We start from the raw sequence: 109,713 nt of genomic DNA on the forward strand, positions 1-109,713 counted from the left end.
TCCGCGCTTGGATGGCTCCTCAAGATCAACCCCACGAACAATTTGTATTCCCTGAGGAGGTATTACCACGTGGTAACGCTCTCTAATAGACCAAATATCTTAGGCGGCGCTGGACGCGACCAAGAATCCACCGGGTTTGCCTGGTGGTCTGGTAACGCACGTTTAATCAACTTATCTGGCAAACTACTGGGTGCTCACGTTGCCCATTCTGGTTTGATTGTATTTTGGGCTGGAGCGATGACTTTGTTTGAAGTCGCTCACTTCATTCCTGAAAAGCCCATGTACGAGCAGGGCTTGATCCTGTTACCTCACCTCGCCACTCAGGGCTGGGGTGTTGGTGCTGGTGGTGAAGTTATCGATACTTTCCCCTACTTTGTTGTCGGTGTACTCCACCTAATTTCCTCAGCCGTCCTTGGCTTTGGCGGTATCTATCATGCCGTTCGCGGTCCAGAAACCTTAGAAGAATATTCTTCTTTCTTTGGTTACGACTGGAAAGACAAGAACAAGATGACCAACATCATCGGATTCCATTTGATTATTTTGGGATTCGGTGCATTGCTTTTAGTGTTAAAGGCAATGTTCTTTGGTGGGTTGTATGACACCTGGGCACCAGGTGGTGGTGATGTTCGGATTATTACCAATCCGACATTGAACCCAGCAGTTATCTTCGGCTATGTAATCAAGTCTCCCTTTGGCGGCGAAGGCTGGATTGTCAGCGTCAATAACTTAGAAGATGTGGTCGGTGGTCACATCTGGGTTGCCTTTATCTTAATTTCTGGTGGTATTTTCCACATTCTTACCAAGCCTTTTGCTTGGTCGCGTCGTGCATCCATCTGGTCTGGTGAGGCTTACCTCTCCTACAGCTTGGGCGCTCTTTCTCTGATGGGCTTCATTGCCTCAATCTTTGTTTGGTTCAACAACACTGTTTATCCAAGCGAGTTCTTTGGTCCTACCGGTCCAGAAGCTTCTCAAGCTCAGGCTTTGACCTTCTTGATTCGTGACCAACGCTTGGGTGCTAACGTCGGTTCTGCCCAAGGCCCTACTGGTCTAGGTAAATACCTGATGCGCTCTCCAACTGGTGAAATCATCTTTGGTGGTGAAACCATGCGTTTCTGGGATTTCCGCGGCCCTTGGTTGGAGCCTCTACGTGGTCCTAATGGTCTTGACTTGGAAAAAATCAAGAATGATATTCAGCCTTGGCAAGCTCGTCGCGCTGCTGAATACATGACCCACGCTCCTCTGGGTTCTTTGAACTCCGTAGGTGGTGTGGCTACCGAAATTAACTCCTTCAACTACGTATCTCCTCGCGCTTGGTTGGCGACTTCTCACTTCGTACTAGCATTCTTCTTCCTAGTTGGTCACTTGTGGCACGCTGGTCGCGCACGGGCTGCGGCTGGTGGTTTTGAGAAAGGAATTAACCGTGATACTGAGCCAGTGATGTTTATGGACGACCTAGATTAGGTTGTAAAGTTTATTTCATCACTGACAATTAATTTAAAAGCTCTTGCATAAAAGCAAGGGCTTTTTTTATAGGAAAATTAGTAATCTATTAATTAAAGTGAGCGACTTGCCAAGGTAACTAATCTATGAACGATTCCAATTTTATTGATGCTTTGCGATGGACATCTGAAGCTAAGGAAAAGTTACAAAATATTCCCTTTTTTGTCCGCTCTCAAGCTAAAGCCAGAATTGAACAGCTGGCTCGTGAAGCAGGCCAAGATGTTGTGACTGCTGATTTGGTAGAACAGGCTAGGCTTGAGTTTGGACAATAAATCAGGAGTCAGGAGTCAGGAGTCAGAATTCAGAATTGGTAAATACCTACCAATAAAGGGATAGAGTTTTAAGGCGAGAATATTCCAGTCAATTTAATTCATAATTACGAATTACGAATTATTATCAACTTCCTCCTACATTCATCGCTGCTAAAACAGCCTTCTGGCTTACATCTCTGTAAACAGTATTCAAATATTTCATTACCACATCACTCGAAGTTGAATTTACTGCGTTTTCCTCTTCCTTTGCTAGGGGAATCGCTCCCAATACATCTAATATCGTCTCGCTGCTAGACGGTACAATCACTACTAAAGATGACTCTAGTGGCTCATTGTATTGCCAGAAAGAGTCAATTTTTACTGAGTATTTGTTATTAGTAATTGACTGTTGAACATCAGGCGTTTCTGTAGTATTGGGTTCAATCTTGGCACTACGTAATTTACGCAAATCGCTGATAATTTGCTCTTTGGAACGTCCGCGTAATTGAAATAGTACAAAGGGGTCTTCACTGAAGCGATCGCCTAACTGATAGTATATCGCACCAATGTGTTTACAAGGATTTGCTTTATCAGGACAAGAGCATTTACTGTGAACGTCACCAAGGGTAAATGGAAATATCGAAAGACCATTAGCTGTGAAGACTTCTTCTATATTTTGTGGCATTTCTCCTGCTAGTAGCTTGGCAGCAAAAATTGCTCTTTGTGACATGGTTTCAATTACATAACCCCACTGTTCATCGGTAAATGGTTCAAGGGAAAGGGAAACTTTATAGGGTTCTACTTCACTGCCTTGCACCTTAGCCAATACTTTTGCACCTTTAAATTCGATGCTCAAAACATTTCCTTGACGAGCATAGTTTCTCGCACGTTCTAAACGTTTTTTAAAGCGATAGGAATCTAGCAAGTCTAGCCATTGTTGTGACCACCATTCTCGACTTGCTTGTAATGTGTAATTAGTCATGATTTTACCTTTAAAATTATTGGATAATATTGAAATTCAGTCATTAATTATGAATTTATAAATCAAATAATAGAAATAAGACTATACCGCTACAAGTGTTTCTTCAAAACTTAAAATTACCCTCAGATAAATTAATGAGTGTATTAATCCAATGCAAATCATTTTTTGCATCTCGATTTAACCGCAGCATGTCGTGAAGGTTCATTACTTGGTATTGATATCTATTGAGTAAAGCGTTCAATGCATTAAGAATAGATGTCTGATCTAGGGAAGGGTAGGAGTGTTTTAGAACCTCAATTAACATCTGACTGCCGCGCTGTTCAAAGTGAGCAGATGGAGACATGGAAGAAGGATTTTTGAGGAAATAATCGTCAATTTGCATCATGCTTCCGCGAAAATTGTCCAGCAGTGATTGTGCATAGAAAAGTTCTCCACGCATGACTCGACGATATACTTCCTCGGCTTGTGCTAGCCCTTTGCCGATCAGTCGATTCACCTCATCAACATCTAGTGTAAACTCTAAGCCAGAAGAAGCTTCAATAACTTGGTGTATTAACTTTTTAGGATCGTAAATAACTTGAACAGGTTGTAAGTACCAAGGGGAGGGCTGAAGATTCTCTGGCTGGTAGTAAAGGACATCAATTTTATTGAATGGATGGAAGTGAGAGACGCAAACCCATCGAATTCCTGCTGGCCACTCGTTGTATAGCCATTCTCCCCAGTATTTAGGAGCAGAAAAACGCTCATCAATAAATTGCTCGTATAATTCTGGTTGAACAACAACTCTAAAATCAATATCAGAGAATTCATCCGTTGTCCCTGATGCTATAGATCCTTGAACGAATAAAGCCTCAACACCTTTCTTCACTATGAAATAATCAACGACTTTTTTAAGTAAATGTTGACGTGCTGAATTTAACTCGTCTACATTAAGTTTCATCCTTCATCCTCGTCAATTACTGCGCTGCGATCGAGTATTAGTAAGTTGCGAAGTTGGTCTGTATCCAGTTCAGTTAACCATTCTTCACCAGCACCAACAACTTGTTCAGCTAGTTGTTTCTTACTTTCGATCATGTCATGAATTTTTTCTTCTAAAGTGCCTGTGCAGACAAATTTATGTACTTGTACATTCCGGGTTTGACCAATCCGAAATACTCTATCTGTGGCTTGATTTTCTACAGCTGGGTTCCACCATCTATCAAAGTGGAATACATGATTGGCTCGTGTTAAATTCAGCCCGACACCACCCGCTTTCAGAGAAAGAATCATAATCGGTGGCCCTTGAGGATCGTGTTGGAAACGGTCGATCATTTCCTCACGTTGTTTTTTACTGGTGCTGCCATATAAAAAGAATATTTCTCGCCCAAGCTGTTTTTCTAAATAGGGTTTAAGTAATTTACCCCACTCAGCAAATTGTGTAAAGATTAAAGCTCTATCACTTTCTGCTAAAACTTCTTCTAACATTTCTTCTAAGCGCAGAAGTTTGGCTGAATTATGTTGCTCTAATGTCGCTTCTTTCAAATATTGGGCTGGGTGATTGCAGATTTGTTTGAGTTTAATTAACAAAGCTAAAATCATCCCCCGACGTTGCAATCCTTCAGCAGATTCTATTTCTACTAAAGATTGTTCGACAATTTGTTGATAAAGTGCAGCTTGTTCGCCAGTTAAACCGCAAAATACGGTCATTTCTTGCTTATCTGGCAAATCTTGAATGATGTCGCGATCGCTTTTCAATCGCCGCAGTATAAATGGTTGAACTAATGAACGTAACTGAGTCAAAGAAGCGGTATCACCATACTTTTCAATTGGCATGGCAAACCGCCTCTGGAAAAATTGCTTATTGCCTAAATACCCAGGATTGAGAAAATCTAAAATAGACCATAGTTCTTGCAGTCTATTTTCTACCGGTGTCCCCGTTAACGCAATACGAAATGTCGCTTCTAATTCCCGCACTGCTTTTGACTGCTTCGCCTCTGGGTTTTTCACATTCTGGGCTTCATCTAAAACAATTATCTGCCAAGATACACTTTGCAATGACTTGATATCTCGATACAGAAGTGAGTAGCTGGTAACGATTAAATCATGTTTTTTTACGGCTTCTAAAAACGCTTTTCCTTTTGGACGTTTGTCACCGTGATATTGCAAAATTTTCAGGCTGGGTGCAAATTTATTGACTTCTCTTTCCCAGTTGCCTAAAACCGAAGTTGGACAAACTAGCAGTGTTGGATTTTCTAGTGCATCTTGTTCTTTCAAGTGCAGCAGAAAAGCAATGAATTGGACAGTGTTATGGCAAATAATATTGTTAGCGACAAAATTATGGTGTTCGCTAACTTCAAAGTCATAAACCCATCCATCATAATCTATGTCCTCTATTGATTCTATCCTGCAATAAAATACCTCTTGGTCGAGAAGACATTGCAAAGACTGTCTTGTTAAGCTCAACTGTTCTACATCTAGGTTGCTATATGCTGACAAAGTTTGAGTTGTCCACTTGGAAGGTTTTAATAGCTGATATTGTTCTTGGGCTTCTCCACTAATCATACGGCTCATCCCAGCTATTACTCGCTGTAAACTATCTCTAGAAAATTGCTGTGAACCATTAATATAAACAGTGTTGTGCATCCCAAAATGCCGCAATGGAAGTCCCGTTGCTATGACTGTTTGGGCAACCATATCAGAAGCAGGAATTCCTTCAATATTTGTGTTGCTGACTAGTTGACAAATTCGTTCTAATTTGCTCTTTTTTTCTGAGTTATTAAAACCAATTTCTTGGATAAATCTGCGGGCAGAATTCCCTCCAATTACACCAATATAGTAAGTGCGTAAAGTACGAGTTCCATTAGTGGCACACTTCAGTTTGGGCGATATTCGCAACCAAATACCGAAACGACGCAGTAGTGCCGAAAGTTGCTGAATTAGTAAAGCTGAAGCTGTAGCAATTTCAATACTCCCCATACTCAAAACAACAGCAGATTCAGCATCAAAATAATTTTGTAAAAATATCCGCACACTATCTAAGTCTGCCTGCATAATGAATGGCGGAATAGATTTTTCTGCCGATAGTTTACCCCAAACATAACCTTTAGCTTCTAAGAATCGCCGATAGGCTTGGCTATTAACTCGAAGAGCAGAAACTCTGTTAGGGAAGATAGAGATATTAGGGCTATTAATTTTGAGGTTATAGCGCTTTTGAATGCGTTGGCAAGTCTGGAGTAAATCGTCTAATACTCTGGTATCTTTTTGGGATATTGTGACTCTTCCCACATCGGGTAGTTCATGCCCTTCAGCAATCTGCCAAGCAAGAAACTTGACTAAATCAGGGTCTTGTGGTTTTCCATTCCAGAGCGTTTTACCTGGGACACAAACGTAATCACCTACCTGTAAGTTATTTGTCCAACCTTTACTTGTTAGAAGCTTGTGACGATGAGTGATAGTGATATTGCTACCGTCTTCTAGCGTGACTTTTCGTAATTTCTCGCGGACTTGCTGCCGATACAACCGCCTTACATTAGCTTGGACAATTTTGCCAGTTTTTTCATCTATGGAATTAACTACTAATTCCTCTGTGGGGTTAGCCCAAAATCCTTCGCCGTCAAACTCTGTTTCTCCAGCATGAATTGCCCAAATTGTCTCGGCTGTGCGTAACAGTCCATTTACATTTACTAAAGTATCATTTGCTACGCATTTACCTAATCCCATATCGTCTGCTAGACACGCGCCTAAGCCCCAACGTTCCAAGAAGGACAGCCAAGCAGCGCCACGTTCTTGATAAGGTCGCAACTGTCCTTTAAAGGCTGCTGGTGTGGGCAAAGGTGCGATCGCTTGATTATTTGTTAACGCCCCAATCAACTCTTGCAATGCCCCAGATGCATCAAAGCTGACCACTGGTAATTTTTCAATTACTTGAGTATCGCCTGTACTGAAACGCAAGGCATCTTCCAGGGAAAGTGCCATTTGGTCTTTGCGAGTGGTAAAAAATGTTTGGGCTGTCTTGATATCTTGGGGGCGCAATTCCACCCACTCGCCGTTAATTTCTACTAGCGGACTATTTAAAGCCACCAGTTTATCAAACTCGGCTTTGGAAATGGTCTGTCCGCCAATTGCCAATTGCCATTGGAAATTTAGTAGACTCTGCAAGCCTAAACGTCCCTGCTTTTTCTTTGGGGTTTCGGCTGTAATTTTTAAACCTAAACGGTTCGCCCATCCTTCGCGGTTCGCCAAGCTGGGAGGCAAAATTACTCCTAAACCACTGTCTTCCAATCTCCAAGCTACAGCTTTGATAAACTCATAAGCTTGGATGGGGGTGAGACGAGAAAATTGGGGATATTCGGTTTCAAAACTGGCTGCTATTGTTGGATATAAACGGGAAGCTACCCCCAAACCTCGCAAAAATGTTTCTTGTGGTTGGTCAATTGTGCGATTTTCATAAACCAATTGTTCAACTGGATTGTTCCAAATAGTTGCTGCATCCACTAAAAACTCAGGATCGTCAGCTGCTTGCAAAAAATACGCCAATGTCCAATCTGTTTCGCCAGACTCTGGAGAACGCAGTTGAAAACAGGTACGAAATAGACTTTTAAGAGTTAATTGGTATTGTAGCGGCATAGTCCAAGCCTTCAATGCCGCTTCCAGTCGTTCCACTTCAAGTGCATCTGCATTAACTGTACCAGATCCACTAGTTAAGGCTGGCAACCACTGTCGCACCCCAGATGGTAAAGATGCGATCGCTTTAGCTTCAATTGGAGGTTGAGAACCTACCATTTCTCTCACTTGGGCATCTATCGTACTGTTGAGAAATCCCAAAAGTAATTCTTGAGGTTCTGTGGGAAAGTCTACATAAAATCGGGATTGGGAAAACTCCTCCGCAGTCCCCACTTCCTCTTGATAAGTGCGACAAACCAACGGTATATTTCCAGAAAATCTTTCTAGGCGGGTTCCATCTACAGCACTATCTAGAAGTACTCGCCATTTGGCAGAAAATGCACCAGCTAATTGTCGGTCAATTGTTGGTAAAAACTTACATCGGGAGATTAAATCTAAACTCCATCGGGCAACCTGCGACCAAAAGCGTAAATCTCCACCCAAAAAAGCATCTTCCCCTTTAGCAGCATTTAAGGGAATCGCGGCGAGAAATTTTACTGCTTCGCTGGCGTTGAGACAAAAACCTTCAACTCGCCACGGTTGCAAATATTGCGGAGAGTCTGCATTTTCCCCCAAGCTAGCAGAATGTACAGGGAAAATCGCTGTTGTTTCTTTATCACTACCTTCTATATAAGTTGGTAGGGCAATGATTTGAGAGTGCGTTGGTAAACCGATCTCAGGCGCACTGGCGGCTTTGCGCGATCGCCCAGTAGTTGCGATCGCTTTGCCCGTCGCAGGCATCCCAACTTGAGGTTTTTGAATGAAGTTGGTAATTGCCATGTTCTGGGAACGCAACCACTCACTCAACTCAACTGATGTCATTGCCAATGGATGTACTGGGATATCTCCAGATCCATTAGACTCGAAATTCACTCGTGGCGATCGCCAAGTTTCCCCCCAAATAAATAAACAACCATTTTGATTTTTTAGTAACCAATTACAGTGTAAAATCGCCATTTGCTAACTACTCAGATTTTCCCAAAACTCTAGAATTAAAATCACAATTATTCTACTTTTTGCATCTTCTCAAGAAGATTTATTGTCCAAAATTCTCATATAATAAATATTTCAGTAATTAATCCACATAAACACTGTTAATAATGAATTTTCCCCTAATTAAAGTCTTAAAAAATGGGATGTTAGTGGAACTGGATTATATGCATCCTCAAGAACAAGAGGGTGTAAGAGCATTACTCAATGTTGTAATTATTGAAGGTAAAACTTATCCCCAAAAGCAACCTCTCTCTCCTACAGAATTTTCAGCTTACTGGTTAAGCAAGGATGCCTTTGTTGTCAGGACATCTGTTATAGATCCTACACACAAGCCAAAAGAAATATTAGGGGCGTTTTATTTAAAGCCAAACTTTCCCGGTCGGTGTAGCCATATTTGCAACGCTGGTTTTATTGTACAACCTGAGTTACGCGGTCAGGGTTTAGGACGGTTCATGGGAGAGGCTATGCTTTCGATCGCAACAAACCTGGGCTACGAAGCAGTAATGTTTAATTTGGTCTTTGAGACTAATATACCTTCAATTACACTTTGGCAGTCGTTAGGATTTGAGATTATTGGGCGAATTCCAGGCGCGGCGAAGCTAGAGAATGGGCAGGTAGTAGACGCGCTAATCTTGTATCACACGTGTTGAACGACTTGTTTATCTTTGTATGTAACCCAAGTCAGCCATAAGGCATAAATGTTAGGATTGCCACAGAAAGAGAATAGCGAAAGAGAAGGAAAAAAAACTGAATGGCAGAAGTTGATAAGTCAATATCCTTCGATGGAAGGGATATTCGACTGAAAGTAGGCCTATTAGCTCCCCAGGCTGGTGGGTCGGTTTTGATAGAATCAGGGGACACATCCGTTTTAGTGACGGCTACGCGATCGCAAGCCAGAGAAGGCATTGATTTTCTTCCCCTTACTGTAGATTATGAAGAAAGGCTATATGCCGCAGGTAGGATTCCCGGCGGGATCATGCGGCGCGAAGGTCGTCCACCAGAAAAAACAATTCTCACCAGCCGTCTTATAGACCGTCCCATGCGTCCCTTGTTCCCCTCATGGTTACGGGATGACCTGCAAATTATTGCCTTAACGCTATCGATGGACGAGTTAGTTCCACCCGATGTGTTAGCAGTTACAGGCGCTTCTATCGCTACCCTGATTGCCCAGATTCCTTTTAATGGGCCAATGGCAGCAGTGCGGGTTGGTTTAGTGGGAGATGATTTCATTATTAACCCCACTTATGCAGAAACTGAAGCTGGAGATTTGGATCTGGTAGTAGCAGGTTCACCACATGGTGTGATCATGGTGGAAGCGGGAGCCAATCAGTTGCCAGAGCGAGATATTCTCGAAGCGATTGACTTTGGTTATGAAGCAGTGCGGGACTTAATCAAAGCGCAGCAAGATTTAATTGCAGAACTGGGTCTAGTAATAGTGCAAGAAGCACCACCAGAAGTAGACCAAACCCTAGAAAATTATATCCGCGATCGCGCCAGCGGCGAAATTAAGAAAATCCTGTCTCAATTTAGTTTCACCAAACCCCAACGCGATGCAGCTTTAGATGTCGTCAAGGATGAAATTGCCGCGACGATTACCGAACTGCCAGAAGAAGACCCAATTCGAGTTGCTGCAACTGCAAATAAGAAGGCACTTGGTAACACTTTTAAAGATATTACCAAACACTTCATGCGGCGACAAATTATCGAAGATAACGTCCGCGTTGATGGTCGTAAACTCGATCAAGTGCGTCAGGTTTCTTGTTTAGTTGATGTCTTACCAAAGCGAGTCCACGGCAGCGGTTTATTTAACCGAGAACTAACTCAGGTATTATCCACTTGTACCTTAGGTACACCTGGGGATGCTCAAAACCTCAACGATGACATGCAGCTGGATCAGCACAAGCGTTATCTGCATCATTACAACTTCCCTCCCTTCTCAGTCGGTGAAACCAAGCCAATGCGGGCCCCAGGAAGGCGCGAAATTGGTCACGGGGCATTAGCAGAGCGAGCGATAATACCTGTGTTACCGTCCAAAGAACAATTTCCCTACGTGATTCGCATCGTATCGGAAGTACTTTCTTCTAACGGTTCCACCTCAATGGGTTCAGTCTGCGGTTCCACCCTCGCCCTGATGGATGCTGGTGTACCAATTCTCAAACCCGTCAGTGGCGCGGCAATGGGTCTGATTAAAGAAGGGGACGAAGTACGAGTCCTGACCGACATCCAAGGCATTGAAGACTTTTTGGGCGACATGGACTTTAAAGTTGCCGGGACGGATACCGGGATTACCGCCTTGCAGATGGATATGAAAATCTCCGGTTTGTCTTTGGAGGTTATAGCCCAAGCCGTCCACCAAGCCAAAGCAGCCCGGTTGCACATTCTGGAGAAAATGCTCGCCTGCATTGACACACCAAGGACTGAAACCTCACCTTATGCTCCACGTCTGTTAACCATCAAGATTGATTCAGACATGATTGGTTTGGTCATCGGGCCTGGAGGTAAGACTATTAAGGGGATCACAGAGGAAACTGGTGCAAAAATTGACATCGAAGATGATGGCACCGTGACAATTTCCGCTGTGGATGAGAACAAGGCCAAGAGAGCCAGAAATATCATCCAAGGCATGACCCGCAAGTTGCATGAAGGGGATGTCTACGCAGGACGCATTACTCGGATTATACCGATAGGTGCATTTGTGGAATTTCTGCCTGGAAAAGAAGGCATGATTCACATCTCACAACTAGCTGACTACCGCGTTGGCAAAGTTGAGGATGAAGTAGCGGTGGGCGATGAAGTGATTATCAAAGTGCGCGAAATTGATAACAAAGGTCGCATTAATCTCACCCGTTTGGGTATCCACCCAGATCAAGCAGCAGCAGCAAGAGAAGCAGCGGCGGTGAATCGGTAACTCGATTTGGGATTTTAGATTAGATTAAATCTAAAATCCGCGATGCCTACTGTGAAGGCATCGCCGTATGCTTCTCTAATTTGAAAAATTACGAATTACGAATTACGAATTACGAATTATTTTAAAGACTTTTCTAGTGTTTTTGGCTCAGGTAGAAGTTGACCGTCAGCCAAAGATGATTCAATCAGCATTTCTAAAACTTCTTGAGCATTTTTGAAAGCTTCTTCGTAAGTATCCCCGTGAGTATGACAAAACTCTCCCCATTCAGGAAGACTCACAACAAAACACTCATCTTCATCAGACCACTGAATAACGATTGTATATTTCATTCTTCTGAAACATAATTACGAATTACGAATTACGAATTACGAATTACGAACATCTATGTTGTTCATATTTTTGAAACTCTTTTACTTCTCTAATTCTGCCAACTTCTCTTGAGCAAACTCTCGCACTTGCTCATCTGGGTCATTCGCTGCTTTGTCGCGCAACAGTGGTAAAGTCTGGGGATGCTGAGGAAATTGCTTGATAATTATCTCTAGTGCAATTCGTCGAGGATTAGTCTTATAGTCTCGCTTACGCTCAAAGGGGTCATTGACAGCGCAGTTGTAGTAAATCTCAAACAACTCAGGCTGATATCTGAAGTGTTTGGCTAATGCTTGGATTGCTGCACTTCGCATATTCCATTGATTATCAGCAGTGGCGCGGTCTTTGAGAATCGAGCGGGTGTCCGGGTCATCTTTGAAATTGCTGGCTAATGCTTCGATGGCTACACTTCGCACATTCCATTGATTATCAGCAGTGGCGAGGTCTTTGAGAATCGAGTGGGTGTCCGGGTCATCTTTGAAATTGCTGGCTAATACTTCGATGGCTGCACGTCGCACATACCCTTCATTATCAGCAGTGGCACGGTCTTTGAGAATCGAGTGGGTGTCCGGGTCATCTTTGAAATTGCTAGCTAATACTTCGATGGCTGCACGTCGCACATACCCTTCATTATCAGCAGTGGCGCAGTCTTTGAGAATCGAGCGGGTGTCCGGGTCATCTTTAAAATTGCTGGCTAATACTTCGATGGCTGCACGTCGCACATACCCTTCATTATCAGCAGTGGCACGGTCTTTGAGAATCGAGTGGGTGTCCGGGTCATCTTTAAAATTGCTGGCTAATACTTCGATGGCTGCACGTCGCACATACCCTTCATTATCAGCAGTGGCACGGTCTTTGAGAATCGAGCAGGTGTCTGGGTCATCTGGGAAATTGCTGGCTAATGCTTTGATGGCTGCACGCCGCACATAATCAGATTTATCAGCAGTGGCGCAGTCTTTGAGAATCGAGCGGGTGTCCGGGTCATCTGGAAAATTGCTGGCTAATGCTTCGATGACTGCACGTCCCTCATACTCAGACTTATCAGCAGTGGCGCGTTCTTTGAGAATCGAGCGGGTGTCCGGGTCATCTGGGAAATTGCTGACTAATGCTTCGATGGCTGTACGCCGCACAGAACTTTGATTATCAGCAGTGGCGCGTTCTTTGAGAATCGAGCGGGTGTCTAGGTCATCTTTGAAATTGCTGACTAATGCTTCGATGGCTGTACGCCGCACATTTTCATTATCAGCAGTGGCGCAGTCTTTGAGAATCGAGTGGGTGTCTGGGTCATCTTTGAAATTGCTGACTAATGCTTCGATGGCTGTACGCCGCACATTTTCATTAGCAGCAGTGGTAAGGTCTTTGAGAAACGAGTGGGTGTCTGGGTCATCTTTGAAATTGCTGACTAATGCTTCGATGGCTGCACACCGCACATTTTCATTAGCAGCAGTGGTGAGGTCTTTGAGAAACGAGTGGGTGTCCGGGTCATCTTTGAAATTGCTGAGTAATGCTTTATTCGCTGCACGCCGCACATTTCCATCATTAGCAGTGGTGAGGTCTTTGAGGAATGAGCGGGTGTCTGGGTTATCTTTGAAATTGCTGGCTAATGCTTCGATGGCTGCACATCTGACATAGTTTTTATTATCAGCAGTAGTGAGGTCTTTGAGAAACGAGCGGGTGTCTGGGCGATCTTTGAAATTGCTGGCTAATGCTTCGATGGCTGCACATCTGACATAGTTTTTATTATCAGCAGTAATGAGGTCTTTAAGGCAGTGTAAGGCATCACGGTTATCTTTCCAAATTGCGGCGATTGTTACAACTGCTTGAATGCGAACTTCCTGAACTAGCTTAGTTTCTTCTGCTTTGTCATAGGTGTAATAATACCAGAGGTCATATTTTGTTAAGTCTTTTACCTTGCCAAATAATTTATTAGCCACTGACACAATTACCGACCGATTTCTCACCTCTGCAAGACACTTAGCCGCTAAAAACAAGTTGATAAATTTTTTCTCCTCACAATCTTGCACCATTAAGTGATTAATAATTTCACCAACAAATTTCGCATCAATCATTCCTGCAATTAGCAGCAATACCTCATGCCAAGTTTCATCTTGCCAATGTTTGCCAAAAACTTCAGTTTTGAGATCCTCAATTGAAATACTGCCTTCCTTCTCAAACTGCCAGACAAACTCCCAAGCACAGAAATATTCTAAAAATTTCCGATGCAGAAAGGCATTGCTTGCTATCCAGCCAATAAACCATTCCAGCATAATACTCACGTCTGCTAAGTGCTTGACTACGAGTATATACACCAGTCTGAGAAATCTTTCTAGATTTCTGGGTTTTTAGGCAGTGCGAGTCTATTCATCCAAAACTTAAGATTATCTGAATTTATATGCTGCGATCGCACCTCTATGCTACCTGAAGATTTGTTAAAAATAACTATATACTGTGCATGGATATTAGGAGTAATTTTATGGTTCTACAAGTTAACCCCATCCAAAAAGAACCAATTGTTACTTGGGAAGCACTTCCAGCCGACTTCATTTTACCTGACGATCCAGTGGAAAATATTCAACAACCTGCGATCGCTGCTGCGCTTACCGATGCCTTGGGAAGCACAGGACGCATCCAACCCCAGATGCTGATTGGCTCTAATTTTGGACTTGTAGCCACAGTCAACAAAAAAATCGTTGTCAAAGCACCAGACTGGTTTTATGTCCCTCAAGTGCAGTCTGTGGGAACAAATGTAGTTCGTCGCAGCTATACCCCAAATTTAGAAGGCGCTGCTGTAGCTGTAGTGATGGAATTTCTCTCAGATACAGAAGGTGGAGAATTATCAGTCCGCTCAACTCCGCCCTACGGTAAACTCTATTATTACGAAAAGATTCTCCAAGTTCCAACCTACGTAACCTACGACCCTTACGAACCAAGCATAGAACTACGGTGCTTGCAAAATGGACAATATACTTTGCAGCAAGCAGACACGAATGGACGCTTTTGGATTCCTGAGTTAGAGTTATTTCTCGGAATTTGGCAAGGTGAAAGATTATGTCAAACCATGAATTGGCTGCGCTGGTGGGATAGAGAAGGAAATTTGCTGTTGTGGAGCAGCGAACAAGCCCAACAGGAACGCCAACGTGCTGAACAAGAACGCCAACGTGCTGAACAGGAACGCCAACGTGCTGATATATTAGCTGCTAAGTTACGTGAGCTAGGTATTGACCCTGATGCGACGCCGATAGCGTAGCGGTAGCGAGTCTGCGAGCGTCATAGCCCATCGTAGACATCGCATAACCTCAACAAATGCTGGGAATAATAATTTTGGGACATCAGCACCAAAATTCTATGAAACAGCAAAAAAATCAATTCAGCCATCTTACTGCGATCGAGAGAAGTTATCTATCATTTCCGGCACAGTTTTTATTAAATCAAAATCTTCTCCAAGGCAAAATACTAGACTTTGGTTGTGGCTTTGGTAATGATGTTAAAATATTGCGCCAGAAAGGTTGTGATATTACAGGCTATGACCCTTATTATTTTCCAGAATATCCTGATACTAAATTTGATATAATAATTTGTTCCTATGTTTTAAATGTTTTATTCACTGAAGAACAAACTAATGTTCTTATGGAAGTATCACACTTATTAAAACCAGGAGGTAAAGCTTATTATGCTGTGAGAAGGGATATCAAAAGAGAAGGGTTTAGAGAACATTATGTCCACAAAAAACCTACCTATCAATGTCTTGTAAAACTTCCCTTTACTTCAATTTGCTTAGATGAGCATCGGGAGCTATATGAATATGTTCATTATAATCATCAGCGAAATTCATCTAATTATTGTATATTTTGCAATCCTCACAAAAATCTAAAATTATTAACGGAATCAGCAACTGCTTATGCTATTTTTGATGGCTATCCAATAAGTCAAGGTCATGTTTTAGTTATTCCCAAACGTCATGTTAGCAATTATTTTGAACTTCCATTAAAAGAGCAATATGCTTGCTGGTTTATGGCGAACAAAGTCCAAGAAATTATCAAAGCAGAATTTGAACCTGATGGTTTTAATGTAGGAATGAACATCAATCGTGCTGCTGGTCAAAATATTATGCACGTCGGTATTCATATCATCCCTCGCTACAAAGGTGATACTGTCTTTGCTAAAAGTGGAATCAGGAACGTTATTCCTAAAAAGCAATAGTTTTTCTGTAATTATGCAGGATTTCAAATTCTGCTGTAATTTAACCACTTTCAAGTGATTATAAAAATTCCTGAAACATCATGACTTCCTCAAACTTGTCCCATAAGGTTGAGATCATCTTTTAAATCCTTTGTCACATGCTTTTTCAGTACAACCTCTACTTTGTTATTCTGAGCATTACTGTAATCATCTCAACTACTGTTGCGTTTACAGCTATGGCAGCGTCGCTCAATTTTTTTGGCTAGCAAGCCTTTCATTTCGATGATGCTAGCGATCGCAGGATACGCTACAGTTGCAGCAATGGAAGCAGCAGAAATTATTAAAACCTAAAAATTAGGTTTTGTTGAAAATATTGCAAAATATTTCAGTTAGGCCAGATTATCTGGATCTATTCCCAGCGCTCTTAATTGTTCCGCCAACTGTTGAACCCGTTGTTCTGCAACATCGGCGCGTTGCGCTTCTTGTTGGGCGCGTTGCGCTTCTTGTTGAGCGCGTAGTGTTTCTTGTTTTACTTGTTCTGCGGGCGTGAGATAGCGTTGTCCTTGCTCATCATACCAATACATCCATTCCCGCGTTACGCCGCAATAATTTCCCCTTTCGCACCCAATTCCCAGTCCAATTTCTGGTAGCCAAACGGGGTTTCCCTCTTGCAATTCATACTTACCATTAACTAACTTATGTACTTCCAGATGCGGTTTGCGACGACGGCGAGAGGAATAAATCACGTAATAAAGTACACCCAAAGCCTCATATTCATCCAGTTTAATAGTATATTCCTTACGATAATTTTGGGAAACTACTTCTAGGATGAAAATCGGTACAACGTTTTCATCCCACAGCACATAACTAGGACGCAGTTCCTCATCATAAAACCGCTCTACTCCTAAGCTCAAAAACCCATCTGGCACAATTGGCGGTTTATCAGGGTGATAATAAATACCCATATCTATCGCAAATAACCAGTCCATGCGCTCTGACCAAAGCATCAACAAGATCGCCTTTAACAAGCCTGGTATCAATTCTTGCAGTTCATTATCCACAGGCGTTTCATCAGAGTCTGGTAGTTCCTCGGCTGAGGGCAAGTACCTTGGCAAGCTGTACTCTAACATGGCTGGTTTTCCCAAAACTCAAAGGATATTTGGCTCAACAGAATTATAGCGATTTCTCCCCTTGCAATGTCATTAGTACAGGACTTACGCAACTGACATAAGCAATGACGTGCAAAGCGCGCCGACTGCCTAAAAACTAAGCCATTGACATAGCAATATCTGGACGTTAGTAGTCTGTCTCATTAATCACGAGACATAAACGAGTTCGTAGTCAGAACTTTAGCTCTAGTTTTTTAAGCACTAAAGTGCTTACTACAAACTCTCGAAATTAGCTTGACAAATTACTAGTTGACTACTGTATATTAAGTACTCGACTGACACTAATTGATAGTTTTTAACTACTAAACAATCTTAAATCTGCCGGAATCATGAGCAATAAAATTTATTTGATGCTTAAATTCTAACTGTTATAATCCGATTATCTTGACGATCCAATGTTTTGCTTTGACTAAGGGATACCACTTGTGGTATTGAGAAACAGACGAGATTCGACAGATATATTAGTTACTAGCTCGTTTCCTGGTTGTGTATAGCATTGCTTTAGCTAAAGTTGCTTCCCAGTCAAGCATACAAGCGTTTATACCCCACCAAGGATGTTGCTTCAGCCGATAAAATTTTGGTAACTCTTAACTATTAATAAATATATCGGTGCTTAGTGCTATTCATGCTTTATATTTAGCGACAGGGTGGTGCAAACAGCTAACTTATGTTCCAAAACTTAGAAGGCAGTGCCCATCAGGAGCAATTCACGCTTTGATACTATCAGCACGTAGTGTAAGTAAAGGTTAAGTTGATATTCAAACTAATAATTTTTGCTGAATTGCGACGGATAAAGACTAAACTAAAAAGTCTTGTGCAGCAAAACCTGTAGCTTTAAATGAAGTAATCATGTCTAAGGTTCTTGTCTCTGATTCGATTGACCAAGCTGGAATTGACATTCTTTCGCAAGTTGCAACTGTTGATGTCAAACTAGGTCTAAAACCAGCGGAACTGATCGCAATTATTGGTGAGTATGACGCGCTGATGATTCGCTCTGGTACGCGTGTCACTCAAGAAATCATTGATGCCGGCACCCAGCTAAAAATCATCGGGCGTGCTGGTGTGGGTGTGGATAATGTGGATGTTCCTGCTGCCACACGCCGAGGAATTGTGGTAGTCAATTCTCCAGAGGGAAACACAATTGCCGCCGCCGAACACGCGCTAGCGATGATTTTGGCTTTGTCTCGCCACATCCCCGATGCTAACGCTTCGGTGAAACGTGGTGCGTGGGATCGCAATAGCTTTGTTGGTGCGGAAGTCTACAAAAAAACTCTCGGCGTTGTCGGTTTGGGTAAAATTGGCTCCCATGTTGCCGCTGTAGCTAGGACAATGGGGATGAAACTCCTAGCTTATGACCCTTTTATTTCTACAGAACGAGCCGAACAAATTGGCTGTCAGTTGGTGGAGCTAGATTTACTCTTCCAGCAAGCAGACTATATCACCCTCCACATCCCGAAAACCCCAGAAACTACCCACTTAATCAATGCCACAACCTTGGCAAAGATGAAACCCACAGCGCGGATTATCAATTGTGCTCGTGGTGGGATCATTGATGAAGTAGCTTTAGCAGCAGCTCTGAAAGCGGGTAAAATCGGTGGTGCAGCCTTGGATGTGTTCGAGTCAGAACCACTGGGTGAATCTGAATTGCGATCGCTAGGTAAAGAAATCATCCTCACTCCCCACTTGGGAGCCTCTACCGCAGAAGCTCAAGTGAATGTGGCCATTGATGTTGCCGAACAAATTCGCGATGTCCTTTTAGGACTACCAGCACGTTCAGCCGTCAACATTCCTGGACTCGGCCCCGATGTGTTGGAAGAACTCAAACCCTATATGCAACTAGCAGAAACTCTAGGTAATCTGGTAGGACAGCTAGCTGGTGGAAGGGTGGAAGTACTCAATATTCGACTGCAAGGGGAACTCGCAACCAACAAAAGTCAGCCTTTGATCGTCGCTGCCCTCAAAGGACTACTTTACCAAGCTTTGCGGGAACGAGTAAATTACGTAAATGCCAACATAGAAGCCAAAGAACGCGGAATTCGGGTAATTGAAACTCGCGATGCTTCCATTCGAGACTATGCCGGCACACTGCATCTAGAAGCCACGGGTACTTTAGGTACTCATTCTGTCACAGGTGCTTTGTTGGGTGAGCGGGAAATCCACCTCACCGACGTTGACGGTTTCCCGATTAACGTCCCACCCAGCAAATATATGTTGTTTACCCTGCACCGCGATATGCCAGGGATTATCGGCAAACTTGGTTCCCTACTCGGCAGTTTTAATGTGAATATTGCCAGTATGCAAGTAGGTCGTAAAATCGTCCGTGGTGATGCCGTAATGGCTCTGAGTATAGATGACCCTTTACCAGAGGGCATTTTGGATGAGATTATAAAAGTCCCTGGTATTCGGGACGCGTATACAGTAACACTATGAGTGCTGAGTGCTGAGTAAAGAAAAGTTAGGAGTGAATAGTGAGGAGTTAAAAGTTAAAAACTCCTAATTCCTAACTCTCAAACTTATAACTCAGTACTCACCACTCAGCACTCAGCACTCAAAGATGGCAAACACCTGGTGGGAAATACAGATTTTATGCGAACCAGACCTAGAAGATACGATCTTTTGGCGACTGGAAGATTTTGGCTGTCGTGGTACGGCTAGTGAAAACAAAGGAAATTCATCTTTAGTCAGGGCTTATCTGCCGACAATTCAAACACAGCTTTTAGATTTGGCAGCGCTATCGCTATGGCTGCGTCAAGATGCCCTCTGTGTAGGGCTTTCATCTCCTTCACTGCAATGGCAGTTAATTGATGAGGAAGATTGGGCGACTAGCTGGAAACAATATTGGCATCCACAAGAAATAGGCGATCGCTTTTTAATTAACCCCGCTTGGCTACCATTACCTGAAACAACGGAACGGTTAGTAATTCGTCTCGATCCTGGTGTAGCATTTGGTACAGGCAACCATGCCACTACTCAGCTATGTTTGGAATCCCTGGAAATGCGGCTAAGTGGAGTTCCGCAGTCCTTTGTGGGTAATAGTGGCAAACATAAACATTTGGTAATTGCGGATATTGGCTGTGGTTCTGGTATCCTTTCCATTGGGGCACTGCTACTGGGTGCTGAGAAAGTCTATGCAGTAGATAATGACCCTTTGGCGGTGCAATCAACTATCAGTAATGGTGCGCTGAATGATATTAACCCAGAACGTTTACTACCTGCACTGGGAAGTGTAGACGTTTTGACAAAACTAGTCGAAAATCCAGTAGATGGTATCGTTTGCAATATTTTGGCTCATGTAATTATTGAATTAATTCCAGAAATGAGTGCGATCGCTAAACCTGAAACTTGGGCGATCTTCAGTGGTATTTTACTAGAACAATCTAAAGCTGTTGCTGACGCTTTAGAAGAAAATGGCTGGGTTGTCGCTACCCTGTGGAAACGCAAAGAATGGTGTTGCTTAAATGTACGGCGTTCTTAATTCGGTAGAAATTATCGCCATCTAAATTATTCGTAAACAATTAGATGCCCAACTTCTTAAATAAGCCGGGGAGCTTTAAGTAAGTGACATAATATATAGATTAACCACTATTGACTTTTGAAACTAGCGATGAAAGAACGGCTACAAATCCACAAAAAAGCTGACTCATCCGCTTATTCGTCAGAGCAAAGTCAGTTGCAATCGTATTTATTCACTACTCGCTCTCAACTTGGCTCCAACAAGCCTATAGTACAGGCAAAGGTAGAAAATCAGAAATTTCAACAATATCAGTTTGAGGCAACGAAACTCCAAATACAAGCCAAGCATGGCACTATCACGCCAGAGGGACAAGAGCGACTCACTGTCTTGCAAACAAAGATGAATGAGTCTTTGCAGCAAGGCAAGGAACACTCTTCGCAGTTTGGTCATAACCTGAGCAAAATGGCTATAAAACGTGCTGATAGTCTGTCAATAGGAGAAATACAGCCAAAACTGACTATTGGTCAATCAGGAGATCGATATGAGCAAGAGGCGGAAAGTGTTGCTACTTCTGTAGTCAACCAAATTAATCGATCTCCTCTGCAAAACCAGGACGCACAGCAGACGATACCAGCTAATAAGAACGAACAAGCAAAGTCTGAAGAAATATTAGCAGTAAATAACTCAGCAGATAAAAAACAAAAATTTTTACAAGAATATTCGCTAGCCAAAACTCTAGTAAATGGTATAGATGACACATTACCACAAGATAAAATACTGGAACAACTTTTCAAAAACTTTGTAAATATCCAATTTCAATACACAATGGTGAGTAAGAGTCCAGAAACTCTATTAAAAGGCTCTCCAGAAGGAGATTGTCAGACATTAGCCCGTGCTTTTAAAAAAGTTGCAGAAGAGTATTTTGGCATTGAAAAAATTACAATTGAAAGTATCGCCAAACCTTTTTTGAGTGAAGCTGGAGCTACGCCATATCAAGGTAAAAAGCCCAATTGTGATGACGGGAAACGATGGTTTTTTCAAAACCATTATTGGGCTAGCTGGAATGGAAAAATTTATGATGTTTTATTCCTCAGCAATAAACGAACCGAAGCTGATATGGCAAAACAGGTGCAACCACTCACATCAATGTTGATGCCTGAACAAGAATACTATCAAACAGAAAAAGGAAAAATTGTATATCCAATTGTCAATAAGTATTCTACTGTAGAGGTTACGGTTTTTGAGAAACTGAAAAACTTTGTTAATAATCTCGGTAGGTTTTTCTCCAATAGTATGAGTACGATAATTAATAAAATTCGGTCTTTATTTGCCCAAAGTGGAAACAATACTAGTGGTTTGGATTCTCTAATGAGAGAACTGGAACACGACAAAAATAATAGTGCGATCGCAAACAACCAAACTCAATAATTCCAACTTGATATTGTAGTGTGGAAATTGCTCAAAATATTTTGGCACTAGGGGTACGACAAATCTCAGAGCAACGCAAACTTTGTTACCACCGCAGGTATCGCTATCTTTGGTTTCAGAAATAATGGTGGGAAATAATGCAGAATTAAAATATCCATAATCAATCTTTCAGTCCCCCCATGACTACTATTAAGGAACAACTCATTGCTGCGATCGAAACCGCTCCAGAATCGATTCTAGAGGAAACTCTCGACTATCTCGAATATCTCAAAACCAGAAAAAATCGCTCTGGTGTTAAACCAGCAAGTGCCATTATCCAAGATGGCGAACCAATACTGCGTGGCTCCAAAGCTAAAGATTTGCTGAAATTTGCTGGTACCTGGCAAGGTGAGGACTTTGAAAAATGTCTCCAGTCTGTTTATGACACCCGCTCGCAGGCTGAATTCTGATGTATCTGCTTGACACTAATCACTGTAGTCGCATCATCTTCGGTGAACCCAATCTCATCCAACAGCTACAAGCCCATAGCGAAACGGGCGTTGGCACCAGTGTCATTGTCTGTGGAGAACTACTTTATATGGCAGCCAAATCTGAACAAAAAGCCGCCAACCTCGAACGGATTAAGGCTTTTCTAAACACTATCGACCTTTACCCCATTAATCTACCAATCTCAGACATTTACGGCGATCTCAAAGGTACACTTGTCAACGCATTTGGCCCTAAAGAGAAAGCCGAGCGACGAAAATTCAACATACAGACTTTGGGCTTTGGGGATAACGACCTTTGGATAGCAGCTACTGCAATTCACTACAACCTCACAGTAGTCTCAACGGACAATGATTTCCAACGTATTCACCAGATTCGCCCTTTCGCTTTAGAGTCTTGGGTTTGAACAGCAATATCTAGCTTACTAACTTGGCTTTCACCACTGCCCGGAATTATCTTCTTGTTGCAACCCAATTAACTGTCGCCGCTTCCAAGCATAGTGAAGAATATTAATCCCTAATTCCTGAGCTGTACGAATAGTTAATCTGGGTAAACTCAAATCTCTATCCAGTCCCCAAGCCGTTGCTAAATCACCAATTACTAAAATAATTCCTCCACCAATTAAAAGTTTAATCTGTTGTTGATTAACCATTGGTAAAGCAGCAAATAAGAAAGGTTTTGTCCTTAAAGGATGACTCCGTTGCAATTCTTCTAAAGGTCTTAAAGGACTCTCTAATTGTTGTGCCAAAGCTTGAGTACTTTCAATCAAAGCATTACCATTTGTTGGTGCATCAACTAGAAGCACACCACCTAAATTTAAGTAATTTTTTAGAGATTCAAATTCGAGACTATTTAAAGATATAGCCTGTCCACCTGTTAGATAAAGGATGTCATAGTCTTGGATGTTTTCTGCTAAAGAAACCTGACCTGGTTCATCAGCCCCTCGCAAACTTGGGTACAGGGGTTCTACTGCTTGTAATAAATATGAAAGGCTGAAAAAATTACGCGCACATTCAGGATCGCTATGAGTCGCCTGCGCCATACATACAAGTGCTTGAGGACGCATTTGTGCCTGACGACGATAGCGCAAATCAATATTGTTATATCCAGGAAAGAAAGCATCCGCAGGTTGGGTAATGTCAGTATGTCCTGGTTGCAGAAGTATTCGACATATTTCTATTTCTGAACTAGCTGGTGTAGAGTTTATTTGGTCAATTCGATAAGTTTCTTGAACAATATCTCTTTGCTGTCCGCGCCGCAATTCATCAGGGTCTACATAGCTAACTACTAAGTAAATCATGAGCGTTTCAGAACTTACTACTTCTAGATCGATGGGAAAATCATAAGAAGTTGGTACAACAATTAGATTACCTGCTAAATCAATTGCAATCCCAGGTTGAATTTGTACCCAACGTCCATCTCGATATCTAGCTTCTACTTGGCTTGGGGCGGTCACATCTCGCACGCCTAAACCGCAGACAATTCCTGGTTGATTTAAACTTTGATATTGAGCATTTTGCCGATTACGGTGATATTCATGGGCTGTGCGCCAACGTTCCGCATTGATTAGTAAGCCATCTGCGGCTTGCAGGCGTTCTAAGGATTTAATTGGTGGAGGTGGGAAAGGATGGGACATAGCAATTTTGGATTTTAGATTTTGGATTAAATTTTACTTAATTACGAATTATTTAATTAGATGGATTTTTGATAGATAATTCGTATGTGCAAAAAGCAGGTTTTTCTTGTTCTATGATTCTTTCAATAAGTTGCTCGTTGATGATGCCACTAGAAATATTTGAACGCAAACGCACTATAAAATGATATGGTTGTCCACCGGCTAAAACTGCATTTCCTAGTTGTGCATCTCCGATAATAAAACTTGGCCCAAAAGGTTCTGTAATACTAATATGTTTATCAGCTTCATTGGATAAATGTTCGTCTAGCGGTAAACCAGTATAAAGATGCAAGTAAAGACGCAATCCTTTACGAGTTCCTCGCCAGCGATAGAGTTCTACGGCTCGGCGAATTAAACGCCGTTGTTGCTGGAGATCCCAAACAGAATCTACTTGCCAAGCAACCCAATGAGCCATAAAAGGTAGTAGTGCTTGCGGTGCTGTCAAGGGATCGAGGTTTGCCCACATGACGTTGTAACTATCAACTATTGGTTGAAAAGCTTGCTCAAATATTTTCATGAAGCGACCAATGAAGTCTACTTCCCGATACAAAATTGGCAAGAATTCCATGTAGGCAGTGTAGGGACGGATGTATAAATCGAAATACTCGCTTCTCTCGATTTGTTCGTTGTCTGTGCCTGAGTCTATGTGTAGAGTAATTAGGCTACGAAAATTGAGTGTTAGTTTGTCTTTTTTTCCACGAGAAATCGCTTCTTGGTCTTCAAAAAATGTGTCGGGAATTGAGAAGTAGAGAACAGCATCCATTTGTCCACGAGGCGGTATCTCACTGCCTTCTGTACCAATCTGACACCACTCAGTTGGAAAGTTTCCCTCAACGCTTAAGCTTACCCGCAAAGGACGTTGTTCCAAGTTTTGTACTTGCACAATCATCTCGCTGGGATGTCCAGGATGCAAGAGTAAACTACGTCCAGCTACATCGATGTTTTCTGCATTTGCAAATGCTAAACCTGCTACAGGTAAAGCTTCAGGAATTTGCATTGGCGTTAATTGAATGCTTACAGCTGGACTAGAGCGACTTTGAACCATAAGATTGGGGATTGGGGGCAGGGGAGCAGGGGAGCAGGGGAGCAAGGGAGAATAATAAAATAACTAATGACAAATGACAAATGACAAATTACGAATTACGAATTACGAATTACGAATTATTTGGATGTCGTGATTGGAACGCAGATTTGTATCAGCCCAAGAACATATCAAACCTTCCGATCCCGGATCGATCAATTGTTCTGGTGATGGTTGTCGTCGCCAATTTTCTCCTTGCTTGCGGATGGGAAATAGCAAGACGGGGCCTAAATGACGCACGCCTGGGGTTTGTTGCAGTAATGCGACAATATCTGATGTATAAACTGGTCGCCCAAATAGCCAACCTTTGCCGTCGATTCCTCCAGTTAAGGGATTTAAATATTTATACAACGATCGCCTTAAATTCCGGCGAATTTCTTCGCTGGCAAAAGGATTATTGTATGCTGGCTCTAGAGCAATTTCTGTCTGTACCGAAACGCCTACGTAATTCGGCTCTTGTAACTCTACTTGTACCCCTAATAAGCGTCTTTCATCTAAATAACTCAAAATTTGCTCTTGGAGGGCATTACTGAGAGCAAAATCTTCTGGTGTCATCCCATTGCCTTGGGCGATCGCATCTGTATTTGCATAAGGAACTACCAGTAAACTAACTATACCAGCTTGTCTGCGAGAATTTGCTGGCAAACACCGGACGCGAGCGATCGCACCAGCACCCGCCTGTTGAGTTAAAACTTCAAAATCTTCAGCAGTGACGGCGCGATCGCGCGTGCGGAGGATGCGGGGAGCCTTCATTACAGCTTGTTCCAGCGATTCGGCATCCGCCCCATTGATTGCTGGTACGCGATTGACCACACTAGCAATGTATGGATATGCAGACTTCAAAAACTGAATTGCCCCAGTTTGAACATTGCCTTCTCTACCGCCGCCTGTACGATAAGTAACCATCCTAATCTCTGCACCACGGGGAGGAATCGCCCCATATTGGTGTTCCGACTGGTTATTTTCGAGAACTTGTACAGATGTGTCATCTAGTGATGGTTGCTGAATTCTTGATCTTACCTGAGTATGCTGTTTAAGTTGACTAGGTTCCCGAATCAGCGGCCCAAACTGGATTGTACCAGTGATGGAATCGATGGTGTAATGAAAGTTATGCGGTCCAGAATCAGCAAAATCTCTCACTTCAGTCCACTTTTGCGGCAAACCACCAGCCGGAGTAACTAAAATATACTCATCTTCTCGGCGTTCTAAAATTGGTGCTGTTTGTAACTGGAAACTTTGACCGGGTGTACCATCACTAATTCCCAATCGCTCATCTTGAATCAGCGTACTATGGCTAGCCCTAACAGTACCGCCAATTGAACGCACTGCTAAACCAATAATTCGTGGCGGACGATTGTAACCAGTTTCATTCGCTTCTGTGCTTACAAAGCTACAGCGCAACCAGCGACCTCGATAAGAGGTAAAATTAGCCACAGGCCAAATTTGCGGTAAATGCAGACGTACCTCTGCACCTTGAGACGGGTTTTCACCTTCTTGGGCGATTTCATAAAAACTGAAACCGCGAGTTTTATCATCTGATTCTTGCAATAAAACTGATTGCCAATTTTCCCCATCCCAAGCTTCCCATCTCCGGGGTGGTTGATTGGGGTTAATTCCCGCAGGGGTAGCCGCAGCCCCTTGGAAAATAATTTCTAAAACATTAGCGTCTAAAGGATCGTCAGAATTTATTGCTAAATAAAAGCAATTACCAGGCTGGGGTTCTTCTTCAAATATCGGTTGTTCGTTACCTGTCCAGTAACCGTTAGATTGACGAGTCCAGGAAGTTGTGACTCTTTCGCGCAGAGATTGGGGAATATCTTCGGTAGTTTGGGCAGTTAAGAAATGTTGGATGCGGGGTTTGCCGATAATTAGAGGAGAATCTGTGCTGAAGGTAATTGCTTCTGTAGTTTCAGTGCGGATAGTTGAAGCTTCTAATCCTGCCGGAATCGTGTAGGCTTCAGGTAATGCAGCGCTTAAATAAAAAGTTAATTCTGTGCGGGCTGGGGCGGGAGGCTGGAGACGAATACCTAGTAATTCTAAAAAAGCAACATAATTTTTTCGAGGTACTTGGTTGAATCTGAGCAACATTTGGTCAGTTAACCAAGCAAATAACTCAATAAGCGTAATTCCTGGGTCGCTGAGGTTGTGGTCAGTCCATTCTGGACAATAGCGAGGAATACGCATGATACATTCTTGCACCAAATCATCAAAGGCGCGATCGTCTAAGTTGGAAGAAGGTAATTTCGGTAAAAAATCAAAGTTCACGATTCCTCCCCAGCTGACACCAAATAATAAGGATAAACAAAACTATAAATATCGGGACTGTCTTTGAGCCGATAATTGATGATGATGTCCACTCTGCCACGCACTGGATCGGGATCGGTGATAACTTCATCGATAGTAATGCGTGGTTCCCAAACTTCTAAAGCTTCCAAGACATAAAGGCGGATTCGCAGTAGGGTATCGCTATTTAAAGGTGCAAACGCCAGTTCCGACAAGCGCGAACCAAAGGTAGGTCGATAAACCCGCTCACCTACACCCGTGCGGAGGATAATCCAAATAGATTCTTTAACTTTTTGATCTTCACGGCTAAGTTGTATCCCACCTTGCACGTTTAAATGCAATGGATAAGCCCAACCTGTTCCCAAATAGGCTCGATCGCGACCATAAACCATATCTGGCACTTAGACAGCTGTTACATGGATATCTTCAAAGATATCGGCACAGAAGGTTTAAGCCTATTCGCCAAAGGTCGAGATAATTACCGATTCGTAATTCGTAATTCAAGACTGATTGCCTTCCCCTTTGAATTAAGTTTCGTCCGCTATATCCAAAATCTGATTGTACAAGGCTGAAGATACTCTAAACTCTGATGTGGCAATTAGTGCATCGATCAAGGGTTTTACAGCAACAATCAATTTTTTTCGCTTTGCCTCAACCAATATATCTAGCAATCCAGTAATCTTGACTCCTAAACGATTAGCTTCCGCTCTGTCACGACGCTCATCAATCAATAGTAAATCTGCATCAAGCTCTAGGGCAAGAGCGATCGCCTCAGACTCTCCAGGATCTAGCGTCACTTCATTTTGAAGACGCTCAACAACCTCGCGGTTAATGACTTGTCTAACCTCTAACCAGGAAGCCGTTTGAACTTCGATGGTTCCCGGAACAGGGGGATCGATATCTGCGAGTTCACGATATACCGCTTCAGGAATCGTGACTTGATTGTAGAGTTGAGGTAGCAGTTTTAAGTGGTTGATTGCTCCCAGACTTGTGATTGCCGATGTATCGCTAATGACGATCACAACCGCCCTAAATCTCGTAAGTTCTTCAAATCCAGTTCAAAATCCTCAACATCATAAGAGTAAAGCAGAATATTTTGTTGCTTGAGAAGATGACGAAAAGCATTAAGGGGCATATCTGCTAATTTGCTGGCATAGCCTAACGTTAGATGGCCTGTTTGGAACAGGTACAATGCGATTTCTTGCCGAAACTCGCTTGGTGTAAGCTTAGATGCTTGCAGGATTTCGTCTGAAATGACAATACTCATAGCAGGACTACCTTACTGACTATATTTTCAGAGTAACCCAAAAACCTTTAAACAATGTCTGTGTATTACTCCCACCAAAAATTTCGCAGCACAACGCATGAATGACGGAGATTTTAGGCATTACGACTCTAACATCTTCACTCAGCCGCCAATCAAAACAGTGGGATTACCTTTGATAATTTTATTCGGCGGCCCTAATGCTTCTAAAACGGTGTCGCCCATGCGAGAGGCAGGCAGATTGTTAATCAGCACTGTCTGACTACCGTCAATCACAACCCCAGGCCCGTGAGGAGGGACGGGTAGAGGTGTGGCGCAATTATGAATATCAGCACCAGCAGCAGCAGCAGCGATCGCACTACCCATAGTAGCTGCTGATGTTGCCTTTGTAGTTTGTTCAGCAGCTAAGGCAGCAGGTGCCCCTGGCGTACCAGCCGCCGCTAAAGTAGCAGCCTCAGCCGCTTTGATAGCTGTATCAGAAGCGGTTTTGGCGGACTGCAAACCTGGTACTGCGGCAGCAAGCACACCTCGCCACGCAGGTAAAGACCCAATCAACACATTGGGACTACCCGGCCCTCCTGTTAAGACTGGGGGTAGGGGATGCGCTACATTGTCAGTAATTCTTGCTGCTGGTCTACCCACGACAACCTCCTATTGTGTTAATTACGAATTACGAATTACGAATTACGAATTAATTAAGTCGAATCAACGCACCTTTAACTGTAATCGTACCGTTGGCTGAAATGTCAATATTGCCGGCAGCATCTAATGACATATTACCTGTTGATTTCACTGAAACAGATTTACCCATATCGTCCATTTTGATTCTATGACCGCCTTTGGTTTCAATCTCTATACACCTTTGACTGTCATTAAGATATATTTTGTGACCGTATTCAGTTTCTACGCGAATACCTTTTTTACTAGTTCCTTTATCTTCTTCAATAAACTGTAGAGTATGACCTACACGAGTTTTAATGGTGCGTAATCTTACACCACTTGTAACTGAATCCCTTACTTTTTCTGGTGGTGCATCCTTGCCATTCCATACTCCGCCAATAACGTAGGGACGGTGGATATCGCCATGCTCAAAACCTACTAAAACTTCATCGTTTACCTCTGGTAAACAGTCAAAACCTCTATTTTGACCTGCTCCCACAGCTACAACTCTCGCCCAGTCACTTGTATGTTCTTCTGTGAGCGTGGGAAACTTAACCTTCACCCTCCCCCATGCCTCTGGGTCTTTATTATCAGTGACAATTCCCACTAATAAAGTCTCAGATGGCTGTAAGCGTTTTTCTGGGGATAGAGTTGTGAATAAGCTACCAGAACGTAGTCCCCGCACGCTGAAATAAGTTTCATAAACGCGTTGACTGAAGAAATGGCGGGTTTCTGTAACATAATACTTACCACTATAGCGATCGCCCATACCCTGAAGATTAATAACCCGTCCCGGTCGAATCTCAGGATTCCCTTCTGCTTTGGCATCTGCATAAACAAATTCTCCCCCTAGTTCATCACACAAAGCCTGAGCCATCGTGTCTGCTTGTTTTTTACTGGCAACAGGTTTATCTACAACAATCATTTTGGGAGACTTAAGATTAGAAAATGCATTACTAGTACTACTTCCTAGGCGATTACCTGTCTCGGTTATTTGCTTTTCTTTCTTGGCTGTTCCACTAATTAATTTTTTCTGGGTATAGTCCCAGGCGCGTACTTCTACAGAACTTATCTGTTCAGCACTAGTAACACGGGTACTAAATTTATTAATATCAACTAGCCATTTTAGTGATAAAGATCCCTGAGTTTTTGGTTTGCAAAAATTTAGCTTTTCTTCTGTAATAAATAATTCAAAACCAATGCGAGCAGCCCTTTCTCGCAAAAACTCCATATTGGTTTGATTTTCTTGAAATACATACTTATGAACTTCACCAGTTGCTTCTATATTGCCCAGCTTTATGCCTACTTCTTTAACTATTTGCTTGACTATATCGCTATCAGTTTTATTTAAAAAAGAACGATTATAACGACCTCTGTGCAGGCGATGAGAAATATCATAACCGCGAACAATGATATCAGCTTCAGATTTTTCATTGAAGTTAACTTCCATCGCTGTAATTTCGCCTTCAATGAGGAATTCTCCTACCTCCTCTTGGAAGTTATTATCTAGAGTCGTACTAGAAGTAAAACCCAATTTCACTTTTTTCCCAATTTTAAATAAAGGCTCATGTCGCCAAGCCTTATTTTCTGGTCGGTCAGATGCGGGAATATAGCTGTTATGGATTACTAGCGTAAACATTGCTGGTAAATGAAGGCTTTCTTCGATTGTGATTTGCAACAAATCCTTCATTAATTCAGGAGAAGCTTGTTTTCCATCTATTTGTATTTTAGGTTCGCTTAAATAAAGGCTTTTTTTTGCAGGCATAATTATTAATTTATAACTTATGGAATGTTCAGTAACACCTCTTTGGCTAAAGACGCGATTCATCGCGTCTTTACAAATGGTCTATTTGTCGCATTCTTTTTTCAAATTGGTATTACTTATTATGTTTTACTCAGTGTTTGTCCTTTTTGATCTCCCGCACGAGCATTGCCTGTAGAAGCAGATTCACGTCCTCCAGGAAGGTTATTCTTATCTACTTCTTGTAAGGCTATATCTACCAGTGCCCTTACTGGTGTACCATCACTCAAAAACATATTTAAAGTGTAGGTTAAACTCGTGATTACGCAATAAAAATACTCGTTTCCCCATGTAAATATATAAACAGGTGGTCGTTTATCAGTTGCTTTACTGATAGTTTCTACACCTTTCTTAATTTTATCTATATATTTTTTCATCACCGATTCTTTTGTTTCATAAGTATCATAAAGTAACTGTTTGAGCGTGAATTTGTAAGGTTCAACGCCAGAAAAGTTTACTTTCGGAAGTAGAGTAGTTCCTCTATTTCCATCCTTACTTTCCCACTTAACAGTCCGAGAGAAACTAATATCTGTAGGATTAAACATTAATTCAATATCTGGCGCTTCACCGTTATAAGCTACAAGTTTGGCTTTCTCAAGTTGCGGTTGACGTTTTTGAATAACAATAATTGCTGGACTTGCCATTTGAGTATTCTCCTAAAATTAATTATTGAATACGAATTTACCAAGGTAATCTACCAGAGGAACCACCATGACGTTCTCGCTCAATTTCTATTCGTTGTCGTAATCTGCTATAAACTTCACGAGCTAGAGCTTCAATATCGGCGGTATCATCTTTATCATCTTCTTGAAAAATGGAGGATGCGCTCTCTATCGTCTCAGTTACTGGTGCTATTTCTCTAGATATGTCGGGTGGAGTAACTTCTCCACCATCAGCAAAGCCTCTAGCTGAAGGAAGATGTTTAGCAAAAACTTGTGGTGATTCTGAAACATGAGAAAGTTCATAATTTTGGCTATTAAATTCTCCATCATTAAAATTAAAGCTAGTGAATTCATCATCATTTCCATTTAGTAAATCTTCCACACTCGACCATTGAGAAGGTGTATTTGACCATTGAGAAGATGTCTTAGTGGGAGAATTTGCTTTTCGGAAAATCAGGGGAGGCGACGAGTATTGAGGTGAGGATTCACCTACATCAATTGTTTCATTATGAAGGGTATGAATCTCTGGAGAATTGAGGATCGAAAGTCTCTGTTTACTAATATTCAATCCCAAGGAAGAAGGAATTAAAGAATTGGATATCTCAGGTGAATCAGTCTCAGCGCTTTTTAGCTGTAATGAAGTGTCTGAAAAAGAATCGACTTTAGTCGGAGTCTCTGGAGAAATTGTTTCTTCTGGTTCTGTGGAATTGGGTGTCTGTAAACTTGGAAGAATAATATCCTGCGGTGTTCCACCCGTGTTGATGTGATGTAGTAAAGGTAAATGCTTCTGTGCATCTCTAGTATTAATCACAAACTCCCCAGGCGTAAGCATTGCAGGTACTGTATCCGAGGCTGCTATTTGCTGGCGATTTTCAACGCGGGAATCTGTTACGTGGCCACCAGTAGCATAACCTTTAGGTGCTGGCAAATTTTCTGCGATCGCATTTTGCTCAACTTGAGGTAGTGTGTTTACCTCATTTTGTGGGGAGATGGGATTATCTGAGGTATCAACAAAGGTTAATATTTCAGGATTTTCTTCATTTGTTACCGCAGAGGTAAATTCTGATTCTACTATTTGTTCATTGTCAATAATTTCCCTGAAAATACTCGCAGTTTCACCAATCTCAGGCGATGTGGCGGTAATTGGTGCGATCGCAGTTTCACCAATTTCTGATGATGTAGGAGTAATTATTGGTGTTTCAGAAATCTCAGGTAATGTGGCGAAAAGTGGTGCGATCGCAGTTTCACCAATTTCTGATGATGTAGGAGTAATTATTGGTATTTCAGAAATCTCTGGCGATGTGACGGAAAGTGGTGCGATCGCAGTTTCACCAATCTCAGGCGATATGGCGCTAACTACTGGCGTTTCAGAAATCTCAGTTGATGTGGTGGTAATTGGTGCGATCGCAGTTTCACCAATCTCAGGCGATATGGCGCTAACTACTGGCGTTTCAGAAATTTCAGTTGATGTGGTGGTAATTATTGGTGTTTCAGAAATTTCAGTTGATGTAGCGGTAAGCGGTGCGATCGCAGTTTCACCAATCTCAGGCGATGTGGCACTAACTACTGGCGTTTCAGAAATCTCAGTTGATGTGGTGGTAATTGGTGCGATCGCAGTTTCACCAATTCCAGATGATGTAGGAATAATTATTGGTGTTTCAACAATCTCAGATGATGTGGCGAAAAGTGGTGCGATCGCAGTTTCACCAATCTTAGGCGATGTAGGAGTAATTGTTGGTATTTTAGAAATCTCTGGCGATGTCGCAGAAAGTGGTGCGATCGCAGTTTCACCAATTTCAGGTGATGTAGGAGTAATTGTTGGTGTTTCACCAATTTCAGGCGATGTCGCGATTAGTGGTGCGATCGCAGTTTCACCAATCTTAGGCGATGTAGGAGTAATTGTTGGTATTTCAGAAATCTCTGGCGATGTCGCGGAAAGTGGTGCGATCGCAGTTTCACCAATTTCAGGCGATGTAGCGGAAAGTGGTGCGATCGCTGTTTCACCAATTTCAGGTGATGTAGGAGTAATTGTTGGTATTTCAGCAATCTCAGGTGATGTGGTGAGAAGTGGTGCGATCGCAGTTTCACCTATCTCAGGCAATATGGCGCTAATTGTTGGTATTTCAACAATCTCAGGTGGTACTAAAATGGGCTGACTTTCTGTAAACTCGTTATTAGTACTCTCAAGATAGCTGTCACGTTGCAGTGAAGTCAGATTTGCTGAGGCATCCGAGACATTAACCACCATAGCAGACTGTGACTCTGAAATTACTAACGGTTCATTATTATCAGAGTTTCTGAATAAATTAGGTGTATCTTCAATCTCGGCTGAGGTAGGTGTTAGCTGAACAGGTATACTCGCTAGAAACTCACTTGAAACACCGGAATCAATTTCTGGTTGTATTGCAATAGTTTTTTTTGCAACTGAAGACTCAGAATTAGGTACAACAATATGCTCTACTACAGTATTTTCATCATTCGCCAAAGGATGGGTTAAAGTAGTTGCATCATCAAGAGCGGGTGAGGTAAGTGCTGACGGCAAAGCTAGAGAATTTTCAACGACAGCATTATCTAGTTGCAATGTGGGTATTTCCAAATTAGCCTCAACAGACAGAGGCTCATCTGATGCTAATAAGCTATCTTCATTACCATTAATAGTAATATTGCTTTGAACGATATTTTTAGCCACAGATGATTTTACTGCTTTTTTAGATTTTGATTTTGATTTTTTATCAAGTGGCTTTTGAGGTTTATTTATTTTTTTTGATTTAGATTTACCTTTAATGTTTTGTTGTTGGGAGGTATCATCACTCCTTTTTTTATCAATCCGATTTTGCAGGATATCTGGAATACTGTCTTTTGCTAGTTCACTATTATTAACATGACTATTTTTTGGGAAAGTTATTGATTCAAAAGAATCAGATTCAAGTAATGGAAAACCACCATTTATCTCTTCGTTATCCCAACTATCCCAACCTATTAATGATTGTATCGAGGGTTTATATTCACGAGATAAGAAAAATTTAGACGATTTAGCTAATGGGAGTTGAGTTTGTATTGGGTTAATAAAATTACTTCGTGAATACAGAGAAGGAGACTGTTTTCTCAATACCATTCTCTCAGGATTTGATAAAGATGATATTATCCCAAGGGGCTGAATATTGTTTCCTAGTGGAGATTGAATAATTTGCATAGTTATCGTTTAAAAATAGCCAATTAGCTAGAAACGAAATATCCACTTTTTTGATTCCGTTGTACAGAAGTGCCTCCTCCTGTAGACCTTGCAACTTGTAAGCCTTCATAAGCTAAAGTTAATTCTTCAATAGCAACCGCCTTACCATCTGCTTGGAGTGCAGGTGTTTTCCAGGTTATAGGAATAGCACCAATCAAAGTCCAACTCATCATCGTTTCACCGGCTTGATTGAAAATCAGAATATTGACATTGCGTCGAGATGTTTTCTTTTTTTCATCAAAAACTGCATTCATCCAGTTCCAAAAACCTGGATGATCGGTAACTCCACGTTTAAGAGTGATGTCTGCAAATTCTGTATGACCTAAATAAATTCTTTGCTGGTCGTTAACACCACCTTCCTGAAAAACATTTTTCTTAATTTGAATACTTAATCCTGAACATTCCGCAAAAGATGCAGCAATAGAACTATCTATTTCTACATAGAAACGATTAGTAGTGACATAATTTAATTCATGAGTAATGTTGCCATTATTAGCGCCTGTAGCCATCACAACCACCTTTGAGAATCATAACTACCTACCCTTTCGCGCTGCGATCGCAAATCTTCTAGCAAAAGTTTATATACGTGCTCTGTAAGCTGGTTCATCAGCAGTGAGTCGTTGAGGTATTTACCCGCAGCAATAGCTGCCTTGCTTGCATCAGATGCCGCCGAAACCCCAGCGTATCCAGCAGTACCGCCAACATCTCCATCGAAGGTGAAAAAATTTTGTTGCTGTTTTGAATCCATAAATAAAAAAACTCTCCCTAAATCCAGGCTAAAGGTAGTGCATCAGAATCAAAAGTAGCCAAAAGTCGAACTTAGTTTTTGCCTGGATTTAGACTTTGGGTGAATTGTGTTACAAGTGCGATCGCAGTACTCTAAATTGTGATTAATAGTAAAATCATTTATCTAGCTACTGCTTGGGCAACCAGGAAAAGAAAATGAGAGAACACGTCAGTCGGCAGAAAAAAACTACTACAGACTTCTCAATTCCATCCCTGAAACACCCAACACGTGGCTTTGGTTTGGAGTCGTCGGCAATTTCACGCCAAGCGGTTCCAAAAATACAACCACTCCATAAACCACTGACTCACGATATCAGTCGCATACCACTTCATACCCAAGCAAAACTCTCAATTAGCCAGCCTGGAGACAAATACGAACAGGAAGCCGATAGCGTCGCACAGCAGATGAAATCTCTGGACATACAACGACAACAAGCGCCAGAGAACGAAGAAGAATTACAGATGAAGCCGATGGTGAAGCGATTGCCGATGTTAATGATAGGTAGCGAAACCAGAGAACCTGTAATCCAGCGAGATATCGAAAATGCTACCTATGACAAATCCGATCCAACAAGCGCCGAGGCATCTAGGGCTTTCTTCACAGCCTATAATGAAACTGTTCAAAAGGCATATAACTATGCAATCACCGTACCTAGTTTAGGAGCTTATGGGGAATTGAACGGTTATACCAAACTTTGGGTTCAAAAGTGGAATGAACATTTATCGCAAAAGCGCCCGAAGTTGATGGCAGCAGCCTTTGGATATGTGATCGAATCGTTGGTGAGTGACTCAAACTCGGAGTTTCACCCCAAAATTGGTGGAGAGTATTCAGTGGATACACAGGTAACAATGGGTGGAACCCGTCCTGATTTAGTTTTGCGGTTAAAAAAAGGAAGCAACCATATTGCATGGCTAGACCTAACAGCCTCAGATAGTGTTGACCATATTTACACGAAGGATAATTGGTCTTTAAAAGTTAGCAATTTTGCAGAAGTTACCTATCCTTCTCTTGATCTTGGCACTTTAGCCTTTATGCAACAAAATAAAGACAATAAGGGCGGAATAAGCGAAGCGGATCTCAAAACAAGATTGGCTGCTGCTCAGGCAGAGTATGGAAAACGTAAAGAGCAATGGAAGGAGCTTGGTCAAAAGTTTGCTTTCAATCAGATTTGGAAAGAAATGAAGAAGAGTCGGGAGACCTTAAGTATGATGCCAGAATATCCACGACAATTTATCTTGGAGAAAATAAAGAAGGAATTCCAGGTTGCTGAATTAGATGAAAAGCTGGTGCCAAGTATCTTAATTGCTATGGGCGTGTCGGCAGTACCTTGGGGCTATACAACGGGATATAGCAGCAGTGAAAAAGCAGGTGAAGCATGGCTGATAGATAATGCGCCTGCTGAAGCTTCAACTTGAATTTACCAGAAGGAGATAGCGATTTATCAACTCGAATGCGATTAATTAAAACCTTTGTCACCAAACAGTATGCTAAGCAATTGGGAATTAATACTGATATTTCTACCTCTCGACAAAAACGACAAGAACGCAATTTATGGCAAAGAAGATTTTGGGAACATCTGATTCGGAACGATAGAGATTTTGCCAAACATTGCGATTATATTCATTAGACCTCTTGCAAAAGTAACTTTTGCACTCTTGTGGGAAAAAGGGAAAGGTTAAAGGGACTCATGTTTTTTATTGTTCCTTTCCCCTTGCCCCTTATCCCCAGAGGGGACCCCACTTTCCCCCTTACCCTTTTCCCAACAAATGCCAATAAGTCTATTACAATCCTGTGCGACATCAATTATGTCTGACTCCACAGGATTGGCAATTTTCAACTATTCATCGGTTTATCCAGCAAGGTGTTTATCCGCAAAATTGGGGAATGATTGAAGTTTCAGAAGTGCTTAACAGTATTTGGGATATTTAGAAGAATTGGAATATGGTGCCGTGCGTTACGCTGTCGCTAACGCACCCTACTGGACATGATTGAAATTCACAAAGCTGGAGATACATCTTATTCTAAATTGAATTAAACTGCAATTGCAGCTCTTGTAGAGGAGCAAGGATATCTTTGCAGGGGAAGAGAAAGTCCTTTTGATTCGGTGAAATTGGATGATTTATTTTTTAGAGTTCTCTTACTTGAAGACAAAAGTTACTTCAGGGAAGGCAGAAGTTGCTACAGAGTGCGCGAAACACTCAAACATGAAGGCAGAAGTTGATGCAGAGTGCGCGAAACACCGAAACGTCTTGGCGGAAATTAATTCCGAGAAGGCAGAAGTTGATGCAGAGTGCGCGAAACACCGAAACGTCTTGGCGGAAATTAATTCCGAGAAGGCAGAAGTTGATACAGAGTGCGCGAAACACCGAAACGTCTTGGCAGAAGTTAATTCCAAGAAGGCAGAAGTGCAATCGCTCGATACTATAGAATGGGGTTCCCGAAAATTTAGACTTTCGACAAATTGTGTTACGAGTGCGATGTTGTCGTTAAAAAACTCCATAGCCCGTATATTCCCGCATTTCAGGAGATTGAAATCCTAAAACAATATCATCTTTTGGAACCCCTCGCTCTACAAGTTCTTGAGCCACTCTCATTTCCGTCATATTCTGCTCAATCGAAATTTTTCCCTGTTTAATATCCAAATGTAAAACACAACCATAGACTCGCCGATGACCATCCCATCCCACATTCATAACCATGTAATGGTCTTGTTTTGTATCAAAAACGGTGTAACAATCAATCTGACCATTTGCGATGGGGATAGCAGCATAAGCCGTCAACAAGGACTGAATGATATGGCGATTAGACTCTAGGATATCCATTGTACAATTACCTCTTGAATTGGGTCATAAATAATTTGTTTAATCTGATATCTCTCTACAGATATTTGGGCAAATTCCCGCTTAAAAAAAGCTTCATAAACACCTATAGGCACTGCCAAATAGAGAATGCGATTTGAATCGCTGATTTCTAAGGCAAGCCGATAATTCAAAAACTGTCCTAACGCAGCATGATAATCTGTTAGTGGTGAATCACTCAGGAACGTTTTAATCTCAACTGCAATTTTTTCTTCACCTCGCTCTGCCGCTAACAGTTGTTCTGCACCTAAATCTATTTCAAACTTAGTTCCGCCAACTTCCAGTCGCAGAGGATCATCGGTTATCTTCCACTGCTCCTTTTCTAAAGCAATTCTAACCACAGCATGAAATTTATCTTTAGCTGGCATTGTTAACGTTTTCTGATTTACTTAACATTTTAGTGCGATCGCCAATCTTATCGGTTGGGTTGAGTGCGATCGCTCGATACCATAGAATCGGGTTCCAAAAATTTTATACTTTCGATAAATTGTGTTGTGAGTGCGATCGCAGTAATCTAGATATTATTAACAGTAAAATATTCATCTAGCTACTGCTTGGGCAATTTGGAGAAGAAAATGAGAGAACATGTCAGTCGGCAGAAAAAAACTACTACAGGCTTCTCAATTCCATCCCTGAAACAACCGATACGCGGCTTTGGTTTGGAGTCGTCGGCAATTTCACGCCAAGCAATTCCTAAAATACAACCACTGCACAAACCAGTTACTCACGATATCAGTCGCATACCACTGCGTACCCAAGCAAAACTCTCAATTAGCCAGCCTGGAGACAAATACGAACAGGAAGCTGATAGCGTTGCACAGCAAGTAATGCAAACAATGGCGCAACCTGTAAATCGCCAGTCTATCCAACGAGAAGAAGCGCCAGAAGATGAAGAAGAATTGCAGATGAAACCTCTGGCAAATTCCATCACTCCTTTGGTGCAACGAGAAGCATTGCCAGAAGATGAGGAAGAATTACAAATGAAATTTCTGGACAATAGCACATTGCAACGAGAAGCATTGCCAGAGGATGAAGAAGAATTGCAGATGAAATCTCTGGACAATAGCACATTGCAACGAGAAGCATTGCCAGAGGGTGAGGAAGAATTGCAGATGAAATCTCTGGACAATAGCACATTACAACGAGAAGCATTGCCAGAGGATGAGGAAGAATTGCAAATGAAATCCCTCGACAATAGCACATTGCAACGAGAAGCATTGCCAGAAGATGAGGAAGAATTACAGATGAAGCCGATGGTGCAGCGTCAGGCTAATGCTGGAATGGCTGCTACACCAGACCTGGAAGCCTCCATTAACCAAGCAAGGGGTGGTGGACAATTGATGGCAGACAATATCCGCGAACCGATGGAACGGGCATTTGGCGCAGATTTCAGTGGGGTAAAGGTTCACACGGATGGTCAATCTGACCAGTTGAATCGGTCAATTCAGGCGCGTGCTTTTACGACTGGGCAAGATGTGTTCTTTCGTTCGGGTGAATATAATCCAGGGAGTCGGGGCGGACAAGAGTTGTTAGCGCATGAATTGACACACGTTGTGCAGCAAAATGGTGGTATACAGAGGTATTTGTCACATGAGCAGCCCTCATTGCAAAGAGAACTCAACATAACATCATATCTAGTTCAAAAGACACCGATTGGTGGACCTCAACACAATTACACGGCAAATAACAGCAGTAACACATTCATCTCGGATCATCTCGCACAGACCGAGGCACAAGCAGAAACTGCAACGTTAAATCGAGCAAACAATGGGCGTGGTACAACTAACACCGTATTAATGGAGACAGATGCTAATGTTAAGGATTTAGTGCTAGGAGCAGACTACGACGCAGCAGAGCCATTGGGTGGACCAATATGGAAAGTGCCAATTAATTGCAATTACATAATCATCAGGGCGGCTCACGGAGCCGATAACAATATTATTCGGGAAAGAGGATCTGTACAAAATGGCAGGGTATGGGTGAAAGTCTATTTTAATGAGCAAGGGCGTACCATTAGCATAACAGGGGTGTGGGGACAATAGTAGATTGTAGGTAATTAGTGCGATCGCAGACAATATCCGCGAACCGATGCAACTCCCAGGTAACAATCCAAGGAAATGCTGCACGATCTGCTTGCAGATTGGTATCGGTTTTATAGAAAGCGTGACGGTTGAGATGCCTAAGTGTAGTGTGCCGGAGTAATCGCATTCCAAAATAGCTTATTTCCGTTTTTAGTTTTAACACTTAGCTTTAACTCAATTGTATTGCTTCTAATTCTTCCCTTACAGATAAAGGCTGATACCCCAATGCAAAAGCTTTGGAACTATCCAAAGAAACATCTATTGGTCTAGGTGCTGCCATTTTCACATCTTGTTGGCGGCAGGATTTAAGTCTAGTGGCGGGAAGTTGAAATACTTCTACTAATATCTGTCCAAAATCATAACGTGAAATCCGCTCTTTGCCACCTAAATGAATGATGCCATTAACTTTTTCTAATGCTAATAAAAGTCCTTTGGCGGCAGTTGTTCCACTTACTGGGGTGCGAAATTCATCAATAAATAAATTTAGTTCTTTTTCGGCTTGTAAAGTTTGAATAAATGGCTGAATAAAGCTTTTCGCTGTGGGTGTTGCTGCACCAAACATCAACGGCATTCGGCACACTGCGGTCATGGGATATCTTTCTAGCATACCTGCTTCTGCCATGACTTTTTGCTCGCCATAAAGATTGACAGGACACACGGCATCTGTTTCTCGATATGGAGCATTTAAACCATCAAAAACTAAGTCGGTTGAAGTAAAAGCACAAAGAATAGAATTATCCGCGCAAAGTCCGGCAATATTGCAAGATGCTGTGACGTTAATTGCGTGCGATTCTTCAGGGTGGGTTTGACAAAAATTTGGTTGTGAATGTGCAGCAGTATGAATAACTGCTTCTGGTTTGACATCATTAAATATACGTTTCAATTCCTGAAAATTTGTTAAGTTTGCTTGTAAAATTTTCATCTCAGGAATCTCTAAAGGATGGGATAAATAAGTGCCATAAATCTCCCATTCTTGTTTTGCAAGCTGGCAAAGATGCCATCCTAAAAAACCACTTGCCCCAGTGATTAACAATTTTTTCATGTATAATCGTAAACCGCTCAAGAAAAAATCCTTGTTACAGCAGGCTTATATTTTACACTGAGTAGTGGCGCATCAAATACTATTGCAGTAATTCCTGAAACTGCTTTTCACTACGCACTTTGCTAAAGTCTGGGTCAGTTTTTGCTAATTTCTTGTATTTATTAGGAACAAGCTTGATTGCTTTGTCTAGGTTCTCAATTGCTAATTCTAGATTGCTTTGTAAAGCATAAGAGCAAGCTTTGTTGTAATACGCTTGGTGCAAATCTTGCTTGATAGCGATCGCTCTATTATAAGATGCGATCGCATCTTGGTAGCGATGCAGCTTTGTTAGAGCTATGCCTCGGTTAATTAAGGCTTCATATTTGTCGGGTTTGATGGCGATCGCTTTGTTGTAAGATGTAACAGCATCTTTGTAGCGTTGCAACGATGTTAAGGCGATGCCACGATTATACCAAGCTTCATATTTGTCGGGTTTGATGGCGATCGCTCTATTATAAGATCCAAGAGCATCTTGGTAGCGTTGCAACGATGTTAAAGCGATGCCACGGTTAATCCAGGCTTCAGGACTCTCAATTTTGATGGCGATCGCTTTATCATAAGCTTTTATGGCATCTTCATAATTTTGTCTATCTAATAAATTATTACCTTGATGGAAGTAATCTTCTGCTTTTTGGGTAGCCTTCGCTTCTATGAAAAGTTGGGTTACATTGCTTTCTTGGACAACCTGTGTAGTATTTTCTACCGATGAGTTTCCCCCACCACTACAGCCAAATGTCAAGAAAGCTATCAAGCCAGATGCAACGAAGCAGTGCCGAAAAACCATGCTGTACCTACAAAAATTATTAGATGATGTTCAAATTTGTTAGTTTTTTGAGTATTATCAAAATACACTAGTTTTTACCCATTAATTTACTTATATTTATTTTCCCAAAAAGTTTTGTTGACGATGCATAAAACTTTATCAAAATCAAGCGTATGTAATAATATCATATTAAGTACACATAAAGCAATCGCTTAGAACCTGCTTTACTCAAAAAACAATTTATTTGTGCTGCTATATATATTGCGTAGCTGTGACTCGTCGTAAACATCGCATTCGTGTAGTAATTCATCCTGATGAGAAGCTTCTTCAAACCGCCAATGCCGACAGTATAAATCAGCCAGGATCGCAGAGGTGAAGACAGAAGTAATATCAGAATAGTTAGTTTTTCCAACCTCTATCTCTATTAATTACTTTTATTTGATGCTTAGAAATAAAATTAAAAGTAAGCTCTAGATATTGATAAATCGTAGAAATAATTTATATTAAATATATGGCAATTTAAAGTTTTAATATTACTTAAAAATTTATTATCGGGAAAAATTCTCATAAAAATTGCTAGTGCATTCATAATGCCATGAGATAATTTTTGGCATTAAAATTGTATATTTTGTATTCATCATTTTTATTTAGGATATAAAAGTATGTCTCTTTTCTCCCCTGATGGTCGGACAAAAGTTAGCAATACGACAACTTCTCCATTTAGTGCTGTAGGAAAGATGAGAATAAGTTGGAAAGGGCCAGATGGGGTTATTAATACTGCTGATGATATTATCATTAACGGTTCTGGCGCCATGATTGATTCCTACCACTTTTTAACAGCAGGACATTGTGTATATGATACGAGATATGGAGGTTGGGCAGATAAAATTGAGGTGATGCTTGGTTCTAAAGGAAATATCATTGCTGGTACAAACCGGGCTGATTATGAATATTATAGTGAAGCCAAATCTGTTTACACACGTTCTTTTGATGGATGGACTCAAGGAGATCAAACTAAAAGCGAAACTTTTCAATACGATATAGGATTGGTTACTCTTGACCGCAATATTGGAAACTTCACTGGCTGGTTTAACTATGGATATGACGATAATCTCAGCAGTGGAACTTTAATGAATGTTACTGGATACCCTTCTGATAAATTTGATTCCAATAGCGATGGGAAATTTGACAACTATGATATGTGGACTCAGAGTGGAAAAATCACAAGTACAACTGACTCGATCTTGCGTAGTAATGAGCTAGATATCCTACCTGGAAATAGTGGAGGCCCTCTCTGGCTTAATAATTCCAACACAAATAAACCAACTATTTATGGAGTAGCTTCAAATGAGACAACCAGCAACAAAACTCCGCTTTACAACGAGTTCGCCCGAATTACAAGCACTCGATATAATGAGATTCAAAACTGGATCGACCAAGACAATACCGCGCGCCAACCCACTGACAAAGCTGATTTAGTAGATTCTGATGTGTGGTTTAACACCACTCTTGGAAGTTTTAATAATAAAACTATCAAATATGGGGAAAATTTTAGCATCACAGTCTATCCTCGCAACAATGGTACAGCCGCGACAGGCACTTTCTCGGTTTCGTTTTACGCTTCTACTGATACAAATATCACTGATAATATTGGTTCTCATTACTTAATTGGTAATACAACTATTTCTTCGATTAATCCATTCAATTCGGGAACAGCGACTTGGAGCGGTGCGTTTCCTAATATCCCAATTGGAAATTACTATGTTATTTCATTTCTAGATCCAACTAATTCAATCCAAGAGTTTGATGAAAGTCTAAGCAGCAACCAAAAGGTATTTAAAACTTTACTCACTGTTACCAATAGTACGCCTACTTCGCCAGATATGACCGTTTCATCAACCGTTAGCTCTCCTTTATCAGCCAATGAAGAAAATCTTACCTTAACAGGTGCAGATGATATTAATGGGACTGGTAATACTAGTAATAACAATCTAAATGGTGGAAATGGCAATGACATCCTTATAGGGGGAAGTGGTAATGATACTTTCGTTGGAGGTTTAGGTAACGATACACTAACGGGAGCAACTGAATCTGATGTTTTTACTATTAATACCCCTGCTGAGGGTATTCATAACATTACAGATTTTTCGTCCTTAGATGACACAATTTATGTTTCTAAAATCGGGTTTGGAGGTGGACTTAGTGAGGGTATACTTCAAGCCATGCAATTTTTTATCGGTTCAGTAGCAGAAGATAGTAGCGATCGCTTTATCTACAACAATAATACAGGAGGTTTATTCTTTGATGCTGATGGTACAGGCTCATTTAGTCAAATCCAAGTTGCTCAACTAGCAATAGGTCTAGCTATGACTAATACAAATATTTTCGTGATTGCCTAATAAATAAAGACGCGATAAATCGCGTCTTTACATAAGGGTTTTGGGTTTATCTAAACTGTATTACTCTATTTTCTCTGTGCAAGGCTTAACTAATGCCAAACACTGACTCGACAGTTGACTTAATCGAATCCCGCGCATCTTTCAAAGTTTGGCTAATGGGATGTTTTGCCTGCAAAAATGCGCGCGCACAATTGCGTCCCGGCATTCCCGAAATTGAACCACCTGGATGAGTCCCTGCACCAGTCAAAAATAGATTATCAATTGGCGTTTTGTAGTTCGCTATTTCTGGCAAGGGACGGAAGAATACCATCTGATCTAGGGTCATGTCAACATGGTAATAATTCCCTTTGTACGCACCTAATCTTTCTCCTAGTTCAGCTGGACTTTCTACCCGACGGGCGATAGTTGCATTCTTGACATTGGGTGCATAGTCTGCCAATTTATCAATCACCCGATCTGCAACTTTGTTTTTCAATTCATCCGTCCAACCAGTACCTTTTAAACCAGTGCCTTCTGCACCAGCAATTTGATAAGGAGCAAAAAACTCAATCCATAGAGTGTGCTTACCTGGTGGTGCTAATGTGGGATCTAAATAGCTAGGCATCACCAAATACATTGATGGGTCAGCATCAGGAATTTCTCCCAAAGTACATTTACTATGAGCCTGTTCTACATGAGCCACAGAATCAGCAATCAAAATAGAACCAACCAGATATTCATCTTTGTGAGCGTGGTGAGGAAAGTGGAGTGGTTCGTCTAAAGCCAAATCTATTTTGAGGATGGTTTCGTTGTTGTTAACGATGCGGCGTTCTAATCTTTCCCATAAATTTGGGTCGGCTCCATCAATATCGCTTTTATCTGTCATTTGTAAGAACAACCGCTTGGCATCAATATTAGAAATAACCCCGTATTTAGCGCGATATTCTTTTCCACCAGCAACCCGCACACCTACAGCTTTGCCATCATCAATTAAAACTTTTTCAACGTGCTGATCTGTGAGAATAACGCCACCTTTACTTGTAACTAAATTCACCAAAGCTTGCACAAGTGCGCCAGTTCCGCCGCGAGGTCTGGCCATCCCCGGATTATGACGCATTGCCATCATAATTGCACCAATGGCAAGGGTTTTTTGTGATGGCGGCGCACCAAGTTCTGCTGATAGTCTGGCTAGTGGCGCTTTCAGAAATTCTTCATCAAACCACTCGTTAAGTAAATCCTCAGCGCTGGTCAACATCGTGCGAATAAAGTCCAGCGTTTTGTTTGGAGAACCAATAACAGAAAATAAATCTTTCAGTTTGGTGATGTCGTAGTTACCAAGGATGTCTATAACTGATTTTGGCGGTGCATTAAACATAGGAATCATTGCACCTAGCGCTCGCTGCCAAAAGTCTACAAATTCTGCATATTTTTTGGCATCACGTTGGTTGTAACGGGCGATTTCTGCACAAGTCTTTTCCAGCGACTTATGTCCTAAAAAATACTTCCCATCAGGATGAGGACAGAAAACAACTGGATCGCACTCCAAATAATGCAAGCCATATTTTTCTAGTTCTAATTCTTCAACAACTGGCCCTAAATGAATAAATTCATGGTCAATCGCGCACAAATTGAATTTAAATCCAGGAGCTTCTTGGGGTAGACATTCTTCAGTTGTTGCTGCACCACCGATAACAGAACGCTTTTCTAGTAACAGGACGCTATAACCAGCTTTTAGCAAATAAGCTGCACAAACTAACCCATTGTGCCCAGCACCGATCAGCACAACATCATACTCTTGCATAGTTGTCATTTTGAAATTAAGTAGCTTTTAAAAGCTTACAAAACTTTTAAAAAATTTACATCATTCCCTAGTTACAAAAACTATCCTTAACTATTGTCAATACTACTAAAGAGATAATTCAGTAATTGATGATGGTATTTGCTTCACTTGAGTTTCTACCAGAAGTATTAAACTACCCTTTTCTACTTTTATATCTTTAATCTTGAACGCCATATCTTCCCATTTTAAAGATGGTAGATTCATCAGTTCTTTGGCTTTCTGCATTATTGCTGTAACTAATTCTATTGAAACACCCTCTCCCTCGGTGCAGTTAAAACTCTCCAGCATCGCGGGTTGTGAATGAGTCCGTGGACGAAGCACCGCAGTGTAGGCTAAAGGGCGAGTATTTCCCATTTCCTTTAACAGCACTCTTCCCCTACATTCAATTTTGCCTTCACCAGGTAAAAATACTTGAATTTTTTGCGGCTCAAAACTGACAATCTCGCCATCTACATCCAAATCAAAGTTTTGCATCTGGCTACTAACAAAGTCTGATGCCAAAGTGCGGTTCATATCCACTTCTGTGAGTACAATCCGAGCAATGGCATTTACAGCCTCATTGAGTTCTATTTGACCAAAAAGAGCGCTAAAGGGATTGATGTCAATACTATCTGTTTGCAGTTTTATTTCCTGTACGCGAATGTCTTCTTTAATCACTAATCCTTGACCAGTAACCGACACTCCATCCGCTTGTCCTTGAAGTATTTTTAACAGGTCGGTTTTTACATCTATTTCTATTTCTTCTACTTCATCTAGCTGATTGGATACTTGTTTTTCAGCTTCTTGGGATAAAAATTGTTCTTCTAACCGATGCTCATTAGGCATGAATTACTAATTCTCATAAATGTCCTCTTACTATTTACTGTAAAGGCTAGATACTAATAAGCGGCTCTATATTACGATATATGCAAATTGGAGGATTGAGTAATTAAGTAGAAAGTATTGTTTGTTTTTTGAGTTTTGCTTTTTTAGTAACAACCATTTTTACACCACCGCTAGGGACAATTGTAATTCCACGACGGACTGGATGCACAGGACGTTTATCAGTAAGGCTTAATTCAAAACGGGATAATATTATAGCTGTTACTAATTTTAGTTCGTACATGGAAAAGGCTGCACCAATACAACCGCGATAACCTCCACCAAAGGGTAAATATTCGTAAGGTGAAAATTTTTGGTTGAGGAATCTTTCTGGGCGAAACTGTTCTGGTTCTGGGTAAGTCTCGGCTCGGCGATGTGCTAAATAAATACAGGGAACTAAAACTGTTTCTGATGTAAATTTATGCTCCATAATTTCCACTCTATCTTTTACCATTCGCGGTGTGCAGATTAAAGCAATAGGGTGAATTCGCAGTGTTTCTTGACAAACGGCGGTGAGATAAGGTAATTGGGCAATTGTTTCAGGATTTGTGAGATTGTCCAAGGTGTTTAGTTCTTGCATTAGCCGATGTTTCACCTTTGGGTGAGAGTGAATTAAATAAAATATCCAGGCTAATACACCAGATGTAGTTTCGTAACCCAATAGCAATAATGAAACTAGTTGATCGCGTAATTCCTCATCTGTCATCTGTTGCCCATTTACGTCATACGCTGACATCAGCAGACTGAGAATATCTGTACGCGCAGGATCATTTTGCCAACGTCTTTCAGAAATTTCTGCATAGATGAGTTTGTCAATTTGCTCTCGTCTTTTTAAGAAAATTCCCCAAGGACTCCATGCGCCTAAATCTTTTTGCAGCGAAGGAAAGAAAAACAAGCTGGAATACCAAGGTTTAGTTACGTCTTCTAATAAAGAACTCAATTGTTCTTTTAATTGTTGGTAACGCACACCATGAGTAATCCCAAATACCACTTGTAAGATAATTTCTAAAGTGATATTTGACATTAATTTGTGTATACAAATATTTGTATCTGATGTCCAATGTTGTGTAATCTCTTCAGTTATTTGACAAATTGCTTGTCCATAAGATTTTAAATTATCGCCATGAAAAGCTGGAAGTAATAGCTGTCGCTGTTGTTGGTGCGATCGCGCCTCTTGAAACACAATAGAATTCTCACCAAACAAGGGTTTAAATACATGGGTTGCTTTGTTAAAATCTAATTTGTGTGCAGGTATGGCAAAACAATCACTAATTGCTTGGGGATGGCTAAAAAATACTATCGGTGGCGACTTTAAACCCATTACCTGTACTGTGAAAACATCACCATATTTGGCAGCATTATTTTCTAAAAACTTTGTTGGTTCAGCAATTAATTGCAGAGTTTGTAACAACGCTGGTGTACTGAGATTCTCAAATAGTTTCATTGTTTATTGAATAATTTTAGGATTTAACAAGGCGCAAATAATTCAATCCGCTTGGGTTAAGGCTTACTTCTCCCTAACACTCCTTAAAAAAGATGCAATTAGAGCAAGCTTTGTTAATATTTTCAGGGGATAGTAGGGAGTTAATTACTACTAAGTAACCCGTAGTGGTAATTAATCACTATTAATTTTTACAAAGTTAATGATAATATTTTTTCTGAATTTTGAAAGCGATTTACAGAAAAAACTTACTCAATTATTTTTGGATACACATATTAAAGTTACGTCTTTTGGTGATATTAAAATGCTTTATTTTGATATATACTATCCATCTTAAAATTCATTCTTTTTACAGTTGTAATATATTAAAATCCCTATAGTCCTCTTTAAAAGAGGACTATAGGGATTGTTTAAAAGCATTGAAAATCTATCTAAATGTATAGATAATTGACAGTTTGCTGAACGCAACCATTAAACCTCGCAGCATCAAACAGAGGTTGTCTGGAGGATGGAAGACCTCACCTGACGTTGACTCGTGACAACCATCTCAATGGGACGATCTGGCCCTGTCACCAAGCCACGGCGTTTAGGTCGCACTTCACCTTTATTAACTAGTTCTAATTCCTTGCTAGAAAGGATTTGAGCAAGTGCTAGCTTCATTTCCAACTGGGCAAACGCTAGCCCAATACAGCGTCTAGCACCAGCGCCAAAGGGCAAATATTCATAAGCAGAAAATTGCCGTTCTAAAAAGCGTTCTGGCTTAAACTGCTTAGGTTCTGGATAAATATCTTCCCGTTGGTGGGTCAGATAAATAGAACCAATTAGGACTGTACCCGGTTCTAGTTCGTAACCGCCCAGCGATATCGGTGTTTTTACTCTTCTGGGAAAAGTTAGCATACCTACTGGATAAATCCGCAATGTCTCGGAACAAACAGCGTTGAGATAAGGTAATTTGAAAACAGTGCCAGGATCTGGGTTATCGCCCAAGCTATCTAATTCTTGCAGTAGCTTTTGGCGCACTGATGGTATTTTATGAATCCAGTAGAATGCCCATGCTAAGGCTGTTGCTGTGGTTTCGTGACCAGCGACTAACAGAGTCATCAATTCATCGCGCAACTCTTCATCAGTCATGGGTTGACCGGCTTCATCTCTAGCAGCCATGAGTAAGCTAAGAATATCCGTGCGTGATGAATCTGGTTGTTCTCGACGTTCCCGAATTTCCTCGTAGAGGAGTTGGTCAGCTTCTTGCTGAAGGCGCATCTGATTTCCCCAGAAGTTAATCGGGCCAAAATCTCTTTGCAAAGCTGGAAAATAAAGCAAAGCTATACTTAAGCGAGAACTGGCCTTTTCTAAAAGATCGCCCAAAAAATGCTGTAGTTTTTCGGCGCGAGGCCCTTCATATAGACCAAATACAGCTTGCATAATCACCCGCAGGGTAATAGCTTGAGTTGCAGACCGAATATTAAAGGGTTTACCTATCTGGTATTGGTTGATAACTTGCTTGGTGACATCGGTAATCACTTGGCTATAGTTCCGCATTCTTTCGCCGTGAAAGGGAGGCATTAACAACTGGCGTTGGCGCTGGTGTTCTGCACCGCTAATGCTAATCACAGAATGCTTTCCCAGCAAAGGTTCAAACACCTTATTCAGATCGCCAGGGGCTTCTAATTCCTTGGTATCAGTTGTCAAAATTTGCTGTTGCGCTTGGGGGTTGCTGACAACCACCATAGGAGGCAGATTTTTGTCTAATCGGAGAGTAAAAATCTCGCCATAGGTTTTGGCACAATCCTCCATAAATAACATCGGATTAACAATCCAGCGCATCATCTGTACAACTGCTGGAGTTTGCGGCCCATTTGGGAATTTCATAAATTTTTTTCCGATTAAATATTTTTTGCTACTTCAACTAATTGAAATTTTGGTTGCCTGACCATTTAAAGTACTTATTCTAACGTTGCAAAAAAGCAATAAACTGTTACAACCTCGAAGATGTAAAATTTTGGTTAAATTCAACGAGCATCTACAGTTTCACTTCATCGTCAAAAGGTACTCAGCATGACTGCAATCTCCCCAAAGGCATCTTCAGCGCTTCCTAATTTTTCGGAAGGGATTCAATATTTTGGTGAAGCATTACCAGATTTTGAAACTTATGGTGCAACTCCTGCTATCGAGTCGGGCAAAATCGCGATCGCATCTCCCACAGAACCAAATGCAGTATATCAAACTTTACTTGCTGCCGATGCCCTGCGCTACCTGACTTTACAAGTTACTGGTAGTAAGGCTTCTGGGCATCCCGGCGGATTCGCCAGCCAAGCAGAAGCTTATGCATCTCTTGTCATGCTGGGATACAAGAACATTATTACCGAAGTCGGACACCACGCCCCCGGATTTTATAGTGCCATGTTCTTGGATCGATCGCTAGAGGACATGGGAATTTTTACAGTCCAAGAATTGCGCGATCGCTTCCGAGAAAAGCACGGACTTTTAGGACACCTTTCTGGTTACATTCCCGGTATTCTCGCACCTGCGGGGCCTTTGGGACAAGGGCAACACTTTGCAATGGCGGCTGCGCTATTGCACAAAGATAAGTTGTTCCCCTTTACAGTTGGGGATGGTGGATTGGGTGAGCCTTATATTGTAAGTGCGATCGCACATTTTCATACTGCTTATCCTGCTGTCACCAACTTTTTGCCGATATTAGTGTGGAACGGTTACAGCCAAGAACATCACAGCATGGTTTCCCTGAAAACCAACCTAGAGATGCAAGCATATTGGCAAGGTAACGGTTTTGATGAAGTGGTGTTAGTTGATGCCAAGGATTTCGACGATCGAGACCAACCAGGGGATTACGTTGATAGTACTGCCTTTTCCTTTGAGAAACGCCTAGAATTTACTCAAGCAGTACTTTCTGGTATAGATAAAGCAGCGCGATCGGCACTGGGTGGTAAACTTACCGTCTTCATCATTAAACAACTCAAAGGTGCAGGAGTCCACGCGCGAGGTGCAAAATCCCACAACCTTTATCCTAAAGACACGCTAGATGCGCCTCATATTATTAGTGCATTGCAAACCCGTGCTTTGTCTGTGGAAGCTTGGCAATTAGTTAGAACAAATGCAGAACGCGCCGGTGGTGGCCCAGCAGGGAAAACTGTGGTGACAGAATTTGAATTTCCATTACCAGATTTAGGCGAATTACCTTTAGAAGAATATGCAGTTGGAGGTGAACCAAAAGTTTCCACAACTGCGATGGGACGATTAGTAGGAATAGTTGGAAATAAAGATCGAAATTTCCTTGTCACCAACGCCGATGGTAATGAAGCATCAGGAATTGCCAACATTAACCAAGTATTAAAGATTATCCACCCCACAACCGACGACTTATATAACCAAGCGCCAAATGGACAAGTTTATGAACCATTGAGTGAAGATGCTTGTGCCGGTTTAGCTGCGGGTTTAGCGTTAATGGGTGCGAGAACTTTGTGGTGTTCTTACGAATCTTTTGCCATCAACGGATTACCAATTTGGCAAACTGTAACCCAATCAATGGCAGAATTGCGCCGTCCAACTCCCTCGACTATTACTTTATTCACAGCAGGCGCATTAGAACAAGGGCGCAACGGTTGGACTCACCAACGTCCCGAAATTGAAGCTTACTTTGCTTCGTTGATGCGAAATGGAAATGTTTTCCCATTATTTCCGCCTGATGCTAATAGTATTCAAGCCTGTTATGATTGGGCATTGAAAACTAAGAATAAGGGAATTGTAATTACAGCAAGTAAATCGCCATTACCAATTCGCACAACTTTAGAACAAACTCGTCAAGGGTTGCGCGATGGTGCGGTGTTATTACATGAAATTGCTGGCGATAAACAAGTTGTATTTGCTGTAATTGGCGATATGACATTAATGCCAGTATTTGAAGCTGCTGCTTTCTTAGAAACTGAAGGTATTGGTGCGAAGATAGTTTCTGTTATTAACCCCAGACGTTTGTATCGTCCCCACGATACCGCATGGGATATCTGTTCCGAACCTGATGGCGATTTCTTAGATGATGCGAAATTTGCCGAATTATTTGATGGCGATGCGCTAATTGCTGTTACAGGTGGCGCTGCGGGGATGCTAGAACCTATCTTGTTAAGGAGTACAGCCAAGCGCGACACCTTTGCATGGAAACGTGGCGAAACTACAGCCAGTGCTGGTGAATTGATGGCGTTTAATGGATTAACTGCTGAAGCGTTAACAAAACGTGCGATCGCATTAGTGCATTAAAGCTGCGTAGGCGTAGCCAGCCGTAGGCATCGTTTTTTATTTTATCGCAAATGTACGTATGGAAATGCTGAAAAATTGCGTTTAATGCGTATATTTGCGTTTTTTTATGAGAATTTCTAAGGCATTAAGATTAATTTATAAATAAATGTGGTTAGATTTGCTGAAATTCTTTAACATTAACAGGTTTTGAAGTCAGAAAAGCTGCTTTTGAAGTCAGAAAAGCTACTTTTAAAGTCGCAAAAGCTGCTTTTCAAGTCGCAAAAGCTACTTTTCAAGTCACAAAAACTGCTTTTCAAGTCGCAAAAGCTACTTTTCAAGTCACAAAAGCTGCTTTTCAAGTCGCAAAAGCTAGTTTACGAGTTCAAAACTTGATTTACAAGCCAGGATGAAACCCGATATTTTTATAGAAAACATGGCGTTTAATGGATTCACTGTGGAAGCTTGACAAAAAGTGCGATCGCGTTAGTACATTAAGATTAAGGTTTGAATAATTAACCGCAGATGAACGCAGATAAATATTGGTGTGCATCTGTGGTTTTTTTAATAAATGATAGAAATTAGTTTCTCAAAATCTTGGCAATCAAAAACTTGCTGCTTTTTAGAATATTGACCACATATCTTATAATAAATTTTATTATCTTGGATAGTAAATAAATATCCGTCTATTACTAATAGCTGGTGTTTCAATTTAAAACTTATTGTATGATTAGTATATTTGCCATATTTCTGAAGAAGATAAATAAAACTTTCCAGATTTCCATTTTGAGCATTTTCAAATTCTAATAAGTCCTTATCAATACTGCTGTTTACCTGTAAAATTAATTCTTGAATTTCTGTCAAGTGGTTAGGATAATAAATTTTAAATTGATTATGTTTTTTAATCAAGGCAATAATTTCATGATAATTATACAAAATTCCAATATTACAACCAGAATTTGTTAAATATCTTTCTATCTGATTATAGTAATTTTGCAAGTTTACATCTTCTCGTTTTACTTCCACAATCATTAAAGGATTTTGATGTGGCTTAAAGGTTTCATTTTTTTGTTTTTTATATATTTCTATATCATGATTATTGGCTTCAACTTTAATAGTAATTTTATCTGACAACAATTTACTTTCTTTAATTAGAAAATGAATAAATATTTGCCTCACCAACTCTTCTGGTCTGCCATTAATTGGTATTTCTATACCCCTAATTAAACATTTTATATATTGTTGGTTATATTTTTTAATATATATTTCCAGCTTTTGCTGTATTTCTTCATTTAAATATGTCATCACTATTTTATTATAATTAACTAATGGTGGATACAATTTTTTTAGAAGCGCAAGATGATTGCGCCCTAAGCTGTGTATTAACTGTGCAATTGCAAACTTTTCTATTTTTGTCCAAAGAAACCTAGTATTTTATTAACTAATTCCTTCCAATGTTCTTCAGCTTTTCTCTGGAAAAATTTGTTCAAGTTTGTTTCTATTTCTAGTTCTCGCCTAAATATCTCACATACGTTACCTGCGAAAGTTTCCCCTTTTTTCTTTTCTTTACCTTTCTCAGCAATTAGAGCATTCCAAAACTTAGATTCTTCGCTTCGAGGTAATAGTATTCTTGTAAGTTCTTTTTCAATTTCTGTTCCTACTTCGTCTATAAAATCGTCATATAATGCGTAAAATTCTTTTACTAATTCAGGAATTAGCGTCTTTAAAGATTCGTTGGCATATGTAAGTTCATACAAGATATTTTCTAGTTCGTGCTTGACTTCTCTAGTAAATTTCTTCAGCATTTCATCTTCATCTATTCCCTCAGCAAAAACCTTCGCATCGTAGTATATATCTATATCCCTTGGTTCATAGTAACCGAAATTTCTATGGATAGCGTGTTTAGTGTTCCACGCTTTATAACTTGTACGGTAGTATTCAAGATATTTATCAATAAAGTCTTCATAAACAAAACTAGGTACTCTTTTACTCAAGTCTCGTACATTCTCTATCTTCTGAATGGCGTTTTCAATTGCTTTAATTTCTGATACTGTCAAAGTATCACCATTTTTTATTTTTCCAAAACTTTCTCGAATATTGTTTATTTCATCTAATAAAAGATTTCGTCTACGTTCTATTACATCTGCTATAGCTTTGATAAGTTCATCTTTATCTGCTTGTACATCTTCTTCATCGTAAATATCATTTAGCTTGACTATATCATCACGGTAGTATCGCAAAGAATCATAGGACAAGATATTTTCTTGAAAAAAGTCTAAATTTAAACGCTTGAATGTAGCTTGAACTTCGTCCTGTCTAATTTGAATTCCTAACTCCCTATCTCCATCAGCACCATGTACTTTTTCAGGTTGGCTTTTTTGAGGTAATATCAAAGTAACAAATCTATGATGAAATTCTTTGGATTTCGATGTCAAATGATAACCTATTAATTTAGTAATATTAGTTTCGGGAGCAGCATTGAAGGGGGTTACAAAAAGACAGATACTATCCTGGCTATCAATATATTTCTGCAAATCTTTACGAATTGGGTTCTCATCAAGCCCTTTAGTATCAACAACAGAATCGAACTGAGACAAGTTTGAGCCAGATAAAACATCATAGCTGACATAAAGATAGATTTTTCTTGGGATAGCAAAATCTTTCAAACGGACATTATTTATATCATCAAATGTATTTTTTATCCAATCTTGCTCTCTAGTTTGATTATCAAATTCAATTTTAGTGGAAGTTCTAGATTCAAGGTTTGCATTACTTAATGCAGTCTTTTTCAGTACCTCCATTCCTGACTCATTAAATAGCTCTTTAGCTTGATCGATTCTAATAGTTTTATTTTTCTCAGCATCAGGAACAGATTTATTAATTTTTTTTAGTTCTATAACGTTCCTGATAGCTCTTTCAATTTCTTCAGAGATAATTATTTTCTGCTCTGACTGTGTGTCATCTTTACTAGCAATAGAGTCACAGAATTCAAAAATAAGATTCTCCATCTCATCAACTGTATAAGGCTCTACCTCTATGGAAGTTCTGTCGGCTGCTTTGATAATTACTTCACATATAGTAGTTTTGCCTCCTCCAGTTGAGAGTAACTCTCTAGTTTCGATTACATCTTTAGTTTTGCCATTAATATTTTTGGAACACTTAAAGTCACTGATTAAGTTAAAAAGATGACAAATAGCTGTTGTCTTACCTTGTCCAATAGTACCAATAAAAACAATTTTATATTTTTCTATACTCAGAATTTTATCAATTTCTTCTAATCGTTCTAGCTTGGATTTTAAGTTATTGATGCAAATATGCTTAATTACATTAATGTCTGAACCACCTGATATTTTGGTGATTTCACGTCTTAAGCTTTGCTGTAACGATGCGATTTCTTCTTGCCACTGTATAGTCAACATACTGTTTATCCTCTTTTAATGCTACTTGCTGGATAATTAAAATATGCCCAGATAGCATAAAAATCTAACCAGAAGCGACTATCTACTCATCCCAAATAGAATTTTCTGTGCAATGGCATAAAATGGCAAAAACTGCCATAATGTAGAAAAACACATTGTAAAACTAACCCTTGTGAAAAGTATCAATATTTCCTTACCTGACACCATGCGAGCTTATATAGAAGAACAGGTAGCTCAAGGTGGTTATAGCAGTGTCAGCGAATATTTTCGTGAATTAGTGCGACAAGACCAAAAACAGAGAGCTAAAGAACGTCTAGAAACAATGCTTCTGGAGGGATTAAACTCTGGGAATGCAACAGAAATGACTGTTCAAGATTGGGAAGATATCCGTCAAACAATCCGAGAAAGAATGAACAAACATCAAGATGCAATTTAGCCGTGATGTTTGAAATAAAAAAAAGACCTCAAGTTATCCGGGACTTAATAGACTTAGCAACGTACATAGCACAAGATAACTTAAATGTTTCAGACCGCTTTTTAACCGCAGCCGAAGCAACATTTAAACAATTAGCAAAAACCCCGGCTATTGGAAAACCATGTCAATTTGTCCATCCAAATCTAGTAGGGATTCGACAAATATCTATCAAAGGATTTCAAAAATATCTCATCTTTTACCGCATCACTGAATCAGCAATTGATATTCTCCGAGTCATTCATGCTGCAAGAGACATTGAATCAATATTTAATGAAGACTTAGAACTATGACTTATTCTGCAATTATAAATTAGATTATCAGCCGCGATCGCGCAATTTCTCTTCTACCGATTGGACGTACATTTAGGAAGTATACATCGCACTGTTCACATTAATTTATCAGGCGCGATCGCATCACCTCATTCAGGTTTAAAAGTTGTAGTTGTAGGTTGGGTTGAGGAACGAAACCCAACATTTCTGCCTCTGTTAGGTAACACTAAAGTTCAAGCCAACCTACAGTTAAGATTTCCGTACTACGCTTTAAAACCTGCAAAGGCAGATTTTGTTTGTACTATGAAAAACTGTTTAAGCAGTTTCACTCACTAATCGCAGAATAAATTGGAGTGGAATTTCTAGCCGATCGGAGCGATTATTTAGTTCATAGCCTAGTGCATCAATCGCTTGTTCTAGAAGATAGGCAAAAAGCAGCACATCTAGTTCTTCTTTTGTGTTTGGAAGGAAAGATTCTTGATTAGCAGTTTCTAAATAAGAGTTCAAAAAGCTAGTACTGACCCAGGTATACCAAAACTGTCCCCATTGTTCTATAAGGGGTAAATTTTCAGGCCGGATCATCCCAGATTCTTTTTGATAGCCCAGAGCTTCGTTAACTGCGTAGTTGAAAGATAGTAACATTCCTGCTACATCTTGTAGAGGCGATCGCTTTATGCGCCGTTCGCTGAAACTACGATCTGCTTTACCTTCAAAATCAGGAATAATAAAGTCTTTTCCTGTGTAAAATACTTGCGCTAAATGGTAGTTTCCATGATGACGAGTCCGCAATGCAGTAATTTTTTGCCCGACAACTAACTGAAAGCGTTCTAATATTTTATCTTGGCTATTAAGAACTTCTAATGCTAATGGTTGAGTATCGGTTGGCAAGTATTTTACTCGTTCTTTTAACAACCGAAATACTTGTCCAGTTAAGTTACGTGCACTTTGATATATCGAACGTTGATAAAGCGATGAAAAAGATTCTGGAGCAAAGTCTGAGCTATCTATATTTGTAGCCAGCGCTATATGGAATTCAGCTGTGGATTTACCCAATAGCTCAACACTTTGCAAGTAAGAAGTGATAGTTGCAATTGCCAATTCGGGAATTTCAATTCTCTGTAAATCCAACAAAGAACCTGATGGCAGAGGCACTTCGGCAATAGTGGCGTGTTCTGTGGTCACTAAATCAAAGTACTTTTGCAAACTATCAAGTGTGTAGTCCCAGCCACTACGGATATCTAAAATAAACTCTTGTAATATACCTATAGTCGTAGGTAGGGCAGTTTTATTGCCTGTTTTATTTGCACGGCGGTACTCTAAAGCACCAGCGAGGAAAACTGAGTTTTGCAAGCATTTTTTCTGGTATAGGAAACGCCGGATTTCTAAATCTGGGTGCAAACCCTCCTCGACTTTGCGGAAGAGTTTCAACAACAAGCGATCGCCATAAATTATATAAGTATTGGTTTGTTCTTCTTTATTCAGAACAGTCGGCTCATGATTGGTTAACTGTCGGCGCAATTCGGAGAATGAATCAGTAGTAGTGCCAAATAATTCTCCGGTTATCCCTTTATAAGAGTGATGATTAGCGATCGCATCATCTAGCAGTGAGGTGAGAAAGTTTTTGTCTGCTAAAGCATCAAATAAAATTCCAACTTCTTGAGTGTTGGGTGGAGGAGTGTCTATTTTGCCTTGCACCTCAAGCCGTGCAATTATAGCTTGCGGCATTTCTGCCAAAAGATGCGTTGCTTGCTCACTTTCTGCATAGGCGAGAAATAACAGATAAGTTTCGTGGTTTCCCTGGCTATAATCTACCTGCAACCAAACAATTTGAGCTATCTGCTGGTTATAGGGTAAAGAAATCGCTTCAATGATTTGTACTGATTGTATAGTCTGAGTTTTGCCGCCAAACCAGCTACAGGTATAGAGGTAATCCCGCAGTGTTGATTCTAGAACGCTTTTTGACTCTCGTTGCCCAATCACATTTTGCCATGAACCATTTACCAGCAGAGTTACTAAATCTGCTTGGGGTTTAGGCTCTTGAGTTGAGCTAGGTTTACGTTGTAAGGTGAACCAGTAAAACCCGTAAGGACTTAAGCTGAGGAAATAGGGCGATTCTGTAATCGGTGGAAACTCAGTGGAACCAAAAATTTCTATTGGTATTAGTCCATTGAAGGCTGATAAATCTAACGCCACCGTTTGTACGTAACGAGATAAATTTGCTACTACTAAGACATCTTCTTCAGAGGTAATCCGGCTGAAGGCAAAAACTTTGCGATTATTAGACTGTACCAATTCAAAACGCCCTTCACCCAATGCCGCAAACCGTTTGCGAGTAGCGAGTAAACGTTTCATCCAATACCAAAGAGAATTGCTATTAGTCCGTTGTGCCTCGACGTTGAGTGCTTCGTAGTGATATTCTGAGTCAACGATGACGGGTAGATACAAGCGTTGCGGGTTGGCGCGACTAAAACCAGCGTTGCGGTCAGAACTCCACTGCATAGGTGTGCGAACACCATTGCGATCGCCTAGATAAACGTTATCTCCCATGCCAATTTCATCACCGTAGTAAAGTACGGGGGTTCCTGGCAGAGATAATAGTAAACTATTGAGTAACTCAATTTGGCGGCGATCGTTGCCCAAAAGCGGCGCTAATCGGCGGCGGATGCCTAAATTTACCCGCATCATTGGGTCTTGTGCATAGGCCCCATACATAAAATCGCGATCTTCATCTGTCACCATTTCTAGAGTCAGTTCGTCATGGTTGCGGAGGAACAATGCCCACTGACAGTTATCAGGAATCGATGGAGTTTGCTGAAGAATATCTACAATCGGGAAATTATCTTCCATCCGCACTGCCATAAACAAACGCGGCATTAGGGGAAAATGAAAGTTCATGTGACACTCATCCCCTGCACCGTAATACTCGGCTGCATCTTCAGGCCATTGGTTCGCCTCAGCTAGTAACATCCGGTTAGGAAATTTCGCGTCGATATGCGATCGCAACTCCTTCAAATACGCATGGGTTTCAGGTAAGTTTTCGCAGTTCGTTCCTTGCCGTTCGTAGAGATAAGGCACAGCATCCATACGTAGTCCATCTACACCCATCTCCAACCAAAAATCTAGAACATCAAATACTGCCTCGCGCACCAAGGGATTGTCATAATTCAAATCCGGCTGATGGGAATAGAAACGATGCCAGCAATAAGCTTTGGCAACTGAATCCCAAGCCCAGTTAGATGTCTCAAAATCTTGGAAGATAATTCGCGCTTCTTGGTATTTTTCAGGAGTATCACTCCAAACATAAAAATCTCGCTCTGGACTTCCTTTCGGAGCGCGACGTGCTCTTTGAAACCAAGGATGTTGGTCAGAGGTATGGTTAATAATTAATTCTATAATTACACGAATACCGCGCTGATGAGCAGCGCTCAAAAACGCTTTAAAGTCTTCTAACGTGCCATAGATAGGATTGATACTAGTATAATCGGCAATATCGTAACCATCATCTCTGAGTGGTGAAGGAAAAAAAGGTAACAACCAAATGGCAGTAATACCTAAATCTTGTAAATAGTCTAGTTTTTCTGTCAGCCCTGGAAAATCACCAATACCATCACCATTACTGTCAGCAAATGTGCGAACACCTAATTCGTAGATAATTGCATTTTTGAACCATAATGAGTCATCTTTCAAGTTGGAGTTTGGCATTATTTTAAGAAGATATGCGATCGCATATCCAATAGAACTATATTTTTACTTGATACAATCGCTGAGATTATCAGCTTATTTATCTTACACGAGTAATGTTTACGCTTTCTTACTTAAGTAATGAAACTACCAAAGGAGCTATATTTAGTCATAAATAATCATACCAACTGCGTATATACATATAGCAGTTTTCATTTGCATGAAGTACAAAGTTACAAGTTTTGAGGCAGGAGGCAGAAGCTTTTTATATCTGATGCTCCCGTACTGCATTTTTAATTTCACTTAAAAACCAACCTGCTGTATAATTTTTATTTCCGGGTGGAAAAAAATGTAACAAAACTTATTGTAAACTATAGCAATCCTAAATGAGGAGCAAATTTATATTTGCAGCATCACTGTTGCTGAGTTATATTTTGATGCTTATAATTTTCAACGAGTAGTGGAAAATTTAACTCGTGCAGAAGAATTTATTCAAAACTTACCCGTTGTACCTTTAACCGATCCTGCTCTAAGAAAGTATGGTGAATTAAAAGCAGAACTTCGTAGAATAGGACAAACTATTGCTGAATTTGATTTACTAATTGCTAATGTTGCAGTTGCAGAAAATTACACTTTAGCAACAAACAATACTCGTCACTACAGCCGTATTTCTAATTTACGGTTGAAAAACTGGATTTCATCTTAAAAATATTAAGTCCTGTTACACTTTTGACTTAACTGCTTGCTGTGATGCTTGTATCTGAGGCAAACTCCAGTCGGGACGCAAGCTAGCGGCGTTGCGTAAATAAATATGATGAATTGAGGCGGAGGTTGGCAGATAAGCGTGAATTAAGAAGCGAATACAGCGCTGTAAGCTGCCTTCAACGTGCATTTGCTGCACATCCAACATAGCCACATTATCCCAACCAGGACGCGCTCTTGCGATCGCAGCTGGAAAAACTGCATCCAAATCGCGTGTCACTGAGAAAGTCACACTAATGATGTCCGTTGGCTGGAATTGATTTCGGTTTTCCAGTTCATCTAATAGTTCTGTCACCACTTCTCGGATTGTCTCAACAGTATTTTCTGAAGCGGTTGTTGCTCCGCGAATAGCCCGCATTTGCCAGTCCACGCCAAAATCCTCCTTAAAACACAAAACTGAGGAGTTAAGAGTTGAGAATGAAAAGTTAGGATTTTTAACTCATAACTCCTCACTCATAACTCCTAACTCATATTTAGGGTCGATATAACCACAGAGGTAAACCACTAGTAGACATTTCAAATTCGAGCCAATCAATACCAGCCCCAATTCCTGATGAAAACTGACGACTCCCTGGTATAAAGCGACTCAATAAGGGTTTACGTTCTTCTAGGGTATAGCAGAGAGTTTTTTCTGGATCGAGACCAACCAGTTCTGCTGTCCAACGACGGGCATCTTCTTCTGTGCCCAGGCGGTCTACAACACCCAAGGCTAGGGCTTGCTGTCCAGTAAAAATCCGACCATCAGCGAAACTTTTTACAGCTTCTACCGTTAAAGAACGACCTTCAGCTACCGTTTGGACAAACTGCTGATAACTTGTGTCAATCAACTCTTGCAGGATGCTTTCTTCTGGTTCGGTCAGTTCCCGGTCAAAAGCCAAAATGTCTTTGTAAGGGCCAGACTTAATTACCTGGAAGGAAACACCAATTTTTTCTAGCAAGCGTTCCAAGTTATTCCCACGCAGAATCACACCAATGCTACCCGTAATTGTACCTGGGTTGGCAACGATGTGTTCGGCTCCCATACCGATGTAGACTCCTCCAGAAGCCGAAATATTGCCAAAGCTAGCGACAATTTTGATTTTCTCGCGTAAACGCTTCAGGGCACTGTAGATTTCTTGGGAATCTCCGACTGTACCGCCAGGACTATCGATACGTAGCAATAATGCCGGAAACTTTTTTTCTTCTACAGTTTTCAGGGCTTCTAGGACGCGTTTGCGAGTAGCACTGGCGATCGCACCAGTAATTTCAATCCGCGCAATTTGTTTTCTAAACTTGGGCTTAAACGGCCAAACCATGAGCTGTCAACATACCTCGTAATAAATTCAATATAATATCCCCAACGGTCAGACGACCTGCTTTCCTCTGTTAAGAAACATGAGCAGGCATTGTGTTCATCAGAATTTTAAGGAAATTTTTATATTTTTCAGTGAGTTTTATTTGATATTCTCGATTAATACTAATCAAATCCTCAAAGATTGCAGCTACCATAAAATGCCAAACTCTAGTTTAGCGTTAACCTGATGATTTAGAAAGGCTATTTTAGCTATTTTGCAAAATTAAAACTTCTCAATGCCTTGTTATTCCGGCTTTTTGAATGTTTGAGGACTGGTTTTACTTGCGTTCGCGCACGTTTACTAGTTGTCAGTAATTAATAACTAATAACTAATGAATATATAAATATTTAATCAATTACTTCAACACTCAATTTAATTAATCCAAATTCATTCAGCAACACTAATCTCTATTTAGGTTATAGACTAGTAGTACTTTCACTCTGGGAAATATCACTTTTTCCTGTCTTCTACAGCCCAATAATCTCCTGATGAAGCGATTTCACTACTTAAGAATCTATTCGTAAAATTTGATACCGATAATAGACAAACATATCAAACAGTGCCCCAACGAAACTACAGGTTAAGCTAATTACAAATAATCCGCATAGGGGAGTTCCACTGCCGAAGGTGGCGAGAAAATGGATAATCTGAGTTGCGATCGCCTCAGTGAAGTCTTGTAAGCCAGGGAAGTGCCCAATGAGGGATAGAACGAGCAATCCGCCGCCAACGAAAAACATGGGAAGGACAAAACTAAAAATGATTGTGAGTAGTAGGGAGCGGAGAAAGTTAGTGAAAATAGTCATTTAAGACAAACTCCGTGAGTAGAGATGACAAGAGCAAGATAGCGGTTTGTCATTTTCTACAATACGAGCGATCGCTCCAGAGCAGCGAATCTGTCAAAAATCTTAAGTTTTCATTAAAATAAAAGGCTAGCAGTTACAGCCCATGCTGGGGATAAAAAAAGCGGCTGAAATCTACAAAACCCTTGCATAATGGAGATTATAACCAAGAGTACTACTTATTTATTGCTTTGCAGCACGTTTAAGAACAGCTTTATTTTCTGAGAACATCTTTAATCTAAGTTAATATTCAGTCTTCTTGGGGAAGTCGGGAGATGAGGGCAGGGGAGCAGGGGAGCAGAGGAGCAGGGGAGCAGGGGAGCAGGGGAGAAGTTGCAGTAAGTTTTCCCCTCTGCCCCTTTGCCCCTTTGCACCTCTGCCCAATGCCCAATGCCCAATGCCCAATGCCCAATGCCCAATGCCCAATGCCCAATGCCCCATTCCCCATTCCCATGACTTCCGCTATTCTTAAGGCAGTTACCGAGTTAGCTACAGAACATTGAACCAGACTACATCCAAATCCAGTTTAGGGGAATGGAGTCAGCGGCTGCTGGCGGCGATTTTTCTGGGTGGGCAAGTACTAGTTCACCTATTGAGAGGCAAAATCCATCGGCGCAATACCTTAGAACAAATGGCAGCAGTTGGGCCAGATTCCTTATTTATTGCCTTATTGACGGCTATTTTCGTTGGTGCGGTGTTTACCATTCAGGTGGCGCGAGAATTCATTAACTTTGGTGCCGGAAACATTATCGGCGGAGTCCTTTCTGTAGCGTTGACACGAGAACTCACTCCTGTGTTGACAGCAGTGATTTTGGCCGGACGAGTTGGTTCTGCTTTTGCAGCAGAAATCGGTACCATGCGAGTCTCAGAACAAATCGATGCCATGTTGATGTTGAGAACAGATCCAATTGATTATCTGGTTATCCCCCGCGTTCTTGCTTGCTGTTTCATGCTACCAATTTTAACCCTTCTGTCTTTGGTGACAGGGATGTTCGGAGGATTTTTAGTTGCGACAAATATCTACAACCTGTCTGATACGGTATTTCTCGACTCAGCCCGTAACTTTCTTGGCATCTGGGATATTTTTAGCGCCATGATTAAAGCTTGTTGTTTTGGCATTTTAATTGCTGTAATTGGTTGCAGTTGGGGGTTGACGACAACAGGAGGTGCCAAAGGTGTAGGACAGTCAACTACAACAGCTGTTGTGACTGCCTTACTGATTATATTTGTGAGCAACTTCTTTCTTTCTTGGTTAATGTTTCAGGGGACTGGCAGTGCATTCATAGGGCTATAGAAGTAAGAAGGGAGGAGTTAAGAGTTATGAGTTATGAGTTAAAACTCCTCACTCCTAACTCTTAACTTCTAACTCCTGACTCCTGACTCCTAAAATAGGAGAGATGCCTAATAAACAAAGCAGGATTTAAGACTGTGACCAGTTCATTTGCTTCTAACTCCACATCAACTGTGGAACTCAAGCCTAGTTACAACATACCCATAGTGTTAGTGATTGCCGCGATTCCACTATTGTTGGTACAACCTTGGGTAGGCTCCGTTCTCACGCTGTTTGGTTTGTTTCTCATGTTTCAGGCGTTAACGCTGCGTTTGCAATTTACCGCTACTGACTTAGATATTTATAGAGGCGAAAAATTGATTCGACGCTTTCCCTACCAAGAATGGCAAAACTGGCGGATCTTTTGGAATAGAGTCCCCATTTTGTTTTACTTTAAAGAAATTAAAAGTATTCACTTTTTGCCAATTTTATTTGACCCCAACACCTTGAAAACTTGTTTAGAACAACGTTGTCCGCGTATTTAGTGCTGAGTGCCATCTGTGCTGAGTCGTTTTGATATAGACTCAGACAGAACTCAGCACTCATGCTCAGGACTTTTATGGCAGGTCAATTGTAATATTTCTGAAAGCTATTTATTCGCGTCATAGGAATTACACTATTGTTTATGAACCCAGAGGCATCTCAAACCCCAGAACCAATTGATGAGCGGTTGACAGAAAAACCAGAAGAGAACAATGCAGTTGAACATCCAGTAAATCCATCAGTTGAGTCAGTGGTAGACACAAAAGCCATTAGCTCATCATCAGAGGACTACACAAATTTTGAGCCACTCATTTCCAGTGCAGAAGTGGTAGATTCTACAGTAGAGCTAACAGAAAATTCAAATGGCGAGTTTGTAGCGCAGTTAGAAGGAGAAAATGTCGCTCTGGGGTCTGAAATAGGATCGGGAAATCATTCATTATATGTAGAAGCAGAGCAGCGGATAGCAGAGTTGCAGAGTGCTGAAGCAGTTCTCAAGTCAGAAATAGCCAAGCTGCAAGCTTCTTACGAAAACCTTCAGACACAAGTGAGTGAAACTCAAACCTCACTGGGGCGAATCGTGCAAGAGTCGCTAGTCCAGTTAGAACAACGCAAACAAACCCTGCAAATTTCTGTAGAACAACTAGAACGCCGTCAAGAACGTATCCGCAATGAGATGCGAACCACTTTTGCTGGTACATCCCAAGACTTGGCAATTCGGGTGCAAGGTTTTAAAGACTATCTCACGGGTAGCTTACAGGATTTGGCCTCTGCTGCTGAACAGCTGCAACTAACGCCAAGTGTAGTGGAACGAGAAAAACCAGCTGTAAAAGAGCCTAAACCAGCTGAACCCCAACCTGGAATACCCCAATTTGCCCAACAGCAGTTTCAAGATACGACAAAGCAAATTCGCCGCCTCATTGACCAATACCGCAATAAACCAGATTACTACGGGCCACCGTGGCAACTACGCCGTACCTTTGAACCAATCCACGCTGAACGAATCTCCAACTGGTTTTTTACCCAAGGAGGACGGGGTGGTTTGCGGACAATGGGTAGCCGCTTACAAAATATTCTGATTGCCTCAGCTGCAATTTCGATATTACACAAGCTGTATGGCGATCGCGTCCGTACTTTAGTCTTAGCTAATACACCGGAGCGATTAGGTGAATGGCGGCGCGGCTTGCAAGATTGTCTAGGAATCGGTCGCCCAGATTTCGGCCCAGACCGGGGTGTGGTATTATTTGAGGCATCTGACGCTCTCGCTCAAAAAGCAGACCGATTGACGAAAGCCAATCAATTGCCTTTAATTATCATTGACGATTCCGAAGAGCAAATCAGTTTGTCACTGCTGCAATTTCCCTTGTGGTTAGCTTTTGCTCCTGACCCCAAAATGATGAGAAACTATGATGATGACTTTTAAATGAGTCATTAGTCATTAGTCATTGGTCATTGGTCAAGAGTAATATCTCTTGACTTTTTTGAATTTTGAATGCGTGAATTTTGAATTGTATTATGGCTATTTGGTTAACTCTGTGCGGAGCAATTGTGGTCATAGCTTACCTGCTGGGTTCTTTTCCCACTGGCTACATTGCTGTGAAGCAGTTAAAAGGTATTGATATTCGGCAAGTTGGTTCCGGTTCCACTGGCGCAACTAATGTATTAAGAACTTTGGGTAAAGGGCCAGGAGCATTCGTTTTAGTACTTGATTCCTTGAAGGGAGTATTAGCGATCGCTCTAGTTTATTGGTTATTCAACTTTGAACCAATTAAAAATTATATCCCTCCAACGGTAGATGTACAACTATGGCAACCGTGGTTGGTAACAATATCTGGGTTAGCTGCCATTCTGGGACATAGTAAATCAATTTTTTTGGGCTTTACTGGTGGTAAATCCGTTGCTATCAGCTTGGGAATTTTGTTGGCAATGAGTTGGCAGATAGGTTTAGCAACAGCGGGTGTGTTTGCCGTCGTTGTAGCAATATCGCGGATTGTTTCTTTAAGTTCAATTGTAGGTGCGATCGCAGTTTCCATTTTCATGGTAATTTTGCATCAACCCTTACCCTATATTCTGTTTGGGATTGCCGGCGGGTTGTATGTGATTTTGCGCCATCGCACTAATATCGAACGACTGTTTGCGGGAACGGAGCCAAAAATTGGGCAACCTGTAGCGACAGAACCCGAACAAAGTGCATCATAGGTAAACGAGAGCCAAACTCAAAACTCATCTCTCAGAAGGAGAGAGCTTCTTTCAAAATTACTGTATTGATATTTTAGGCTTACGAACGAACGTTGCCTTTAATCAAACGGTGGAAAAGGCGGCAAGGCCACCAAAAAGCTCCACAAATACTGACTGAGGCGATGGCGGCCAGAACTCGCCAACTTGAACTAAACTCAGTGTCAGACTCTGAAGGATGAGCTTGTGTGTTTTTAGCTAGTTCTGGCATTGAATGAGATAGCTGACTGGCTGTACTCACCCCTTCAATCGCTGCTCCAATTAGATAAGCTACTAGGGCAATTACTAGCCAGTTATTCATAATATTCCACTGTTTCAACTCTGAGCGTATGCTTGGTAGCGAGCAATCATTTGATTTTTCGGACTAATGATTGCCGCCTTGCCCTAAAGATAATCGACCTTCAGCCGTATCACGAATTAGGGGCAGTTTAGACTTTATGTAAGTATTGAGCGTGCTATCTGCCTGGGAGTCAAGCCCCTGCTTCGCTTTTAACTGCTGGAGAAGCAATTGTACTAAAGCAGCATCGTCAAACTGGAGCAGGGTGTTGACCTGGGTAGACTCGATTACAGCCCAAAGCTGTTGCATCATTTTCGCTGTCACCATGAGTCTGTAACCTCTTAAGCTTTTCTTTATATTTACACGGATTTGGAAATTGTGGTTAGTTTTTGTCTGAAGATTTATAAAGATGTCGGCTAAAACTGCCTGAGTCAGTTAAATCTGTTAAGTTATAGCGTTTTTCAATTGATTGCACTATAAGATTAGCTCACACGTCATTTTAACCGTGCTACGTAAAGAAAGAAAACTGCCCAAAGACTTAAATTTTTCCTAATACCGTTTTTTTATAAAGCAGCGCCAAATCCTAGATTTTTTTTTCAACGCATAGGCGCTTCTCTACGAGACGCTACGCGTAGCTTGCTTCCACGAAGTGGTACGCTTTCTTGCAGGGTAGGTACACGGAGGTTAGCGCATAGGCGCTTCTCTACGAGACGCTACGCGTAGCTTGCTTCCACGAAGTGGTACGCTTTCTTGCAGGGTAGGTACGCAAAGGTTTTCTTAAGATAATTCGCTATCTCCCAAAATAATTAGGCGCATTTTCTTAGAGAATTGGTATAACCGTTTTTTAGAAGCAGGGAATTATAACAGGGCTTTCGATCGGCCACAATGCAGATATACGTAGATATTAATGCTTTTTTTGAGGCGAAACTTCTGTGGCTATCAGGTAATTTTGCTATAACTTTATTGTAAAACTCTCGAACAAGCTCCTTCCTGTCCAGAAGGATCGGGAAAAATTGCTAAGGTGTGATATTCAGGATTATCTGTTTTATATATCACTTTAAAAGTATACAACTTGTTTTTACCTTGCGCTTCGGTAACAACTGTTAAAAGTGTATTGCTAGTGGGAGGAAGTCCAGGTATGTCCAGTTTTTGAATTCGTCTGAGTTGAATTACATTTGCTGCGGAGTTTTTACAATCTCCTGAATTATTATTAGCTTCTTGACCGAACTGCATACATACTGGCCCATCAAAATCCATACTTACCTGTGATGGGTCATTTAACCAAACTTTTTTAATTACTTCTCCAGCCGGAATAAAACTTAAGTTTGTTCCTTGTTGATACCAGACATCAACCGTAGGTACAAGTCCCCCTAAACCTTGTGCTTGACAGGAAAAGATGGAACGCAGAACGGCGTTATTAGCTACAGCACGACCTACCAACCAGAACATAGCAACCGAGAAAATTAAGGAAGCTATAGGTAGGAAATAAGAACGTTTTGGGTTATCTCCTGACAATTTAATATTCTTTTTCATGGTTGCAAATATCTAAAATTGCTATAAATATTAACCCTTAAAATTGAGTTGGTTGATTAACGTATATTTCAATATTTGTGCCTGCTGCTAAAAACCAAACACCACCTTGTTGAGACATTTGGGCGATCGCTTGTTGATTGCGTTGGGCAATTTGGGGTACTACAGAGTTCATACCACCTTCTAAAACCCCGGCTGCAAGGTTGCGTTTATTCTCAGTGATAGTAGTATAACCAGTAACGTAGCCGTTGTTGTTGCCGTTGTTGCCGTTGTTGCCGTTGTTGTCGTTCTCGATAGGATTGCCGTTAGAGTCGATGTTGCTGAGGTTACCGCCATATAAAGGCAGAACTCTGGTATCAGGACGATTTACTAGCTCTGCTGCCTTAGCAATTCCTCCCAAAACAAATAGTCCTGCATCCATCGAGGCTATGGAGGAACTTTGACCGGGATATTTATTTGCGATTAAAGGTTTACCTTGAGTACCGCGAAGAATAATTGCATTGTTGGGTAAGCTTCGTTCTGTGGGGTTGCCATTATTTTGCGAGATAACTTTGACTACGTTCATCTGCAAAAGACCTTGTTCGGAAAGCGAACCAATTTCAGCTAAAAATTCGGTGTTTGCAGGTAGAGCGATCGCACCATCGGTAGATTTTAGTGGTTCTTTCAATCGGATCACAAATACGTTTTTCGCTTCTTCTGCATCACCACCACCGCCTGATTTATTAGTAGTTTCTCCAAAGATTGCTGTCGCTAACACAGCTTTAGCACTACTCCCAACTGCTACAGATTTTTCTCCCTGCGGTTGAGCTTGACTTACCGCAGAATTTTCCGGTTGTGGGGTGTTTTGTTCGGGATTGGGATTTGTTGCCTCTTGCTGTGGCGGCGCATTGGTTGCAGGTTCCAAAGTAGCTATGTTACTAGTAGGTTGATTGCTAGGATTTACTTGACCGTAGCTACCTAACTTTGCTAACCTTGCCCACTCTGCAAATGGGCTTGGTGGAGATGGTGGAGTTACTGGAGTTACATTAACTACTGGTTGAGTGGGGTTCACAACTGGTGGCTGAGGCGATCGCGAAGGTTGAGAAGTAGGTACTCTAATGATGCGCTCAACTGTCACTGTCCGAGGGACGTAAGCTGTTGGTGGAGGTGTTGGGATCGCTTTCTGGCTAACTGAGGGTTGTCGTAAAGCTACTATCGGCGTTGATTTGGCAATTCTCAACTGTTGTTGGGCATCTTTCACCATCTGTGCTTGTTCAGTCAGAGCTAATTTCGTTTTGAGAGTATCTACTTGGGCTTCCATCTGTTGAGATATGGATTCATCAGTAGGCTGCTCTTGAACTGGTGGAGAAACAATAGTTTTTGGCTTTTGATTGCTACCACTGAACAACTGAGACAAAAACACACCACCTACCAAAACGATCGCTAAGGTAGCAGCCCCCACCAAGCCTAACTTGGCAAAGGGATTAGATGAGAGTGCTTGCTTGGTCTGAACTTCTTGTGGAAGAGATAGCGACTCTGGCGGCGTTGCAGAGTCTTCTGATTTTTCAGTGTCACTAGAAGAATCTTCTTCAAAGCCGACCAACTTTGACATCCGCGATTCCCAATCTACAGATTCTACTTCTGGTTGGCGATCGTCGGTAGTTAGAGTAAATCCATTTTGGGGAGGCGTTTCGGCAGGAATTGAGTATCGGGTCATGGTAGAGCCTTGTTTGGATTTCCAGAACAATTATTATCTTTAATTTCACATATATTATAAATTTCTAATCTGGCTTCCCCAAGGCGGTAAGCTGCAAACTGCGACGGTAGTGCTGCATTTGGTAGTGAAGTTACAGGTCGATCTATTGCTCTAACTAAAATTTGTTTATTAAAGGAAACTGATTTCCCTAATTTATCATAACTGTTAAAAATTAATTGATTGGCAAGTATCTCTACTTTCCAGCTTCCATTACTTATTTCTTGAGGTTGAGAAACTTTTTGGATTACTAAAACATTCTCAGCTCCTCGATTAACATTTTCAAATTGGCTATCTGGATTTAAATTAGTAATTTCTGACTTCATTTTATCTTTAAAATCATCAGCTACCAGTTGTGAAGTAATTTCCCAGACTTGTGTTGGCGGCTGTTGTTGTGACCAGGTAAGCATTAAACTCATAGTTTCACCCACAAAGCGCCGAATCGTCTCTGGTTGCCGCTCTAAATTGGGTTGGGGGTCTACCGTTATCGCATGACCATCAACAAGTTGCACTAAACTTTGAGGTGTGAGTTGTCGGCCTAACTGTTGTAACATAGACCAGTGAAATATTAGTAACAGTAAGGTAAATACATGTAAACCAAAGGTTCCTACTGCCAACAACGGTAAAGGGCTATTTTTTTTATTATTTTCTGGTTTGAGTAATTGCATTAATAATGAATCGTATAAATTGAACTATCTTAATGTAAAAAATCGATTATCTGATAAAACTATCAGATGTTTGTCCAGTTATGCATTGTTGTGATTGATTTTTGTTCGGATTGTAGTTATCTAGCAAACATAAATTCCGAATTTCATAAATTTCTAGTCTATCAGCACGGACACTATAAATTGCTTTTTGCAAGTCGGTGCTATTGTCGGCTTGGGGATTAGCGAAATAATCTGCTGCACGTACAAGCAAATCTTTATTAAAAGGAGTTATAAGTCTTGCACCACCAACTCGATTTTTTTGAACTAAGTCGGCTACCATACCCACTTGCCACTTACCTGGTGCAATTTGTTTTGGCGGATAAACTCTTTTAATTACTAGTTGTGAAGTCATCGCTTGGTTGGGATTTTCCGAGAAAACTTCTGGCGGTGTCATTTCTGCAACTGTGCTTAAAAAACCTTTGCGAAAGTCTTCTGATAAAGCAAAACTAGCTACCCAACTGCTGGTAGTAATTTTTTGGCTACCACCTTGAGATGTGTTAATCAGTATTCCTAAATCTGGTTTGGGGCTTGCGAATTCTTCAATATTTTGTGGTGGTAAGGTTCCAGACCAGCTAAACATTGAGATCATCGTTTTGCTGATAAATTGGCGAATTGCTTCTGGTTCTCTTGCTAAATCATCAATATTAGCTACTGGTTTACCATTGATTAATTGCACAAAGTTAGGAGGTTTTCTCAGACTGAGTTGGCGGATATTTAGCCCTTGTAATAAGAATAAAAATAAAACTAATATATGTAAACTGAAGGTTGCGATCGCAAAAAACGTCAAAACACTTGCCGTTTTTTGTCTTTTTTCTAGTAAACGCACCATTTCCTCACCTCCTACTGCAAAAACTTCAGCTATTATATATGATGTTTTGCATATACTTACTATTTACAACATTTACAACAACTTTATTCATTTTTAGTTTTTAATTTCCTATATCCTCTCCTTTACTAAAGAAGCCGTACTGTTAATTGCGCTGAAGACTGCAAAACCACCAGCAGCAGCCACAATTAAAGATAAAATTGGTGCTAAAATTCCCAGAAAAATTATGAACCACATTAAATCTGGATCGACACTAGCATTTTGACCTGGGCCATTGACAATCACTGCGGCAGTTAGCACAGCAATAATATTGAATGAAATTTTGGCGATTCCAATAGATAAAAATCCAGTCAGCCATGCAAAAATCGGTTTGCCAGCTACAGGTAGCAAAGATCCACCTACAGCTATTGGCCCTAAAGCTGCTATTAACAACATAGTAGCCTCTATCAAATTTTGGAAGGCATATTGTAAGGAAACTAAAAAGTTTTTGATGCTCGTTTGCACTGTAGAACCTAACAGAGAATTAAAAGATGTTTCTGATACAATGCCAGTGCCATATCTGATATTATCTACCTTAGTCTGTAGTCTATCGATCCAGCTTTTATTTCCATAAATCTCTCTATATTTCTGCCAGAGAACGTTAACTTTTTCAGCAGCTTTCACAAAACATTGACTTTGTTGTTCGCCAGTAAGAGATTGACAAGGACGTAGTAAAGAACCAGCTACTTCTTCAGCAACACTCATATTCAGTGCTTGCTGGTAGATTTTATCTGCATCTGCTGAAACCACTACTTGCTGATTCACACCGTTTAAAAAATTCCGCACTCCCAGCGTCAGATTAGACAGTATACTTCCATTGCCTGAATTACTTAAAAGTACTACCACAATAAAAGGCCAAATTAAAGCTGATATGGGACGGGTATATTCGTAGGATATTAAGTCTTTGAGGAATTGTATCATAAAAAATAACAACGTTCCTACAGCGAAAAAAATACCCAGATTTGTCAGCGCTCCATACAAGTTATTACTGGTGTTATTTTGTAATAAATCCAGCCATTGTTTGTCCCAACCTTCGGCAATACTTTGGGAAGTTGCGGCACCACTATCAAGAATCTGATCGATACCTACTTGGGCAAAAATTAGTTTAATAGCAAATTGCATTTTGAGTTTATAGGCTGTTTTCTGAGATTTAGTAGGGTACGTTAGGAAGGTAACGCATTCTACCAAACTTTTTTTAGAGTTTCTGTTGGCTTGTTATAGGTTAAAGGATTTTAAAAGTTCTCTGGAAAGTTAAAGTTTTTTTAGCTTCAAATTCTTATTATTAACGTTTCTGCCAAACAAATCTAGTTGAGAAGTCGCTCGTAAAAGTCTCGCTGCTTCTGTAGATGTTTCTACTCTTCGAGCGCGATTAGCTTCTTCTGCTTGCTGAGAAATATTTGCTAAATTTAAGTTGGAATATTGCAAAGCCTGATTATTTTGTAATGTCTGACCAAATGTTTCAGCTACAATTTTTATTTGTTCCTGTTGAATTTTCAGAATTTGCACTTGACTCAAACCTAGCAATTCTGCCAAACTTGAAAGAGCTTTCGTTTCACCCGTTGCATTACTTGCATTAGCAAAGCCTTTAATTGTATTGATCAATGTACTATTATTATCGTCTGTTTGCTGAGCAAGTCCCTCAATATCTTCCAGACTTTTCTCGGTATTTTCTAATTTCGTTTTTGTCCGAATTTGTCCATTTTTACCGAGAACACCTACCGCTACTCCACGGGTAATTATACGATTAAGTTCATTACTAACTAAATTTCCCCGTACTGCTGCATTATTCTCAAAGCGACTTGATTTAGCATCTGAATTATAAGAGTAGTTAATTGAATCATCACGAATTGTTTGTCCCGCAGCAACGGGGTTAGGTATCTTCAAATCTCCCTTGGCACTGTTAATAGCAGTTTGACTCTGGCTTTGTTCTAAAGGATTTAAGGTATTTTTCAAATTATTATGTTGAAAGTAATCTTGCATATCTTGGGAATATGATTGAAAGTCACTCCAAATCTGGCCTAATCCGCCCGTCTGAATTTGTGCAACTGCTGGTAATATTGCCAGAGATAGCAAGGTAAAAGTAAAAATGGTAGTTTTTCGCATATATCTGTGCCTTAAAAAGGTAGACTACATTATATAGTGAGGTAAAAATTTAGCTTTTGAACCGTGCTGATTTTGGATAATAGAATTAGTTTTTCGGTTCAATCCCCGACGCTATTCTAAAATCTAAAATTCCTAAGCTACAACCCAAGAATGGGTGCAGTAGATCTAAAATACATTGGTAACTCACTAATACTACACTATCAGAAATATAAAATCCAAATTTGTTTGACTCACTATTAACTACTTATATAATTCAATTAACTACTACGTAGATTCGCCACTAACTGACGTGCAAACGCAGAAATTGCTTCATATTTATCGCTGTGAAGTTGCATCATTTGACTACGTGCAGTTTGTTCATAAGGGTTATTAGCAACTGCTGCCAATTGCTCGTAACCTGGATAGTAACGACAGAATGTATAAGTACCGTTATCATCTAATAACCATTGGCTATAAACGCCTTCTTTGCGGGGAAAAAAGCTTTCTGAGGCATTACGAGAAATAACTTGGCGGGGATATTTCAAGATGTCTGCAAAACTATCTACTGCAACTGGCTGAATGCGTCCAATCAACCGTGTTGTCAGGTTTTGCAATATTTTCGATGCAGCTTTAGATTTAGCAATGGTGTCAGGATCTTGTCCTGATAAGATGACTCTGATACCGGCTTTAGCACCGTTCGCACAAATTCTACCAACTAAATCAGAAATTTGCTCGAACTCAAATAAAATTGGTGCTTCGTCAATAAAGAATATGGAAGCTGGACTACTTAATGCGCGTCGGAGTGCGGCTGAATAAGCACTCAAGGATAGTACGGCTGCATCTTCACTATCTGATAGGTTTCTGAGAGCAAAAACTAAAAGTTGTGCATCAGTAGGAAAGCTGGATGGTGCAGAAATGGCTTGTCCCACGCGGCTAGAAAGCCAAAAGCGTAAGCGCAACTGAATTTGACTCAGAGCATCTTCTACTCTGCCAGTTAAAGAACTTAGCTGCAAGTGTTCTGGCGAGCAGAAAAAGAGAAAATCTTTTAAAGTGGGGGTTTTCTGCCAAGCAAGAGTGCCAAATCCTCCTTCCATCGCCTGTCGATATCGCTCTTTGATGCCCTCATCTCTAAAAAAGGCTTCTAAAGCTAAGTTGAGCAGCGATCGCACGGTTTGCGATAAAATTTGACTTTCAGTGGACGAACCTAAAACCATTGTCATTAACGCTGATTCCAGGAAGGCGGTATAATCGTTAAAGCGATCGCGCTGTTGTTCTGCTTCTAGCGATCGTAAATCTGGCTGTTCAAATAAGTTATTCGATTGTTTGGAAATATCAAAATAGGCTCCATTCCCCTCCATAAACTCTGTGTAGTCAGTGAAAGTAGATGTCCCATCAGGTTTAGGGAAATCTAAGGCCACAACCGGAATCCCATGTGCTAAAGCCTGAGTTAAAATCCCTGACACCAACACCGATTTACCAGCACGGGTTGTTGCAAACAAAGCTAAATTTTTGTGTTGATTAAATAAATCTAAATGTATGGGTGTTCCGCCTTCTTCAGCAATCAACTCAAAGCCTTGTCTATCACCTTTTTTACTTAAAACTAGCGGCATTAATCCCGGAACTTCACTTGTTAAATATAGCTGGCGACGGTTGAAAGGTGTTGCTAATAAACCCTCCCAAACTATCGGTAGAGTTTGCAGCCAAATTTTCCAGGCATATTCAGTTTCCCTAATTACCCTGGCTGGACGTTGAAAACAGTTTTCAATATATCTTGTCGCCTCATCTAATTTTTCTAAAGTCGGACGATGCACTAAAATAGCAATACTCGTATAAATCGGGACTGCACCTTCAAATAACTGCTCTTGTGCTGCTACCGATTTTTTCAATTTTAATTGAGCGTTGACATCAATAGTTTTACTTTTTTCTTGAGCCAAGATTGTTGTCATGTTTGACTGCTTCAGGACTCGTTGCAGAGTCGTTTTTACCAATGCTGGATTGGCAGCAGTCAATTCACAAAAAATTTCTGTATCTATTACTGTTTCTCTGGCCAACAGTTCCCATAAATAGCGCAATTGAGCCGATTTATTGGGCCAACCGCCGGGTTTTTCCAAAAATGACAGTGTGCCGATATAACGATTGTTAACATTAACCCAGCGGCGATCGGCGCAAGGTACACTAGATTCCATCAGTAAAGTTGTGCCGTGGATATTATCTAGAAGTAATTTAGTACTAGCTAAATCGGAATTAACTTGTTCGTGTAATCCTTGTTCATCTAAAGTCATTAATTGGGGAATATCTATTGGCTGCGTATCATTAAACCTTTTCCAGATTTCTCCCCATAGTTCATTAGCAGTTAAAGGTTTGACATCCAATCCCATTTTGTTAGATAAGATTTGTTCCCACCGCAGAAAACCCTGGTTGTAAGCATTTGTAATCAGGGTTTCGATGCGTTGATTTTCTACTTCTAAAAGATCGCCTTTAAATTTCAACCACCAGGATTCAGCTTTGACTAAAAGCTTTTCTATCCAATCATCTGCGTGTTGCGAGTTAGATTCAATGGTGTAAGTTACATAAATCCGCAAAAATTTAGGTTTACGAATCCCAGAAACAGTCAGTTCTTTAATTCTGGCTCTCTCCGCCATTAACAAATATTTGATATCTCGCGATGATGCATTTTTGATTAATGTTGCTAACTCTTTTTGGCGCTCTTTATCTGAACTAAAAGAACCCAAGTGCAGCGTCATCCTTTCACCACTAGGAATGTCTTTTAATCCGGCTTCAATGTTGTTAAAAAGTGTATCAATTTGTTCAGGTCTTAAGGTGGTATGAATTCCCTTACAATCAAAACCAAAAACAAAGCAAAACCGATCTTTTTGAGTACCTTTTGTCAACAGGTAAGCGCCAATATCACGTCCATTCATTGCAACACGCAGCATTGTTGCCAAGTGCAAGGCATCTTCAAATGGTGTTAATCTACTTTCATTTCCGGCGACGCTGACGCTTTGTTTTCCGATTTTTTGCTTCATGGTTAACTTCCAATAAGCTTTGATAACGAGCAAAGCCTCTTGTCCAAGTGGGAACCCCGATAAATTTACTTAAAAAACTCCAACTCCTACCACCAGTTAATATCCACCAAGTTCCGATTCCCCAACCAGTCATTAGGACTGTCCACAACCATTTTTGAAATTCTTCTTGGAAAAACCCCCCGAAAATTCCATTGATAGTAAAATAGGAGGCTAAGGCAATTACCGTCCAAGGAAGAATTTGATCGGCAGGAATTGGCCCTAGTGAAGGTTGGCTTCCTAGAACCTGATTGACTGGACGAAATTCTTGTTCCTGCTCTTGAGGCATTTGAAATATCTGAATTATTTATTAGGGCCAGTGCCAATTACAAAGCCTGTGAGTACATCAGCAATGGTAACAGCAACAACCACTAATAGGGGAGTTCTGGCTATGCTTTGCCAATCTTCATCTTTACGCACTGCGTTAATCACACCAACTAAGGAAATTGCAATATAGAGTAAGTAAATCGCCCGCAACACATTAAATATCAAACTTATTGCGAAGTTGGGATCGTTACCATTGGTTATTGAACCACGGAAGCTGTCTTTGAAAAAGGTTTCAGCTTTCCCAAAAAATTGAGCTTGTGCAGGGGCTGCAAACCAGTCTAACCAATATAAACTTAGAACGATCGCTGCTGCTAAAATTTGTAATAATATTAGCGATCGCCTTGGTAAATTCACTTGCTGCCCAATTTGCTGGGTGATGAGAGCAATTAAACTACCAACCAGTAAACAAAAGAGCAAGATAGGACTTTTGAGGCTGATAACGCTAACCAATACAGCACAAGCAATCAAAAAAGGTACAGATTCAAACAGAAGAGTCAGACATGATTTAAATGCCTGTCTTAACTTGTGAGATTCTTTCGCCGCACTACCAGTTAAAGCTTTGAAAAAGTTTCTCTTGTGAGAACTTTGTCTAAACATTTGCTAATTTTCCTATGGTGTACTATGATTTATCCTTGTTTGTATCAAATTTTACAACTATTACAATTCAACATACTTTAACATCATTTCATTATTAATCAAATTATAAACCTGTAGTAAAGTTCTATATTCTACATCAGTATTCTGAAGTTAAGTTAACATGATATTAAGATTTATCTAAAACGAAATTTCTCCGATTTGAGAAGCTGGATTGCAAGTATCGAGATTAAACTGGTAGATTCCTCTCGACTTTGAGAATTTTTTCAATCTTCTCATACAGATAGCCTCGATCGACCAACTTCCAAGCCTTGACTTTCTCCACCTCATAGGTATCTGAGCGAAGCGCTATAAATGTTTCAGACTTGTATGTACACCATAGGCTTGCTCTTAGGGCAGACCAAGCGTAGCTTTGGTTCTTTAGGGTTCTTCGGAGCGAACATAATATGAAACAATATTGAGTCACCAAAATTAAAATATCTGTCTTGAAAAGTTTAGATCGATTGTAGAAAAATGGTAGAGGTAGACGTTCAAATCTACGTTTTACCATTTTCTACACGCCGATTAGATTTGAAACTAGATTACAAACTTAAACACAGTTCCTAGATTAGAACTACCGCCAAAAGAGGCAGTACCGTAAAAGGCACCATTTGAGAGTTGAATTAGCGTGGACTCTGGCGTTGCCCCATTAGTGCCATTAAAACTAATTAAGCCAGTGATGGTTGCTCCAGTCAGCTGATAGATAACTCCTTTGTTACTTGCCCCACCAGCAGAAGCTGTGCCATAGAAGTTACCATTGCTTGCTTTTATGAGTGCAGCCGTTGGGTTGGCCCCATTGGTGCCATTAAAACTGGCAACTAAAACGGGTGTACCGCCACCGACCGGAACCTTGAAGATAGCTCCTTTATTGCTGGCTCCACCCAGTTTAGCGGTGCCATAGAGGAATCCACTAACTTCAATTAATCCAGACTGTGGATTTGCTCCATTAGTGCCACTAAAGCTATATGAAGTCAGTATTCCTGCGGGAGTTAACTTGAATACAACTCCTTTCGCACTTGCTCCACCGGCAGAGGCGCTGCCATAGTAGTTTCCATCGGTAGCCAATTGCAATCTTGCTAGTGGAGTTGCTCCATCAGTACCGCTGAAGCTTCTGATGGTGGTAAGTGCCCCGGTAGTTGGCGAAACCTTGAATATAGTTCCTTTATTATTAGCCCCACCTGTAGAGCTTGTCCCCCACAAATTGCCATCAGCACCTGTAATCAGTCGGCCTGCTGGGTTAGCCCCATTAGCGCTTGTGAAATTTGTCAGAGTTGTCAGGGTTGTAAAAGCCGTTTTCGCCAACTTAAACACACTGCCGAGGTCACTTGTACCACCTGTAAAGGTTGCCCCATATAAATTACCATCGGCTGCTTGGAATAATCTAGCAACTGGATTAGTCCCTTTGTTAATTCCAGAGGTTCCGGTGAAGTTTATCAGTGTGGTCAGAGTAGTGTAAGCAGTAGGAGTTAACTTGAATGCAGTTCCTTTACCAGAAGTGCCACCAGCAGAAGTAGTTCCATAAAGATTGTCATCAGTACCGTTACCTTTAAGTACACCAGCTCTTGGTGTAGCTCCGTTGGTGCCGTTGAAATTTACAACAGTAGTCAATGTTGCAGCAAAGGCTTGTTGGAAAGGTAGTACTAATGAAGAAGCCAAAACAGTCAAAGAAGTAAAAATTAATACCTTATTTTTGCTCTGGCGTTGTTTGTACAGATTAATCTTGTTCATTGAATACCTCAAAAAAAGTTAATGAAAACGGAATTTTAGCTAGTTCTAACGGATTTTGTGATGGCTGCTACTCATGACTAATACCAATTTGAAAAATGATTGCTATACATATAGGCTTGAAAACCACAGATTTAGAAGGATTTTCCGACTTTTCTGGTGGGGTTACAGCAGTAGAGGCGCAAGGCATTGCGCCCCTACCTTAAAGGGAGAAGCAAATGGCGTTTGAAGAACAAAATCCAAGGCCCCAACATCTGGTATGTGTTGGTTTTTACTCCTTAACCTACGAGATATTGCTACGCATTAACCTATATGTTGAGCGCTTTTTTATCTAAGATTGGTATAGCTTGTTAGCTTAAACACTAGTAAAAAAATGCCTAAGATATTGGTATAGCTTTATTGAAAAAAGACTCAGAAAGCCTGTTTTTCTACACCACAAAAACCGTACTAGAAGTGAGTCAATAACGTGAATGGCAGGTACGATTAATGATTCCGTTAGGTAGCATAAACCACTAATTATTTTTTTGGATGTCGTGAAAAACACAAAAATCGGTGAGAAATCCAGAATTTTGACAGAAATAGTCACAAACTCTAGATTGAAAATAAGTTTTAATAGTGTGTAGTTTGTCAAGTAATTAGTAAAGTCTATTAAATACTGATTAAAACCTCTAAAAAAATCTTAATAAGCAAAACTACATATTAAGTGAAGACTACTGATTTTTCTCTGAATAAATAAAAAAATCGTCATCAAAACTATTATTTAAACATTATGCCCCAGAATTATAAATATAATCCTGATAATCCTGGGGTTTTATTTAGGGGGTGATTTATGTAAATAATTCATTAATCTGCCCTGAATAATTACGAAATATAGGGCATTTACAACAGTACATAGCTAAATTTTTAGCAGTCGCTCTAATTCAAGGAGAGATTGTAAATTGAGTACCATTGAAGTTTATAAGTTGATGGGTATAAATAAATATTTAGATAGTTTGCGATCGCGATCGCTTTTAGGTATTCACCGATGCTGTCAGGTGATGCGATCGCAGGGTTTGGCGTCAACTATGTTATGATTTTATTTGTTGAGAAATATTTTCGGTCATGTGACTGATTATATAGACTCCTCTTTGAATCTAAATCTCTACACCCTTTGATTCTGAAGGTGTTTGATGTCATAAGTATTCCAAAAATTGAAATTTTAGTTAGCCGCAATGTATTGTAATACCTCGCGTGACACTGATACACCTAACTGTCAAAGAAAATGTGCTAATAAGAACGGACAAGTCTAGTGTGTCATACACGCAGACAACATACGGATACTACTGGAACTTATGCCCACGGATATAATTACTCGTCCTGAGTCCCTCACAGAAGATTGCTTTTTTACTTACGCCCTTGGGACTAATTTGCACGATCCTAATTCAACAGCCAAATATTTACGCCGAATCAGAAAAGAAGATAAACCATATATCGACATAGCTGTTTCTCCCAGACCTGGCTATCGGTTTGAGGTTTGTCTTATCCCTGTTGAAGGGTTCGCTCAAGAAAGAATATTGACAAAAGACGGGTTCGCCAAAGCTTTAGCAATTATTTGTGCTGTAGCTAATAAAGCTAGGAAACGATTTCCTTCAGGAAATGGACAAGAGATAGTCCGGTGTCAATTTAGTAACTTAGCTGATGCAGTCGCTGTAGCGAATAGACTGTCTGCATTACCCTCTGATATGTATGAAACTCTCGTCAAGGTACCAAATGCTTTGTAATATATATTGCATCCGCTGAAATATTTGTTATTAAAACTGACATCTGGACATTTTAATGGTAAGTAGCTAAATAGACTTGAGACAAAACTTCAATGGGTCATATTTTGTCTGTTGAGAAAAGACTTGTCATCCAAGACTTTTAAGCTTAATGTACAATTTTGACATTTTTGTAAGCTAACCTGTAAATTGAAAGTGAGTTTTTTTTATGCCTATAAGTCCTCTGCGTGAAGAACCTCGTAACCAGCGAGCGCCTGTAATTCGTACAAGTAATGAATTTATTCTCTTGGAATGGCTGAAGTCAACTGGTCGTCTAATCGAACGCGAACATCAAGAATCTGAGTATCTAACTGAAGTAGAAGAAATTTCCGAAATGATAGACCTTGACGATATCCCTTACGATCATGACGATGATGATAGTGACATGGATTTAGAAGCCTAGTAGCGTAATTCGTAATTCGTAATTCGTAATTCGTAATTCGTAATTCGTAATGACGCTCCTGCGTCAGGGGTGTTTCATTTACGCCAAAAGGCTAAAATTCCTGACTTATCTAAAAAAGTCGGGAATTTTAGTATTAAAATGCGAGTGTGTTTAATTTTTGGACTTAAGTAAGAGATAAAATAATTGTCCATTGCTGACTGTAACGCCAGCGCGATCGCCTGCGATTTTCCCAGTACCTAAAAAATAATCCACTCTACCTGCACCTTTAATTGCACCTCCGGTATCTTGATCGAGAACATAGCGGCTAATAATGCGCTCCTGCATTTTTCCGGTAGGATTAACAAAGGGAATAGAAGCGCGAATCAATGCTAAAGCCCCAGGAGGCATAAGAGATTTATCTGTAGCAATAGAACGCTCTGCTGTTAATGGTACATTGATAGAGCCTTGGGCTGGCTCACCGTGATTTTCTTGAAAAAAAACAAAGCTGCGATCGCGCGGAATATAAATATTTAATTCTTGGGGATGCTTTTGGAAATAATCGAGAATAATTGGCATCGTTACACCTTCTTGCGGTAATTTGCCATCATCTATTAATTCTCGCCCAATACTTTTGTAGTTATAAGCAGTATTACCCGCATAGCCGATTGTGGTTTGAGTCCCATCGGGAAGCTGAAGTTTCGCTGAACCTTGAATTTGAGCTAGATATGGTTCGAGGCGAGAGCGAAACCAAAATAACTCTAATCCTCGCAATTTCCCTTTTGCAGCTTGTAAACCATCCGCTCCTTCTAACTCCTCGCGTGTGGGATGAGGCTTAGTCCAAGAGTTGAAATCGGGAGGTAAGCGATAAACGGGATAGCGATATTCTGCTGTGGGGACGCGACTGGCTGCGTAAAGTGGCTCATAATAGGCGGTGAATAAAACGGAACCTTGGTTATCTTTACCAACTGACTGGTAAAGAACAAATTCCTGCTCAATGGCTTGATGTAATTCTGTTGCAGAATTGGTTTTTAATAGAAGTTCGCGGAATCTTTGCAAACTTTTGATGACGCGATCGCGGGTAATCCCAGCCACCGGATAGTTTTGATAAGCAGCCGCAGCATTAGCTGTTTGCAGATATTGGAGACTGCGAGCGATCGCACCGATCAGTGCCTTTTTCTCTGGTATTTTGCCATAAATGACTTCATCCAGACAAGAGGTATCACTTTGACAACAAGTAATTGGTAGTCTCTGGATTAATGGTAATTTTTGTTTTTGCAAAAATGCATCTTGATTTTCAGCAGTCAAGGACACTGGTAGATCCCACTTTTTCACCTGACATTCTGGCGAAATGAGTTCCTGATGCGTGAAAGATTGCATCCGCACCAAGAAAATCGACAAAATTACAGGTAGACTGATAGCGATAGTTTTGTTAAACTTTCCTAACCCAATAAATGTCTTTTTCATCAAGATTCAAGATTTTTAAAATTTTCCTACCTCGCTCAAATTCTAAAATCAAAAACCAAAAATTTTTCCCAATTCCCAATGCCCACTTGCTCTGAGCGTAGCCGAAGGGATGCCCAATGCCCTATTCCCTATTCATTCATATTACGGTAAGTCGCAACAGCAGAAGGCGATATCCGATTCAAATATCGGAAGATCCAATACTTAAAGATAGTATCTAAAATCACCGGAAATGTAGCGATAAATAAGAAGATAAAATCTCTATTTGCCGGTAATCCCCAATGGCGTGATACTCCTTCTAGCAGTACTTCCCAGCCATGAGGAGAGTGGAATCCGACAAAGATATCAGTAAACAAAATAATGATAAATGCCTTGGCACTATCACTAAGTCCATAGACAATATTATCAAAGAAATCTTTGAGCACAGCAATAGAAGACTTACTGACTAGCAAAAGCCAGATAACAGCAACCACCGAGAACATATCTGCAAAAACATTTTTGATCGCACCAGAGCTTTCGTGACGAAATTCTTCAGCAAGCTCTTTCGCCTTCTTTTTCATTTCAGTCTCCATCTGCTCAGGTAACAGTGGAGGAGCTTTGACAATGAGATTTTCAAACTTGAGCTTTTCTTCAAATCTTTCTAATTCTAAAAGGGCTTCCTCTTCCATTTCCGAATTGAGAAATATCTGTATTTCCTCACTGCTTCTAAATCTCTCAATAATTGGCCCAACTACAAAAGCTTTTGCTATCTGATGCGTTAAAAGTGGTACAATAATTAATAGTAAAATAAACCTAATAGATATTATTGTTCTTTTTTGAGTTTGACGAAAACTCTGAATTACTTCTTGTTCCGAATTAGGGTCTAATTCAACTTGCAGACGACTGATAGTACTTAAAATAGAGCGAGGTAAAACACCTGTTGTATCGGTTTTGCTCTTGGCTTTTGGTTTATTGTTTAAGTCTCGATTTGGTATTTTGGGTGGTAATGTTGGAGTGTTGACGAGCAGCGATTTGTCGTCAGATGTTACAGAATTAACTGGTAGATTTGGAGGTTGTACTACTAAAGCGTTAGAAGTTGTTTTATCGGAACTTGTTGTGTATTTAGAAAGAACTCGATCGATAAAATTGAGCTTTTCCAAAACTAAAGAAGGACTTAGATACTCTATACCTGCTTTATCGGCAGCTTTTTGATTCTCTTCATTTAGAAACCAACGGCTTCCTCTAAACTCCGTCAGCCGCATCCTGGCAATTTTTAATAGCTTGTTGAGGTCTGACTCAAAGTAATCCATCACACTGTTACTGTACATGGCCGAGTCAATGTCTATTTTATTACCATTGAAATGCTTATCTTCTATCTCCTGAATTTTTAATGCTGCATTGTAAGCTTCATCTAAAGAACGTTCAGGAGTCTGTAAGTACCATCGAAAAGCAGCAAGCAAGAAAGAATAGATTTTTTGACTAAAAACAGAATTTTTCATTGCAGACAATCATTCAGCATTGTTTGATGACTATTAACCTTAAGTTAACGCACGAGGTATACTAACAAATCTACAAGGAGAAAGTTTGTGGTTTCTCATTCGGTTTGGATTGTTGGCACTAGCCGTAGTGGTAAGACGGCTCGCTTAGTAGAGCAATTTTGTAATTGGGTAACATCAGAAAAACAATATACTGAATCATTTTATACAAAAAAAACAGGGCGTAAAAAAACAGGTGATGTACCTGAATTTTTATATCTTAAACAAACAGAGCCAGGAGTTTTAGTTTTAGCTGCCAATGATGATAATCGTCGAGAGTTAGGAGATATAATTGTCACATCTACATTAGGTAAATATCCGGTTCGTGCCAAGACGCCACTAGGTTTTTTTCAGGATGAAGTTATTTTATTTTGGCCGTTGCTGATTAACTCGTTGAACCTGAAAGCACAGTTTCCGGTAAGATTGCGACCGGAAACCGAACAAGAGTTAGCAACCAAACTTTGGCGTCCGCAATTAGACGAAGAAATTTTACGTCTTGCGGGAGTGAATGAATCTCGCTTGGTGCGTCGCATTTTAGACTTATTACAATTAGCAGCTTACAGTGGTATCCCTTGCGAAAATATTGCCCAAATTTTGTCCAAGGGTTTTGGGGAAAATAGCACAACTTTAGAGCCGGAATTTTTGGCATCTTTGCTGTTAGATTGGCGTAACTGGTGTTTAGAGAGGGGATTACTGACTTATGGAATTATTACCGAACTGTATAGTCAGCACTTATTAAGCGATCGCAATTACCAGCAGCATCTAACGAAACGCTATCAAGCAGTACTGGCGGATGATGTTGATGATTATCCTAGCGTAGCGCGTCTTTTGTTTGAGTTGCTATTAGATCGAGGCGCAGTTGGCGCGTTTAGCTACAATCCTGACGGTGCGGTGCGATTGGGATTGGGAGCAGATCCCAACTATTTAGAAGGGTTAGCAGAGCGTTGTCGGGTAGAAATATTGAACGGGCCGCCTCCAGAGTCCCTTAGCGAGCAACTGACTAAACAGATGGTGGAATTAGTCACTTCCCCGATGGTACTGTTGAGTTTACCAAAAACAGTGCATTCAATTCAAACCACCTCCCGCGCCCAATTATTGCGGCAAACAGCAGAGGTAATTGCTAATGCCATCCAATCACAGCAAGTGCAACCAGAAGAAGTAGCAATTATTGCACCGGGTTTAGATGCGATCGCTCGTTATACTCTAGTAGAAATCCTCGTCAAACAAAATATCCCAGTAGAATCGCTCAATGACCAACGTCCCCTAATTAGTTCGCCCGTGATTCGTGCCTTACTCACCATGCTGGCACTAGTTTATCCCGGCTTAGGGCGCCTGGTAGATCGGGATGCGGTGGCAGAAATGCTGGTTGTATTGAGCAGGAAACAACAACCACCAGAAAACTCTACAGACGCGATGAATCGGGTATCTACAAGAGACGCGATGAATCGCGTCTCTACAAATATTGATCCGGTACGCGCTGGTTTGATTGCAGATTACTGCTTTGTACCCCATCCCGATCGCCCTAATTTGCTACCAGTGTCAGCCTTTGAGCGCTGGGATCGAATCGGCTATGCAGCTACTACAGCCTATAGTGAAATATTACAGTGGTTAGAACAGCAGCGATCGCAACAAGAATTGCGGTTAATTCCCAGTCCCATTTCTCTGTTAGACAGAGCAATTCAACGTTTTTTGTGGAATGGGAGCAATCTCCCCTACGAACAACTAGCAGCATTGCGGGAATTATTAGAAACTGCCCAACACTACTGGGAAATTGACACCAGATTACGACAAATTGCCCCAGTTGAGACAATGCCTTACACAACTATTATCGAATTCATTCAATTACTGCGACGCGGTACAATCACTGCCAATGCTTACCCGGTGCGCCCCATTGGTGGAGCAAGAAAGGCTGTCACCTTAGCAACTATATTTCAATATCGATCTAGTAGGCGATCGCACCAGTGGCATTTTTGGCTGGATGCTGGTTCGCCACTATGGGCCAAAGGTGGTGCAGCAACTTTGTTTGGTGCGCCGTTTTTCCTACGAGACAGATTAGGCGAACCTTGGACAGCAGAAGATGAGAAATTGGCAGAAGAACAACGACTGCAAAGGATTTTGACAGATTTGCTCTCTCGTGTATCCGAAAGAGTTTATTTGTGTCATAGCGATTTAGCAGTGAATGGACAAGAGCAAATAGGGCCATTGTTACCCTTAGTGAATGCCTGTGTAACGGTTATTTCTGAATCTACTGTTAATTGAACTGAGTTCGATGAACCTTCACCCCAGCCCTCTCCCACTGGGAAAGGGAGGAGCAACGAGAAATTAGGGTTTTGGCTCCCCTCTAGGTGTCCAAGAGGGGTTGGGGGAGAGGTCAAAAAAAGGCTTGTCGAACTCACGTTAATTGAATGGCTCAAGCTCAGATCCCCGACTTCTTGAAGAAGTCGGGGATCTAGTTATTCACGAATGATTGAGTCAGGCTATAGCCTTTGGATTGTTATACAGTCTGATTGACGGATATTTATAAATCAATACACTTTCAGTTATCGCCAAAAACCTTAAAATTCAGGTTGCTAAATCGTTACTATAGTCAAAATAGCCTGTATTAATAATTCTTGCTCAATTGGTTTAGAAATATGTTGTTGAAATCCGGCAGCTAGTGCTTGTTGTCGATCGATTTCTCCGGCATAAGCAGTCACGGCGATCGCAGGAATTTCTCCGCCTTGTTCGGGTGACTGCTTTCTAATTTGACGAATAAGGGTGTAGCCATCCATATCGGGCATACCAATATCACTAATTAACAAATCAAATTTTGCTTGCATCAAATTGTTTAGAGCATCATGTGCTGAGTCCGCTTCAGTCACTTGTACTCCGTACTGTTCTAGCACGAAGGCAATGAACTCCCGTGAATCTTTGTTATCGTCTACCAGCAGTGCTTGCAATCCATTGAGATTAAAATCTGAGCGATCGCGATCGGCGGTATTAACTTGATTCAATTTTGAAGCAGCGATCGGTGGAAGTTTAACTTTAAATACCGCTCCTTGCCCTTCTCCAGGACTCGCTGCCTGAACGGTTCCGCCGTGCAATTCAACCAAATGACGCACGATCGCTAACCCTAACCCCAACCCGCCAAATTTTCGCGTCGTTGTCCCATCGGCTTGGCGAAAGTAGTCAAAAACGTAGGGTAGAAAGTCACCAGAGATCCCCCTACCATTATCGCTGACAGTGATTTGAGTGTATTTCGCAGCACGACTATCTACTTCATCCTCGATCGTTTCTAACCGCACCTCTACTCGACCACCCTGTGAGGTAAATTTAATCGCGTTAGAAAGTAGATTCCAAACAACTTGTTGCAAGCGACCAGAATCACCCAACACTTGCCCAACATTCGGTTCAAATATTGTTTGAATCTGAATAGATTTAGCTTCAGCAGCAAGGCGCACGGTTTCAAGTGCAGCTTTGATAGTAAAAGTCAAACCGACTGGAACTGTGTTTAAACTCAACTTACCTTGGAGAATACGCGACACATCGAGCAAATCTTCGATTAATTGTGCTTGCAGTTTCGCGTTGCGCTCGATCGTTTCTAGGGCGTACTGAGTTTTGGCTGCATCCTGGTGACTTTTTTGCAAAATTTTTGCCCAACCCAGAATTGGATTCAAGGGCGATCGCAATTCATGAGACAGCACTGCCAAAAACTCATCTTTGATGCGGTTGGCTTGTTGCGCTTGTTCGGTCTGTTGCTGCAAAGAAATCATTAGTTGATTGAGGCGATCGTTTTGCTCTTTCAACAATGCTTCTGCTCGTTTACGTTCGGTGATATCAGACAGAATGAAAACGGCGCCTGTAAGATTCCCATCCCGATCGAGTACCGGATCGATGGTTTTGGCAAACCACCGTTCTTGAGACTGAAATTCGAGAACTTGCCGTTGGTGGGTTTGTTTCGCACGGCGAAAACAAGTGCCATCGCCGATTCCCAATTTTGCGCCCATCAGCTCGTGGTGGGCATAACCTAAGATTTCGTGCGAGGGCTTGTTAAAAAGCTGCATCATCGCTCGATTACAGCGCATAATTCTACCTTCTTGGTCTACCAGAGATACGCCGTCGTTCATGGAATCAAAGGTGGTTTGCCACTCCCGCGCTGAGGACAAAGCAGCTTCCTCCGCCCGACGAATTCGCAGCAGCGATCGCAAAGTGGCAAGCAGTTCAATCGGTTCAACGGGTTGCACCAGATAAGCATCAGCACCACTATCTAAGCCTTCTGCTTTATCCTGGCTTTGGACAAAACTTGCAGAGAGGTGTAGCACAGGAATAAAAGCCGTTTCTGGATTTGCCTTAATTTGGCGACAGACTTCAAAGCCGCTGATATCTGGTAATTGGACATCTAAAATTATTAAGTCAGGCTGGAAGTTAACAATAGCTTCTAATCCTGCCGCTCCAGTTGCCGCTTCCACCACACTAAAGCCTGCATTTTGCAAGATACGGGTAACAACGTAACGATTGGCTTCGTTATCGTCAACATGCAGGATCGTAACTCGTGGCTCAGACATGACTTTTCCCTGAAACCTCTAAAACAAGTCCGGCTTTGACGAGTGCATCTTGAAGTTGAGCGGTCGTCGTGGTTTGAGAGCCTATTTCTTTGGAAACAATGGCTATGCTTTGCGCCGCTAATCGGCTTTGCGCTTCAGCATCCAGTTGGGCAGATGAGTGAATAATCACAGGAATCGACTGAGTGACGGAATTGTTCTTAAGTTGCTTGAGTACATCAAACCCGCCGAGTTCTGGCATCTCCAAGTCCAGCACGATTGCGTTTGGCTGCTCTCGTTGTGCCAAATTTAATCCTTCTTTTCCATTTGCGGCTTCTAAAATACTCAATGGTGTATTTATCAACAACTGTTTCACAAGATACCGATAGGCGGGGTCATCGTCAATTAACAAGATTTTTTGAGGCTTGTTCTCAGTAATTAGCGTATTAAGTTTGTTCAATAGCGGCAATCTGTCTACTGGCTTAATTAGAAAACCGTTTGCTCCTAACGCCAATGCTTGCTTCTCGTTATCAATGATGGTAATCACGAGTACAGGGATAGTGCGGGTTGTTTCATCCCCTTTGATTTCTCGCAAGAACGTCCAGCCGTTTTGCCCCTCCAGCAAAATATCTAGCATAATTGCCGCCGGTCGAAATTGTTGTAAGGCAAGCCTTGCTTGAGCTAAGGTGCGGGTAGCAATTAATTGATAGATTGATTGCTGAAGATGCTTTTCGTAAATAAATAGAGTTTCTGGATGATCTTCAACCACCAGAATCGGCAGGCGAGTTGGCTCAACTGATGTGATTGGTTGCACTACGGTGGTCAATTCGCTGGTATCTGGGTAGACGATGGGAATCAAGGCTGTAAAGGTAGAGCCTTCACCTGGCTGACTTTTCATCGAAATGCTACCGCCAATTAGCTCCGCTAGCTTGCGCGATAACGGCAATCCTAAACCGGTTCCCTTCACTTGCTTTTGCAGAGGGGACTCAATTTGCATAAAATCCTCAAAAATCCGCTCTCGATCGGCGGGAGCAATGCCGATACCTGTATCAGATACAGAGAAGGTGACGGTATGACCCGTTTGCACAGCATTGACGCGCACCTCTCCCCGCTCGGTAAATTTGAGCGCATTCGAGACAAAGTTTCTCAGAATTTGAGCGACTTTCCCCTCATCGGTATAGAGTGGCGAAATACCTTCAGGTTCCTCGACAATCAGCGTCACGGAGGAGCCTTGAACCAATAATGGGCGCAGCATCCCCCGTAGCGTGCCAAACAAGTCACTCACTTCAAAAGAACTGGGATGCACTTCAATTTTTCCAGCTTCCACCTTTGCCAAATCTAGCAAGTCGTTGACCAATTCTGATAATCCGCTTGCTGCCTTTTGGATGAATGTCACCTGCTTTTCTTGCTCAATGGTCAAATCGCCATCTATCCGGGCTAGCAGCATTCGAGAGAGGGAGAGAATCGAGTTGAGCGGCGTACGAAACTCGTGGCTCATGTTGGAGAGAAAGCGGGTTTTTAACTCGTTTACCTGTTGCAGGGAGCTGGCTTTCTCATCCAGTTCTGCATAGAGGGCAACCACACCGCGATTGGTTTCTTCCAATTCCTGATTCAGTTGGCTTAATTCTTCCTCACGCTTGCGTAGCTCTGCCATTGCCTGGAGTAATTCTTGGTTTTGCTGCTGGATTTCTTGATAGGGATTTTCGGGCGATCGCCCAATTACGGTTTCTCGAATCTGCTGCAATTGGGAATCGCTGAAAGTAGGTGTGCGCTTCGACAACCTTTTGCCGATTGTCACGGTTGTTCCCTGTCCCGGCAGCGATTCAATCTCAAAAAAATCCATCAATCTACGAGTACCCACGATGCCTAGCCCCGCTCCCGTATCAGAGGTGTGGCGTCCGGCCAAAACGTCTGCTAAATCAGGAATGCCTCCACCCCGATCTTGAATCCGAATCAGAAACGCTTGCGGCTCTCCCACCACAGAAAATTCAACCGTTCCGTCTTGGGCATATTGAAAGGCGTTGCGGGCAATTTCGGAAACTGCCGTCGCCAATCGCGCCCGATCTTGAGCATCAAAGCCCAACTGCTCGGCAATCTCACGAGTTCGTTGGCGAGCTTGCACAACATCCTGTTCGTACTGGATGGCGATCGTGAAAACCTTTGTCATCTGCCCATTCCTTTCGCGACTAACACCGTCACATCGTCTCGCTCTCGGTTAAAGTCTCGGTATAGCACACCTGCAATCAAGCTGGGATGTTTTTGCATTAAGCCTGGATAGCGATCGATTTGCCACTTAGCGCCTAATCCGTCAGAATGCATAATTAAAAGTCCGTTGGCATACCAGGGATAAGTAAACTCTTGAATTTTGTGGATTTCATGTCCGACCGTGCCGTTATGAGATAGCAAATTGCGGTGCTCAGTAAAGGAGAAAATGCTACCAGCGATGTTGCCAATGCCAGCAAAGCGGACAGACTGTTGCTCAAAGTCGATTTCGGCAATGGCCAGTGCTGCTCCTCGCGTACTTCGCAAGGCGGCGTGGGCAGCTTCGACGATCGCCCCAGGAGAACAATGAAGATGTTCTTGAAACATTCTCACGGCTGCTTCTGCTGCTGAGGCAGCCGCAGGCCCATGCCCTAAACCATCGGCTACTAGCAACAGACTACGGCAACAATCGACTTCACAGACCCAGGTATCTCCAGAAACCTCTTCTCCTCGTTTGGGCAAACAGATCGCTCCAATTTCTAAAACCTTCTCAGGCAGATGAGGTGCTGAGCCTAGCCACAGGTGAGCGAGGAGCGCTGTTCCTTGGTTGGGAATCGAGTAAATTTCAAATAAACCAGAAAGGCGACGAATTGCACCCATACCATTGCCCAAGGTTCCGGCTGTGGAAAAGCCATCTTGCAAACACTCATCCACATCGACCATTCCCTCTCCTTTATCTAGCGATAAAATTTCAATGCCAATTTTGGAATCTTGCCTGAGCGATCGCATTAGCACAACTCCGCCGTGGGCGTGTTGCACCAGATTGTTCGCAATTTCTGTCACCACAATCCCAACCTTGCCCCGTTCTGTTTCTTGAAAACCCAGCCGAGTTGCTAAAGCCATCGCCGCCCGTCTGGCTTCCCCGGTCTGGCTAGATTCAGTAATTGTGACGGCGACAGATTCTCTCATTTTATTTCCATCGTACAATTATTATCCGTGTCCCTTCTCCCACCACAGACTGAATATCAAACTCGTCGGCAAGTCGTTTAGCACCACCTAGCCCCATACCTAAGCCGTTGCCCGTTGTGAACCCATCCTTTAGTGCCAGTTCGATATCGGAAATTCCCGGCCCCCGATCTTCAAAGGTTAGCCGAAGTCCTCGTCGTCGCCCTTCCTGAAGCGTTTCTAGCTTGACTGTGCCGCCTCCCCCGTAGTCTAGGGTATTGCGGGCTAACTCACTGGCGGCAGTAACAATTTTAGTTTGGTCTACTAAGCCAAAGCCAATCTCTACGGCAAGGTTGCGCACAGCCTGCCGAACTAAAATTACATCTGTAGAAGATTGAATGTTAATCGTTTCAGTCTTCTGCATGATCATCTGCACGCCATTTAGTGGCAGTGATTTGATTTGTGGTTTCATTGAGTGACGATCGCAACAATGCCATACCCTTTTCGACGTTTAGGGCAGTGCGAATCCCCGTCAGCGACAGCCCCAATTCCACTAAGGTGATTGCCACAGCAGGCTGCATCCCAACGACAACTGTCTCAGCATCTAGCACCCGTGACATTCTGGCAATGTTGGCTAAAACCCTACCAATGAAGGAATCAACAATCTCTAATCCCGAAATATCGATCAGCACACCGCGAGCGTGAGTTTGGGCGATCCGGTTGGTCAAGTCTTCTTGTAGCGTTGTGGCGAGGCGATCGTGCATATCTACCTGAATTGTCACAAGCAGGAAATTGCCCATTTTGAGTATAGGAATGCGTTCCATTGCTTCCTACCTATTTAGATTGAGGGCGGGTAATGGTCGTTCCTAAACGTTTTAGCGCCGTGAGAAAGGCATCGGCTAACGTTGCTTTGGTGACTATATTTGTCAAATCAATGCCGAGATAAACGATTGTTTGGGCAATTTGAGGACGAATGCCACTGATCATACAATCAGCTCCCATGAGACGGGCAGCAGTAACGGTTTTGAGCAAATGTTGAGCGGTCAGGGTATCGACAGTAGGAACCCCGGTAATGTCAATGATGGCAACTTCGGAACTAGTTTCGACAATCTTCTGCAATAACGATTCCATCATCAGTTGAGTCCGGGCACTATCCAGGGTACCGATTATCGGCAATGCCAAAATTCCCTCCCAGAGTTTAACGACGGGGGTAGACAGCTCCATCAACTCTTCTTGCTGCCGTAAAATCACTTCTTCTCGCGTCTTTTGATAGACTTCAATTGTCAGCAATCCTAGCCGATCCAATAAGTTTGTGGCTAACCAGATATTTTCACCCAATTCAATCGGGTCTTTGAATTGCTGACGCATTCGTTTGAAGAGGGGTTTCTTGAACGAAAAGACGAATGTAGCCGTTTCTGAGGGTGTGAAACCATTTTGCGATCGCGATCGAGAAATGCTGTTGAGCATCTCCCGCATCTCCTGCCACTCCCCTGCCTGAATATTGGTATTGCCCCGCCCAACGGCAATCCGAAACAAACTCAGGAATTCCCGGCACTCCTCCTTTAGATGGGCTTCTTTAATCAAGCCTCTGCGAATATTGACAATAGCTAGTTCCTGAGTCCACTCCGACAGCAAGTCTGCCTCGAAGGTTTCTAATATTTCTGATATCTTACTTTCGCTCATCGTTTCTTTGAGGGCAACCGGTTTCATTAGTTCAAAATCAGTGTATGACGATTCAGCCCAAGGTGAAAGCGACGATTACAAAAAGCCTAAAAGCTTGCTAGATATGAAGTGCGATAAATTGGGCAGACATAGAGCGATACCTGGGTTGGGCTACGCCTACCTAAGATTATTGAGAATCGGCAAAAAAGTTACATAAAATGCGCCCGTATAAAAAGTTTAAGTAAGTCGGTGCAAAAAAACCAAACTGTGTAAAGAAAAGTAAATAAGCCTCAAACTCTTTCTCCCCCTGCCCTTTGCCTTATCCCAACAATAATTATTTACACCGATCTACTTATTCTGACTCCTGCTGTATTTAATGCAAATTTCGGGACTGTGGTTGAATGGGAAGCGGAGAACGAGAAGGTACTTTATCCCGCCATAAAAGCAAAGGAATACAGAAAAATCCCAAAATAATTACAACTCCAGCCATGATCCAAACCATTAACCTATTTGGTCTATAGTTCCCTGTTTCAATTTGCCAGAAAACTTGGTTGTATCGCCATGCAGCTAAGGCAATAGTCAAAATTCCAAAAATTACCAAAGCAATACCCAAATTTTCCGAGCTAGATAATGGACTTACTGGAGGTTCTTGTTGAGTAATAGTAATATTCAACTGACGCAGAAATATACCAAATCGCGCGATCGCAAAACCAAAGCCAATCAATGCAATAGAAGTGCGTAGCCAAGCCAGAAATGTACGTTCGTTCGCTTGATGCTCCCTTTGGCGGTCAATTTTCGGTATTTTATCCATGAGTAGCTTTTAACACCAAGTTCATCTTGAAAAGTATTCGTAATATTGATGAAGTTTCGTAAAAGTCTAATCTAAAAGTGTCCTTAGATTTTGGAAAACTCATTCTATATCTATAAAATTCTTGATTATGCTTGATGACAACGATTTTGCATTAGCCTCGGCTGTTGACACTTCGGTTGTGGTGCTTGAGGAGCTATCTTTACATCCTCAGCCAGAAGTTCGTGAGGCTGTAGCTAAAAATCCAAATACGCCCACGAAAGTGTTGCTGAAATTAGGTAAAGAGTTTCCAGACGCAATTACGGCGAACCCGATTTTCAATCTTTTGCTGTTGGAAAATCCTGAGAGTCATTTCGTTAGACTCTCTTTAGCGCGTAGCACAACAACTAGTGAAAGTGCGATCGCTCAGTTATCCAAAATCGAGGATAAGGAAATTCTTTGTGCTGTGGCTGGAAATCCAAAGACACCTCTTCACATCCTGGAACGACTTGTAGTAGAAGGCCCGCCTCTTTTCTGCGATTACGAGAATGCTGATGAATCTGATTTTGATGGACTCTTTACCGCGATCGTTCAAAATCCGAACACTTCTGAATCGTTATTGCTTCAACTAGCTGAGGATGGAAGCTGGAATATCAAAATAGCGATCGCTGAGAACCCCAAAACACCCTTATCCCTGCTCAATACGTTTGCAGATTGGAGAAATTTTTCGATGCATAAAGCAATTGCTCGAAATCCTCAAGCACCAAGCGTAATATTGGAAAAACTAGCGGGAGAAAATGAGAAAGAAATTCGCGATCTGGTCAAGAACCATCCAAATGTTTCCGAAACTGCGATCGCCATCATCAATTTTATCGAGGGAAAACCTGGAACATCCATCGACTTGCTAGAGCGATTAGCTAGCGATCGACGAGCCTCTGTCCGGCTATTGGTTGCTTCCCATCCCTCAACCCCTGCAAAGATTTTAGAAAAGCTCGCGCAGGATACAGATGAAGATGTACCCTTCAAAGCCGCAAGCCATCCCAATGCAACCTCTACCGTTCTAGAGTTTTTCGCAGAGTTCTTGGTTAAGCAACGTCAACGAGTCTCGCCATCAAATCGAGCCAGGTATGAAGAAAGTGCAGTTCGATTGGTGAGACGTTCTGACATTACTCCAAAAGTGTTAGAAAATCTGTTGCAAATGAATAAGTATGATGTAGTAAGCGCGATCGCATCGTCTTTGAAAACACCACCCACTATCCTGCTTGCACTTACAGACTATCAAAACCAATCTAGCTCACACATTCACTTTCTCATAAATCTCGCTAAAAACCCCAATACACCTTCAGATGCGCTGGAGAAGCTTTATCTAAAAATCAACCAAACGCAGCATCCAAATACGATCGATGGTCTACATGATATTGCTTCTCATCCCAATACTCCTGTCCATTTGCTAGAACAATTCGCAGTTCATTCACGCACCGATCTTCGTGCAAAAGTTGCCAAAAACGTCAATATACCGATTTCAATTTTGGAGCGGTTAAGCAATGATTCTGACTCTAGGGTTAGTAGTATTGCAAAACAGGCGCTCAAGGAAAGAGCTTGATTTCAGAACTGTTTTTGTAAAGGTCAACACAGTCTAAGGATGGCTCTGAGAAAACCCCAAGCGATGCCAGAATCTTTACAATACAGGACTTACGCACTGAAAACTTGAAAGCTTGATCCCCCCTAGCCCCCCTTAAAAAGGGGGGAATCTTAAAAGCCCCCTTTTTAAGGGGGTTGGGGGATCTCTTCTGCGTAAGTCCTACAATAGTAAATAAGGTAAAGATATATATCATCAAAATCAATGGCACTATTCGGATTTGGCAAAAAGGCAGTTATGCCCACACCTGAAGAAGCTTTGTCAGGAAGGGCACAATCTATGTCAGTACCCGCAGCTCATTATGTCAACAAGAATCCCTTAAAACCTCCTTTTCCCGATGGATTAGAGAAGGCAATCTTTGGCTTGGGCTGTTTTTGGGGTGCAGAACGCAAATTCTGGCAACTTAAAGGAGTTTACACGACCGCAGTCGGTTACGCTGCTGGTTTAACACCCAACCCCACTTATGAAGAGGTATGTAGTGGGCGAACCGGTCACAATGAAGTGGTGTTGGTTGTGTTCGATCCCAAAGTGATTAGTTATGCCGAACTACTCAAAGTCTTTTGGGAAAGCCACAATCCCACCCAAGGGATGCGCCAAGGTAATGATACTGGCACTCAATACCGTTCGGGAATTTATGTATATTCTGAAAGTCAAAAGCAGCTAGCAGAAGCATCGCGGGAAGCTTATCAGCAAGCCCTCAACAGCGCAGGTTATGGCAAGATTACCACAGAAATCTTGGATGCGCCGGAATTCTACTACGCTGAAGCTTACCATCAGCAATACCTGGCTAAAAATCCTAACGGGTATTGTGGTTTGGGAGGGACAAATGTTTCTTGTCCCGTGGGTGTAGTTGAATCACAAGTTAGTAGTTAGAAGGAAGCAGGGGAGCAGGGGAGCAGGGGAGAAGTTACAGTAAGTTTTCCCCTCAGCCCCCCATCCCCTCTGCTTCTTTCTTGTGCCCAATGCCCAATGCCCAATGCCCAATGCCCAATGCCCCACTAAAATGCAGATTTAAGCAAAGCGATCGCTCGAACCCATAACATAATACTAATGGGCGCTCCAATTAGAATACCAGCGATTGCCCAGCCTCTTTGATGGGCTTTAAATTGTTCAATACTGCGCCACCGTCTACTTTTCCAAGCCCATTCATTGCCTTTTGCACCGAGTGCGATCGCCATTACCCACCAAGCATTAGGTACAAAACAGAATAGACCATACCACACTTGATTCGGCCACATCCACAACCAAGGCATCAGAAAAGCGCCCCAATTCCAACCGAGAATTTCCTCTGGGACTGTTTCATTGTGATTATTAATCCCGCATCCAGAATTGTTGATGATTTCTTTTAGCGGCAAAAGCTGATTCTTATTTGCAGATTTGACAGTTAGTCCCGATTTGAGGGCATTCAGCGCAACGCTTGCACTAGTAAATCTTTGTTCGGGAGCGGGTTCTATCAACTTTTGTAGCCAACTGACAAAACTGGGACTGAGGTTAACTTGGTCTGTAAATTGCAGTCGCAAATCCTGCTGGGGTAAATCAGAGGGGGAAGTTCCAGTGAGCAAATGAATCAAAGTCGCTCCCAGTGCATATAAGTCTGAAGCCGCAACTGCTCGACCACCAAATTGTTCCATTGGGGCATAACCATAAGTACCGACAACGGTAAAAGTAACGCCCTCTTTTGCCGCTTTATCCTGAACTGCACCAAAATCAACTAAATAAATCTGATTATCTTCGCCCCAGATTAAATTACTCGGTTTAATATCTCTATGTAAAACTCCAGGATTCAACTCATGTAGATAGATGAGAATATTTAAAACTTCAACAGCAATTTTTTTGGCTCGCTTTTCACTAAACCTTTTGCCAATAGCAAGTTTATCCTTAAGCGACTCACCAGGGATATATTCTTGTATTAAGGCGAACCAGAGGGTGCGATCGTCGATACAAAAATAATCTATATATTGAGGGATGCGGGGATGATTTAGCTGTTTAAGGATTTGTGCTTCCCTCTCAAAAAGTTTCAGGTCATCCCACTGCACAGTACCGCCAAAGGCCAAAAGTTTGACCACAACGGTCGAATTTTCGCCATCAGAGGCTTGTAAATCCAATGCTTGCCAAGTTTGACGAATTCCATTGTTGCCGAGTTGGCGCTGGATTTGATAACGATCTTGTAATATTTGTTCTGGTTGCAGCATCTTAACACCTGCTGGCAATTTACGTTGATCTGATTCCCTTATATTTAAGGATAGTCATTATCTACAGAAACTGTGGCAGCAATCCCTTACTGTCTTAGTAAGCTGTTGTGCATTTGATTTGTGTAACTGGGATGGACAAGACGCTTTGCATAACTTGCCTTTAGTTAGACTGTATAGTACAATTGTACTGCAAACAGTGATAGGAAGACGATCAAGCTCAAGCAAGATATGTTGTTGGAGGAAAATAGCAAAGTCCTTTACAGAATAGGTTTGCCTTAACTTTCAAGATTATCTAACAAACTTTACAAACTGCTTAAATCTCTTGTCACAATAAGATTTATAATTAAAATATCAGTCATTCACCCCAAGGCTGAAGCCAACTGTTATATAATGCAGAATCCAGTGCATTTAACTTGGGGGAAGCTTTGCGTTTTCAGTTTAAAAAAAAGAAACTCGAAGCACTTTACACAGCAGAAAAAGATGCTCATAAATACCCAGGTGTGGTTGATGACTTTTTTGAAGTCATGGCGATTATTGATGCTGCTGTAGACGAGCGAGATTTATATGCTCAAAAAGGATTGAGATTTGAGAAGTTATCAGGAAAACGAGGAAAACAAGGACAGCGTTCTCTACGTTTGAATAATCAGTGGCGTCTAATTGTGACAGTGGATGAGGATGAGCAGGGAAATTATCTCACAATAATCGATATCGAAGACTACCACTAACTTTCGTCAGCAGGGGAGACAGCAATATGAGCCAGAAGCTAGCACCAGCAAGAGTACCAACACCAGGAAAAATTTTAAGTCGAGAATTAGAAGCCCGTGGCTGGACACAGAAAGATTTAGCAGAAATTATGGGGCGTCCAGTTCAAACCATCAATGAAATCATTCGGGGAAGCAAGCAAATTACACCTGAAACAGCTATCGAACTCTCTCAAGCCTTGGGTACTTCTCCAGAGTTCTGGACAAATCTTGAAGCAAAGTATCGGCTTCATCTAGTAGGAAAAGAAAAAAAAGAGCAAGATATAGCTCGTAAAAGTCGATTGTATACAATTGCTCCCATCTCTGAACTAATCAAAAATAAGTGGATTCAAGCAGCAGATTCAATTGATGACTTAGAACGGCAAGTATGTGATTTTTTCGGCATATCATCTTTAGATGAAATACTCCAGCTAGATGTTAATTTTCGTTGTTCCGAGCATCGAGAGCCAGAGGAAACTTCTCGCATAGCTTGGGTAAAACAAGTTGAGAACCTAGCGAAACAACAAGCAGTTGCTAGTTTTGAACGCAAAAAACTTGAGACTGCTATCCCTAAAATTCTTGCTTGTGCGAAACAAGTAGAAAGTATTGTGCAGATTCCTAAATTGCTGGCAGATTTAGGTGTACATTTTATAATTGTGTCGCATTTAAGCAAAACCTACTTGGATGGTGCAGCCTTATATTTAAACAGCAATCCCGTTATCGCGTTGACATTGAGATATGACCGGATAGATTCATTCTGGTTCACCCTCATGCATGAGTTAGCACATATTGTTTTAGGACATCAAGGAGCTTATTTAGATAATTTGGATGCGTTAGAAGAGAATGATGAGGAAAGAGCAGCTAACGAAAAAGCCGCTGACTGGTTAATAAATCCTCAGACATTAAATGAATTTATTATTACAAGTAAAAAAGTCTTTTCTCGGAAAGGGATTGAAGAATTTGCTCACAATCAAAATAGACATCCAGGCATAATTCTTGGTCGCTTACATTATGACAAATTAGTTCCCCATAAAAATTTGAGACCATTACTCGTTAAAGTTAGCCCAATTTTAGGTCATTCTACAGATAATTTTTGCGATAGTAAGCTTGATATTCCGCAGACAGCAGAGGTTCCCACCAATCACGATGATTGAGATACCATTCAACTGTTAAACGTAAACCCTTAGCAATTGTTACTGAAGGCGTCCAACCAAGCTGAGTTTTAATTTTGTTTGCATTAATTGCATATCTCCTGTCGTGTCCCTGTCTATCCTTAACAAAAGTAATCAACTGCTTGGCTGGATATATTGGTAAATCAGGTGCTAATTCATCCATCATTTGACATAAAAGTTGCACGAGGTTAATATTTTCCACCTCATTATTGCCACCAATATTGTATGTTTCTCCTGGCTGACCATAATTGATTACTACATCTAAAGCACGGCAATGATCGCCCACATAAAGCCAATCCCGTACATTTTTACCATCACCATAAACAGGTAATGGTTTCCCGATCAAAGTGTTGATACACATTAGGGGAATTAGTTTTTCGGGAAACTGATAAGGCCCGTAATTATTAGAGCAATTTGTGATAATGGTTGGAAGTTGATAAGTATGATAATAAGCACGGACTAAATGATCGCTACCCGCTTTGGAAGCTGAATAGGGACTATTGGGAGCGTAGGGTGTGGTTTCACAAAAAGCTGGGTCATCTGCGCCCAGGCTACCGTAGACTTCATCAGTAGAAACGTGTAAGAAACGATAATCAGATGGTTGTGCTTTCGCTTCCCAATGTTGCCGAAAAGCTTCTAGTAGGGTGAAAGTTCCCACCACATTAGTTTGCACAAAAGCGGCTGGGCTAAGAATGGAACGATCGACATGAGATTCAGCGGCAAAATGGGCGATGGTATCAATATTTTCCGTTGCTAATAGGTTGTCTATGATGGTGCGATCGCAAATATCTCCCTGCACAAACCGAAAATTCTCTCTTCCCTCAAAGGGCGCCAAATTCAGACGATTCCCTGCGTATGTCAGAGCATCCAACACCACCACGCGATCGCCTGGATAAACCTGACACCAATGATGCACAAAATTTGCCCCAATAAACCCCGCACCCCCAGTAACTAATAACCGCCGACTCATTCAATTTCCTCTCTTTTCTCTGTGTTCTCAGTGTCTCTGCGGTTCGTTTCTATGACTTAAAATATTTCTTCCTCAATTTACCATATATCTTCTGAGCGAGTAATTTCGCCATCCGTATTTTAGTCAAACTCTTAATATTAGATGGCTGCTGTATTTTATGGTCAAAAAACTCATTTAACTCATCCAAAATAACTTGGAAACGCTTAATAATATTTTCAGTACGATGCTCAACCAAAAAATCTTCAGATAAACTAAAAGCTACTGAAGATTCAATTACCTTCAGAATCCGTTGCACATCATATTCTTGGGAATATCCAGCAATTTTATAGCAATTAAATCCAGGGTCTAAATAATCAGCTAGTCCACCGTTGACACTAGAAAATACTTGACAGCCACAAGCAAGAGCTTCCATTGGTTGTAGACCAAATCCTTCACTAACACGCTGTTGTGCCCAGTACTCAGCCGAATCATAGAGGTAAACCTTAGCTCGGTTAAATAGTCCAGGTAAATCCTCTATGTATGAGTCAACAACCAATACTTTACAACGTTTTTGCAACGCCGGAATCAATTCTTTAATTAAATACTCAGAAGACTTCCGAGCTTGAACTAAAACATCAATATCCCGTTCCAAACCTAAATTTTGAAACTCATCAGAAATTTGATTGGGCAAATAATAAATTAGAGAATTGGGTGATTTTTCTCCCCAATATCCCATTGTATAGCGGCTAACAGTCATGATTGGAATACTTGCAGGTAGCCTAAATGAATAACCTGGACTATGTGCATGGTAAACGACATTATATTGCTTAAGTTTAGCCACGAGTTGAGCTATATCAAATCCCCAACTGATTACAAAAATTACATCATTTAAATTTTTCTCTTTTAGCAAATCATCAATAAAAAGCTTATCTTTTTCGCGTTGACGGTAAGTTACAACATCAGCACTACAGAAATTCTGAGCTAGATTAAGTGCTTTTAACTCAGCCCAAAGACCACCACAGGCAAATTTGCTATCTGTACCGGGAAGTAAGAAGTAAAGTTTTCTCATAATTTTTTTAGGGCATTGGGCATTGGGCATTGGGCATTGGGCTTGGGCATTGGGCATTAAGGAGAGAAGAAAAATTACTTCTTTTCCCCTCTGCTCCCTGCCTTTGTGCTTCTTGCTCTCTTCATTCTTGCCAGCCCACTTTAACAAAATGTGCCTCACGCCCCCAAAGATCGCGCGTACGGGTAATATTTTCAATTGCTAGGTTAAAAGGAATGGCAGTTGTTAGGTAACGCTGCACTATGGAACCTAAATCAGGTGCGAGTTCTGCGGCTGTCGTCGCTGCTAATCCTAAACCTATAAGTTGCTCAATTGGTCGAAATGGTAGCAACAGATGCACACCCACAGCTAATCCAGCTGTTAAGAGCATTGCTACTGACAAATTTGTGCCACAACGGGGATGTACAGCCAAATCCCATTCTCCACTGGTGATGCGATATCGAGCAAGTGTGACTGCACGCCGCAAATCACTAATATTTACTTCACCATAGAGGTAGAATCCCTGCTCAGTAGATAAACCGCCTAATAGTTCATTATCTAGTTGAACATTAGTGGATTCTGCTGGAGCAGAATAGGCGCTTTTTGATTCGCTAAGAACCCAAACAGTAGCATGTTCTAAAGCATGAACCTGCCGCAGCATCAAAATTTCTTTTAACCCTGGAATAAACGATAGCTGTCTGAGTAAGTCGGCATCTTGTGTGGGTTGCGGAAAGTCTGAAGATTGGTCTTCCAGACTCGGAACCTTCTCAGATACAGGTATCGTAAAATTAAAGTTAAAAAATTCAAAGGGAGACGAGCTACCCTGAAAAGAAGCGGAAGTATTCATTGGAACACTACTCCCAAAGCCGATGGGGCAACATAGATTTCTTTCAAATGTAACGCTTGCACCACTGAATTGTTGCTAATTTTTGTAGATGATTGTTTAGTTAGGGTATTGGGCATGGGGCATGGGGCATGGGGCATTGGGCATTGTAGATGCTTCTTCCCAGTCCCCAGTCCCCAGTCCCCAGTCCCCAGTCCCCAGTCACTAATCCCCAATCCTTAGTCCTATATCTGTTCTGTTGAATTTGGAAAGGAATTCTGATCTTTTTAGTTTCCGAGTCCGAGGGTCAGCTGGCTCCACTTACATAAACTCCGGCTGAGTGAAGGACTCGGAACTTTTGGTAGAGTGTTCACACTGAAAACTTAGGCGTAAGGAGGGGAACAATCAGTAAAACTCAAAATTGGCTTGTAATTTACTAGACCAAAGCAATTAAGCTTCTACTAGTAAATTGTTTATTCAATCTGGTTAGGCAGAGTACAACAATTGACATCATTCAAACAGACTTTGCCCCACTGTAAAGCCCAGCGGACAAGGGCTACTCGATTATCTGTCTCAGTCTTAGTGAGAATATTACTGATATGGTTATCAACTGTACGCTTGCTAATCTCCAGTTTTGCTGCAATCTCTTGGTTAGTTAAGCCAGCGGCTACTAAGTCGATAATTTGCAGTTCTCTGTCTGACAGACTAACGGGGGTCTCAGACTTGCCACCAGCCATGACTATTTCTATCCTCCCTTGGTATATGTACTTAATCGCTCTTTCTAATTCTAGAAGATTCTTTTCTTGGTAGGGGTTTCAAGTGTTAGCAGTAATATGATTGTCAATATTTTCTTTGGATTTCAAGTTGCTAAAAATATAAACCACGCGAAATATCATGTAATAAATATAGCTTATTTTGATAAATATATTGTCTAAGCACTGAGATAAAGTAAGCGAGATTAGAAGCACATACACGCTATAAGAGTAGTAAAAATTGCTATTTAATTCTATGAAGGACTGGCGACAGATTAGCAAAAACTATTGTAGATTTTATACTGTAAATTCATAATCCTACATCAAAATCTAAAATTGAAAATGAGATGAGCAATCCCCGTGTTTTGTGCCTTGGTGAAATTTTGTTTGATTGTTTAGCCGATCAATTAGGGCTAAAGTTGGAAGAAGTGAAATCTTGGACTCCCTACCCAGGAGGGGCACCAGCTAATGTAGCCTGTGCTTTAGTCAAGCTGGGAATGTCAGCAGGATTTATCGGTGCTGTTGGCGAAGATGAGCCAGGAAATGCACTGGTCAAGCTATTACAAGATGTAGGTGTAGAGACTACGGGAGTACAACGCCATCCCACAGCACCAACGCGGCAAGTTTATGTTACACGGGATCTGGCTGGCGATCGCACCTTTGCCGGATTTGGTCAGTACGATACCGCAGAATTTGCCGATACTCGCCTGCAAGCTAAACAATTGTCAGATTCGCTGTTTCAAGAAGCAGATTTTCTGGTTTTGGGTACTTTGGAATTAGCTTATCCTGAGAGTGAAGCGGCAATTCACCGCGCTCTAGAATTAGCAGAGCATTACGACTTAAAAATTGTGCTGGATGTTAATTGGCGTCCTGTATTTTGGAAAGAGCCAAACATCGCCCATCAAAAAATTCCAGAATTATTTAAGCGAGTTGATTTCCTCAAACTCTCCAAAGAAGAAGCTGAATGGCTATTTGAAACCGCAGATCCCGGAGCCATTACTTACCGTCTAGCTTCGATTGAGGGGGTATTGGTGACAGATGGGGAAAACGGCTGCACTTATTGTCTGGGTGAGAACGAAGGCAAATTACCCTCGTTTTCTATCCCTGTAGTTGATACAACTGGTGCAGGAGATAGCTTTTTGGCAGGATTCATCCATCAACTGAGTAAGTATGGTATCCACAGCTTGCGAGATGCAGAAACAGCAAAACGCATTGTCACTTATGCCAGCGCTGTTGGGGCACTGACTACTATTAAACCAGGTGCGATCGCTTCTCAACCTACTGCTGCTGAAGTCGAAGCTTTTCTCGCCACACATCAACTCTAGGGACTAGCATAAGCCACTGGGATATCAGCATTTAGTAGCTGATACTCCCGACTATAAAATGTAAAAAAATCTTCATACCATTCTGCGGTCATATTAAACAATAAACGCAGTTGGAGAAGTTTTGATATTAGGTTAATGCATTCAATTTTTACTTTTAGAAGTTCTGAATTATCCTCAGTGTATGAGAGCAATGCACTCAGGTCAGATAGATTTTGAGATTAGTTAGATAAATACTGGATAATTCAGAATTACGGAGTAAAACACGCTTTATACCTGCGTAACAGACGAATCGTTGTGTACCTCACTTTCCTTGAAATCTGCTGTATAACAGTTCACCCGTTTGTAATTGATTAATCCGTTCAGTTGTACAAACAGGAAGGTGTCGCAGTCTATGCACAAAAAACATTGAATCTTTACACTTTCACGATCTGCATAAATAGTAATACTGATATCTATAAGTGAATAGAAAGTGTAAGTGAATAGAAAGCATAGATTAGCTTAAGGAATTGGTGAAGCATTATGAAAAACATCACAAAATGGCTTTTGGGCTTGGCGATTGTTCCTGCAAGTTTGGTATTGGCATCTAGTCATGTGAAAGCCAGTCAAATTGCTGGTGAGTGGTTCTTTGGTCTCTGGGATTGTAATATTGACGGTAGACCAGCAAAAATGCAGTGGAAAGTAGTCGATGACCCACAAACTAGTTGTAACGGTGATGTTTGCTCTACTACTTCTGGTGTCCGTCTCGTCGGGCGGTTTAGTGATAACGGTAGTGCGTGGGTTCCTCTAGGAAAACGTTTTTCCAGCAGACAAAAACAGGATTTAGGTATTCGTTATTTAGGTGCAGAACAAGATAACTGGTATCTCAAATATAATAGTCGTACTAAAATAGCAGATGGTTGGACGACATGGCGGGGTAAGCGCTATCCACTACAATGTCGTAATCGCAGATAAACATTTGCTATGCAAAATATGTAAATAAGCGATCGCTAAGTTTGAGTAATAAACACGCCAGTACCACACTTTTATTTAACTTGACAGGCTAATACTTTAACGTGAGTTCGATGAACCTCTCCCACGGGGAAAGGGACGAGCAATGAAAAATTAGGGTTTTGGCTCTCCTCTCCGATACGGAGAGGGGTTGGGGGAGAGGTCAAAAAAGGGCTTGTCGCACTCACGTTACTTTAGTTAGCCTGAGTTTGCTGCCACAGAGTATCAACAGTTACAAACTTATAGCCTTGTTGTAGCAGTTGTGGAATGAGAATTTGAATTGTGGCAGCAACATCTTCTCCACCGCAAGCACCATCGTGCAAAACAATTATTGAACCATTTTTGACCTGCTGCATAATTCGCTCTACTACAGTAGTTACACCTGGACGCACCCAGTCTTCTGGTACAACGCTCCACATAACTGGGCGGTAATTCCACTGAGAAAACCATTTTAAAGTAGCAGGTGTAAAGAAACCATTAGGCGGGCGGACATCTCGCACTTGTTGAGGTTGCAGGTTGCAGGCATTGTAAATGGCAGCTTGGGTTTTTTCTAAACTGTCCTTCAAGTCATTTGGGGAAAGCATGGGAAAAGAGCGATGATCGTAGCCATGCAATCCGATCCAGTGTCTGCGATCGCTAACGGCTTTAGCAATAGCTGGTGAACGGTTGACGCAAACACCCAACCAAAAAAAACTCGCTGTAATCTTGTAACGATCTAACACTGCCAAGACTTCGGGTGTGTATTGCGGATGTGGCCCATCATCAAATGTGAGTGCGATCGCTTTAGAACCTGGATTTCCAGCCCAAAGGCAGTTAGGAAAACTTGGCTGGAGAATGCGGTAGAAAATTGGGAAGAGGGGAGCTAGCTGCATAAAGTTTTTTCTTTTTTCCGTAATCTTGCGTAACTACACTGATTACTTAATATGATGATGTCAAGCGCGATTCGGACGCTTAACAGTCTTATATCTAAAACTTACACACTGTACAAATGGACAGTTATATGAATTAGCACTTATTGTAATGTTAGTGAGTTTTTCCCTTGTTCCTATTTCCAAGTTGGAAATGTAGTTTCCATCACAATCTATTCCTGGCTAGCTGACTCAACTTATTTTTTAGTTGTCAGCTCAACAGGAAATATCGTAGTCACAGAAGTAGGGCGGAAAAGAAAATTACAGCTTTTTCATATAATTGTCTTTTTGGCAAATTGTAAGTCCTGATATTAACAATTACTCTTTATTCAGGATAAACTCTCATGGCAATTAATTTTTCCGGAACTAATGGCAATGATGTTATCTTCGGCAGTAGTGACAACGATACCCTCAGAGGCTTGGATGGTGATGACAAACTGTTTGGTGGTAATGGCGATGACTTCATAGATGGTGGCTTTGGCTTTGACACCATTGATGGCGGTGCTGGAACTGATACCACATCTTACGCTTTCTTCTCTGGCCCAATTGATGCCAATCTCTCTAGTGGTGTAGTTAAGTTTCCGGGAAATTCTCCTCTTACAGATAAATTAGTCAGCATTGAGAATTTAATCGGTACAGCTGGCAACGATACGATTGTTGGTAATGATGCCAATAATCTTCTCAGCGGTGGAGCGGGTAATGACTTCATCGATGGTGGCTTTGGCTTTGACACCATTGATGGTGGTGCTGGAACTGATACCACATCTTACGCTTTCTTCTCTGGCCCAATTGATGCCA

The 109,713-nt window shown here is 41.3% G+C and carries 97 protein-coding genes and 1 pseudogene; 38 read left to right on the plus strand and 60 right to left on the minus strand.

Features of this window, described 5'->3' with window-relative positions; all coding sequences use genetic code 11:
* From RMZ42_RS09870 to RMZ42_RS09880, 3 genes and pseudogenes are all read left to right on the plus strand, one after another.
* Window positions 1-86 (plus strand): annotated as a pseudogene (locus tag RMZ42_RS09870) (photosystem II protein D2); the annotation flags it as partial.
* On the plus strand, window positions 70-1,461 hold the full coding sequence (gene psbC, locus RMZ42_RS09875) for a photosystem II reaction center protein CP43 (RefSeq protein WP_322671256.1): 1,392 nt from the start codon (window positions 70-72) through the stop codon (window positions 1,459-1,461). The pseudogene RMZ42_RS09870 and the gene psbC, both read left to right, overlap by 17 nt.
* 125 nt (window positions 1,462-1,586) lie before the next feature.
* On the plus strand, window positions 1,587-1,772 hold the full coding sequence (locus tag RMZ42_RS09880; RefSeq protein WP_322671257.1) for a PCP reductase family protein: 186 nt from the start codon (window positions 1,587-1,589) through the stop codon (window positions 1,770-1,772).
* Window positions 1,773-1,896: 124 nt separating this feature from the next.
* On the opposite strand, the gene RMZ42_RS09885 is transcribed toward RMZ42_RS09880, so the two are convergent.
* The 3 genes from RMZ42_RS09885 to RMZ42_RS09895 all read right to left on the minus strand — a co-directional run bounded on the left by RMZ42_RS09885 (window position 1,897) and on the right by RMZ42_RS09895 (window position 8,331).
* Window positions 1,897-2,733, minus strand: coding sequence for an SWIM zinc finger family protein (locus tag RMZ42_RS09885; RefSeq protein ID WP_322671258.1), 837 nt, complete (start codon window positions 2,731-2,733; stop codon window positions 1,897-1,899).
* A 103-nt stretch (window positions 2,734-2,836) separates the two neighbouring features.
* Complete coding sequence (locus RMZ42_RS09890) at window positions 2,837-3,673, minus strand: nucleotidyltransferase domain-containing protein (protein ID WP_322671259.1); 837 nt, start codon at window positions 3,671-3,673, stop codon at window positions 2,837-2,839.
* Window positions 3,670-8,331 carry an SNF2-related protein gene (locus RMZ42_RS09895; protein ID WP_322671260.1) on the minus strand — a complete coding sequence of 1,554 codons (4,662 nt, stop codon included), beginning with the start codon at window positions 8,329-8,331 and terminating at the stop codon, window positions 3,670-3,672. Before RMZ42_RS09895 ends, RMZ42_RS09890 begins: the two co-directional genes overlap by 4 nt.
* Before the next feature lie 143 nt (window positions 8,332-8,474).
* Here RMZ42_RS09895 and RMZ42_RS09900 point away from each other — a divergent pair, with 143 nt between their 5' ends.
* Both RMZ42_RS09900 and RMZ42_RS09905 read left to right on the plus strand, forming a co-directional pair.
* A complete protein-coding gene (locus RMZ42_RS09900) occupies window positions 8,475-9,017 on the plus strand; it encodes an N-acetyltransferase (protein ID WP_322671261.1) in 543 nt (180 codons plus the stop codon).
* Between the two features lie 101 nt (window positions 9,018-9,118).
* Window positions 9,119-11,275 carry a polyribonucleotide nucleotidyltransferase gene (locus RMZ42_RS09905; protein ID WP_322671262.1) on the plus strand — a complete coding sequence of 719 codons (2,157 nt, stop codon included), beginning with the start codon at window positions 9,119-9,121 and terminating at the stop codon, window positions 11,273-11,275.
* Window positions 11,276-11,391: 116 nt separating this feature from the next.
* Here the strand turns inward: RMZ42_RS09905 and RMZ42_RS09910 are convergent, their stop codons facing one another.
* The gene (locus tag RMZ42_RS09910) at window positions 11,392-11,604 is read right to left on the minus strand and encodes a type II toxin-antitoxin system HicB family antitoxin (protein WP_322671263.1); all 213 of its coding nucleotides are present in this window, start codon (window positions 11,602-11,604) and stop codon (window positions 11,392-11,394) included.
* An 81-nt stretch (window positions 11,605-11,685) separates the two neighbouring features.
* Complete coding sequence (locus RMZ42_RS09915) at window positions 11,686-13,908, minus strand: HEAT repeat domain-containing protein (protein WP_322671264.1); 2,223 nt, start codon at window positions 13,906-13,908, stop codon at window positions 11,686-11,688.
* 206 nt (window positions 13,909-14,114) lie between these two features.
* Here RMZ42_RS09915 and RMZ42_RS09920 point away from each other — a divergent pair, with 206 nt between their 5' ends.
* The 3 genes from RMZ42_RS09920 to RMZ42_RS09930 all read left to right on the plus strand — a co-directional run bounded on the left by RMZ42_RS09920 (window position 14,115) and on the right by RMZ42_RS09930 (window position 16,171).
* On the plus strand, window positions 14,115-14,888 hold the full coding sequence (locus RMZ42_RS09920) for a Uma2 family endonuclease (RefSeq protein ID WP_322671265.1): 774 nt from the start codon (window positions 14,115-14,117) through the stop codon (window positions 14,886-14,888).
* A gap of 98 nt (window positions 14,889-14,986) precedes the next feature.
* Window positions 14,987-15,841, plus strand: coding sequence for a bifunctional class I SAM-dependent methyltransferase/HIT family protein (locus tag RMZ42_RS09925; RefSeq protein ID WP_322671266.1), 855 nt, complete (start codon window positions 14,987-14,989; stop codon window positions 15,839-15,841).
* Between the two features lie 201 nt (window positions 15,842-16,042).
* Window positions 16,043-16,171, plus strand: coding sequence for a hypothetical protein (locus RMZ42_RS09930; protein ID WP_322671267.1), 129 nt, complete (start codon window positions 16,043-16,045; stop codon window positions 16,169-16,171).
* 38 nt (window positions 16,172-16,209) lie between these two features.
* Here the strand turns inward: RMZ42_RS09930 and RMZ42_RS09935 are convergent, their stop codons facing one another.
* Window positions 16,210-16,950, minus strand: coding sequence for a Uma2 family endonuclease (locus RMZ42_RS09935; RefSeq protein WP_322671268.1), 741 nt, complete (start codon window positions 16,948-16,950; stop codon window positions 16,210-16,212).
* A gap of 888 nt (window positions 16,951-17,838) precedes the next feature.
* Here RMZ42_RS09935 and serA point away from each other — a divergent pair.
* The 5 genes from serA to RMZ42_RS09960 all read left to right on the plus strand — a co-directional run bounded on the left by serA (window position 17,839) and on the right by RMZ42_RS09960 (window position 22,763).
* Window positions 17,839-19,419 carry a phosphoglycerate dehydrogenase gene (serA, locus tag RMZ42_RS09940; protein ID WP_322671269.1) on the plus strand — a complete coding sequence of 527 codons (1,581 nt, stop codon included), beginning with the start codon at window positions 17,839-17,841 and terminating at the stop codon, window positions 19,417-19,419.
* A gap of 124 nt (window positions 19,420-19,543) precedes the next feature.
* A complete protein-coding gene (prmA, locus tag RMZ42_RS09945) occupies window positions 19,544-20,464 on the plus strand; it encodes a 50S ribosomal protein L11 methyltransferase (protein WP_322671270.1) in 921 nt (306 codons plus the stop codon).
* Window positions 20,465-20,593: 129 nt separating this feature from the next.
* The gene (locus RMZ42_RS09950; RefSeq protein WP_322671271.1) at window positions 20,594-21,871 is read left to right on the plus strand and encodes a hypothetical protein; all 1,278 of its coding nucleotides are present in this window, start codon (window positions 20,594-20,596) and stop codon (window positions 21,869-21,871) included.
* 179 nt (window positions 21,872-22,050) lie between these two features.
* Window positions 22,051-22,320 carry a hypothetical protein gene (locus RMZ42_RS09955; protein WP_322664900.1) on the plus strand — a complete coding sequence of 90 codons (270 nt, stop codon included), beginning with the start codon at window positions 22,051-22,053 and terminating at the stop codon, window positions 22,318-22,320.
* Window positions 22,320-22,763, plus strand: coding sequence for a type II toxin-antitoxin system VapC family toxin (locus RMZ42_RS09960; RefSeq protein WP_322671272.1), 444 nt, complete (start codon window positions 22,320-22,322; stop codon window positions 22,761-22,763). Before RMZ42_RS09955 ends, RMZ42_RS09960 begins: the two co-directional genes overlap by 1 nt.
* Window positions 22,764-22,793: 30 nt before the next feature.
* On the opposite strand, the gene RMZ42_RS09965 is transcribed toward RMZ42_RS09960, so the two are convergent.
* The 12 genes from RMZ42_RS09965 to RMZ42_RS10020 all read right to left on the minus strand — a co-directional run bounded on the left by RMZ42_RS09965 (window position 22,794) and on the right by RMZ42_RS10020 (window position 35,763).
* A complete protein-coding gene (locus RMZ42_RS09965) occupies window positions 22,794-23,993 on the minus strand; it encodes a DUF4159 domain-containing protein (RefSeq protein ID WP_322671273.1) in 1,200 nt (399 codons plus the stop codon).
* Window positions 23,994-24,045: 52 nt separating this feature from the next.
* Window positions 24,046-25,077 carry a phage tail protein gene (locus RMZ42_RS09970; protein ID WP_322671274.1) on the minus strand — a complete coding sequence of 344 codons (1,032 nt, stop codon included), beginning with the start codon at window positions 25,075-25,077 and terminating at the stop codon, window positions 24,046-24,048.
* A 102-nt stretch (window positions 25,078-25,179) separates the two neighbouring features.
* Window positions 25,180-27,378: a putative baseplate assembly protein gene (locus tag RMZ42_RS09975; protein ID WP_322671275.1), complete on the minus strand. Its 2,199-nt coding sequence runs from the start codon at window positions 27,376-27,378 to the stop codon at window positions 25,180-25,182.
* The gene (locus RMZ42_RS09980) at window positions 27,375-27,788 is read right to left on the minus strand and encodes a GPW/gp25 family protein (RefSeq protein ID WP_322671276.1); all 414 of its coding nucleotides are present in this window, start codon (window positions 27,786-27,788) and stop codon (window positions 27,375-27,377) included. Before RMZ42_RS09980 ends, RMZ42_RS09975 begins: the two co-directional genes overlap by 4 nt.
* A gap of 135 nt (window positions 27,789-27,923) precedes the next feature.
* The gene (locus RMZ42_RS09985; RefSeq protein WP_322671277.1) at window positions 27,924-28,418 is read right to left on the minus strand and encodes a DUF3368 domain-containing protein; all 495 of its coding nucleotides are present in this window, start codon (window positions 28,416-28,418) and stop codon (window positions 27,924-27,926) included.
* A complete protein-coding gene (locus RMZ42_RS09990) occupies window positions 28,415-28,663 on the minus strand; it encodes a UPF0175 family protein (RefSeq protein ID WP_322671278.1) in 249 nt (82 codons plus the stop codon). The genes RMZ42_RS09985 and RMZ42_RS09990 overlap by 4 nt, the downstream gene beginning before the upstream one ends.
* 141 nt (window positions 28,664-28,804) lie before the next feature.
* Window positions 28,805-29,302, minus strand: coding sequence for a PAAR domain-containing protein (locus RMZ42_RS09995; RefSeq protein WP_322671279.1), 498 nt, complete (start codon window positions 29,300-29,302; stop codon window positions 28,805-28,807).
* Window positions 29,303-29,351: 49 nt separating this feature from the next.
* A complete protein-coding gene (locus tag RMZ42_RS10000; RefSeq protein WP_322671280.1) occupies window positions 29,352-31,085 on the minus strand; it encodes a VgrG-related protein in 1,734 nt (577 codons plus the stop codon).
* A 119-nt stretch (window positions 31,086-31,204) separates the two neighbouring features.
* Complete coding sequence (locus RMZ42_RS10005; protein WP_322671281.1) at window positions 31,205-31,765, minus strand: hypothetical protein; 561 nt, start codon at window positions 31,763-31,765, stop codon at window positions 31,205-31,207.
* A gap of 37 nt (window positions 31,766-31,802) precedes the next feature.
* Window positions 31,803-34,976 (minus strand): hypothetical protein, encoded by a 3,174-nt coding sequence (locus RMZ42_RS10010; RefSeq protein WP_322671282.1) that lies wholly within the window; start codon window positions 34,974-34,976, stop codon window positions 31,803-31,805.
* A gap of 23 nt (window positions 34,977-34,999) precedes the next feature.
* Complete coding sequence (locus RMZ42_RS10015; RefSeq protein ID WP_322671283.1) at window positions 35,000-35,524, minus strand: phage tail protein; 525 nt, start codon at window positions 35,522-35,524, stop codon at window positions 35,000-35,002.
* The gene (locus RMZ42_RS10020; protein WP_322671284.1) at window positions 35,524-35,763 is read right to left on the minus strand and encodes a hypothetical protein; all 240 of its coding nucleotides are present in this window, start codon (window positions 35,761-35,763) and stop codon (window positions 35,524-35,526) included. The genes RMZ42_RS10015 and RMZ42_RS10020 overlap by 1 nt, the downstream gene beginning before the upstream one ends.
* 194 nt (window positions 35,764-35,957) lie before the next feature.
* Here RMZ42_RS10020 and RMZ42_RS10025 point away from each other — a divergent pair, with 194 nt between their 5' ends.
* The gene (locus RMZ42_RS10025) at window positions 35,958-37,217 is read left to right on the plus strand and encodes a hypothetical protein (protein WP_322671285.1); all 1,260 of its coding nucleotides are present in this window, start codon (window positions 35,958-35,960) and stop codon (window positions 37,215-37,217) included.
* The gene (locus RMZ42_RS10030) at window positions 37,214-37,429 is read left to right on the plus strand and encodes a hypothetical protein (RefSeq protein WP_322671286.1); all 216 of its coding nucleotides are present in this window, start codon (window positions 37,214-37,216) and stop codon (window positions 37,427-37,429) included. The genes RMZ42_RS10025 and RMZ42_RS10030 overlap by 4 nt, the downstream gene beginning before the upstream one ends.
* A gap of 859 nt (window positions 37,430-38,288) precedes the next feature.
* Here RMZ42_RS10030 and RMZ42_RS10035 read toward each other — a convergent pair.
* Entirely contained in the window at window positions 38,289-38,624 is a 336-nt protein-coding gene (locus tag RMZ42_RS10035; protein ID WP_322671287.1) for a XisI protein, read from the minus strand.
* Window positions 38,612-39,028 (minus strand): XisH family protein, encoded by a 417-nt coding sequence (locus RMZ42_RS10040; RefSeq protein WP_322671288.1) that lies wholly within the window; start codon window positions 39,026-39,028, stop codon window positions 38,612-38,614. The genes RMZ42_RS10035 and RMZ42_RS10040 overlap by 13 nt, the downstream gene beginning before the upstream one ends.
* Here RMZ42_RS10040 and RMZ42_RS10045 point away from each other — a divergent pair.
* Entirely contained in the window at window positions 39,028-39,207 is a 180-nt protein-coding gene (locus RMZ42_RS10045) for a hypothetical protein (RefSeq protein WP_322671289.1), read from the plus strand. The two genes, RMZ42_RS10040 and RMZ42_RS10045, sit on opposite strands and share 1 nt — an antisense overlap.
* A gap of 28 nt (window positions 39,208-39,235) precedes the next feature.
* The gene (locus RMZ42_RS10050) at window positions 39,236-40,702 is read left to right on the plus strand and encodes a DUF4157 domain-containing protein (protein ID WP_322671290.1); all 1,467 of its coding nucleotides are present in this window, start codon (window positions 39,236-39,238) and stop codon (window positions 40,700-40,702) included.
* Here RMZ42_RS10050 and RMZ42_RS10055 read toward each other — a convergent pair.
* From RMZ42_RS10055 to RMZ42_RS10065, 3 genes are all read right to left on the minus strand, one after another.
* Window positions 40,674-40,868, minus strand: coding sequence for a hypothetical protein (locus tag RMZ42_RS10055; protein ID WP_322671409.1), 195 nt, complete (start codon window positions 40,866-40,868; stop codon window positions 40,674-40,676). The two genes, RMZ42_RS10050 and RMZ42_RS10055, sit on opposite strands and share 29 nt — an antisense overlap.
* A 42-nt stretch (window positions 40,869-40,910) precedes the next feature.
* Entirely contained in the window at window positions 40,911-41,783 is an 873-nt protein-coding gene (locus RMZ42_RS10060; RefSeq protein WP_322671291.1) for an NAD(P)-dependent oxidoreductase, read from the minus strand.
* Between the two features lie 79 nt (window positions 41,784-41,862).
* Window positions 41,863-42,606 (minus strand): tetratricopeptide repeat protein, encoded by a 744-nt coding sequence (locus RMZ42_RS10065; RefSeq protein WP_322671292.1) that lies wholly within the window; start codon window positions 42,604-42,606, stop codon window positions 41,863-41,865.
* Between the two features lie 641 nt (window positions 42,607-43,247).
* Here RMZ42_RS10065 and RMZ42_RS10070 point away from each other — a divergent pair.
* The gene (locus RMZ42_RS10070) at window positions 43,248-44,984 is read left to right on the plus strand and encodes a trypsin-like serine protease (protein ID WP_322671293.1); all 1,737 of its coding nucleotides are present in this window, start codon (window positions 43,248-43,250) and stop codon (window positions 44,982-44,984) included.
* A gap of 85 nt (window positions 44,985-45,069) precedes the next feature.
* Here RMZ42_RS10070 and crtO read toward each other — a convergent pair whose 3' ends face one another.
* The 4 genes from crtO to RMZ42_RS10090 form a co-directional block, all read right to left on the minus strand.
* Window positions 45,070-46,764: a beta-carotene ketolase CrtO gene (gene crtO, locus RMZ42_RS10075; RefSeq protein WP_322671400.1), complete on the minus strand. Its 1,695-nt coding sequence runs from the start codon at window positions 46,762-46,764 to the stop codon at window positions 45,070-45,072.
* Window positions 46,765-46,869: 105 nt separating this feature from the next.
* Complete coding sequence (locus RMZ42_RS10080) at window positions 46,870-47,628, minus strand: DUF2993 domain-containing protein (protein WP_322671294.1); 759 nt, start codon at window positions 47,626-47,628, stop codon at window positions 46,870-46,872.
* A gap of 103 nt (window positions 47,629-47,731) precedes the next feature.
* Window positions 47,732-49,108 (minus strand): cytochrome P450, encoded by a 1,377-nt coding sequence (locus RMZ42_RS10085; protein ID WP_322671295.1) that lies wholly within the window; start codon window positions 49,106-49,108, stop codon window positions 47,732-47,734.
* Window positions 49,109-49,591: 483 nt separating this feature from the next.
* Window positions 49,592-50,974 (minus strand): cytochrome P450, encoded by a 1,383-nt coding sequence (locus RMZ42_RS10090; RefSeq protein WP_322671296.1) that lies wholly within the window; start codon window positions 50,972-50,974, stop codon window positions 49,592-49,594.
* A gap of 186 nt (window positions 50,975-51,160) precedes the next feature.
* On the opposite strand from RMZ42_RS10090, the gene RMZ42_RS10095 reads away from it, so the two are divergent.
* Entirely contained in the window at window positions 51,161-53,374 is a 2,214-nt protein-coding gene (locus RMZ42_RS10095; RefSeq protein WP_322671297.1) for a phosphoketolase, read from the plus strand.
* A 540-nt stretch (window positions 53,375-53,914) separates the two neighbouring features.
* Here RMZ42_RS10095 and RMZ42_RS10100 read toward each other — a convergent pair.
* Both RMZ42_RS10100 and RMZ42_RS10105 read right to left on the minus strand, forming a co-directional pair.
* The gene (locus RMZ42_RS10100; protein ID WP_322671298.1) at window positions 53,915-54,655 is read right to left on the minus strand and encodes a type I restriction enzyme HsdR N-terminal domain-containing protein; all 741 of its coding nucleotides are present in this window, start codon (window positions 54,653-54,655) and stop codon (window positions 53,915-53,917) included.
* A 101-nt stretch (window positions 54,656-54,756) separates the two neighbouring features.
* Window positions 54,757-56,769, minus strand: coding sequence for a hypothetical protein (locus RMZ42_RS10105; protein WP_322671299.1), 2,013 nt, complete (start codon window positions 56,767-56,769; stop codon window positions 54,757-54,759).
* Between the two features lie 172 nt (window positions 56,770-56,941).
* Between RMZ42_RS10105 and RMZ42_RS10110 the strand changes: the two genes are divergently transcribed.
* Both RMZ42_RS10110 and RMZ42_RS10115 read left to right on the plus strand, forming a co-directional pair.
* Window positions 56,942-57,205, plus strand: coding sequence for a type II toxin-antitoxin system ParD family antitoxin (locus RMZ42_RS10110; RefSeq protein ID WP_322671300.1), 264 nt, complete (start codon window positions 56,942-56,944; stop codon window positions 57,203-57,205).
* Between the two features lie 5 nt (window positions 57,206-57,210).
* Complete coding sequence (locus RMZ42_RS10115; RefSeq protein WP_322671301.1) at window positions 57,211-57,534, plus strand: type II toxin-antitoxin system RelE/ParE family toxin; 324 nt, start codon at window positions 57,211-57,213, stop codon at window positions 57,532-57,534.
* Between the two features lie 294 nt (window positions 57,535-57,828).
* Here the strand turns inward: RMZ42_RS10115 and treS are convergent, their stop codons facing one another.
* Window positions 57,829-61,215, minus strand: a complete 3,387-nt coding sequence (gene treS, locus RMZ42_RS10120; protein WP_322671302.1) for a maltose alpha-D-glucosyltransferase — start codon at window positions 61,213-61,215, stop codon at window positions 57,829-57,831.
* A 358-nt stretch (window positions 61,216-61,573) separates the two neighbouring features.
* Here treS and RMZ42_RS10125 point away from each other — a divergent pair, with 358 nt between their 5' ends.
* Window positions 61,574-61,900, plus strand: a complete 327-nt coding sequence (locus RMZ42_RS10125) for a PIN domain-containing protein (protein WP_322671401.1) — start codon at window positions 61,574-61,576, stop codon at window positions 61,898-61,900.
* Window positions 61,901-61,915: 15 nt separating this feature from the next.
* Here the strand turns inward: RMZ42_RS10125 and aroH are convergent, their stop codons facing one another.
* The 3 genes from aroH to RMZ42_RS10140 form a co-directional block, all read right to left on the minus strand.
* Window positions 61,916-62,326, minus strand: coding sequence for a chorismate mutase (aroH, locus tag RMZ42_RS10130; RefSeq protein WP_322671303.1), 411 nt, complete (start codon window positions 62,324-62,326; stop codon window positions 61,916-61,918).
* 103 nt (window positions 62,327-62,429) lie between these two features.
* Window positions 62,430-63,251, minus strand: a complete 822-nt coding sequence (sppA, locus tag RMZ42_RS10135) for a signal peptide peptidase SppA (protein WP_322671304.1) — start codon at window positions 63,249-63,251, stop codon at window positions 62,430-62,432.
* Between the two features lie 545 nt (window positions 63,252-63,796).
* Window positions 63,797-64,093, minus strand: a complete 297-nt coding sequence (locus RMZ42_RS10140) for a hypothetical protein (RefSeq protein ID WP_322671305.1) — start codon at window positions 64,091-64,093, stop codon at window positions 63,797-63,799.
* 311 nt (window positions 64,094-64,404) lie between these two features.
* Between RMZ42_RS10140 and RMZ42_RS10145 the strand changes: the two genes are divergently transcribed.
* From RMZ42_RS10145 to plsY, 5 genes are all read left to right on the plus strand, one after another.
* On the plus strand, window positions 64,405-64,632 hold the full coding sequence (locus RMZ42_RS10145) for a hypothetical protein (RefSeq protein WP_322671306.1): 228 nt from the start codon (window positions 64,405-64,407) through the stop codon (window positions 64,630-64,632).
* The gene (locus RMZ42_RS10150) at window positions 64,629-65,423 is read left to right on the plus strand and encodes an MlaE family lipid ABC transporter permease subunit (RefSeq protein WP_322667978.1); all 795 of its coding nucleotides are present in this window, start codon (window positions 64,629-64,631) and stop codon (window positions 65,421-65,423) included. The genes RMZ42_RS10145 and RMZ42_RS10150 overlap by 4 nt, the downstream gene beginning before the upstream one ends.
* A gap of 134 nt (window positions 65,424-65,557) precedes the next feature.
* On the plus strand, window positions 65,558-65,944 hold the full coding sequence (locus RMZ42_RS10155) for a DUF3119 family protein (protein WP_322671307.1): 387 nt from the start codon (window positions 65,558-65,560) through the stop codon (window positions 65,942-65,944).
* Between the two features lie 140 nt (window positions 65,945-66,084).
* Window positions 66,085-67,362, plus strand: a complete 1,278-nt coding sequence (locus tag RMZ42_RS10160; protein WP_322671308.1) for a DUF3086 domain-containing protein — start codon at window positions 66,085-66,087, stop codon at window positions 67,360-67,362.
* A 92-nt stretch (window positions 67,363-67,454) separates the two neighbouring features.
* Window positions 67,455-68,138: a glycerol-3-phosphate 1-O-acyltransferase PlsY gene (plsY, locus tag RMZ42_RS10165; RefSeq protein ID WP_322671309.1), complete on the plus strand. Its 684-nt coding sequence runs from the start codon at window positions 67,455-67,457 to the stop codon at window positions 68,136-68,138.
* A 79-nt stretch (window positions 68,139-68,217) separates the two neighbouring features.
* Here plsY and RMZ42_RS10170 read toward each other — a convergent pair whose 3' ends face one another.
* From RMZ42_RS10170 to RMZ42_RS10225, 12 genes are all read right to left on the minus strand, one after another.
* On the minus strand, window positions 68,218-68,475 hold the full coding sequence (locus RMZ42_RS10170) for a hypothetical protein (protein ID WP_322671310.1): 258 nt from the start codon (window positions 68,473-68,475) through the stop codon (window positions 68,218-68,220).
* Between the two features lie 63 nt (window positions 68,476-68,538).
* Window positions 68,539-68,778: a hypothetical protein gene (locus RMZ42_RS10175; protein ID WP_194043059.1), complete on the minus strand. Its 240-nt coding sequence runs from the start codon at window positions 68,776-68,778 to the stop codon at window positions 68,539-68,541.
* A gap of 633 nt (window positions 68,779-69,411) precedes the next feature.
* On the minus strand, window positions 69,412-69,984 hold the full coding sequence (locus RMZ42_RS10180; RefSeq protein ID WP_322671311.1) for a hypothetical protein: 573 nt from the start codon (window positions 69,982-69,984) through the stop codon (window positions 69,412-69,414).
* A gap of 37 nt (window positions 69,985-70,021) precedes the next feature.
* Complete coding sequence (locus RMZ42_RS10185; RefSeq protein WP_322671312.1) at window positions 70,022-71,677, minus strand: hypothetical protein; 1,656 nt, start codon at window positions 71,675-71,677, stop codon at window positions 70,022-70,024.
* Complete coding sequence (locus RMZ42_RS10190; RefSeq protein WP_322671313.1) at window positions 71,674-72,381, minus strand: hypothetical protein; 708 nt, start codon at window positions 72,379-72,381, stop codon at window positions 71,674-71,676. Before RMZ42_RS10190 ends, RMZ42_RS10185 begins: the two co-directional genes overlap by 4 nt.
* Window positions 72,382-72,427: 46 nt before the next feature.
* Window positions 72,428-73,249 carry a hypothetical protein gene (locus RMZ42_RS10195; RefSeq protein WP_322671314.1) on the minus strand — a complete coding sequence of 274 codons (822 nt, stop codon included), beginning with the start codon at window positions 73,247-73,249 and terminating at the stop codon, window positions 72,428-72,430.
* A gap of 108 nt (window positions 73,250-73,357) precedes the next feature.
* Window positions 73,358-74,407 carry a hypothetical protein gene (locus tag RMZ42_RS10200; protein WP_322671315.1) on the minus strand — a complete coding sequence of 350 codons (1,050 nt, stop codon included), beginning with the start codon at window positions 74,405-74,407 and terminating at the stop codon, window positions 73,358-73,360.
* A gap of 129 nt (window positions 74,408-74,536) precedes the next feature.
* Complete coding sequence (locus RMZ42_RS10205) at window positions 74,537-75,388, minus strand: hypothetical protein (RefSeq protein ID WP_322671316.1); 852 nt, start codon at window positions 75,386-75,388, stop codon at window positions 74,537-74,539.
* A 257-nt stretch (window positions 75,389-75,645) separates the two neighbouring features.
* Complete coding sequence (locus RMZ42_RS10210) at window positions 75,646-78,393, minus strand: hypothetical protein (protein WP_322671317.1); 2,748 nt, start codon at window positions 78,391-78,393, stop codon at window positions 75,646-75,648.
* Window positions 78,347-78,718: a hypothetical protein gene (locus RMZ42_RS10215; protein WP_322671318.1), complete on the minus strand. Its 372-nt coding sequence runs from the start codon at window positions 78,716-78,718 to the stop codon at window positions 78,347-78,349. The genes RMZ42_RS10210 and RMZ42_RS10215 overlap by 47 nt, the downstream gene beginning before the upstream one ends.
* A gap of 14 nt (window positions 78,719-78,732) precedes the next feature.
* Window positions 78,733-79,353, minus strand: a complete 621-nt coding sequence (locus tag RMZ42_RS10220; RefSeq protein WP_322671319.1) for a hypothetical protein — start codon at window positions 79,351-79,353, stop codon at window positions 78,733-78,735.
* A gap of 573 nt (window positions 79,354-79,926) precedes the next feature.
* Entirely contained in the window at window positions 79,927-81,117 is a 1,191-nt protein-coding gene (locus RMZ42_RS10225; RefSeq protein ID WP_322671320.1) for a choice-of-anchor tandem repeat GloVer-containing protein, read from the minus strand.
* A gap of 935 nt (window positions 81,118-82,052) precedes the next feature.
* Between RMZ42_RS10225 and RMZ42_RS10230 the strand changes: the two genes are divergently transcribed.
* From RMZ42_RS10230 to RMZ42_RS10240, 3 genes are all read left to right on the plus strand, one after another.
* Window positions 82,053-82,187 (plus strand): hypothetical protein, encoded by a 135-nt coding sequence (locus RMZ42_RS10230; RefSeq protein ID WP_322671321.1) that lies wholly within the window; start codon window positions 82,053-82,055, stop codon window positions 82,185-82,187.
* 258 nt (window positions 82,188-82,445) lie between these two features.
* Window positions 82,446-82,874 carry a hypothetical protein gene (locus tag RMZ42_RS10235; RefSeq protein ID WP_322671322.1) on the plus strand — a complete coding sequence of 143 codons (429 nt, stop codon included), beginning with the start codon at window positions 82,446-82,448 and terminating at the stop codon, window positions 82,872-82,874.
* A 205-nt stretch (window positions 82,875-83,079) separates the two neighbouring features.
* Window positions 83,080-83,313 (plus strand): DUF3134 domain-containing protein, encoded by a 234-nt coding sequence (locus RMZ42_RS10240; RefSeq protein ID WP_322671323.1) that lies wholly within the window; start codon window positions 83,080-83,082, stop codon window positions 83,311-83,313.
* Window positions 83,314-83,463: 150 nt separating this feature from the next.
* Here RMZ42_RS10240 and RMZ42_RS10245 read toward each other — a convergent pair whose 3' ends face one another.
* Together RMZ42_RS10245 and RMZ42_RS10250 are read right to left on the minus strand one after the other, a co-directional pair.
* Window positions 83,464-84,756, minus strand: coding sequence for a murein transglycosylase A (locus RMZ42_RS10245; protein WP_322671324.1), 1,293 nt, complete (start codon window positions 84,754-84,756; stop codon window positions 83,464-83,466).
* Window positions 84,757-84,884: 128 nt separating this feature from the next.
* Window positions 84,885-86,240, minus strand: a complete 1,356-nt coding sequence (locus RMZ42_RS10250) for a proton extrusion protein PcxA (protein ID WP_322671325.1) — start codon at window positions 86,238-86,240, stop codon at window positions 84,885-84,887.
* A gap of 78 nt (window positions 86,241-86,318) precedes the next feature.
* Between RMZ42_RS10250 and RMZ42_RS10255 the strand changes: the two genes are divergently transcribed.
* Window positions 86,319-88,526 (plus strand): recombinase family protein, encoded by a 2,208-nt coding sequence (locus tag RMZ42_RS10255; protein ID WP_322671326.1) that lies wholly within the window; start codon window positions 86,319-86,321, stop codon window positions 88,524-88,526.
* 311 nt (window positions 88,527-88,837) lie between these two features.
* Here the strand turns inward: RMZ42_RS10255 and RMZ42_RS10260 are convergent, their stop codons facing one another.
* The 7 genes from RMZ42_RS10260 to RMZ42_RS10290 form a co-directional block, all read right to left on the minus strand.
* Entirely contained in the window at window positions 88,838-90,811 is a 1,974-nt protein-coding gene (locus tag RMZ42_RS10260) for a response regulator (protein ID WP_322671327.1), read from the minus strand.
* Window positions 90,804-92,954: an ATP-binding protein gene (locus RMZ42_RS10265; protein ID WP_322671328.1), complete on the minus strand. Its 2,151-nt coding sequence runs from the start codon at window positions 92,952-92,954 to the stop codon at window positions 90,804-90,806. Before RMZ42_RS10265 ends, RMZ42_RS10260 begins: the two co-directional genes overlap by 8 nt.
* Window positions 92,951-93,958 (minus strand): ATP-binding SpoIIE family protein phosphatase, encoded by a 1,008-nt coding sequence (locus RMZ42_RS10270; protein WP_322671329.1) that lies wholly within the window; start codon window positions 93,956-93,958, stop codon window positions 92,951-92,953. The genes RMZ42_RS10265 and RMZ42_RS10270 overlap by 4 nt, the downstream gene beginning before the upstream one ends.
* 1 nt (window position 93,959) lies before the next feature.
* On the minus strand, window positions 93,960-94,358 hold the full coding sequence (locus tag RMZ42_RS10275; protein WP_322671330.1) for an anti-sigma regulatory factor: 399 nt from the start codon (window positions 94,356-94,358) through the stop codon (window positions 93,960-93,962).
* A complete protein-coding gene (locus RMZ42_RS10280) occupies window positions 94,345-94,758 on the minus strand; it encodes an STAS domain-containing protein (RefSeq protein ID WP_322671331.1) in 414 nt (137 codons plus the stop codon). The genes RMZ42_RS10275 and RMZ42_RS10280 overlap by 14 nt, the downstream gene beginning before the upstream one ends.
* 10 nt (window positions 94,759-94,768) lie before the next feature.
* Window positions 94,769-95,644, minus strand: a complete 876-nt coding sequence (locus tag RMZ42_RS10285; RefSeq protein ID WP_322671332.1) for an STAS domain-containing protein — start codon at window positions 95,642-95,644, stop codon at window positions 94,769-94,771.
* A 325-nt stretch (window positions 95,645-95,969) separates the two neighbouring features.
* On the minus strand, window positions 95,970-96,407 hold the full coding sequence (locus RMZ42_RS10290; RefSeq protein ID WP_322671333.1) for a YidH family protein: 438 nt from the start codon (window positions 96,405-96,407) through the stop codon (window positions 95,970-95,972).
* Window positions 96,408-96,534: 127 nt separating this feature from the next.
* Between RMZ42_RS10290 and RMZ42_RS10295 the strand changes: the two genes are divergently transcribed.
* Both RMZ42_RS10295 and msrA read left to right on the plus strand, forming a co-directional pair.
* Entirely contained in the window at window positions 96,535-97,986 is a 1,452-nt protein-coding gene (locus RMZ42_RS10295) for a hypothetical protein (RefSeq protein ID WP_322671334.1), read from the plus strand.
* Between the two features lie 240 nt (window positions 97,987-98,226).
* Window positions 98,227-98,895: a peptide-methionine (S)-S-oxide reductase MsrA gene (msrA, locus tag RMZ42_RS10300; protein WP_322671335.1), complete on the plus strand. Its 669-nt coding sequence runs from the start codon at window positions 98,227-98,229 to the stop codon at window positions 98,893-98,895.
* Between the two features lie 125 nt (window positions 98,896-99,020).
* Here msrA and RMZ42_RS10305 read toward each other — a convergent pair whose 3' ends face one another.
* On the minus strand, window positions 99,021-100,214 hold the full coding sequence (locus RMZ42_RS10305) for a serine/threonine-protein kinase (RefSeq protein WP_322671336.1): 1,194 nt from the start codon (window positions 100,212-100,214) through the stop codon (window positions 99,021-99,023).
* A 425-nt stretch (window positions 100,215-100,639) separates the two neighbouring features.
* Here RMZ42_RS10305 and RMZ42_RS10310 point away from each other — a divergent pair, with 425 nt between their 5' ends.
* The gene (locus RMZ42_RS10310) at window positions 100,640-100,939 is read left to right on the plus strand and encodes a type II toxin-antitoxin system RelE/ParE family toxin (RefSeq protein ID WP_322671337.1); all 300 of its coding nucleotides are present in this window, start codon (window positions 100,640-100,642) and stop codon (window positions 100,937-100,939) included.
* 26 nt (window positions 100,940-100,965) lie between these two features.
* Window positions 100,966-102,108, plus strand: a complete 1,143-nt coding sequence (locus RMZ42_RS10315; RefSeq protein ID WP_322671338.1) for a HigA family addiction module antitoxin — start codon at window positions 100,966-100,968, stop codon at window positions 102,106-102,108.
* Here RMZ42_RS10315 and rfbB read toward each other — a convergent pair.
* The 4 genes from rfbB to RMZ42_RS10335 form a co-directional block, all read right to left on the minus strand.
* On the minus strand, window positions 102,035-103,096 hold the full coding sequence (gene rfbB, locus RMZ42_RS10320; RefSeq protein ID WP_322671339.1) for a dTDP-glucose 4,6-dehydratase: 1,062 nt from the start codon (window positions 103,094-103,096) through the stop codon (window positions 102,035-102,037). The two genes, RMZ42_RS10315 and rfbB, sit on opposite strands and share 74 nt — an antisense overlap.
* Before the next feature lie 49 nt (window positions 103,097-103,145).
* Window positions 103,146-104,144, minus strand: coding sequence for a glycosyltransferase (locus RMZ42_RS10325; protein WP_322671402.1), 999 nt, complete (start codon window positions 104,142-104,144; stop codon window positions 103,146-103,148).
* Window positions 104,145-104,265: 121 nt separating this feature from the next.
* Window positions 104,266-104,967 (minus strand): DUF6391 domain-containing protein, encoded by a 702-nt coding sequence (locus tag RMZ42_RS10330; RefSeq protein WP_322671340.1) that lies wholly within the window; start codon window positions 104,965-104,967, stop codon window positions 104,266-104,268.
* 449 nt (window positions 104,968-105,416) lie between these two features.
* Window positions 105,417-105,680, minus strand: coding sequence for a helix-turn-helix domain-containing protein (locus RMZ42_RS10335; RefSeq protein ID WP_292870113.1), 264 nt, complete (start codon window positions 105,678-105,680; stop codon window positions 105,417-105,419).
* A 362-nt stretch (window positions 105,681-106,042) separates the two neighbouring features.
* Here RMZ42_RS10335 and RMZ42_RS10340 point away from each other — a divergent pair, with 362 nt between their 5' ends.
* Entirely contained in the window at window positions 106,043-107,020 is a 978-nt protein-coding gene (locus tag RMZ42_RS10340) for a carbohydrate kinase (RefSeq protein WP_322671341.1), read from the plus strand.
* A gap of 519 nt (window positions 107,021-107,539) precedes the next feature.
* Entirely contained in the window at window positions 107,540-107,971 is a 432-nt protein-coding gene (locus RMZ42_RS10345) for a DUF6006 family protein (protein WP_292816760.1), read from the plus strand.
* Between the two features lie 230 nt (window positions 107,972-108,201).
* Here RMZ42_RS10345 and RMZ42_RS10350 read toward each other — a convergent pair whose 3' ends face one another.
* Window positions 108,202-108,879, minus strand: coding sequence for a polysaccharide deacetylase family protein (locus RMZ42_RS10350; RefSeq protein WP_322671342.1), 678 nt, complete (start codon window positions 108,877-108,879; stop codon window positions 108,202-108,204).
* A gap of 380 nt (window positions 108,880-109,259) precedes the next feature.
* On the opposite strand from RMZ42_RS10350, the gene RMZ42_RS10355 reads away from it, so the two are divergent.
* A partial coding sequence (locus RMZ42_RS10355; protein ID WP_322671343.1) for a calcium-binding protein occupies window positions 109,260-109,713 on the plus strand: 454 nt, incomplete at its 3' end.

The organism is Nostoc sp. DedQUE05, assembly GCF_034530955.1.
GTDB lineage: Bacteria > Cyanobacteriota > Cyanobacteriia > Cyanobacteriales > Nostocaceae > Nostoc.

What these genes read in the sequence shown, in the direction of transcription:
- RMZ42_RS09880 (WP_322671257.1), top strand. Translation starts at nt 1,587, where the DNA reads ATGAACGATTCCAATTTTATTGATGCTTTGCGATGGACATCTGAAGCT.
- RMZ42_RS09885 (WP_322671258.1), bottom strand. Translation starts at nt 2,733, where the DNA reads ATGACTAATTACACATTACAAGCAAGTCGAGAATGGTGGTCACAACAA.
- RMZ42_RS09890 (WP_322671259.1), bottom strand. Translation starts at nt 3,673, where the DNA reads ATGAAACTTAATGTAGACGAGTTAAATTCAGCACGTCAACATTTACTT.
- RMZ42_RS09895 (WP_322671260.1), bottom strand. Translation starts at nt 8,331, where the DNA reads ATGGCGATTTTACACTGTAATTGGTTACTAAAAAATCAAAATGGTTGT.
- RMZ42_RS09900 (WP_322671261.1), top strand. Translation starts at nt 8,475, where the DNA reads ATGAATTTTCCCCTAATTAAAGTCTTAAAAAATGGGATGTTAGTGGAA.
- RMZ42_RS09905 (WP_322671262.1), top strand. Translation starts at nt 9,119, where the DNA reads ATGGCAGAAGTTGATAAGTCAATATCCTTCGATGGAAGGGATATTCGA.
- RMZ42_RS09910 (WP_322671263.1), bottom strand. Translation starts at nt 11,604, where the DNA reads ATGAAATATACAATCGTTATTCAGTGGTCTGATGAAGATGAGTGTTTT.
- RMZ42_RS09915 (WP_322671264.1), bottom strand. Translation starts at nt 13,908, where the DNA reads ATGCTGGAATGGTTTATTGGCTGGATAGCAAGCAATGCCTTTCTGCAT.
- RMZ42_RS09920 (WP_322671265.1), top strand. Translation starts at nt 14,115, where the DNA reads ATGGTTCTACAAGTTAACCCCATCCAAAAAGAACCAATTGTTACTTGG.
- RMZ42_RS09925 (WP_322671266.1), top strand. Translation starts at nt 14,987, where the DNA reads ATGAAACAGCAAAAAAATCAATTCAGCCATCTTACTGCGATCGAGAGA.
- RMZ42_RS09935 (WP_322671268.1), bottom strand. Translation starts at nt 16,950, where the DNA reads ATGTTAGAGTACAGCTTGCCAAGGTACTTGCCCTCAGCCGAGGAACTA.
- serA (WP_322671269.1), top strand. Translation starts at nt 17,839, where the DNA reads ATGTCTAAGGTTCTTGTCTCTGATTCGATTGACCAAGCTGGAATTGAC.
- prmA (WP_322671270.1), top strand. Translation starts at nt 19,544, where the DNA reads ATGGCAAACACCTGGTGGGAAATACAGATTTTATGCGAACCAGACCTA.
- RMZ42_RS09950 (WP_322671271.1), top strand. Translation starts at nt 20,594, where the DNA reads ATGAAAGAACGGCTACAAATCCACAAAAAAGCTGACTCATCCGCTTAT.
- RMZ42_RS09955 (WP_322664900.1), top strand. Translation starts at nt 22,051, where the DNA reads ATGACTACTATTAAGGAACAACTCATTGCTGCGATCGAAACCGCTCCA.
- RMZ42_RS09960 (WP_322671272.1), top strand. Translation starts at nt 22,320, where the DNA reads ATGTATCTGCTTGACACTAATCACTGTAGTCGCATCATCTTCGGTGAA.
- RMZ42_RS09965 (WP_322671273.1), bottom strand. Translation starts at nt 23,993, where the DNA reads ATGTCCCATCCTTTCCCACCTCCACCAATTAAATCCTTAGAACGCCTG.
- RMZ42_RS09970 (WP_322671274.1), bottom strand. Translation starts at nt 25,077, where the DNA reads ATGGTTCAAAGTCGCTCTAGTCCAGCTGTAAGCATTCAATTAACGCCA.
- RMZ42_RS09980 (WP_322671276.1), bottom strand. Translation starts at nt 27,788, where the DNA reads ATGGTTTATGGTCGCGATCGAGCCTATTTGGGAACAGGTTGGGCTTAT.
- RMZ42_RS09990 (WP_322671278.1), bottom strand. Translation starts at nt 28,663, where the DNA reads ATGAGTATTGTCATTTCAGACGAAATCCTGCAAGCATCTAAGCTTACA.
- RMZ42_RS10000 (WP_322671280.1), bottom strand. Translation starts at nt 31,085, where the DNA reads ATGCCTGCAAAAAAAAGCCTTTATTTAAGCGAACCTAAAATACAAATA.
- RMZ42_RS10005 (WP_322671281.1), bottom strand. Translation starts at nt 31,765, where the DNA reads ATGGCAAGTCCAGCAATTATTGTTATTCAAAAACGTCAACCGCAACTT.
- RMZ42_RS10010 (WP_322671282.1), bottom strand. Translation starts at nt 34,976, where the DNA reads ATGCAAATTATTCAATCTCCACTAGGAAACAATATTCAGCCCCTTGGG.
- RMZ42_RS10015 (WP_322671283.1), bottom strand. Translation starts at nt 35,524, where the DNA reads ATGGCTACAGGCGCTAATAATGGCAACATTACTCATGAATTAAATTAT.
- RMZ42_RS10020 (WP_322671284.1), bottom strand. Translation starts at nt 35,763, where the DNA reads ATGGATTCAAAACAGCAACAAAATTTTTTCACCTTCGATGGAGATGTT.
- RMZ42_RS10025 (WP_322671285.1), top strand. Translation starts at nt 35,958, where the DNA reads ATGAGAGAACACGTCAGTCGGCAGAAAAAAACTACTACAGACTTCTCA.
- RMZ42_RS10035 (WP_322671287.1), bottom strand. Translation starts at nt 38,624, where the DNA reads ATGGATATCCTAGAGTCTAATCGCCATATCATTCAGTCCTTGTTGACG.
- RMZ42_RS10040 (WP_322671288.1), bottom strand. Translation starts at nt 39,028, where the DNA reads ATGCCAGCTAAAGATAAATTTCATGCTGTGGTTAGAATTGCTTTAGAA.
- RMZ42_RS10050 (WP_322671290.1), top strand. Translation starts at nt 39,236, where the DNA reads ATGAGAGAACATGTCAGTCGGCAGAAAAAAACTACTACAGGCTTCTCA.
- RMZ42_RS10055 (WP_322671409.1), bottom strand. Translation starts at nt 40,868, where the DNA reads ATGCGATTACTCCGGCACACTACACTTAGGCATCTCAACCGTCACGCT.
- RMZ42_RS10060 (WP_322671291.1), bottom strand. Translation starts at nt 41,783, where the DNA reads ATGAAAAAATTGTTAATCACTGGGGCAAGTGGTTTTTTAGGATGGCAT.
- RMZ42_RS10065 (WP_322671292.1), bottom strand. Translation starts at nt 42,606, where the DNA reads ATGGTTTTTCGGCACTGCTTCGTTGCATCTGGCTTGATAGCTTTCTTG.
- RMZ42_RS10070 (WP_322671293.1), top strand. Translation starts at nt 43,248, where the DNA reads ATGTCTCTTTTCTCCCCTGATGGTCGGACAAAAGTTAGCAATACGACA.
- crtO (WP_322671400.1), bottom strand. Translation starts at nt 46,764, where the DNA reads ATGCAAGAGTATGATGTTGTGCTGATCGGTGCTGGGCACAATGGGTTA.
- RMZ42_RS10080 (WP_322671294.1), bottom strand. Translation starts at nt 47,628, where the DNA reads ATGCCTAATGAGCATCGGTTAGAAGAACAATTTTTATCCCAAGAAGCT.
- RMZ42_RS10085 (WP_322671295.1), bottom strand. Translation starts at nt 49,108, where the DNA reads ATGAAACTATTTGAGAATCTCAGTACACCAGCGTTGTTACAAACTCTG.
- RMZ42_RS10090 (WP_322671296.1), bottom strand. Translation starts at nt 50,974, where the DNA reads ATGAAATTCCCAAATGGGCCGCAAACTCCAGCAGTTGTACAGATGATG.
- RMZ42_RS10095 (WP_322671297.1), top strand. Translation starts at nt 51,161, where the DNA reads ATGACTGCAATCTCCCCAAAGGCATCTTCAGCGCTTCCTAATTTTTCG.
- RMZ42_RS10100 (WP_322671298.1), bottom strand. Translation starts at nt 54,655, where the DNA reads ATGACATATTTAAATGAAGAAATACAGCAAAAGCTGGAAATATATATT.
- RMZ42_RS10105 (WP_322671299.1), bottom strand. Translation starts at nt 56,769, where the DNA reads ATGTTGACTATACAGTGGCAAGAAGAAATCGCATCGTTACAGCAAAGC.
- RMZ42_RS10115 (WP_322671301.1), top strand. Translation starts at nt 57,211, where the DNA reads ATGTTTGAAATAAAAAAAAGACCTCAAGTTATCCGGGACTTAATAGAC.
- treS (WP_322671302.1), bottom strand. Translation starts at nt 61,215, where the DNA reads ATGCCAAACTCCAACTTGAAAGATGACTCATTATGGTTCAAAAATGCA.
- sppA (WP_322671304.1), bottom strand. Translation starts at nt 63,251, where the DNA reads ATGGTTTGGCCGTTTAAGCCCAAGTTTAGAAAACAAATTGCGCGGATT.
- RMZ42_RS10140 (WP_322671305.1), bottom strand. Translation starts at nt 64,093, where the DNA reads ATGACTATTTTCACTAACTTTCTCCGCTCCCTACTACTCACAATCATT.
- RMZ42_RS10145 (WP_322671306.1), top strand. Translation starts at nt 64,405, where the DNA reads ATGAGGGCAGGGGAGCAGGGGAGCAGAGGAGCAGGGGAGCAGGGGAGC.
- RMZ42_RS10160 (WP_322671308.1), top strand. Translation starts at nt 66,085, where the DNA reads ATGAACCCAGAGGCATCTCAAACCCCAGAACCAATTGATGAGCGGTTG.
- plsY (WP_322671309.1), top strand. Translation starts at nt 67,455, where the DNA reads ATGGCTATTTGGTTAACTCTGTGCGGAGCAATTGTGGTCATAGCTTAC.
- RMZ42_RS10170 (WP_322671310.1), bottom strand. Translation starts at nt 68,475, where the DNA reads ATGAATAACTGGCTAGTAATTGCCCTAGTAGCTTATCTAATTGGAGCA.
- RMZ42_RS10175 (WP_194043059.1), bottom strand. Translation starts at nt 68,778, where the DNA reads ATGGTGACAGCGAAAATGATGCAACAGCTTTGGGCTGTAATCGAGTCT.
- RMZ42_RS10180 (WP_322671311.1), bottom strand. Translation starts at nt 69,984, where the DNA reads ATGAAAAAGAATATTAAATTGTCAGGAGATAACCCAAAACGTTCTTAT.
- RMZ42_RS10185 (WP_322671312.1), bottom strand. Translation starts at nt 71,677, where the DNA reads ATGACCCGATACTCAATTCCTGCCGAAACGCCTCCCCAAAATGGATTT.
- RMZ42_RS10190 (WP_322671313.1), bottom strand. Translation starts at nt 72,381, where the DNA reads ATGCAATTACTCAAACCAGAAAATAATAAAAAAAATAGCCCTTTACCG.
- RMZ42_RS10195 (WP_322671314.1), bottom strand. Translation starts at nt 73,249, where the DNA reads ATGGTGCGTTTACTAGAAAAAAGACAAAAAACGGCAAGTGTTTTGACG.
- RMZ42_RS10200 (WP_322671315.1), bottom strand. Translation starts at nt 74,407, where the DNA reads ATGCAATTTGCTATTAAACTAATTTTTGCCCAAGTAGGTATCGATCAG.
- RMZ42_RS10205 (WP_322671316.1), bottom strand. Translation starts at nt 75,388, where the DNA reads ATGCGAAAAACTACCATTTTTACTTTTACCTTGCTATCTCTGGCAATA.
- RMZ42_RS10210 (WP_322671317.1), bottom strand. Translation starts at nt 78,393, where the DNA reads ATGAAGCAAAAAATCGGAAAACAAAGCGTCAGCGTCGCCGGAAATGAA.
- RMZ42_RS10215 (WP_322671318.1), bottom strand. Translation starts at nt 78,718, where the DNA reads ATGCCTCAAGAGCAGGAACAAGAATTTCGTCCAGTCAATCAGGTTCTA.
- RMZ42_RS10220 (WP_322671319.1), bottom strand. Translation starts at nt 79,353, where the DNA reads ATGTTTAGACAAAGTTCTCACAAGAGAAACTTTTTCAAAGCTTTAACT.
- RMZ42_RS10225 (WP_322671320.1), bottom strand. Translation starts at nt 81,117, where the DNA reads ATGAACAAGATTAATCTGTACAAACAACGCCAGAGCAAAAATAAGGTA.
- RMZ42_RS10235 (WP_322671322.1), top strand. Translation starts at nt 82,446, where the DNA reads ATGCCCACGGATATAATTACTCGTCCTGAGTCCCTCACAGAAGATTGC.
- RMZ42_RS10240 (WP_322671323.1), top strand. Translation starts at nt 83,080, where the DNA reads ATGCCTATAAGTCCTCTGCGTGAAGAACCTCGTAACCAGCGAGCGCCT.
- RMZ42_RS10245 (WP_322671324.1), bottom strand. Translation starts at nt 84,756, where the DNA reads ATGAAAAAGACATTTATTGGGTTAGGAAAGTTTAACAAAACTATCGCT.
- RMZ42_RS10260 (WP_322671327.1), bottom strand. Translation starts at nt 90,811, where the DNA reads ATGTCTGAGCCACGAGTTACGATCCTGCATGTTGACGATAACGAAGCC.
- RMZ42_RS10265 (WP_322671328.1), bottom strand. Translation starts at nt 92,954, where the DNA reads ATGACAAAGGTTTTCACGATCGCCATCCAGTACGAACAGGATGTTGTG.
- RMZ42_RS10270 (WP_322671329.1), bottom strand. Translation starts at nt 93,958, where the DNA reads ATGAGAGAATCTGTCGCCGTCACAATTACTGAATCTAGCCAGACCGGG.
- RMZ42_RS10275 (WP_322671330.1), bottom strand. Translation starts at nt 94,358, where the DNA reads ATGCAGAAGACTGAAACGATTAACATTCAATCTTCTACAGATGTAATT.
- RMZ42_RS10280 (WP_322671331.1), bottom strand. Translation starts at nt 94,758, where the DNA reads ATGGAACGCATTCCTATACTCAAAATGGGCAATTTCCTGCTTGTGACA.
- RMZ42_RS10285 (WP_322671332.1), bottom strand. Translation starts at nt 95,644, where the DNA reads ATGAAACCGGTTGCCCTCAAAGAAACGATGAGCGAAAGTAAGATATCA.
- RMZ42_RS10290 (WP_322671333.1), bottom strand. Translation starts at nt 96,407, where the DNA reads ATGGATAAAATACCGAAAATTGACCGCCAAAGGGAGCATCAAGCGAAC.
- RMZ42_RS10295 (WP_322671334.1), top strand. Translation starts at nt 96,535, where the DNA reads ATGCTTGATGACAACGATTTTGCATTAGCCTCGGCTGTTGACACTTCG.
- msrA (WP_322671335.1), top strand. Translation starts at nt 98,227, where the DNA reads ATGGCACTATTCGGATTTGGCAAAAAGGCAGTTATGCCCACACCTGAA.
- RMZ42_RS10305 (WP_322671336.1), bottom strand. Translation starts at nt 100,214, where the DNA reads ATGCTGCAACCAGAACAAATATTACAAGATCGTTATCAAATCCAGCGC.
- RMZ42_RS10315 (WP_322671338.1), top strand. Translation starts at nt 100,966, where the DNA reads ATGAGCCAGAAGCTAGCACCAGCAAGAGTACCAACACCAGGAAAAATT.
- rfbB (WP_322671339.1), bottom strand. Translation starts at nt 103,096, where the DNA reads ATGAGTCGGCGGTTATTAGTTACTGGGGGTGCGGGGTTTATTGGGGCA.
- RMZ42_RS10325 (WP_322671402.1), bottom strand. Translation starts at nt 104,144, where the DNA reads ATGAGAAAACTTTACTTCTTACTTCCCGGTACAGATAGCAAATTTGCC.
- RMZ42_RS10330 (WP_322671340.1), bottom strand. Translation starts at nt 104,967, where the DNA reads ATGAATACTTCCGCTTCTTTTCAGGGTAGCTCGTCTCCCTTTGAATTT.
- RMZ42_RS10335 (WP_292870113.1), bottom strand. Translation starts at nt 105,680, where the DNA reads ATGGCTGGTGGCAAGTCTGAGACCCCCGTTAGTCTGTCAGACAGAGAA.
- RMZ42_RS10340 (WP_322671341.1), top strand. Translation starts at nt 106,043, where the DNA reads ATGAGCAATCCCCGTGTTTTGTGCCTTGGTGAAATTTTGTTTGATTGT.
- RMZ42_RS10345 (WP_292816760.1), top strand. Translation starts at nt 107,540, where the DNA reads ATGAAAAACATCACAAAATGGCTTTTGGGCTTGGCGATTGTTCCTGCA.
- RMZ42_RS10350 (WP_322671342.1), bottom strand. Translation starts at nt 108,879, where the DNA reads ATGCAGCTAGCTCCCCTCTTCCCAATTTTCTACCGCATTCTCCAGCCA.